Source organism: Streptomyces sp. NRRL F-2580 (genome assembly GCF_000720115.1).
In the GTDB taxonomy this organism is placed as follows: domain Bacteria; phylum Actinomycetota; class Actinomycetes; order Streptomycetales; family Streptomycetaceae; genus Streptomyces.
Genome location: NZ_JOIR01000048.1, coordinates 1 through 87,161, shown reverse-complemented (window position 1 = coordinate 87,161; position 87,161 = coordinate 1). Strand labels below are relative to the sequence as shown.

Sequence of the window (87,161 nt, the reverse complement as noted above, 5' to 3'; positions counted from 1 at the left end):
AGCGCGGACAACGCTTCCCACTCCAGATCCGACAGCTCATGACGACGCACCATGCGACACATGATCCCCCATCAGAACTCTTTGAAGACAGTGCCTAGTAGGGCTTGGTCAGGTTCCGTCTCTGGTGGCGTGTCCAGATGATGGGCTGTGTCGTTGATTGGGTGTGACGCCTGAGGTCTTGGCCGCGATGCGGTGTGATCTGGAGGATTTCGCGGCGGAGGTTTTCGAGCCGTTCGCGAGGAACGATCAGCGTCGGTGGGGGCAGGTCTACCTGCGCGGGTTGCTGACCGATGGCAAGCGTAAGTCGGTCGAGCCGATGGCGGCCCGGCTCGGGGAGGACGGGAACCGGCAGGCCTTGGCCCACTTCGTGACCACGAGCCCGTGGGATCCGGCGCATGTGCGGGCCCGGCTGGCCTGGAAGATGGAAGCGGCCATCCGGCCGACCACGTTGATCTTCGATGACACGGGGTTCCTCAAGGACGGCAACGCCTCGGCATGCGTGTCGCGGCAGTACACCGGTACCGCGGGCAAGGTCACCAACTGTCAGGTGGGGGTCTCACTGCACCTGGCCTCGGATCATGCTTCGGCGGCGGTCAACTGGCGGCTGTTCCAGCCCGAGACCTGGGACCCCGCCTCGCCGAGGGCGGACCCCGGCAAGGTTGCCCGCCGCACCGCCTGCGGCATTCCCGACGACATCGGGCATGTGGAGAAGTGGCAGCTGGCCCTGGACATGCTGGATGAGACCCGTTCGTGGGGCATCGAGGTGCCGCTGGCCATCGCGGACGCCGGATACGGAGACGCGGCGGCGTTCCGGCACGGGCTGCAGGCCCGGGGCCTGGGCTACGTCGTGGGGGTCTCCACCACCCTCTCGGCCCAGCCCGGCCACGCGGTGCCCGTGGCTGACCCGTACTCCGGGGTCGGACGCCGGCCGGTGGCGAAGTACCCGGACAAGCCGCAGTCGGTGAAACAGCTCGTCATCGCGGCGGGCCGGAAGGCGGCGAAGCCGGTGCAGTGGCGTGAGGGCTCCCGGCCCGGCACGGGCCGCAGCGGCTTGAAGCGGATGTACTCGCGGTTCGTGGCCTTGCGGATCCGGCCTGCCGGACGCGAGGTCCGCCACGCGGCCGACGGCCCGGAGCTGCCCGAGTGCTGGCTCCTGGCCGAATGGCCGGCCGACCAGGCCGAGCCTGTCCAGTTCTGGCTCTGCGACCTGCCCGCAGACACCCCGCTGACCACCCTGGTCCGCCTCGCCAAGCTCCGCTGGCGCATCGAACACGACTACCGCGAGATGAAACAGGCCCTGGGCCTCGCCCACTTCGAGGGCCGCACCTTCAACGGCTGGCACCACCACGTCACCCTCGTCTCCGTCGCCCACGCCTTCTGCACCCTGCAACGACTGGCCAGAGCCCCAAAAGACACGGCGCCGGCCTGAGCCTCTACAGGATCGTCCGCGAACTACAGATCCTCCTGGCCACTTGGAATGGCGCCTGCCCTACCTGCCACCGCGGCATACCCGCACCGCCGCCGCCACGCTCCACCGGCGGCAATCCAGTCCGCGTCGCGTCAAGGCTCGAACCGATCAGGACAGCGTCTTGATCCCCAGGGCTGGAGGGCACTCCAACTGCCGTCGGCCGCAGCGAATACCAACTCGGAGCCCTCGAAGACTTCCTGCGCGTTCCTCGGGTGCGGGTTGCCGAAGCGTTCGGCGCACAAGTCCACCTGCAACAGCCCGTCGAAGCGGGTGAACTGCGGGGGATCGTAGAGTGCCCAGGCGAAGCCACGGCTCTCGTCGATTCGAAATCGCTCCACTCCGAACAGGTCCAGGCACACTGGCTCCCATCGAAGGCCCTCGTCCATCACCCGGGCATCGATCACGAGCCTGGCAACTCGCCCCCGCGCCTGTGGACCGAATTCCTGATCAAGCATGACCCGGCGGACGCAGGAGTCACCGAACTCGTAACGGGCCAGCAACGCCGCAATCCCGTCCTCGGTCAACGCATGCGGTCCAAGTCTCCGCGCCGGTACCGGCGGTCTGAGATCCACACTGCTCCTCTGTCGATTCGACCATCGTAAGAGGAACAGCCAGGCCGGACGTTCGGGGACGCCGCAAGCGAACAGTTCGTCGAGCGCAAACGCGCTCGACGCATCCGACACGCAGACGCAGGCCGCACCTGACCAAGCACTACTAGGGGCGCCTGCCGGCGGGCCTTCAGCTCTTGTCGCCGACCTCCACCGCCTTGTTCGCGATCTCCTCCAGGACGGCCTTCGGGTCGCCGCCCGGTTCCACGGCGCGTCCGATGTTGCGCTTGATCGTGTCGCTGACCGTCACCCACGACGGGTCGTTCACCGGGTAGAGCCGGGCGGTGCGCAGCGCGCTCAGGAAGTCCTCGTCGGTCTGGCTGAGGCCGCCGCCGGCCGGGGTGCGCGCGGCGGAGGCGGTGGCGGGCAGCAGGTGGTAGCGGCCTACGAAGTCCGCCAGGTTCTCGTCCCGGTAGACGAATTCCAGGAACCTGCCGATCTCGGCGCCCTTGCCGTTCTGTTTGAAGGCCACCATCCAGTCGGCCACGCCCACGGTCGGTGGGCTCTCCGCGGTACCGAGCGAGTCGGAGACCGGCATGGCGACGGCGCCGACCGTGATGCCCTTCGCGGCCGCGTCGTGGGCGAGCGACGGGTAGCCGTTGAGCATGCCGACCTCGCCCCGCAGGAACGCGGCGAAGGCGTCGGCGCGGTTCAGCCGGGACGGCGGGGTGGGCCCGACCAGTCCGGGGGTGACCATGTTGTCCTTGACCCACTGCCAGGTCCGGATGTTCTTCTCGGAGTCGAGGCTGTAGTTGCCGCTGGCGTCGGCGTAGCCACCGCCGTTGCTGAGCTCCCAGATCAACGCCTCGGCATGCGCCTCCTCCGGGCCCAGGGGCATGGCGTACGGGAACTTCACGCCCTTGTCCTTGAGCGCCTTGGCGGCGGCCTTGAGTTCGGACCAGGTCTTGGGGGCCTTTTTGATGCCGGCCTTGTCGAAGAGCGCCTCGTTGTAGAACAGGAGACGGGTGCTCGCCACGAAGGGCAGTCCGTAGAGGTGGCTGTTGACGGTCCCCGCCTCGGCGAGCGGCTGCAGGAAGTTCGCCTCGGCGCCGACCGAGAGAAGCTCTTCCGCGGAGTAGAGCTTGCCCTGGGCCGCGAAGTCCGAGTAGGAGCCCATGAGCGCCATGTCGGGCGCCTTGCCCTCCTTGACCATCCGGGAGACCTCGCGGTCGATGTCAGCCCACGGCAACAGCCGGACCTCGACCTTCACACCGGGGTTGGCGGCGGTGAAATCGCCGGTCACCTTGTCCCAGTAGGCCTTGGAACTGGTGGCCGGGGTATCGCCGTACTCGGCGGCCACCAGGCGGAGCGTACCGCCGTCCCCCGCCCCGTCTCCCGAACTGCCGCATCCGGACAGTGGTATCAGCAGGCCGAGCACAACCGCGGTGGCGGCCTCGCCGAAGGTCTTTCGTCGCACGGGTGTATTCCCCTGATGTCGCTCGGATGTCGCTGCGCGTAGCGCACACCGGCCGGGGGCGGGTGCCCGGCGGCCCGGTGGCCGGAATCATCTCCCGATGTTGGAGTGATTGATTCCACTCGCGGGGCATGTGTGGTCGATGATCCAACCGCAATATCTCCCGCTTGTGGGTTCCGACATGGGGCGGGCCCTTGTGACGCGCGTAGAGGATCCACACGCGCCCGGCCGCCGCCCCCGCCGGGCGGGGACGACGGGGACGGCGGGGACGGCGGCCCCTGTGGTCAGGCGCGGGGCCGGCGCCGGAGCAGCGGGTCCGACAGCGCGGGCGGCACGTCTCCGGCATCCCGGGTGGACAGGCTGGTGCCCGGCGGCACGAACTTGTCGGTGCGGTCGAGCACGTCCGTGCTCAACCGCACCCGGTCGGCGCCCGGCCGGCCTCCAACTGCCGGAAGGTGCGCGGTCCGATGATGGCCGAGGTGACGGCCGGGTGCCCCGTCGGGGAGCCGGTCGATGAACTCGTCCGCCCGGGCGAGCCGGGCCGCCTCGCGGACCTGGGTGCCGGTCGCGTCGGGGATCCCGTACGCGATGTTGGCGCGGATCGAGTCTGATTGGCGCGGAACTCCGCGGCGGTGTGGCCCGGGCTCGAAGAACCGCTCTGTCACGGGCGTGCGCGCACCTGACCGACGTGCTCGTGCCCGTGGTGCGTCACCTGGGTCACCGGTGGCAGCGGTGACGGCGCTGACGGCGGTGACAGCCGCGTCCGTTGACGCCGTCCACCAGGAGGGACACGCCGATGCCCAGCAGCCATACGTCCTTGGCCAGGGCGATTCCCTGCTCGGTGGGACGCAGGCTGCCTTCCTCCCGCATCCCCGGCGTCCGCAAGTACAGCCCCAGGGTGCCGACGGAGAAGGCGGTCACAGCGGCCCCGGCGACAGCGGCGGGGACGATCGGCACGAGCAGCGCCGTGGCGATGGCGAGCTCCCCGGCGGAGAGCAGCCGGACGAACTTCTGCGCGTCCTGCTCACCCAGGAACGGGTAGGTGGTGGCCGCGAACTGGTGCAGTCCCTCGGCGGTGGCCTCGTCCGCACCGAGCTTCGAGAGGCCGGAGCTCAGGAAGAAGGTGCCGGCCGTCACCCTGAGCGGAAGCTGCCGCGCCAGAGAATCCCATGCCCAACCGAATGCCATGCGGAACCTCCCGGGAAGGACCCCATGTACCACCCTGCCACCGCTTCGGACCCTGTCAAACGGACGTCGGTCCGCCCGGCCGGGCGCGCGCGCCGACCGCGTCAGCGCTCGGCGCGCGCGAGCCACTCGGCGAGGAGGGCGCGCAGCAGGTCCGGCTGCTCGTGGGGCAGGGCGTGTCCCGCTTCGTCGACCACGGCGAGCGAGGCGTGCGGGTGGTGGTCGAGGAGGCCGACGGCAGCGGCGTACCCGACCGTGGAGTCCAGCCGCCCCGCCACCACCACGGTCGGACCCGCGTAGGCCGCCCGGTGACCGGGCGTGCGATCGGGGGTGAGGGCCCACCGTTCGCCGATGCGCTCCATCGCCGCCTCGTCGACGAGCGCGGCGGCCGGGGCCACGTACCGCTCGTACCGTTCGAGCATCTCCGGGGTCTGGATCACGAAGTAGCTCCGGAAGACCTCGTCACCGAGCTCCCCCGATCCGACGACGGCGCGGTGCTGCGGCACGTCGCGCAGTTCCGGCACCAAGGGGCAGACGAGCGCCAAGCCGGCGACCTGCCCCGGGCGCCTCGCCGCCATCGCCTGCGCGAAGTACGCACCCGCCGAGTGGCCGACGAGGAGGTACGCGGCCCCGCCCGTGACCTCGTCGGTGAAGCCGAGCAGCGTGTCGAGCACGTCGTCGGCGCTGCGCAGCGTTTCGGGGGCGGCCGTGCGGCCCATTCCGGGGAGGTCGGGATAGATCCGCCGCAGCCCCGCGGCGCCCGCGAAAGCCGGCTCGAAGCAGGCCTCGGTCTCACGGTGGTCGACTCCGGCGCCATGGAGCACCAACACGGGCCGACCGGTCCCGTGCTCCGCGTAGTGGACCGGCACCCGGCCCACACTGATCTCCATTCCCGCATGCTAGACGCGCACGGCGTGGAAAGCCGGAAACAACTTCGGGCGAGGATGTCGAGAACCCGGGACCGGCTCCGTCCCAGGGGTGAAGGCGACCACAATGGGTCGCACCGCACCGAGGAGGGTCACCATGGCCAAGTACCTGCTGCTCAAGCACTACCGCGGCGCGCCGGCTGCCGCCAATGACGTCCCCATGGACAAGTGGACGCCGGAGGAGATCACGGCGCACGTGCAGTACATGCGCGACTTCGCGACCCGGCTCGAGGGGACCGGCGAGTTCGTCGACGGTCAGGCGCTCGCCCCCGAGGGGACGTGGGTCCGGTACGACGGCGAGGGGCGGCCGCCGGTCACCGACGGCCCGTTCGCCGAGACCAAGGACCTCATCGCCGGCTGGATGGTGATCGACGTCGACAGCTACGAGCGCGCCGTCGAGCTGGCCGGGGAGCTGTCGGCCGCCCCCGGGGCGGGCGGGGAGCCGATCCACGAGTGGCTGGAGCTGCGCCCGTTCCTGGCCGCGCCCCCCACCATCGCGGAGTCCTGCCACTGATGGACGAGGTCCTGCTCAGGAGCCTCACCCCGAGCGTGCTCGCCGTCCTCGTCCGCCGCGGAGCCGACTTCGCGGCGGCCGAGGACGCCGTACAGGACGCGCTGGTCGAGGCGGTCCGCGTCTGGCCGGACGACCAGCCGCGGGACCCGAAGGGCTGGCTGATCACCGTCGCGTGGCGGCGGTTCCTCGACGCGACCCGGGCGGACACCGCCCGCCGCCGCCGCGAGGACCTCGTCGAGGAGGAACCGGCGCCCGGCCCCGCGCCCGCCGCGGACGACACGCTCCAGCTCTACTTCCTGTGCGCCCACCCGTCCCTGTCCCCGTCCGCCGCCGTCGCGCTCACCCTGCGCGCCGTCGGCGGGCTGACCACCCGCCAGATCGCCCGGGCCTACCTGGTGCCCGAGGCGACCATGGCGCAGCGCATCAGCCGGGCCAAGCGCACCGTCTCGGGCGTGCGGTTCGACCAGCCCGGCGACGTCGGCACCGTGCTGCGCGTCCTCTACCTGGTCTTCAACGAGGGCTACTCGGGCGATGTCGACCTCGCCGCCGAGGCCATCCGGCTCACCCGGCAGCTCGCCGCCTCGATCGACCACCCCGAGGTGGCCGGGCTGCTCGCCCTGATGCTGCTTCACCACGCCCGGCGGGCCGCCCGGACCACGCCCGACGGCAGCCTGGTGCCGCTCGCCGAGCAGGACCGGGGCCGGTGGGACACCGCCTCGATCGCCGAGGGGGTCGCGATCCTGCAGGCGGCCCTCGCCCGCGACCGGCTGGGCGAGTTCCAGGCCCAGGCCGCCATCGCGGCCCTCCACGGCGACGCGCGCAGCGCCGAGGAGACCGACTGGGTGCAGATCGTCGAGTGGTACGACGAGCTCGCGCGCCTGACCGACAGCCCGGTCGTCCGGCTGAACCGGGCGGTGGCCGTGGGCGAGGCCGACGGACCGCGCGCCGGTCTGGCGGCGCTCGCGGCGCTGGACGCCGCGTTGCCCCGGCACGCGGCGGTGGCGGCGTACCTCCACGAGCGCGACGGCGACCTGGAAACGGCGGCACGGCTGTACGTCGAGGCGGCCCGCAAGGCCCCCAACACGGCCGAGCGCGACCACCTCACCCGCCAAGCCGCCCGCCTCAACACCATGCGGCGCCCCTGACTTCCCCTGGGCGGGTACTTCGTCCTCGGCGCGGGCGCGGCCGCCTGCCCGCTCCTGATGCGCGACTGGCCGAAGGGGGTTCTCCCGGGCGTGCCTCGCCGCCGGGGCGGGCCTGCTCGCCTGGTCCCTGATCGGCGCCGTCATCGGCATGTTCCTCTTCGTTCCCGCGGCCCTGTTGCTGTTCGTCGCGGCCTTCGCGGGCGACGGCAACCGCCCGGGCCCGTGGCCGGCATTGGCCGCGCCCCTCGCGGCGGTGGCGGCCGTGGCGGCGTTCTACCTCCGGCCTCCGGACCCGGACAACGAACCGCCCCCCACGTTCGAGGCGACACTCGACTCCACCGGCCGGTCCCACGACCGGGATGTCAACCGGGGCAGGGAACGGCTGCGGGACTTCGGCGCCACGCGGGTCGCGACGATGCCTACGGCGTGCCGGGCAGCCGGACCGTCACGAGGAGGCCGCCGACGGGGCGGGCGTCCAGGTCGAGGGTGCCGTCGTGGGCGCGGACGATGCTGTGCACGATGGCCAGGCCGAGGCCGACACCGGCGTGCTCGTCGGTACGTACGCGTTCCGTTCCGCGCTGGAAGGGTTCGACGAGGGTCGGTACCAGTTCCGGCGGGAGCACGCGGCCCGTGTTCTCGACCCGCAGCACGCTCGTGTCGCCGTACGCCTCGGTGTGGACCGTCACGGTGCCGTCGGCGGGGAGGTTGTGGACGACGGCGTTCTGGACGAGGTTCGTCGCCATCCGCAGCAGGAGCTCCGCGGAGCCGCTGGTCCGGGCCGCCCCGCCGGTGACGTCGAGCGTGATCCGGCGCTGTTCGGCGAGGGGCAGCAGCGTTTCGGCGGCTTCTTCGGCGATGAGGGAGAGGTCGACGCTCTCGCGGCGGAAGTTCCCGCGGTCGCCGCGGCTGAGCAGCAGGAGGGCCTCGGTGAGGTCGACCGCCCGCGTGTTGACGGCGTGCAGGCGTTCGATGAGTTCGTCCCGGTCCCGCGTGGGGTCCTTGCGGGCGACGTCGAGGAGCGTGCGCGAGATGGCGAGGGGGGTGCGCAGTTCGTGGGAGGCGTTCGCGGCGAACCGCCGCTGCTCGGCGACGCGGGACTCGAGTTGTTCGAGCATCAGGTCGAACGCGTCGGAGAGTTCACGGAACTCGTCCCGGCGGCCCCTCATGCGGATCCGGTGGGACAGCGACCCGCTCCCGGCCTTCCGTGCCGCATCCGTGATCTGCGTCAGAGGTGCGAGCATCCGGCCGGCGAGGAGCCACCCTCCCACGAGCCCGAGCACCAGCAGGAACGCCAGTACCGCGGCTGCCCTCGGAGCGAACACGCGCAGGAGGTTGGACCGGACGGGAAAGACGCCGTGGGTGGGGTTGCCGGTGGAGCCGGGGACGATGAGTGCGCGGTCGGGGACGTAGCGCAGGAGGAACACCCACACCGCGGCGAGCAGCAGGACACCGGCGAGCATGAGGAATCCGGCGTAGCTGAGGGTGAGCTTGGAGCGGACGCTCAGCCCGCGCGCCCTATCCACGGTCCGCTCCCTCGTCTCCGGCCTCCGGCCGGGTGGCGATGCGATAGCCGACGCCGGGCACGGTGGCGATGATCCACGGTTCGCCGAGCCGTTTGCGCAGTGCGGAGACGGTGATGCGCACGGCGTTGGTGAGGGGGTCGACGTTCTCGTCCCAGGCCCGTTCCAGCAGCTCTTCGGCGCTGACGACCCCGCCCTCGGCGGCGACGAGGACTTCCAGCACGGCGAACTGTTTGCGGGTGAGCGCGACGTAGCGCCCGTCGCGGAAGACCTCGCGGCGGAAGGGGTCGAGCCGCAGTCCCGCGATCTCGCGGACCGGGGGCCGGGCGTACCCGCGTCTGCGGTCGAGCGCCCTCAGCCGCAGGACGAGCTCCCGCAGCTCGAACGGTTTGGTGAGGTAGTCGTCGGCGCCGAGTGCGAAGCCGGAGGCCTTGTCGTCGATCCGGTCGGCGGCGGTGAGCATCAGGATCGGGATGCCGCTGCCGGAGGCGACGATGCGCCGGGCGACCTCGTCGCCGGAGGGTCCGGGGATGTCGCGGTCGAGGACCGCTAGGTCGTAGGAGTTGACGCTGAGCAGTTCCAGGGCCGTGTCGCCGTCGCCGGCGATGTCGGCGGCGATCGCCTCCAGCCGCAGACCGTCCCGGACGGCTTCCGCCAGGTAGGGCTCGTCCTCCACGATCAGGACGCGCATGTCCGAAGCCTAGGCAACCGGTTCCGGCACGGGGCGAGGCCGGTCCGACGGCACCTGAGCCGGGGTGCGCCACCAGCGGCGCGACGCCAGCCCGGCCAGCACGGCGCCGACGGCGTTGACCAGTACGTCGTCCACGGAGGACACCCGGTCCAGCCGCAGGACGTACTGCGCGGTCTCGACCAGGACCGAGCAGCCCGCCCCGAGCGCCAGGATCCGCGGGACGGACGCCAGTGCGGCGAACCGCATCGGGGCGAAGAACCCCAGCGCCGCGAAGACCAGCAGGTTGCCGCCGATCCCGAGCGGCCCCATCGTGACCAGGTCCCGCAGCGGTACCAGGCTCACCCGGGCCGGGGCGACGCCGGCGCCACCGCCCGGCATCATGGTCATCCAGACGAACGGCACCGTCCCGTGGACCATGCCCACCTCGGCCAGCGACATCCGCCACGCCGACCCGACGCCGGCGGCACGCCGACGGTGTGCCGGCGCCCACGCCACCAGCGCGGCCGCCGGCAGCGCGACCAGCGTCATCAGCACCACACCGTTGAACGTGTCGAAGCAGCCGTGCCACCGCCCTGCCATGCACGTCGGAGCGGACATCATGAGCGGTCGCCGTATGACGAACAGGGCGCTCGCCAAGGCGAGGACCGCCAGGCCGATGAGCACGGTCCGGCGCGCGCGGCGGGACGGTGCCGACCGGGATGCGGTGTGGTTCATGCCCTCATTGGAGTCGGAGGGCCGTTGCAGGGGCGTATGCGGTTTTCGATACGTTCACGATATGCGGGACGGTTCTCAGCGCGCGGCGCCGGCGCGGGCGGCCGTGGCGCACACCCGTCGGAGCAGGTAGTGCAGCTGGGTGCGCTCACCCTTGGTGAGGGAGGCCAGCAGTACGTTCTGCACCGACAGCGTGTCGTCCTGCACCGCCCCCAGCGCCGCCGTACCGGCCGGGGTGAGCGTCACCACCTCGTGCCGGCCGCCGATGGTGACGACCATGTCCTGTACGAGGCCCTGCGCGAGGAGGTCGTCGATCACCCGCGTGACGTCGGCCGGCGGCGCGTCCATCCGTTCGGCCAGATCGCGGCGGGCGTGCGGCCCCAAGTCGGCGAGGGTCCTGAGGACCGTCACGTGGCGAGGGCTCATCCCGCGCGCGTCCGAACGTTCGGCCAGCAGCACGTCCACGGCCCGGCCGGCCGCCGCCAGGAGGTGCACGGTCTGCTCGGCGGGACTCGACGATCCGCTCCCCCTGTCGTACACGTCGCATCCAATCACTGGGGAGGGGGACGTCACCTCCGACCCAGGACACACGGACTCGCAGGCGCTCCGGCCTGAGGAGGCAGGTGAAATAAACCCAGCCTGAGCTTACTTGTACCCCGTCAATTGGTCTACATCGAAGTCGTCACTCGTTGGTTCGGCGAGCCCGCAGGCCTTCGGCGGCGAGTTCGGGCGGCCAGCGCCGCGCGTGCGATCACGGTCGCCGCCAGCCGCCGGTTGCCCACCGAGGAGGAGGCCGACCCGTCGGCCCACCGCTCCAGGTGGAAGTCCAGGGCCGGGCTCAGAGCGTGCAGGACGGGATGCACCGCGGCGGCGAGGTGGGCGGCGGCGGACAGCAGATGGTGACGGCGCGCAGGTGGGCCTGCTCGTGGGCGAACAACACCGCGCGCTCCGCCGGGCCGAGCATCTCCACGATGCCCTTGGTCACCACGACCCGGCCGCCGCGCCCGCGCCGACCCGGGGCGCTGCCACGGCGCCGCCGGCCAGAAACAGCGCGGCCCCGGTCAGCGCCGCGCATGCTTCCCGCGGCGGCAGGAAGAGCGGCGAGCCGGCGGGTGGCCGGCACCGCTCCCCGCGGAAGCGCCAGGGTCAGCACGACCACGGCCAGGGCCAGGGCCATCAGCCCTCCTCGGACTCCAGGAGCAGGCGCCGCAGCGCCTCCTCGTCGTCCCCGGAGAGCGAGGACACGAACCGCTTCAGCACGAGGTCGCGCTGCGGCTCCTTCTCCAGCTCGCGGCGCATGCGGCCGGCCGCCAGACCGGCGGCGTCGTCCGCGGCGGCGTAGGCGAAGCCCCTGCCCTGGCGGGTGCGGACGACCGTCCCCTTCCCGTACAGGCGGGTCAGGATCGTCGTCACCGTCGTCCTCGCCAGGTCCCGGCCGAGCGCGGCGTTGATCTGCTGCGGCGTCAACGGCCCCTCGGCCGCCCACAGGACCGCCAGCACGTCCGCGACGAGTTCACCGTGCGGACGCCTCGCGTCCGCGCCGTCCTCGACCATCCCGAAACCGCCCTGCTCGATGAATAGGTATGCCTTGCCTTAGCCAACTCTACGGGGGCGCTCGCATACCCACGGGCACAACCCCACCCAATCGTCTACAGCGATGTAGACCGTCTACATCCGTAGTCAATGACGCCGCTGCACCCACTGGTGACCCGCCGATGCCCCTCACCGCGCTTCCCCCGCGCCGCGCCGCACGGCTGATGGCCACCCCGTTCGCCCTGTTCACCCTGGTATACGACGCGGGCGCGCCTGCTCGCCGATGCGGTCCCCCGGAACCGGGAGCTCGCATCGCTCCGACCCGGTGCCGCTGTTCCCGTGGGGCGCGTTCGTCCCTCGGTGAAGCGTGTCGGTCAGCGCCTACCAGAATCGGCTGAAATTCGCCCACCCGAGCGGAAACTGACGCCGCGGCACGCGCGTTCGAAGATCTGGAAGAAGAATCAAGGAGCTCCACCCGAGGAGTAACGCCGTGCGCGTACTGTTCACCGGCCCCGCTGCGGCAGGCCACCTGTTCCCGATGGTGCCGACCGCCCAGGCGCTCCAGGCCGCCGGGCACCAGGTGCTGTTCGCCGGTTCGGCCCCGCTCGACCAGCTGCGGCAGACCGGCATCCCCACCGTCGAGATAGGCGACGGCTCGACACTGATGGAGGCCTTCCGGCGCGCCTCGGACAGCACCGAGCCGCAGTTCGTCACGGACGGCAAGAGCCCGGAGGACATCCAGCGGCAGGCCGCGGCCGGTTTCGCGGAGCACAGCCGGGTCACCATCGACGGCCTGCTCGCGGTCGCCACCGCCTGGCAGCCGGACCTCATCGTCCACGCCGCCTTCCAGGCCGCCGCACCCCTGGTCTCGGCGGCCCTCGGCATACCCGCCGTGGTGCACAACTTCGGTGTGATGTCCGGCTCCGACATGGTCGGCCGGCTCGCCGACGTCCTGGCGGACGAGTACCGGGCCCGCGGGCTCGAAGGCCCGGCGACCCGTACGGTCCTCGACGTCGTGCCCGCCTCCCTCGGCGGGGACGGCACCGGCTTGCGCGTCCGCTACGTCCCTTACAACGGTGGCGGCACGGTGCCCCGCGATCTCGTGGCCCGGGGCTCCCGGGCCCGGATCGCCGTCACCCTCGGTACGGTGGTGACCGCCTTCGCGGGCGTCGACCCGGTCAGCCGAGTGATCGCCGAAGCCGCCTCCGTCGACGCCGAGTTCCTGCTCGCCGTGGGCGACACCGACCTGAGCCCGCTCGGCACCCTCCCCGCCAATGTCCGCCCGCTGCCCTGGGTGCCGCTGGCCCAGCTGCTGGACACCGCCGACGCGGTCGTGCACCACGGCGGCTCCGGCACCATGCTCACCGCCGCCGCCAGGGGCGTCCCCCAGCTGATCCTCCCGCAGGGCGCCGACCACTTCATCAACGTCGACGCCGGGACGGGCCTGGGCTTCGCCCTCCGCGCGAGCGGCGACAGCGTGGACGCCGACCTGCTCGCCCGCCTCCTCACCGACGACGACCTGCGCAAGGCCGCCGCCACCATCCAGGCCGACATATCCGCGCTCCCCTCCCCCACCGACCTGGTCGCCTCCTTCGAGGCCCTCCGGTAGCGCCGACCCCGGGCAAGCCGGCCCCGGGCAAGCGGGCGGGTGACGGCGCCGTATGCCGCCACGCTGTCGCTCCGGTCAGTTCGACTGACCGAGCAGGGCGTCGGCGGAGCCGTCACCGTCGGCGTCGCGCAGCGCCCGGGGCTCGCTCCGCCGCGCGCGACATGTCCGCTGGTAGCGCCGAGGCGTCCTGAGCGCCCGGTCCGGCGTGGGGCGGGTCAGGTCCCGGTGAGGTGCTCAGGGCGGACCGGCGTCCTGTTCAGCTCCAGCCCCGTCGCATTCCGGACCGCCGCGACCACGGCCGGAGTGGACGACAGGGTCGGGGCCTCGCCGATCCCGCGCACCCCGTACGGGGCGTTCGGGTCGGCCAGGGCGCTCCCCGAACCGGGCCTCGACTGCGCCGCCCTCCAGCGGAGGCTCGCCGCGGTGCTCGGGCGCTGGCTCGGCCCGTCGGGCAGCGTCTCCGTCGGCGTCAGCTCCCGGTGGCGGAGCCCGGGGGCGCACGCCGAGCCTCGACGAGGCCCGCACCGCGCTGCGGGTCGCCCATGAGGGCCCGGAGCGCGTGACCACGCGCGGCCCCGACGACCTCACGTCGCACATCCTGACACTGCTGCCCCTCATCCCGGCCGAGACCCGGCGGGCCTTCGCCGCCCGTCTCCTCGGCCCCCTGCGCGATCACGACAGCCACCACCGGACCGAGCTGCTGGCCACGCCGGAGGCGTTCCTCGACTGCGACGGGTCCTGGACCGCCTGCGCGGCCCGACTCCACCTGCACGTCAACTCGTTGCGCCAGCGCGTGGCCCGCATCGAGCGGCTCACCGGCCGGAGCCTGGCCGGGCTGGAGACCAGGCTGGACTTCCTCGCGGCCCTGAGGGCCGGCTGAGGCAGGCCGTTGACGGCGCCGAGCAGGGTGGACTTGCCGACGCCCGTGCGGCCGACGACGAGGCACAGTTCACCCTCCTCGACGGTCAGGTCCACGTCCCGCAGCACCGGCCGTCTTCCGCCGCGCCGCCCGCCAGGCCCGCTTCCAGGCCCCGGTCCGCTTCGCACCCGGCGCGCTCCCGGCCGGGCACGCACCGCCGGGGCCATGGGCTCACTGAGCCGGGTCCTCGTGGCGCCAGGGGATCTCGGCCCACACCTGCTTGCCGCCGCTGAGCGGCACCGAGCCCCAGGCCATCGCCGTCGCCTCGACGATGAGCAGCCCGCGACCGCCGGTCGCCTCCCAGCTCACCGACACCGGTCTGACGGGGCTGCGCGGCGACGCGTCGTTCACGGCGATCCGCAGCCGGTCCGTCGACAGGGTCAGATCCATCCCCACCTCGCCCTGGGTGTGCGCGATGGCGTTGGTGACCAGCTCGGACACGATCAGCAGAGCCGTGTCGAGTTCCTCCACCACTCCCCAGGCCCGCAGGGTGCGCGCGGTGAAGCGGCGCGCGTGCAGGACCGCCTTGGGCAGCCGCCACACCGTCCAGTGGCTCCGCTTCGGCCGGCCCCGGGTGCCGTCGTAGCGCAGCAGCAGCAACGCCACGTCGTCATCGCGACGGCCCACGCGCATGACCAACTCATCGGCCAGTCCTCCGACATCGAGCGGGTCGGCCTCGGCGGCCACGTCGCACACCCGCCGCATGCCCTCCTCCAGATGCAGCCTGGCGGACTCGACCAGACCGTCCGTCAGCAGGATGAGCAGGGTCCCGGGAAGCAACCCGATCTCGGTCATGGGGAATTCGGCTGCCTCCAGCACGCCCAGAGGAGGCCCGCCCTCGACCGCCATCTCCTCGGTGACGCCGTCGGGATGGCGCAGGATCGGCGGCAGATGGCCGGCCCGTACGACCCGGGCGATGCCCTCCTCCATGTCGAGGTCCACGTACCCGCAGGTGGCGAACAGGTCGGTCTCCATGCCGACGAGCAGCCGGTTGGCCCGCGCGACGACCACGTCGGGCGGGTGGCCCTCCACCGCGTAGGCCCTGACCGCCGTGCGCATCTGGCCCATGATGGTGGCGGCCCCCGCGCTGTGCCCCTGTACGTCCCCGATGACGAAGGCCACATGCGCGTCGCCGAGGGGAATGACGTCGTACCAGTCGCCGCCGACCTCGAGGCCGGCCGTCGCGGGCAGGTAGCGGGCCACGGCGACCCCGCCCGGCAGCTCCGGGAGCTTGCGGGGCAGCAGACTGCGCTGGAGCATGGTGGCGAGTTCGTGCCCGGCGTCCAGTGCGTGGGCGCGCACCAGTGCCTGCCCCGCCAGCCCCGCGGTCGCGGTCAGCAGCGACCGTTCCTCGGGTCCGAACCGGTGCTCCGTGGCCCACCCCACCAGGCACACCCCGATCATCCGGCCTTCGGCGGGCAGCGGCAGCACCGCGAGACCACCGGGCCCGACGCCCAGCAGACCTGGTTCGAGATCCGCGCCCGGCGGCCACAGGCTCATGTGTCCGCCGCGCAGCGCGCTCTGCAGGGTGGGCAGGTCGCTGAGCGCGACGTCGGGCCACTCGGACCGCCACTCCGAGCGCCAGACCTCGGGCCAGGCGTCGGGCTCGGGAGGGTCGAGGGCGGTGACCCTGAGCCGTTCGAGCTCCAGTTCGCCGACCGCGACCCGGCAGGCGCCGAGCGGCTCGCGCAGGGCGGCGACCACCAGTCGGCTGACCTCGCGGATGGTCGCCGCGCCCGCCAGCGTGGCCGACAGCCGCTGCACGACGGATACCTCGTCGGCACTGGGGCGCAGATAGGTGGCATCGGCCACCACGCCCAGGACGCGCCGGGGTGTGCCGGTGGGGTCCACCTCCACACGGCAGCGCAGCCCGAGCCAGCGCAGCTCGCCGTTCGGCCGGCGGATGCGGAACGCCAGCTGCTGTCCGCCCGCGGCGGCCAGCCGGTCCGGCTCCACGAGCGCCATCAGTGCGGGCATGTCGTCGGGAACGGCGCAGGCGAGCAGGGTCTCCACCTGCCCGTCGAACTGCTCGGGGGGCAGACCGAGCAGTTCGAGCACGTGCGCGTGGGCCTCCATGCGGCCAGTGCTCAGTTCCAGGATGAACGCGCCGCCCTGGTCGGGCACCAGCGACTGGCCCAGATGTGCCTGGGGGGCCTTGCGTCCGGCGAAGCGGGCGGCGACCGATTCGAGTCCGGCGGCCACCTGATCGGCGTAGAGCTCCAGGAGGCTGCGGTCGTCGGCGCTGAAGCCGTCCCCGACCTCGCCGGCGACGATCAGGCACCCGAGCTCCTGGTCGCCGTGTCCCAGCGGCAGCGCGCCCAGCGAGATCCTGGCCGGCGACTGGGGGGCGCCGTTGCCGACCCGGGTGGGGATGTGGTGGGGATCCTCCTCGATGAAGGTGGCGAGCTCCTTGGGCGTCAGCCACAGCGGGCGGCCGGAGCGGAACGCGTTGGCGGCGGGCGAATGGCCGGCCACGGCGAGGATCGCGGGCAGTCCGTAGAGGACCCCGCGGTTTCCGGTCAGCTCGGCCAGATGGAGTTCCCTGTCCTGGTCGGCGACCACGTAGACAGCGGCGAGCTCGGCCCCGCAGAACGCAAAGCGATGTCTGGTCACCGTCCGTGTCGCCTCCTGCCGAGGGCGTCCCGCGGTACGCCGTCTCCCTCCATGCTGTCGCGTCCGGGACGGTTCGGGCGAGTCGGAACGCGGTGCGGAGGGCCGGACGCCACTACGCTGCGTGAAGTGAGTGTGACGGAAGGATGCGGCGGGGTCGATGGGGACACAACTGGCTGCGCGTACGAAGTACCGCCGCACGCGCGGGCCGGCCTTCGTGGAATCGCCCCAGAGCGGCTTGACCGATCAACCAACGGCAACGTAACTTCGACCGCACCCGCCCATGAGCTGCTGGAAGGAGGCGAGGCCGGATGTCCACCTTCTCCGAACTGCCCCGCCCCGCACACCAGATCGCCTGGGCTCCGGGTCGTGTAGCGCACGGCTGCTGAACAGCCCCCTCGCCGGAGTGCCCGATCGCGGCCCCGGCGCCTTCTCATCTCTGCCCTCACCCACGGCACTTCCTTGTGTGCCGATGTGTCGCGCTCCGGTATGCCCAGCCGCGACCACGAAGAGAGAAAGCTCCTGTACATGGCGATTATCACGGTCAACGGGGAAGAAGCACCGATCTCACCGGCCGCACCCCACACCACGGTGCTGGACTTCCTGCGCGAGCGCGGTCTCACGGGCACGAAGGAGGGCTGCGCCGAGGGTGAATGCGGCGCCTGCGCCGTCCTGGTGGCACGTCCCGGGGTGAACAAGCCCACGGACTGGGTGGCGGTCAACGCCTGTCTGGTCCCCGTCGCGGCGCTCGACGGCCAGGAGGTCATCACCTCCGAGGGCCTCGCCACCGCCGGCGCGTCCGGCGAGCCGGCCGCGCTGCACCCCGTGCAGGAGGAGATGGCCGTCCGCGGTGGCTCCCAATGCGGCTACTGCACACCGGGGTTCATCTGCAGCATGGCCTCCGAGTACTACCGGCCCGACCGCTGCGCGCACCCGAAGGCGGAGGCGGAGGCCGCCGAAGGCACCGCCGCCGACTCCGAGCACGGTCCGAACGGTTTCGATCTGCACGCGCTGAGCGGAAACCTGTGCCGCTGCACCGGCTACCGCCCGATCCGCGATGCCGCGTTCGCCGTCGGCACCCCCCTCGGGAACGACCCCCTGGCGCAGCGCCGCGAGCAGTCCCCGCCCGCACCCGTCGCCACCGCGTACACCCGCGACGACCGCGCGTTCCTGCGGCCGGGCACCCTGTCCGACGCGCTGCGGCTGCTGCGCGAGCGGCCTGACGCGGTGGTCGTCGCCGGAAGCACCGACTGGGGCGTGGAGGTCAACATCCGGTCCCGCCGGGCGGATTGCGTCGTCGCGGTCGACCGTCTGCCCGAACTTCGGGAACTGCGGGTCGAATCCGACCGCGTCGAGATCGGGGCGGCGCTGACGCTCACGGAGATCGAACGCCGCCTCGACGGCAGCGTCCCCGTCCTGGCAGAGCTGTTCCCCCAGTTCGCGTCCCGGCTCATCCGCAACAGCGCCACCCTCGGCGGCAACCTCGGTACCGGCTCCCCCATCGGTGACAGCCCGCCGGTACTGCTCGCGCTGGAGGCCTCGCTGGTGCTCGCCGACGCCGACGGCGAGCGCGAGGTACCCCTCTGCGACTACTTCACCGGCTACCGGCAGAGCGTGCGCCGTCCCGGCGAGTTGATCCGCGCCGTGCGCGTCCCGCTGCCGCTGTCGCCGGTCACCGCCTTCCACAAGATCGCCAAACGGCGCTTCGACGACATCTCCAGCGTGGCGGTCGCCTTCGCGCTCGACATCGAGGACGGGACCGTACGCAAGGCACGCATCGGCCTGGGCGGCGTGGCCGCCACTCCGATCCGCGCCCTCGCCGCCGAGGCGGCCCTGGAGGGCGAGCCGTGGACGGCGGAGACCGTCGAGGCCGTGGCCCGGGTGCTGCGGGCTCAGGGCACTCCGATGGACGATCACCGCGCCAGCGCCGGCTACCGCTCCGCGATGCTCGGCCAGAGCCTGCTGAAGATGTACGCGCGAACCACCGAGGCGGTGTCGTCATGAGCCAGTTGTCCGAACGCCCCGAGAAGCCCGTCGTCGGCCTTTCGATGCCCCATGAGAGCGCGAACCTGCACGTCACCGGTGCCGCGCTCTACACCGACGACCTCGTCCACCGCACCAAGGACGTACTGCACGCCCGCCCGGTCCAGGTCATGAAGGCCCACGGCAGGATCACCGCGCTGCACACCGGGCCCGCGCTCGCCGTGCCCGGTGTGGTCCGCGTGCTGACGGGTGCCGACGTACCCGGCGTCAACGATGCCGGAATGAAGCACGACGAACCGCTCTTCCCCGACGAGGTCATGTTCCACGGCCACGCCGTCGCCTGGGTGCTCGGCGAGACCCTGGAGGCGGCCCGGCTCGGGGCGGCGGCCGTCGAGGTGGAACTCGACGAGAAGCCCTCCGTGATCACGCTGACGGAAGCGATCGCGGCGGAGAGCTTCCACGGCGCCCGGCCCGTGATGGTGACCGGCGACGTCGACGCCGGCTTCGCCGACTCCGCGCACGTGTTCACCGGCGAGTTCCAGTTCTCCGACCAGGAACACTTCTATCTCGAGACGCACGCGGCGCTGGCCCTCGTCGACGAGAACGGGCAGATGTTCGTCCAGAGCAGCACCCAGCACCCCTCGGAGACGCAGGAGATCGTCGCGCACGTCCTCGGCCTGCACAGCCACGAGGTGACCGTGCAGTGCCTGCGGATGGGGGGCGGCTTCGGCGGCAAGGAGATGCAGCCGCACGGGTTCGCGGCCATCGCCGCGCTCGGCGCCCGGCTGACCGGCCGGCCGGTCCGGGTTCGGCTCAACCGGACCCAGGACCTGACCATGTCGGGCAAGCGCCACGGGTTCCACGCCACGTGGAAGATCGGCTTCGACACCGAGGGCCGCATCCAGGCCCTGGACGCCACCCTGACCGCGGACGGCGGCTGGAGCCTGGACCTGTCCGAGCCGGTGGTGGCCCGCGCGCTGTGCCACATCGACAACACCTACTGGATTCCCCACGCCCGCATCGCCGGGCGCATCGCCAGGACCAACAAGGTCTCCAACACCGCCTTCCGCGGCTTCGGCGGACCGCAGGGCATGCTGGTGATCGAGGACATCATGGGCCGGTGCGCTCCGCTCCTCGGCCTGGATCCGATGGAGCTGCGCGAGCGCAACTTCTACCGGCAGGGCCAGTCCACGCCGTACGGACAGCCGGTCCTGCACCCCGAACGGATCTCCACCGTCTGGCGGCAGGTCGGGGAGGACGCCGCCATCGCCGATCGCAGGCAGGAGATCGCGGCCTTCAACGCCGCTCACCCGCACACCAAGAGGGCGCTCGCGGTCACCGGGATCAAGTTCGGCATCTCGTTCAACCTCACCGCCTTCAACCAGGCCGGCGCGCTGGTGCTGGTGTACAAGGACGGCTCGGTCCTGATCAACCACGGCGGCACCGAGATGGGACAGGGCCTGCACACCAAGATGCTGCAGGTGGCCGCCACCACGCTGGGCGTCCCGCTGCACAAGGTGCGGCTGGCCCCGACGCGCACGGACAAGGTGCCCAACACCTCCGCCACCGCCGCCAGTGCCGGGGCGGACCTCAACGGCGCGGCGGTGAAGAACGCCTGCGAGCAGATCCGCGAGCGGCTGTTGCGGGTGGCCGGCACCCAGCTCGGTGCGAACGCCTCGGACGTGCGCATCGTCGAGGGCGTCGCGCGCGTCCTCGGCAATGACAAGGAGCTGGCCTGGGACGAGCTGGTGCGCACCGCGTACTTCCAGCGGGTCCAGTTGTCGGCGGCCGGCTTCTACCGGACCGAGGGCCTGCACTGGGATGCGAAGGCCTTCCAAGGCTCCCCGTTCAAGTACTTCTCCTACGGCGCCGCCGCGACCGAGGTGGAGGTGGACGGCTTCACCGGCGCGTACCGGATCCGGCGGGTGGACATCGTGCACGACGTCGGCGACAGCCTCTCCCCGATGATCGACATCGGTCAGGTCGAGGGCGGCTTCGTGCAGGGCGCGGGCTGGCTGACGCTGGAAGACCTGCGGTGGGACGCCGGCGACGGGCCGAACCGCGGCCGTCTGCTGACCCAGGCCGCGAGCACCTACAAGCTGCCGAGCTTCTCGGAGATGCCCGAGGAGTTCCACGTCAGGCTGCTGGAGAACGCCACCGAGGAGGGCGCGGTCTACGGGTCCAAGGCGGTGGGTGAGCCTCCGCTGATGCTGGCGTTCTCGGTGCGGGAGGCCCTGCGGCAGGCGGCAGGGGAGTTCGGGCCCGCCGGAGTCAGTGTGGAACTCGCCTCCCCCGCGACACCGGAGGCGGTGTACTGGGCGATCGAAGCGGTCCGCGGGGGCGGTGCGCGGCACGGCGGTCACGCCCCCGGCGCCGGCGAGGCCCACGCCGAAGCAAGCGCCTTCAGCAATGTCTGACATGACGTGGGTGGCCGCGGTCGCGCGGTTGCGGGAGCGCCGGGAACCCGGCGTGCTCGTGACCGTCGCGACCGTGCGCGGCCACGCGCCCCGCCGGGCCGGGGCCAAGCTCCTCGTGGGACGGGCCGAGACCTGGGGGTCGATCGGCGGCGGCAACATCGAGGCCGTCGCCATCGACCGGGCGCGCGAGCTGAACGGCGTGGCCCGGCCGGAGCCGGAACTGATGGAGTTCGCCCTCAACGACAAGGTCACCGGTCCCCACGGCGTGCAGTGCTGCGGCGGAGCCGTCACCGTACTGCTGGAGCCGCTGCCGGTGGTCGAGGCGGTGGCGGTCTTCGGCGTCGGGCACGTCGGGCTGGAGCTGGCACGCGTCCTGGCCCGCCACCACCTCGATCTGCACCTGATCGACAGCCGCCCCGACATGCTGACCGACGAACGGCTCGGCGTGCTCGCGGACGCGGTGGCGCAGATCCACGTGCACCACACGCCGCTGCTTCCCGAGGAGGTGCTCGGGGAGCTGCCGCCCGGCACCCACGTACTGATCATGACCCACGATCACGCCGAGGACGCCGCGCTCTGCGACGCCGCTTTGCGCACCGCCGGTCTCGGCTCGATCGGACTCATCGGCTCGGCCGCCAAGTGGGCGAGGTTCCGCCGGCGCCTGGCCACCGAGGGCGGGCACGACGCCGCCGCCATCAACCGGATCAAGACCCCCATCGGGATCCCCGGGATCACCGGCAAGGAACCCGCCACGATCGCGTTGAGCGTGGCGGCGGACCTGCTCCGGACCTTCGAAAGCGCCCGGTCCTGAGGGGTGCAGGGGTGCCCCCGGGCCGCACGTGCCGGGGGCACCCCTGTGTCCGCCGCTACGGCCCGCTCACGGCCATGGCGTGGCCGAGCAGGCCCTCCTTCACGTACGGCCCTTCGCAGTCGGCCCTGTTGGAGACGAAGTGGTCGAAGACGGACGGTATGTAGCACCGGTAGAGGGGCACCGAGCCCGGTACCGGCTTCGTGTACACGTATCCGACCGCGCCGAGGGGCTGTTGGCCCTCGCACCGTAGGGGCTGGTGTGGCCGCGGGTCCGCTCCCACGTGCGCAGGTAGCCCTCGGCGCCCTGCATGAGCTCGTCCACCACGTCCTGGCCCCCGGTGACCCGGATGTCCTCGATCCAGTCCGGTACGAGGCCGTAGTGGGTGCCGCCGCCGTCCGTGTTGACGTCCCAGACGCGTTGGCCGGTGACCTGCCGGTCCAGGACCGAGCCGCCGTCGGGGCTGCGGAAGGGGTAGCGGACGGGGTTTCCGGCGGCGGCCCGGGGGCCGGGCAGCCAGGCGAAGCCGTTCATATCGGTGCCGATGCCGTACCCGGCGCCGTACTTGGCGCGCAGGGCGGCGTGTTCGCGCGCCTCGGCCGCGAAGGCGGGGGCCTCGTACATGTGGCCGGTGATGAAGCCGCCCAGGCGGTAGACCCGCTCGGTCCAGTTCTCGTCCATCCAGCCGTGGGTGGACAGGACACCGGAGTAGCGCTCGGCCTCGAGCACGCGCAGCGCCTGGTCCGCCGCCTTGACGCTCATGTGGTCGATCTCCAGCATCATGTTGCGCTTGGTCATGCCCAGTACCGCGTACTCGCCGAGTGCGGTCAGGCCCCGGCGGTTGCACTGCGCCGCCTGCAGGGAGGTTCCGTACCGCGGGAGTTCGACCCCTTCCGGCAGGGCACCGCGGATCCGGGCCTCCGCGGCCGCCTCGGTGTCCGCCCCCGCCCCGGCCTCTGCCGGGCCCTCGGCGGCGAGTCCTGCGGCGAGGCCGAAGCCGATCGGGTTGTCGTGCTCGGGGCCGGCGCAGGGCTCCGTGCTCCAGAAGGTGCCCGTCGACAGGAACTGGCCGGCGTTGACGGCCATGCCCTGGGTGCCCGAATCGAACCGGACGCCGCACAGGGCGTTGTCGAACTTGTGGCACAGGAACATGCTGCGCACGCCCAGGCGGTGCAGCTCGTCCAGGCCGCGGTCGATGTCGGCCATGGTGCAGCGGGCGCTGTCCAGCACCTGCTTGCAGCCGAACGGTTCGGAGGTCTCCACGCCGAGGACGACGGCGAGCTTGCCCTCCTGGATGACCTTGCGGGCCTGGTCAGGCTCGGTGACGACCCGGAACCAGCCCTTGCCCGCGCCGCCGTACATGGTGTCGACGTAGGCCTGGAGTTCGTAGGTCTTCTGGATCTGGAGCCTGGTCGCGGTCATCTCGTCGCAGCCGCGGTCCTTGAAGAAGTAGAGCGAACAGATGACTCCGTTGGTGACCATGTCGTTCACCAGGACCCGCTGGCCGCCCCGCCAGGCGCGCTCCACCCAGGCGTAGTAGGTCTGCTGGTGGGTGGCGGAGTCGTGGGCCGGCCAGTCGCGGAACGTGGGCCAGCCGTTGGGGTCGTGCCGGCCGTCACCGCCGTTGGTGATCATGTCGAAGAGGGCGAGGACGCCGTCCGGGTAGTGCTCGGGGCAGTCCTTGAGGGCGTCCGCCACCCCCGCCGTGGAGAAGACCTTTCCGCAGACGAGCCGTCCTCCGAAGCCCTCGTTGGACATCAGGTGGACGTGCGCGTCGACGTATCCGCGGACCCGGCCCTGGGCGTCGGTCCCGGTGAACGGCTCCCCGCTGACGTTGACCTGCGAGTCCGGGGCCGGGCGTGCCACGGGCTCCCACCACTGCGGGCGCGCCGACGCGTCCGCTGACGCGCCCGCCGACGCGGGGCCGAGGACCAGGGTGACCATCGCGAGGACCAGGCCGATCAAGGCGTACCGGTCTCGTCCGAAGGCTCTTCGTCGATCCATGCCCATCCTTTTCACGAAGCGTTCAGGACACTGCGGAGATGGTTTTCGGCCGCCGGCCCGCGCGCTGCGGGGGCGGGGGTCAGCCCGCCCGGTGCACCGTTCCCGCCGCATGGGCGCGGACCAGGGCCAGATAGTCCGCCGCCAGGCGGTGGCAGTCGCCGGGCCACCGCGCGGAGACGTAATTGCCGTCCTTGACGGTGAATCCCCGTCCGGGCCGGGCGGCGGTGTCGCGCAACGGCAGCGGCGGACCGGCCAGGAAGTGGCGCGGATCGGCGAGCGCCGCGGTGACCTCCTGCTGCACGGTGGTGCGGTACGTGCGGTAGTAGCGCCCGAGCCAGAGCCGGGTGAGGTTCCATCCGGTCAGCTCCAGCAGGGACGTCAGAGCCGTCGTCCGCCGGCCGTGGAGGACCGAGCGCCCGGTGGCGGGATCCCTGGCTCGGGCCGCGAGCAGCACGCCGTGGCACACGGCTCCCACCGGCAGCCCCTGGGTGAAGAGCCGGGCGAACAGCCGCTGGGCGGTGGCGTCTTCGAGCAGCGTCCGCATGCCGGCGGCGTGGCCGCCGGGTACGAAGAGGCCCGTGATGGCGGCCGGGTCCTCGTCCGCGGACCGCGCGTACTCCTCGTACGAGGAGGGGGCGAGGAAATGGGGGTCCTCGGTGAGGCGCCAGTAGGCGGCCAGTTCGGCGCGGCGGGTCATCAGCCAGGGCGACAGCCAGGAGAACCCGAGGTCCGTGAGCCGGGGGTCGGCGAGCGCGACCTTCCCGCCGGGGGTCGCGAACCGCACCTCGAAGCCGGCGTCCCGCAGTGCGGCCCAGGGCACCGCCGCCTCGGTGGGGTCGTAGTCGCCTGCGGGAAGCAGGAAGAGAATCACGGCGTACTCCTCTGAGCGGTGGTGATCAGGGCAGCACGCTTCCCCGGCTTCCCCGGCTTCCCCGGCACTCCGCGGGCCCCTGATCCCTCGGTGTCCGAAGGCCGACCTTAGGAGCGGCCCGCGGCGCCGTCATTCACTCCGGCGGCCAATCCGTTGACTCTCCGGACCGCTCCCCGAACCCGCTCCTCGGACCCGTTCTCCGGACCCACCCGCCGGCGGCCGTCCCGCGGACGGTGTTGACGGGGGTGGTGCGCCCGCATTGACTGGCGGCCGTGTCCGCCACCGAGTCGCCCTCCGTCACCGCGTGTTACGCCCTCGCCGTCCTGAACGCCACGGCCGAGGGCGAAAGCGGGCCGGCCTCCTCCTCCTGGGCCCTGCCCACGGACCGGCTGGAGTACGGCGAGATGCGCGCCCTGTGGGACTCGGTGCTCGACGCCCGGGACGCCGGCCCGCACACCGGACTCCTCGTGGGCGACCGCATCCGGCCCGAAGGCCTGCACATCCTCGGCCACCTCGTCCTCACCTGCGCCAGTCTCGCGGACGCCGCGCGGGCGGCCGAGCGCTACCACCCCCTGGTGAGCCAGGCGGGCACGGTGACCCTGCACCGCGGCAGCGGCGTCGGCCGGATCCGCTACCGGCCGACCGTCGCCCCGGCTGCCATGCACCCCCAGCAGGTGGAGGCGGTCGTCAGCATCATGGTGCGGGCGGCCCGCTGGATCGCCGGCGACGACTGGGCGCCCCTGGCCGTGTCGTTCGCCCACCCGCGTGCGGGCTCGGCCGAGCCCTACGCCCGTGTCCTCGGCTGCCCCGTCACCTTCGACACCCGGGAGAACACGATCACGGTCGCCGACGAGGACCTCGACCGGCGCCGTCCGCTCTACGATCCCGCGCTCAACGCCCTGCACCGGGCCTACGCCGACCGGCTTCTGGACCAGCTGTCCGCGGGCGCGACCGTGGCCGGGCGCGTACGGCGGTGGCTGGAGCACGCCGCGCTGGAGGACGCGGGTCCCGAGGGCCCCGCCAAGGAGCTCAACCTCAGCGTCCGGACGCTGCGGCGGGCCCTGCACGCGGAGGGCACGTCGTGGCGGGCGCTCCTCGACGCCGCCCGCCACGGCCGGGCCGGGCGGCTGTTGGAGACCACGGACCTGCCACTGGACCGGATCGCCCCCCTCGTCGGCCTCAGCGGCGCGACGGCTCTCGTCCGTGCCTTCACCCGGTGGGAGGGCATGCCTCCCGGGGCGTACCGCGTCCGGCACCGGCCCGCGCCCCCGGATCCCGACGGGGCCGGCGGCGGGTGAGGTACTTCACCGCGGGCGGGGCTCCGGCCGACCGTCCGCGTTGCTAGATTGTCCGGCGGCCGGATCCGAGGCCCCGGACGAGACGCGCCGTACCCGGTTACGCACGACGACGCGCGAGGTGCTGCATCAGCAGCGCCTTACGCTGTCCGTACCCGGGCGGCGTCCTCGTCGAGCAGGATGGGCCGAACGCCATGACCGTGCCACTCACCAGCAGCCTGTACCGGACGACCGCGCATGCGGCGGGGGGCCGTACCGGCTCCGTCCGCACGGACGACGGGCGCCTGGACGTCCGCCTCGCCCCGCCGCGCAAGAAGGTCCCCGGCACCACCAACCCGGAGCAGCTGTTCGCGGCCGGCTTCGCCGCCTGCTTCACCTCCGCGCTCGCGGAGGTCGCCGCCGACTTCGGGGCGGACGCCACCGCCGCGCGCGTGGCCTGCGAAGTGCAGCTCGGCACCACGGACACCCCCGCGGGCTACGGCCTCGCGGTGGCCCTCACCGTCAGCCTGCCGGGGTGGCGGGCGGCGGACCTCCAGCCCCTGCTGCACCGCGCGGACGCGGTCTGCCCCTACGCGCAGGCCGTACGGGGCAACGTCCCGCTGACGCTGCTGGCCGTGGACGGCCCCGCCGCCGATGACCGCGCCTGAGCCGCTGCCGACGGGGCCCGTCCCGGGCGGACCCGGCGTCCCGGTGCCCGAGCACGGGGCCTGGCTGCGGCGCGGCATCAGCCGCGACGGGGGACCCCTGATCGAGGACAGCGAAGTGGTGTGGCTGCAGGCCGGGCCGTACTACGCCGACAGCCGCGGCTTCGCCGGTACGACGTCCTTCAACGGCTCCCAGGTGCACTTCCACCACCTCACGGGCGAGCCGGGAGAGGACACCGGCTCCTTCCGACGGGAGGGTGCGAACCTCGTCGAGTGGGGAACCAACCCGGACGGCAGCACCTTCCTGGAGGTCTGGACCCCGCTCGCCGGCGCCGACGGTGTCACCGGCTCCTGGTCCGGTCCGGACCACCACGTGGTACGCGTCGGCCGACACGTGGTGCACGTCGACTCCCGTACGGGTACCTACTGGCGGCTGTGACGGCGCGCGGGGCAACGCCCCCGGCCGCCGGCGCCCTGCTGGCACCTGCGTCATGGTGCGCCGGCGCCCTGGTGGCGCCGGCGTCACGGTGCGCCGACACGGTGCTTCGGCGTCACGGTGTATCGGACGAACCCCGTCGGGTGCGGGTGTCGAGGATCCCGGCGGTGAACTCCGCCAGCTGCTCGCGCAGTTCCTCGCGCGGCACCCCCTTGTCTCCGGCCAGATAGGCGACGAGGTCGGCCCGGGTGGCGGCGAGCAGGGCGTGGGCGGTGAAGCCGGTGTCGGCCGGGCCCGGGATCTGCTCCAGCAGGTCCCGTAGCAGGGCGTGCCACCACTCGTAGTGCGCCGTCCGGTAGGGACTGTCCGCGCCCGTCCCCTCCAGGGCCAGGGCGAGGTGGCGGTTGTCGAGCTTGAAGCACAGGACGGCGTCCAGCAGGGCCGGTACGCGTTGCAGCGGGGCAGTGGTGGGCCCCAGCGGTGGCGGACCGCCCTCGACGGCGCTCCTGACCGGTTCGAGCCGTGCCTCGTACAGGGCGCCGATCAGTCCGGTGCGGTCGCCGAAGGCGCGGAAGAGCGTTCCCTTGCCGACGCCGGCCGCTGCCGCGATTTCGGCCATGGTCACGTCCTCGGGGCTCCGGCAGTGGGCGAAGAGCTCGTCGGCGGCGGCGAATACGGCTGCCCGGTTGCGGGCCGCGTCCTTGCGCGGACTGCGCTGTTCGGTCATCGGGATCCTCCGGTTGCGATGCGGACCGGCGGTCCGTATCGTTCATCGACGAAACGGACCGCTGGTCCGTATCGTACGGGACGGAGTACCCCCATGCCCACGACCACCACACCGGCGGATCTGTACCGCCACAGCCTCCGCCTGCTCCTGGCCAAGGACATTCCCGGCTGGGTCGGCCTGTGGGCCGACGAGGGCGTGATGGAGTTCCCCTTCGCTCCCCCGGGCCGGCCCGAACGGCTGGACGGCCGGGAAGCCATCGCCGCCTACATGCGCGACTACCCCGACCACATCGACCTGCACGACTTCCCCGACGTGCGGATCCACGAGAGCACCGACCCCGGGACCATCGTGGTCGAGATGCGCGGCGTGGGCCGCCTCGTCGCGACGGACGGCCCCTTCGACATGAGGTACATCGCCGTCGTGACCGTCCGGGACGGACGCTTCACCTCCTACCGCGACTACTGGAACCCCCTCGCCGTCCAGGCGCCCGGGATGGACTTCACGGGGAGCGGCGCCCGATGAACCCCACCGGAACCACCCTGGTCATCGGCGCCACCGGCACCACCGGCGGTCGGACCGCCGCGCGGCTGACAGCCGCCGGCCACCGCGTCCGGGCCGCCGGGCGTCGAGCCACCCCGCTCCCGGGAGCGGACCCGGTCCGCTTCGACTGGTACGACGCCACCACCTTCGGCGACGCCCTCGACGGAGTAGACCGCGCCTACCTCGTCCCGCCCATCGGCGACCCGGATCCGGCCGCGGTCATGATGCCCTTCCTCCGGGAGGCCCGCGCCGCCGGTGTACGTCGCGCGGTCCTCCTCAGCTCCTCGGCCATCCCCGAGGGCGGCCCGGCGGTGGGAGCGGTGCACCGGGCCCTGCCCGGCCTGTTCGAGCAGTGGGCGGTCCTGCGGCCCTCCTGGTTCATGCAGAACTTCACCGGCACGCACGCGCACGCCGACAGCATCCGTACCGAAGGACTCATCCGGACCGCGGCCGGGACCGGCCGGGTCGGCTTCGTCGACGCCGAAGACATCGCCGCCGTCGCGGTACGCGCCCTGACGGACGACCGGGCGCCCAACGCCGATCTGATCCTGACGGGACCGGAGGCACTCAGTCACGACGACATCGCCGCGATCGTCGGCCGGGTCACCGGCCGCCCGGTGGTTCACCACCCCCTGGCCTACGAGGACATGCGCGACCGTCTGGCCGCCGTGATCCCGCCGGAGTTCGCCGCGATGCTGGCCGCGATGGACCGCGCCATCGCCGAAGGGGCCGAGGACCGCACCACCGACACGGTCGAGCGCCTCACCGGCCGCCCGCCGAGCCCCTTCCGGGTGGTCGCCGAACGGGAACTGCGCGCCGGGCCGGTTCCGCGCGGATGAGCGCGTCGCGTCCCCGCCGCGCCGGGCGGCTCAGCGGCAACGACACGATCCGCCCGAGCTACGGCAACGACACCGTCCACGGCGGTGCGGGCAACGACAACATCGACGGCGGCTACGGCGACGACACGCTGGTCGGCGGCCCCGGAAACGACACCCTGCCGGGCAACCACGGCAACGACCGGCTCGACACGGTCGACGGCGTCGCCGGCAACGACACCGCGAACGGCGGCCTTGGCAGCGACACCTGCACGACCGACCCGGGCGACGCCCGCATCAGCTGCCCGTAGGGCCGCGCCCGGGCGGGAAGGCCGACGCCGCGCCGCGGACGCCGGCCTTCCCGCCCGGGGCACGCTCGCGAGACACTGTGACCGACGCCTGAAGCGGGACCGGATGGCGCAACGCCCCTGGCTCCCGTTCCGGACATCGATCAGCATGAGGGCAGCGGGACCGGCGGACGAGATGGGCACGCATGCGCGCCACCGAGAGCAACCAGGACTATCCCTTCGCTGCCGCGAACACGGCCGCGGCACTGCTGGACGACGCCGGGACGGTCCTCGCCTGGACACCGGCGGCCGAAGCCCTCCTGGACCGCCGGTCCGCGGACGTGTGCGGCCGGCCGGCACGGGACCTCCTGGCGGACGCGGGCAGCTGGCAAGCCGTCCTGGCCCAGGGCGGGCGGGGGAAGCAGGAGGGTCCGCAGGGCTGGGAAGGCCCGGCGGGCTGGGAGGGCCGCGCCACCCTGCGGCACGGCTCAGGACGTGAGCTGGAGATCGGCTTCCGCGTCATCCCGCTGAACGACGGCGCGAGCGGTGGCCCGGCGGCCCGCTGCCTCGTACTCGGCGCACCCCTGGCGCTGGTCGCCCGATGGCGGCAGGACCACGCCTTCACGCAGGAACTGTTCCTGCAAGGCCGGGTGGGCCTGGCCGTCTTCGACGCGGAGCTGCGCCTGCTGCGGACGAACTCGCACCTGTTGCCGTACACCGGGGTGCCGGTCGACCTGTCCGGCCGGCGCCTGGCCGACTTCCTGTGGGCGGAGGACGCCCGGATCATCGACGACCGGCTGCGGGAGGTCCTGCGCAGCGGGATCCCCCTGGTGGGTCTCAACACGACCGTCCGCACCCTGGACGACCCGCGGGGCGGCCGGGTCGTGACCATCCAGGCGTTCCGGCTGCAGGAACCCGCCGGACACCCGATGGGTGTGGCGACGGTGTTCACCGACGTCACCGACCACGAGCGGTCGCGTGGGCGCCTGGACCTGCTGTACCGCGCGACCGGAGCGCTGGGCGGTTCACTGTCCGTCCTGCGCACCGTGGAGGATCTGGTGAAGGTCCTGACGCCCGCGCTTGGAGACTGCGCCGCGGTGGATCTGGCGGAGACCGTTCTGACCGGCGGTGAACCACCCGCCGACGGGCGTCTCACGCTGCCGCTGATCCGGCTGGCCGTCGCCGGAGCGGATTCGGCTGCGCTGCGTACGGGGACCGCCCAGTTCGCGGCTCCGATCGCCGCGGCCGCTCCCCACCCGACCGCGACGGAGGCGGGCGTGCCCGAACCGGGGGCGCACGGGGAGCGGGCGTGCCGGGGCGAGCTGATCAGCGGCCTCGGAACCCAGCCCGCGGGGCCCGGGGACGAGGCGGCTCCGGAGTGGGCCACGACCGTCCCGGGTGCGCATTCGGCGATGACGGCGCCGCTGTGCGCACGGGGCATCAGGTTCGGGAGGCTGACCCTCTGGCGCACGGGGGACGCTCCCCCGCTGGACGAGGACGACCTGGCGCTCCTGCAGGAGATCGCCGCCCGTGCGGCGGCCGCCGTGGACAACGCGCGGCGGTACACCAAGGAACGCCGTACCGCCGTGGGCCTGCAGCGCAGCCTCCTGCCGCCGGCCACCTCGGAGAGGCCGGCGCTGGAGGCCGCCGGCCTCTACCTGCCCGCCGACGCGGACAGCGGAGTGGGCGGCGACTGGTTCGACGTCATCCCCCTCTCGTCGGCCCGGGTCGCCCTGGTGGTCGGGGACGTCGCCGGTCACGGGCTGCACGCCACGGCCATGATGGGCCGCCTGCGCAGCGCCGTACGCGCCATGGCGGACCTGGAACTGGAACCCGAGGAACTGCTCGCGCACGTGGACGACATGGTGCTCCAAGTCGCCGCCGAGGCCGAGAGCGACGACCCGGACGACTCCGACGCGGGCATATCGGTGCCGAGCGGACCGGCCGGGGCCACCTGCCTGTACGCCGTCTACGACCCGGTCACCCGAGCGTGCGTCATGGCGAGTGCCGGGCACCCGCCGCCGGCCGTGGTCGGCCCGGACGGAAGCGTGGAGTACGTCGAGCTGAGCCCCGGCCCGCCCCTCGGGGTCGGCGGCTGGCCCTTCGAGCCGGTCGAACGCGAACTGGCGCCGGGAAGCGTCCTCGCCCTCTACAGCGACGGCCTGATCGAACGCGGAGAGGGCGACATCGACCAGGGCATGGACGACCTGGCGGACCGCCTGCGGCGCGCGGACGTCATCGGCCGGCCGCTGCGCCAGGCCCGGCACGACATCGTGGAAGGGCTGCCACCGGGCAGGCTCAGGGACGACGTCACCCTCCTGCTGGCCCGTACCCGGGTGGTGGATCCCGGCTGCCTCGCGACCTGGTGGCTCGACGCCGACCCGGCGATCGTCGGCGACGCGCGCCATCTCGTCCTGGACCAGCTGACCGCCTGGGACCTCGACGAGCTCGCCTTCAGTACGGAGCTCATCGTCAGCGAGCTGGTCACCAACGCCATCCGGCACGCAGGCGGCCGGGTCCGCCTCCGCCTGATCCGGGCGGACACGCTGACGTGCGAGGTCTCTGACGCCAGCAACACCCAGCCGAGGATGCGGCGTGCGAGGAACTCCGAGGAAGGCGGCCGCGGGCTGTACATCGTCGCCCAGCTCTCACACCGCTGGGGCAGCCGCTACACCAGGGGCGGCAAGACCGTCTGGTCCGAACAGAACCTGCCGCCGGCTTGACCGACGGGAAGTCGCAGAAGTCCGGCGGAGCATTGAGGCGGAGCATTAAGGGGGAATCAAACGAACCTTAAGGCTGCCTGCGGTCTTCCCGTCCCCGCGTCGATCAAGGGGATCGGTACGAGCCCGACATGCTCCGATCGCCCTCACCGGGACGGCGTCCACCTGCGTGTTTGACCGTGCTCCACGAGCCTCGACCCGCCGCGGCATGCCCCGCGCAGCACGCGAAACCTCCTCACCGCCGGATTTGTAATGCGGCGACAAGGACAGCGGGACGTTCCCGGTGGGAACCAAGCTGAAGGTGACCAACCTGGACAACGGCCAAGCCACCACCGTGACCGTCAACGGCCCCTCGGGCAGCTGCGTTCTCCCAGCGGGACGTTCCCGGTGGGAACCAAGCTGAAGGTGACCAACCTGGACAACGGCCAAGCCACCACCGTGACCGTCAACGGCCCCTCGGGCAGCTGCGTCCTCCTCAACAACGCAGCCTTCGACAAGGTACGCGAGCCCGGCAAGAACCTCATCCGACGCGCACGCGTCGAGCGCGTGGGCTGAGCGAGCGGAGCCGGTTCGCCGGCCACTGAGGCCAGGGCGGGGACCCGCGATACACCGTCCCCGCCCTGGCCCCGGCCCCGGCCCCGGCCCCGATGACGAGCCGGGGCCGCTCCGCGGACGGGACCCGTGAGCCTCCGTCAGCAGGGCCCGCCCCTCCCGGCCCGCGCCGGTCCCGCCTCGGGATCGATCGGCAGGGTGCACTGTGCCGCCGCCCCGTGCGTCAGGCCGCGCCTCGAACCGATCACGCCCTAGCGTGGGCCGGGAGACGATCCGGGCGGACCACCGCCGGGATCCAGGCCCTACGGAGGCACCCTTGACCACGTCCCCCGCCCTCGCCGAGCTCACCGGGGACTACGTCCTCGACCCCGCCCACACCCGGATCGGCTTCATCGCCCGCCACGCCATGGTGACCAAGGTCCGCGGCGCGTTCCACCAGTTCGAGGGCACCGCCCACCTGGACGGCGCCGACCCGGCCCGCTCGACCGCCCAGATGGTGATCAAGGCCGAGAGCATCGACACCGGCGTCGAACAGCGCGACCAGCACCTGCGCACCAACGACTTCCTGGACGTTCCCAGCTTCCCCGACATCACCTTCCGCACCAGCTCGGTCGAGCCGCGCTCCGACACCGAGTACCGCGTCACGGGCGACCTGACCATCAAGGACACCACCCGCCCGATCAGCATCGACTTCGAGTACACGGGCACGGCGGTCGACCCCTTCGGCAACCGGCGCGTCGGCCTGGAGGGATCGGTGGGCATCTCCCGCAAGGAGTACGGCGTGACCTGGAACGCGGCCCTGGAAGGCGGCGGCGTCCTGGTCGGCGACAAGATCGTCCTGGAGTTCGACATCTCCGCGATCAAGCAGGACTAGGCCGCCTTCCGTTGGTCGGCCGCGACGCCGAACTGGACCGGTCCTACGCCTTCTTGAGCGGCTCGTTCTACGCCTTCTTGAGCGGCTCGGTCCGCAGCGGGCGTCCACTGCTCCTGCTGGGGGACGATGGCCTCGGCCAAGACGGCCCTGGTGATGATGCTGCTGCCGGCCTCGGCCGGCGGCAGCACGGTCCCGGTGACCGGCCCGCACCCAGGCACTGTGCAGCCGCCTGACGGGCCACGCCGGCACAAGGATCAAGCCGAGTGGAGCGGTGGGACGTTCCTCGCGATCGCGGCAGCCCGCAATCGGATGCTCGGGGTACCTGTGGTGCCTGTGGTGCCGGAGTCAGCGGCCCCAGCGCAGCGCTGCCGTCTGGACCGGCGCGTCCCACAGTCGCAGCATCTCCTCGTCGGCCCGGCACAGCGTCACCGAGCACCCCGCCATGTCCAACGAGGTGACGTAGTTCCCCACGAGGGCCCGGGCCACCTGGACGCCCCGGGCCTCCAGCACCCCGGCCACCGCCGCGTGGAAGCCGTACAGCTCCAGCAGCGGCGTCGCGCCCATCCCGTTCACCAGGGCCAGTACCGGCCCGTCGACCGGGGCCGTGCTCGCCATGTCGTCCAGCACGGCGCCCACCGCGACCTCCGCGATCTCCCCCGCCGGCAACATCGGGCGCCGCTCCCGGCCCGGCTCGCCGTGGATGCCGATGCCCAGCTCCAGCTCGCCGTCCGGGAGGTCGAAGGTGGGGCTGCCCTTGGCGGGAGTGGTGCAGGCGCTCAGCGCCACGCCGAAGCTGCCCGAAGCCTCGTTGACCCGCCGGGCGATAGCGGCGACCTGCTCCAGCGGTGCGCCCGCCTCCGCCGCCGCCCCGGCGATCTTCTCGACGAAGAGCGTGGCCCCGGTGCCGCGCCGCCCGGCGGTGTAGAGGCTGTCGGTCACGGCCACGTCGTCGTTGACCAGGACCCGCTCGACCCGGATGCCGTCCTCCTCGGCGAGCTCGGCCGCCATGTCGAAGTTCAGTACGTCCCCGGTGTAGTTCTTGACGACGAACAGCACCCCCTCGCCGGAATCCACGGCCTTGGCCGCGCGCAGCATCTGGTCGGGCACGGGGGAGGTGAACACCTCGCCCGGACAGGCCGCGGACAGCATTCCGTGTCCGACGAAGCCGGCGTGCAAGGGCTCGTGTCCGGAGCCGCCACCGGAGACGAGACCGACCCGCCCGCCCTGCCGCGCGTCCCTCCGTACGACGACCCGGGCCTCGACATCCACGTCCAGGTCGGGGTGGGCCGCGGCCAGCCCTCGCAGGGCGTCCGCGACGACGGTCTCGGGACTGTTGATCAGCATCTTCATCGTGTGCCTCCCGGTCGGAGCCGACGGTGAGCGTCCGGCGCGTCAGCGAAGGCACGCCATACGAACAGTGTGCTGCCACGCCACGGACATCCGCGAGAACTGGCGAGCACCCGGGCGACGGCCTCGTAGGAGGAGCGAGGAACCCCAGAGGGGAACCCCAGGGGGAACCCAAGGGGGGATGGGCCTCCGCGGGACCGGACGGCTCTCGCCTTTCCGGTACGGGCGACCCGTCTTACTCTGAACCCGGGGGACTCGGGGCAGTCGAATGCCGGTCTTCGGACCGGCGGGAAGCGGGCACCCATGAAGGAGCGCCTCAAAGCATCAGGGCTGGTCGGCGAACTCTCCGCCGAATTCGCCGGCACCATGATCCTCATTCTGTTCGGCTGTGGCGTCGTGGCCCAGGTGGTCGCCGGCGGAGCCCTGACCGACCCGGCGGGGGGCCTCGGAAACCACGACAGCATCGCGTGGGCCTGGGGTCTCGGTGTGACCCTGGGCGTCTATGTCGCGGCGAGGCTCAGCGGCGCCCACCTCAATCCCGCGGTGACCGTCGCACTGGCCGCCTTCAAGGGCTTCCCGTGGAAGAGAGTGGCCCCCTACGCTCTGGCCCAGCTGGCCGGAGCCTTCGTGGCGGCCCTGATCGTCCGCTGGAACTACACGGAGGCCCTGGCGAAGGCCGACCCCGGCCGCACCATCAAGACCCAGGGCGTCTTCTCCACGCTGCCGGCCAACGGAAACCCGAACCTGCCGGTGACCGAGTGGGGCGCACTGCGCGACCAGATCATCGGCACCGCACTCCTCCTGATGCTGATCTTCGCGGTCACGGACCTGCTGGGCACGCCGCCCGGCGCCAACCTGGCACCGTTCATCGTGGGCCTGATCGTCGTGGCGATCGGCATGGCCTGGGGCACCAACGCCGGGTACGCGATCAATCCGGCCCGTGACCTCGGCCCCCGGCTGGCCAGCTTCCTCACCGGGTACGGCGGGGCATGGAGGGATCAGTACGGCAACCTCTACTTCTGGGTGCCGATCATCGGCCCGTTCATCGGCGGTGTGCTGGGAGCGGGTATCTACAAGCTCCTCATCGGCCGGTTCCTGCCGACCGCGGAGCCGGAGCCTCCCGGACGCGTACCGACACCGGACGAGAGCTGATCGCATCCGCGGCGGGCGGGACACGGACACACGACACGATGCCTTTCCCGTCCCGTCCCGTCCCGTCCCGTCGCGGATGACAGCCCCACACACGGCATCCCAAGAGGAGGCGGCACCCCATGGCTGACTTCGTCGGCGCAGTGGACCAGGGCACCACGAGCACCCGTTTCATGATCTTCGACCACGCCGGCAACGAGGTGGCGCGGCACCAGCTGGAGCACTCCCAGATCCTCCCGCGCTCGGGGTGGGTCGAACACGACCCGGTGGAGATCTGGGAACGCACCAACTCGGTCATCCAGAACGCCCTCCGGCACGGCAACCTCGACGCCTCCGACCTGGCGGCCGTCGGCATCACCAATCAGCGCGAGACGACCGTCGTCTGGGACCCCCGCACGGGCCGCCCGTACTACAACGCCATCGTCTGGCAGGACACCCGTACCGACTCCATCGCCGCCGCGCTGGAGCGTGGCGGCCAAGGCGACGTCATCCGCCGCAAGGCGGGGCTGCCACCGGCCACCTACTTCTCCGGCGGCAAGGTCCAATGGATCCTGGAGAACGTCGACGGCGTGCGCGAGGCCGCCGAGCAGGGCCATGCCCTCTTCGGCAACACCGACTGCTGGGTGCTGTGGAACCTCACCGGCGGCCCCGACGGCGGCGTCCACGCCACCGACGTCACCAACGCCAGCCGCACCATGCTCATGGACCTGGAGACCCTCGACTGGGACGACGAACTCCTGGGCTTCTTCGGCATACCCCGCGCCATGCTGCCCACCATCAACCCGTCCTCCCACCCGGAGGCGTACGGTCGGACCCGCACCTCCCGGCCGCTGCGCGAGGCCATTCCCATCACCGGCGTCCTCGGCGACCAGCAGGCGGCCACCGTCGGGCAGGTCTGCTACGCGCCCGGCGAGGCGAAGAACACGTACGGAACCGGCAACTTCCTGTTGCTCAACACCGGGACGGAACTGGTCCGTTCGCAGCACGGCCTGCTGACCACGGTGGCGTACCAGTTCGGCGACGAACCCGCGGTCTACGCCCTCGAAGGATCCATCGCGGTCACCGGCTCCGCCGTGCAGTGGCTGCGCGACCAGCTGAAGATCATCGGCGATGCCGCCGAGAGCGAGCGCCTGGCACGCACCGTGGAGGACAGCGGCGGCATCTACTTCGTGCCCGCCTTCTCCGGCCTGTTCGCCCCGTACTGGCGTTCCGACGCCCGCGGCGCGATCGTCGGCCTGGCCCGCTACCACGACAGCGGACACCTGGCCCGGGCCACCCTGGAGGCCATCTGCTACCAGACCCGCGACGTGGTGGAAGCCATGGAGCGGGACTCCGGCGTCCACCTCGACGTGCTCAAGGTCGACGGCGGAGTCACGGCCAACGACCTCTGCATGCAGACCCAGGCCGATGTCCTCGGCGTACCGGTCAGCCGTCCTGTGGTCGCCGAGACGACCGCGCTCGGCGCCGCGTACGCGGCCGGGCTCGCCACCGGCTTCTGGCGGGACACGGACGAACTGCGCACCCACTGGCAGGAGTCCAAGCGCTGGAGCCCCGAGTGGTCGGAGGAACGGCGTGCGGAAGGGTACGACGGCTGGAAGCGGGCGGTGGAGCGCACGCTCGACTGGGCCAAGGTCGAATAGGGGTCGGAGAGGGCCGGACAAGGCCGGACAAGGCCGGAAAGGGGCCGAACAGGGACCGGGGAGTTCCGGCCGCGTTCGCCCACAGCACTGAGGAGGAGACCATGGTCGATCCGGTGGCCCTCTCACCCCAAGCCCGCACACAGGCCCTCGCCGACATGGGACGGGGCGAACTCGACGTCCTCGTCGTCGGAGGCGGCGTCGTCGGCGGCGGGGCCGCCCTGGACGCCGCCACCCGGGGCCTGAGCGTCGGGCTCGTCGAAGCCCGCGACTGGGCCTCGGGTACGTCCAGCCGCTCCAGCAAACTCATCCACGGCGGCCTGCGCTACCTGGAGATGCTCGATTTCCGCCTCGTCGCCGAAGCGCTCAAGGAACGGGGCCTCCTGCTCCGGGTCCTCGCCCCCCACCTGGTACGTCCGGTGCCGTTCCTCTACCCCCTGCAACACCGCGTCACGGAACGCCCGTACGTCGGCAGCGGCGTGCTGCTGTACGACGCGCTGGCCCGGGCCTCCGGCACCTCCGGCGGCCTGCCCCTCCACCGCCACCTGAGCAGGCGCCGGGCCCTGCGCGAGGCGCCCGCGCTGCGCTCGGACGCCCTGGTGGGCGCCATCCAGTACTGGGACGCCCAGGTCGACGACGCCCGGCACACCATGTTCCTCGCCCGTACGGCCGCCTCGTACGGGGCACTGACCGCCAACCGCACGCGCGTCAGCCGCTTCCTGCGCCAGGGCGAGCGGGTGGTCGGCGCCGTCGTCACGGACCTGGAGAGCGGCGACGAGACGGAGGTGCGGGCCAAGCAGGTCATCAACGCGACCGGGGTGTGGACGGACGACACCCAGGCCATGGCCGGCACCCGCGGCCAGTTCCACGTCCGCGCCTCGAAAGGCGTCCACCTGCTCGTCCCCCGTGACCGCATCAACTCCCGTACCGGTCTGATCCTGCGCACCGAGAAGAGCGTGCTGTTCGTCATCCCGTGGGGCCGGCACTGGATCATCGGGACCACCGACACCGACTGGACGCTCGACAAGGCTCACCCGGCCCTCAGCTCCAAGGACGTCACCTACCTGCTGGAACACGTCAACAGCGTCCTGGCCACCCCCCTGGTCCCCGAAGACGTCGAAGGCGTCTACGCCGGTCTGCGCCCGCTGCTGTCCGGCGAGGCGGCGGAGACCAGCAAGCTGTCCCGGGAGCACCTCGTCGCCCATCCGGTGCCCGGACTCGTCGTGGTGGCGGGCGGCAAGTACACGACGTACCGGGTGATGGCGAAGGACGCGGTCGACGAGGCCGTACGGGGCCTGGACGAGAAGGTTCCCGACTGCGTCACGCACCGCGTCCCGCTGCTGGGCGCCGACGGCTACCCGGCGCTGTGGAACTCCCGGCGCCGGCTCGCCGAGCACTCCGGGCTGCATGTCGCCCGCGTCGAGCACCTCCTGAACCGCTACGGCTCCCTGGCGCCCGAACTCCTCGCCCTGGTGGCGGCCGACCCGGCGCTCGGCGAAGCCCTGCCGAGCTCCGACGACTACCTCAGGGTCGAGGCCGTGTACGCGGTGACCCACGAGGGAGCCCGCCACCTGGAGGACGTCCTCGCCCGGCGCACCCGGATCTCCATCGAGTCCTGGGACCGCGGGGTGGACGCGGCGCCGACCGTGGCCCGGCTGATGGCACCCCACCTGGGGTGGGACCGGGCACAACAGGACCGCGAGGTCGACCACTACCTCAAACGCGTGGCAGCCGAGCGCGAGGCCCAACAGCAACCGGACGACCGCACCGCCGACGCGGTCCGACTCGGCGCCCCCGACATCATCCCGGTGACCTGAACGACCGCACCCACGAGCAGGTCGTCGTGCTCAGATGAGGGGAGGCGGGCGAGCAGAACCCGCTAAGGGCGGCGGGCCAGCACGTGGGCGTCGAGGAAGCCGCGCTCGGAGGCCGGGTCGTGGATCAGCCGGGCGAACGGCACGAGTCCGGCGCCGGTCAGCAGGTCGGCGAAACGGTCCGCGGGCCAGCTGTAGGCGGGCGTCACCTTGTGGTCGAAGCGGACCGGGTCCGGTCCGTCGGTCCCGAAGAACGAGACCAGGAGCAGGCCCCCCGGCGCCAGGGCACGTACCTGCTCGGCGATCAGCGCGGGCAGTTCCCCGGGCGGGGTGTGGATCATCGAGTAGTGGGCCAGTACGCCGCCCAGCACGCCGTCGTCCACCGGCAGGGCCTCCATCCGCGCCACGTCGAACCGCAGCGCCGGATGGGCCCGCCGGGCGTGGTCGACCATGGCCGGGGAGAGGTCGAGCCCGAAGGCGTCCAGGCCCCGCTCGTGCAGCATGGCGGTCAGATGTCCGGGCCCGCACCCGACGTCGGCCGCCCGCAGGTTCCCCGTCCCGCGCACCAGCTCGGCGAAGGTGCCGATCATGGCCCGCGCGAACGGCTGCGTCTCCAGCCGATCGGCGAACAACGACGCGTACAACTCGACGACCCCGTCGTAGGCCGCCCTGGTCTCGTCCTGGTGCTCCACCCCGGGAAAGTAGCCGACTTCCCCGCACGTTCACAGCCGTTCTCCGGCTGCGGCCCCGGGCCCGGGACCGGGACCGGGACCGGAACCGGGCGAGCACGGTCGCTTCGGTCAGCAGCCGCCGGAGCGGGCCGGGGCGCCGACACCGAGGGAGAGCGTGGTCGGGGCTGCGCAGCACCCGCCGTCGGTGTCCTGCGCGGGCGCGGGCTCGGGCTGGTCGAAGAGGCCGGCGCCGCCGCAGACTCCGGTCTCGGGGAGGGTGAGTTCGACGCGCTCGGCCGCCTCCTGGTCACCGGCGAGGTGCGCGGCGATGGAGCGGACCTGTTCGTAGCCGGTCATGGCCAGGAAGGTGGGGGCGCGGCCGTAGGACTTCATGCCGACGAGATAGACGTCCTTCTCCGGGTGGGAGAGCTCGTTCACGCCGTGCGGGTAGACCGTGCCGCAGGAGTGCCGGTTGGGGTCGATCAGCGGTGCGAGCGCGGTCGGGGCCTGAAGGCGAGCGTCGAGACCGAGACGGAGCTCGTCGAGGAAGGAGAGGTCGGGTCGGAAGCCGGTGAGGACGATGACTTCGTCGACCGGGTCCAGGCGGCGGCCGTCGTCCCCGACGAGCAACACGCGGCCGTCGCCGTCGCGTTCGATGGCGTCGGTGCGGAATCCGGTGACCGCGTCGGCGTACCCGCCGTCCACGGCGGCCTTGGCGGCGAGTCCGAGGGCGCCGCGGGCGGGGAGCTGGTCGGCCTCGCCGCCGCCGAAGGTGGAGCCGGAGATCCCTCGGCGCAGGATCCACACCGCGTGCGTTCCCGCACCCTCCTCCTTGGCGAGGCCGGCGAGATCGGCGAGGTAGGCGAGTGCGGTGAAGGCCGAGGCACCGGAGCCGATGACGGCGGTGCGCTTGCCGGCGTACCGGGCCCGGACGGCGGGGTCGTTGAGGTCGGGGACGCGGTAGGAGATCCGGTCCCGGGCCGCCTTCTCGCCGAGGGCGGGCAGGCCGCTGCCGCCGGCCGGGCCGGGAGTGGACCACGTACCGGAGGCGTCGATGACGGCGCGCGCCAGGACCCGCTGTTCCCGACCGTCGCCGCTCTCGTACCGAACGAGGAAGGGCCGGCTCTCGCGGTCGGCGTCGACGATGCGGTCGCGGCCGGCGCGGGAGACGCCGGTGACGGTCGCGTCGTAGCGGACCCGCGCGCCGAGGACGTCGGCGAGGGGCTGGAGGTAGAGCCCCGCCCAGTCCGCGCCGGACGGATACGCGGCCGGCTCGGGCCTGACCCAGCCGGTGGGGGCCAGGAGCTTCTCGGCGGCCGGGTCGACGACCTCGCCCCAGGGGGAGAACAGCCGTACGTGCGACCAGGCCCGCACCGCCGTCGCGGCGGCGGGCCCGGCTTCCAGGACCAGGGGCTCGATGTTCCGCTCGACGAGCCGGGCGGCTGCCGCGAGTCCGACGGGGCCGGCGCCGATCACGACGACGGGCAGGACTTCAGTGGATGCGTTCACGACGGGGTACCCCTTTGATTCGACAGTTGTCGATGTCCTGGGTTCCAGCGTGACACCGGACATCGACATTCGTCAACATAGACATTGATCGAATTTCCCGGGATGATGGACGCATGACCACGAACGCGTTGCCGCTGCTGCAGCCGGAAACCACGGCGCCTTGCTGCCCGCCGCTGTCGGAGCGTCCGCTGACGGCCGAGGAAGCCGAGCGGACCGCGGTCATGTTCAAGGCCCTCGGCGACCCGGTGCGGCTGCGGCTGTTCTCCCTGGTGGCGTCCCATGAGGACGGGGAGGCGTGCGTGTGCGACATTTCCGACGTCGGCGTCTCCCAGCCGACGGTCTCCCACCACCTGAAGAAGCTCCGCGAGGCCGGGCTGCTGTCCTCCGAGCGGCGCGGAACCTGGGTCTACTACCGCGTCGAGCCGTCCGTTCTCGCCACCATGGGCCGACTTCTCACCCGCTCGACCCCCGCATGACGCCGTAGAACCGGCGTTCGTTCTCCGCCGCCTCATGCAGTTCCGCCGCCTCATCCCCCGGCGGCTCCGGCGGTCGCGGGCTTGGCGCGCATGAAGATGACCGTCACCAGGGCCAGGCCCAGCACGGCGCCCACGAGCTGCATGCCGATGAAGCCGGGCACGGAGGCCGGGGCGATGCCCGCGAACGTGTCCGTGAAGGCGCGGCCGATGGTGACCGCCGGGTTGGCGAAGGAGGTGGAGGAGGTGAACCAGTACGCGGCGCCGATGTACGAGGCCACCGCGACCGGGGCGTGGCGCAGCCGGTCCGTGCGCGCCAGCCCGAAGATCAGCAGGATCAGACCGGCGGTGGCCACGACCTCACCCAGCAGCAGATTCCCTGCGGAGCGGTCGTGGGTGGACCACTCCACCAGCGGCTCGCCGAACATCGCGTCCGCCAGGACCGCGCCCGCGACGGCCCCGACGATCTGCGAGGGCACGTACACGGCCACTTCGCGGGCGCCGACGCCCGCGCCGCCGCGGCGGGCGGTCCACCACTCGGCCAGCGTCACGGCCGGATTGAAGTGGGCGCCGGACACCGGGCCGAGGAGTGCGATGAGGACGCCGAGCCCGAAGACCGTCGCGGTGGAGTTGGCCAGGAGCTGCAGGGCCACGTCCTGGGTGAGCCTCGTGGCCTGGATGCCCGAGCCGACGACGACCGCCACGAGGGCCGCGGTACCGACCAGCTCGGCGGCGGCGCGGGCGATCAGCGGGGTACGGGACGAGGGCGCGCCGGGGGCGGGCTGGGGCACGTCGGCGGGTACGGGTATGCCGACGGGCTCGGTGGCGGTCACGGCAGGTTCTCCTCGGGCAGGTGAGGCGCAGGGCGAAAGGCTATGGGCAGGACCGCTTGACGTTCGCTTCGACGGTGGACCGCGCGGTCCGGGCGAGGTCGGCGAACTGACCGGCGAGGGCTTCGATGACTTCCGGGCGCAGGCGGTAGTAGACGAACCTGCCGCACGGCTCCGTGTCCACGACCCCGACCTCCCGCAGCACCTTCATGTGGTTGGAGAGGTTCGTCTGCTTGGCACCCGTCTCCTCCACGAGGTGGGTGGTGCAGAGCGTCTCGCGGGCGAGCAGGGTCACGATCTTGAGCCTGAGCGGGTCGGCCAGCACCCGCATCAGATCAGTGTCGACTGACGTCATCATGGGCTGATACTTTCACATCAGTCACCTCACCCCAAGGAAGAACAGATGCCCTCCGCCCCGGCCGCCTCCGTCCTGTTCGTCTGCGTCCACAACGCGGGCCGCTCCCAGATGGCGGCCGGGTTCCTGCGCCACCTCGCGGGCGACCGCGTCGAGGTCCGCTCCGCCGGTTCCGTGCCCGGCGAGCGGATCAACCCCTCGGCCGTGGCCGCCATGGCCGAGCTGGGCATCGACATCTCCGACCAGGAGCCGAAGGTCCTCACCCCCGAGGCCGCGCAAGCATCGGACTACATCATCACCATGGGCTGCGGCGACGCCTGCCCGTACTTCCCCGGCAAGACCTACCTCGACTGGCAGCTCGACGACCCGGCAGGCCAGGGCGTCGAGGCCGTCCGCCCCATCCGCGACGAGATCAAGGGCCTCATCGAGGGCCTGATCGCCGAGATCGACGCCAAGTAGGACCCGGCCACCGCCGCCGGGCGTGGACGCTGGATGTTCGACGCGGCGTGGAACCGGCCGCCTCGCGGGCACGCTGAAGCAGCACGCGCTGGGCCCCCCGTGAGCCGGCGCGGGACTACGCCCGCCGGAGTTCGAGCACGGGGATGACGCGGATTCCGGCGGTCTGGCGGGCGTACTCGGCGAAGCCGGGGTAACGCCGCGCCTGTTCGGCGAAGACGCGGTCGCGTTCCGCTCCGTCCAGCTCGCGGACGCTCACCCGGTAGGTCTCAGTGCCCCGTTCGACGGCGCCCTCGCCGGCGGCGAGCAGGTTGCGGTACCAGTCCGGGTCGGTGGGCGCTCCGCCCTTGCTCGCGAAGACGTAGACGATGTCCGGCTCGGTCTCGTGCGAGAGGTACATCATCGGGCTGACACGCTCCTGCCCGCTCCTGCGGCCGCGGTGATGGACGAGGACCAGCGGAGCGCCCTCGAAGGCCCCGCCGACCCTGCCCTCGTTCGTGCGGAACTCGTCGATGATCTTCGCGTTCCAGTCGAGCTCTTCGGTCATGCCGAACTCCTGTCGTTCACGTCCCGGCGGTGATGCCGCGTCAGCCCAGCGCGCGATCGAGGTTGAAGGCGGCGCTGATCAGCGAGAGGTGGGTGAAGGCCTGGGGGAAGTTGCCCAGCTGTTCTCCGGTCGGGCCGATCTCCTCCGCGAACAGGCCGAGGTGGTTGCCGTAGGTGAGCATCTTCTCGAAGGCGAGCCGGGCCTCCTCCAGCCGGCCCGCCCGGGCCAGCGCCTCCACGTACCAGAAGGAGCAGATCGAGAAGGTGCCCTCGGGGCCGTGCAGGCCGTCCGGGCTGGCGGTCGCGTCGTAGCGGTAGACCAGTGAGTCGGAGACCAGGTCCGTGGAGAGCGCGTCCAGGGTGGAGAGCCACTTGGGGTCGGTGGGCGAGATGAACTTGGCCATCGGCATCATCAGCAGCGAGGCGTCCAGCACGTGGTCGTCCAACCCCTGGACGAACGCTCCTCGCTCGGGCGACCAGCCGCGCCGCATGATCTGCCGGTAGATCGCGTCCCGGGACTCCCGCCAGCGGGGCAGGTCCGCCGGCAGGCCGCGGCGGTTCGCCATGCGCATCGCCCGCTCCAGCGCCACCCAGCACATCAGACGCGAGTACACGAAGTTCCGCCGGCCCGCCCTGGTCTCCCACACCCCCTCGTCGGGCTGGTCCCAGTGCTCGCACAGCCAGTCCACCACGGAACCGACCTCGTCCCAGCGGTCACTGCTGATCGGCTGCCCCCACTTGTCGTAGAGGTAGATCGAGTCGATCAGCGCACCGTAGATGTCCAGCTGGAGCTGGCCGGTGGCGGCGTTGCCCACCCGGACCGGTGCGGAGCCGAGGTATCCCTCCAGGTGCGGAAGCTCGTATTCGGGCAGGTCGGCGCGCCCGTCGATGCCGTACATGATCTGCAACGGACCGGTCTCCCCCATGCCCCGCAGGATGCCCCGCTCGGAGATGAACCCCATGAACCCCTCGGCCTCCGAGGTGAACCCCAGGCGCAGCATCGCGTAGACGCAGAAGGCAGCGTCGCGGACCCAGACGTAGCGGTAGTCCCAGTTGCGCTCGCCGCCGATCTGCTCGGGGAGGCTGGTGGTGGGTGCGGCGACGATCGCACCGGTCGGCGCGTAGGTGAGCAGCTTCAGCAGCAGCGCGGAGCGGTTCACCATCTCCCGCCACCGCCCGTGGTAGCGGGAACCGGCGAGCCAGTGGCGCCAGAACCGGACGGTCGCCTCGGCCTGCTCCTGTGCCTCGGCGCGCGGGCAGGACCGGGGCGGGAGGCCGTCGCCGATCTGGTCGAGGGCGAATACGTGGGACTCGCCCTCCAGGAGTTTGAACCGCGACCCCACGTCCAGGCCGTCGCTCTCCAGGGGGGCGGTGGAGGTCAGCGCGAGTGTCAGTGACGGGGAGCGGAACACCGCCGTGTGGCCTTCGAGGTGCGTGGTGTGCGCTTCGGCGCCGTAGCCGAAGCGGGGGGCGATCCGGGCCCTGAACGGGAGGGTTCCGCGGACGCAGATCACCCGCCGGATCAGCCGGTGCCGGGCCGCCTCCCGCGAGTCGTCGACCACGGGCATGAAGTCCTGGATCTCCGCCACGCCGTCCGCGGCGAAGAACCGCGTGATCAGCACGTTCGTGTCGGGGAAGTAGAACTGTCTGGTGCGGCTCGGGACCTCGGCGGCCAACTCGAACGACCCGCCCTTGTCGGCGTCGAGGATGGATCCGAAGACGCTGGGCGCGTCGAAGCGCGGGCAGCAGTACCAGTCGATGGTGCCGTTCGTACCGACCAGGGCGGTCGTACGGAGATCGCCGATCAGGCCGTGCTCGGCGATCGGGACGTAACGGCCGCCGTCCGCCTGCTCGAAACCAGCCGTGTCGAACGCCATACCGGCCTCCCTGCCGCTGTGGCCCGGGCCTGGAGATGAAGCCTCGCTCTTCATGCTAGACCGCCGCGCCGGGCGGGGTCCGGCGGAGCCGTGGGGACACGGGCGCGCCGACACGGGGTGGGCGGCGTGCGTTCACGCGCCGGCCCCCGCCCCGGTTCAGGCTCCGGCCGCCGGGCCCAGGGCGAAGCCTGCTTGTGCCGCTGGGCGAGGCGAGCAACCTCCGGGAGCTCTGCGGCGCCTTCGATGACGGCACTGTGGAAGGGGCACCCGCGGATGGGCGTGGGCCACGCGGACAGCGACGACAGCGCGCTGCTGCACGAGCCGCGGCGGGTCCGCCCGCCGGATCGACGGCAGACCGCCCACGATGTAGGCGATCAGTCGCAGGTCAGCGGGCCAGGAACTCGTCGAGGAGCTTGTCGAGGTCGAGGAATTCCTCCCCCGGGCCGATGACGGCGTACGTCTGCTCCAGGAAGCCTGCCAGCGCGCGGGCGTCCACGAAGAGAACGGCGTTCCCCTGATCCTCCGCGCCGCACCTTCCCAAAGAGACGCGGAGCTCGTCGCCGTCGGCTGCCGTGTGGGGGCTGAAGGCGACGTCTCCCTCGCCCACCGGGTGGTGGAGTCCCTCGGCGAGCATCTGCCGGTCGAAGTGCCAACAGGCCAGGGTGGTGGGACCGTCGAAGAACGCGGCCTGGACCGCGTACGGGTCCTCGGCGTCGTACGAGAAGCGGGCGAGGAGCGGCACACCGCCCCACGGTGCGTCTAGGCGGACAGCGATCAGAACAGACGCAGACACACAGGACATCGACAGGCCTCCGGGATCGGCTCCACGTTTGCGGTCGTCTGCCCCGCTTCACCCCGGCCACACTGGCCCGGTCGAGGGAGAAGCCGGACAAACCGCACGGCCTGAGGGCCTTTGGTACGTCGGCCGGTCCGCCCGTCCGGCCATGTGGTGGACGCGCGCGTCCACCCGGCTCTTCCGCACCAAGGACACCTTCGTTCTCCGCCCGGCCCGGTCAGCCGGACGCGAGTACGGAGTCGTCGAGGGTGCCCGTGCCGGGCAGGTGGTGGCGGGCTGCGATCAGGGCGGCGTGCACGTCCGTCGTGCCGGTGGCCACGCACAAGGCTCGCTCGACATCCTCGATCTCCTTGCGCACGGGCGAGTCGCCCTCCCCGGCATCGAGTACGGACAGTGCCCAGTAGCGGTCGACGAGACCGGGGAGTACGGCCGGGTGAGCCATCAACATCGGTGGTTGCCTTTCGCCGGCGGATCGATCAAGTGGCCGTCGCCTACCCCGCCGATCACCTTTGAACCCCGGCCGCCTGCTCGGCGGCGCCGAACCGGCCACCGCCACCGGGATGTCAGGCGCGGGGCGGGCGCGTTGCGGTGTCCAGGTAGAAGGAGTCGATGCTCTGGACGGCCTGCTCGAACTCCTCCAGGTTGACGGGCTTCGTCACGTAGGCGTTGGCGTGGCTGGTGTACGCGCCGGCGACGTCGTCGGGCGCGGAGGACGTGGTGAGGACGACGACGGGGATGGTCCGCAAGTCGGCGTCGTTCTTCAGGATGCGGAGCAGGTCACGGCCGTTCATGCGGGGCATGTTCAGGTCGAGCACGATGAGGTCGGGGCGCGGGCTGTCGGGGTTGCGCAGGTGTTCCAGGGCGGCGACGCCGTCGGTGGCCTGGACGAGGTTGCGGGCCCCGCGCTCGGCGAGGGCCTCCTCGATGAGCATGGCGTCGGCGATGTCGTCTTCCACGAGCAGGACATCGATCGGGCGGGCGGGGGCGTTCATCGTCAGTTGCTCCGTGGATGCTTCGTCGGTGTGGTTGAAGAGCCCCGGCCAGCGGCGGCGGGCGCCCTGGCGGGTCATGCCGCATGCGCGGCCGATCTGGGGGTATCCGGCTCCTGCACGCGCGGCATCCGCGGCCGCCGCGCGTTGCAGACGTTCTGCGGCCGCTTGAAGGTGGTCCAGTACGTGCAGGCGTGCCAGCGCCTGCGCACGGTCGTCCGCTGCCGGGTGGGAGAGGTCCTTCTGCAGCTGGAGGGTCAGGCGCCGGGCGAGGTCGGCGACAGCCGCGTCGGCGACGGCAGCCGTCTCCTTCGGGGTGGTCCGCAGGTGGAAGTTCTTGCCCGGCATACCCCGCACCCTAGGCCCCCGACCCGATGGGCGACAACAATTGTTGTCCGATGCCCTTTACAGTGAGCGCTGCGCCATCTGTTCAAGGGTGCCGTTTCGGAAGGGAATCAGAGGATGACCGGCATGACGAGGCCGCCGCGTACGCCGAGGTTCTCCGCGTGGACGACCCGGCGGTGGCTCCGCGTCGGGGTGGCGGTGTCGCTGGTGGTGCTGGCCGTGCTCGGTGTGACCGGAGCGTGGGTGCTGGGGCGTACGGCGAGGATCAGCAACGAGCTCGTGGACGTACGGTCCCCCGCGCTGTCGACCGCGTTCCGTCTGGAATCGGCCCTCCTCAACCAGGAAACCGGTATCCGCGGCTACGGCCTCACCGGAACCCCGGAGTTCCTGGAGCCGTACCGGCGGGGGCTCACGGACGAGAACACGTACGCCGCGCAGCTCGCGCAACTCCTGCGCGGCGACTCCCGCGCGCTCGACGACCTGAAGAGCGTCCAGGACGCGCTGTCCACGTGGCAGGAGAGGATCGCCCGCCCCGTCGCCGCCTCCCCACCCGGGGCGCCCTCTCCCCTGGCCATCGAACGCGCCGCCGAGGCGAAGGCGGCGTTCGACGCCCTGCGTCAGGCCATGGGCGACCAGCAGGAACGGTTGCGCGCGGAGCGGGCCCGGACACGGGCCGACCTCGCCGCCACGATGAGGCTGCGGAACTGGGTGTTCGCGGCGATCGCCGTCGTGATCGCCCTGCTGGCCGGGCTGGTGTTCGAAGGCCTGCGCCGCGGCATCACCCGGCCGCTCGAGCAGCTGGGGGCGGACGCCCGCACCGTCGCCGAAGGTGACTTCGGCCATCCCATCTCCTCGGCCGGTCCGGCGGACCTGCGGCGTCTGAGCGGCGAGATCGACTTCATGCGCCGCCGGCTGTTGCGCGAGCTGGCCTTCAGCGAGGAGGCCCGGCTGCGCCTGGACGCGCAGACCGCCGACCTGCAGCGGTCCAACGCCGAGCTGGAGCAGTTCGCGTACGTGGCCTCCCACGACCTGCAGGAGCCGCTGCGCAAGGTCTCCAGCTTCACGCAGCTCCTCCAGCGGCGCTACGGAGGGCAGCTCGACGCCAAGGCGGACCAGTACATCGGCATCGCGGTCGACGGCGCCAACCGCATGCAGACCCTCATCAACGACCTTCTCGACTTCTCCCGGGTGGGCCGCGTCCACCACGCTCCCGAAAAGGTCGACCTCGACCACGTCATGGAACGGACCTTGTCCGCACTGAGCGTCGGCATCGAGGAGGCGGGCGCGTCGATCACGCACGATCCGCTCCCGACCCTGGTCGCCGATCCCACCCAGATGGGCATGCTCTGGCAGAACCTGATCGGCAACGCGGTCAAGTTCCGCCGTCCGGACCTGGCACCGGAGATCCGTGTCGCCGTGGCCCGGGAGGGGGAGCTGTGGCGGTTCACGGTGACCGACAACGGCATCGGCATCGCTCCCGAGTACGCCGACAAGGTGTTCGTGATCTTCCAGCGGCTCCACACCAAGGACGTCTATCCCGGAAGCGGAATCGGCCTGGCGATGTGCAAGAAGATCGTCGAGTTCCACGGCGGCGACATCGCCGTCGACCCGGAGTACCGGGACGGGACGCGCATCAGCTTCACCCTCGCCTCCGAGCCTCCCCCGGCGCTGTCCCCGTCCACCATCGCGGAAGCGACCCGGGCCGCCGCGGAGCCGGCGCCATGACCGCGACCCTCCCCCACGTCAGCGGCATCGCCGCGAACGAACCGGTCTACCGCATCCTCCTCATCGAGGACGACGCCGCCGACGCCCTACTCGTGGAGGAGCTCCTCCACGACACCGAGCTGCGCTTCGAGCTCGCCATCAGCACCTCGCTCGCCGGAGCCCGCTCGGAACTCGCAGCCCTCGCCTTCGACTGCATCCTCCTCGACCTGCACCTGCCCGACGTGTCGGGCACCGACGCGGTCACCACCGTCCGCGCCATGGCCCCGCACACCGCGGTGATCGTCCTGACCGGCCTGTCCGAGAAGCAGGCGGGCTCCGAGGCGATGGCCGCCGGGGCCCAGGACTACCTCGTCAAGGGCAAGGTCGAAGCCGACCTGCTGCGCCGCACGGTCCGCTACGCCGTCTACCGGAGCCACGCCGAGCGCGCGGCGGCCGAAGCCCAGTCGGCCCGGCAGCGGGCGGAGGAGAACGCCCGCCTGGAACGCGGACTGCTGCCGCGGCCCCTCCTCGACACCTCCACGGTCACGGTGACCACCCGCTACCTGCCCGGCGCCGAACAGGCCCTGCTCGGCGGCGACTTCCTCGACGTCGTCGAAGGTGACGGAGGACTGCTGCACGCCGTCGTCGGTGACGTCAGCGGACACGGCCCCGACGCCGCGGCCCTCGGTGTCTGCCTGCGCATCGCCTGGCGCTCGCTCGTCCTGGCCGGACACCACGGCACGGAACTGCTGCACCTGATGGAACGCCTGCTGGTGGCGGAGCGCGGCACCCAGCCCCTCTTCGCCACCTGCACGCTCCTCACCCTCGACCAGAAGGCCTCCACTGCCACCCTCTACCTGGCGGGCCACCACGAGCCCCTGCTCACCACCGTGGAGGAGACCCTGGAGGTGCCCGCCGAGCACGGCATCGCACTCGGCATAGTTCCCGGCCACGGCGAGTGGCCCGCCACGGTCATCTCCCTCCCGGACGCCGGAGCGCTCACCCTCTACACCGACGGCCTCACCGAGGGGCACAACGGTGACGCCGGCGGCCGGCTGGGCATCGAGGGGCTCCTGCCCCTGATCAACACCACACCGTCCGCGGACCCGGCAGCGCACCTGGACAGCCTCATCCGCCAGACCAGAGCGCTCAACGCCGGAAGACACACCGACGACCTGGCCGTACTCCGCCTCGGCTGGGATTTCCGCTAGGTGGCTCGGGTCAGTCGGTCGGCTCTTGGGGCTTGGCGTTGCCCGGGCCGGGGGCCGGCTGCTCGCCCTCCTCGCTCCTGCCCTTCGCGGGGTCCTCGCGCCGGGGCCGTCCGGCCGCGGCGCCCGGGAGGTCGGGGGCGCGGGGGCCGACGGGCGGCAGGTCAGGTGTGACGGCGTCGCGTTTCTCCGGTACGCGATTCGGAAGTTCAGGCTCCGACGGGGCACTGTGCATGACAGGTCTCCTTGCACGCGGGGTCGAACGGGGCAGGAGGGGAAGACAGCGAGCGGTTGCCTGTCGTCCTTCGCATTCCGCCTGCCCCGCCCTCGGCACCTCACTCACGCAAGGGGGAGGCACCGCGAAGGAGTGGGAGACAGCTTGGCCGGCAGCAGCGGGATCGCGGCGATCCCGGACGCCACGTGCAGCCCCTGGGTGAGCCGGTAGCCCCAGGAGGGACGGCTCGGCCGACGGGCGGGCGGGCGGGCGGGCGGCGATGGTGCCCGCGTGGAACGGCGTCAGGCCCGGAGCCTGGCCGCCGCCAAGGCGTTCTTGACCTCCTGCACCACGCGGGCCGCGTCCTCGGCGTTGTTCACCACATCGGTGTGGTTCATGTCGATGATGAGGACTTCGCTGGCCGAGTAGTGCTTGTGCACCCAGTCGTCGTAGCCGGACCACAGCGTCCGGTAGTACTCGACGAGGCTCTCGTCCTGCTCGAAATCGCGGCCCCGGAGCCCGATGCGATGCAGCACCGTCTCGAAGTCCGCCTTGAGGTAGACCATGAGATCGGGTGCCTTGCGGTACGGCAGGCCGTCGATCTCGCGCATCATCTCGTTGAGCAGTCCGTCGTACACCTGCATCTCGAGGGAGCTGATCCGGCCCAGGTCGTGGTTGACCTTGGCGAAGTACCAGTCCTCGTAGATGGACCGGTCGAGGACGTTGTCGCCCTGCTTGTACGCCTCCTTGATCGAGGCGAACCGTGTCTGCAGGAAGTAGAGCTGGAGCAGGAAGGGGTAGCGCTTCGCCTGGATCTCCTCGGGGCTCGCCGTGTAGAAGAGCGGGAGGATCGGATTGTCTGCGACGCTCTCGTAGAAGACTTCGCTGCCCAGCTCCTTGGCGAGCAGTTCGGCAACGCTCGTCTTGCCGATCCCGATCATGCCTCCGACGCAGATCACCGACATACCTCACTTCTCCCTGGGGTTTCTTCTGATCGCGGGCGGGTGGGCCGGACACCCCACACCGCTGAGACGTGTGCCGGCGGTCATCGGATTCCCAAAGATCTTCATGATCGGCGCCATGTGGTCCCTGTCCCGGACCGAGGCCCTGGCCCGGGCCCCCCTCCGCGACCGGCCGGACCGACCGACCGTTCCGCAGTTGCCACGCACGGCGAATCTCCGCCCCGCAACCGCCTCGAAGTTTAGACGACGCGCCGCCCCACCCCGGGCCGAGCGCCGGCCTGCTCGCGATTCAGGCCGCGCGGATGCCGTCGCAGGCGATCGGCAGGTGGCGCGGGCCGGGCAGGACCGCGTTGTGGCGATACGGCGGCGGGTCCTCCGGCAGTCACGGGTTCTCCAGCCGGCAGCTCACCTCGCTCAGCGCCAGCTGCGCCTCCAGGCGTGCCAGCGGGGCCCCGAAGCAGCTGTGGGTCCTCGCGCAGCCGTTGGAGGAAGTCCGGGCGGAGCCCATGAAGGGCGGGCGACTGAGCCCGAGGGCCGACCCGGCGGCCCCGACGGGCGGTCCACCGCATCTCCCCGCCCAAGTGCCGCACATGTTTTCGGACACGCGCCAGGGTGATAACCATCCCAACATTGCGCGCACGCCAGCTGGGGGCGTCATGAAGTACGACCTGTCCGGTCGCCTGGTGATGGGGATCGCCTCTAGCGCCCTGTTCGACCTCACCGACTGCGACGCGGTGTTCCGCGAGCAGGGAGAGGACGCGTACCGGTCTCACCAAGAGGCTCACGTGGACGTGGTCTTGGCCAAGGGTGCGGCCTTCCCGTTCGTCCGGCGCCTGCTGTCGTTGAACGACCTCGCGGACCCGTCCGATCCGTTGGTCGAGGTCATCATCCTGTCGCGGAACGACCCGGACACCGGGCTACGGGTCATGCGTTCGATCCAAGCGCACGGCCTGCGCATCAGTCGGGCCGTCTTTCGCCAGGGTCGTTCGCCCCACCGGTTCATGCCGGCGCTGAACATGTCGTTGTTCCTGTCGGCCAATGAGGCTGACGTGCGTGAAGCGGTGGCAGACGGACTACCGGCGGGGCACGTACTCGAGACCGCACGGGTGGACGACGAGACCGACCCCGAGCTCCGCATCGCCTTCGACTTCGACGGGGTGCTGGCGGGTGACTCCGCCGAGCGGATCTTCCAGGGGGCCGGCCTCGACGCGTTCCGTGCGCACGAGGTCCGCAATGCGACCACGCCTCACGATCCAGGCCCGCTGGGCGAGTTCCTCGCCGGCATCAACCGCATCCAGCGCCGTGAGGAGGACGAGCGCCGCAGGAATCCCGGATACCAGCCCCGCCTCCGGGTGTCCCTGGTCACCGCTCGGGACGCCCCCACCCATGAGCGCGCCCTGCTGAGCCTCAAGCGGTGGGGGCTACTGGTCAACGACGCCTTCTTCCTCGGCGGCGTCGACAAGGCCGCCGTCATGGGCGTCCTGGATCCACACGTGTTCTTCGACGACCAGGTCTCCCACCTGAAGGGCACCGCGCCGGCCACCCCCAGCGTTCACATACCGTTCGGAGTCGTCAACGCGCCCTCATGAGGGCAGCATCCCGGGCGATGATGCCGTGACCGGGACAACGGGCGCAGCTGGTCGGGACCGACCCGGCTCCACACCTGGTACATGTCCCGCCAGGCGTCCCCGTCAGCCGCCGCGAATCCCGCCAGCCCGGCCGAGGTCTCTTCCACGCGGCGCTCCAGTACGGCGCACCGGCCGTCCTTCAGCGGGTGGGCCAGTACGGACGGGGCGTGGCTCCATCGCAGGCCTTCGGCGGCGAGGTCGGGTGGGCGAGGACCGGGGAGGCGGCGGCCAGGGGGTAGAAGGCGCTGAAGAGGTCGAGACGTAGTCGGGGTGGACGCCTCGGTCACTGCGTACCGCGCCTCCGGGCTCCGGCTGTGCCTCCAGGACTTCCACGCTCCAGCCGGCGTCGACCAGCAGGTTCGCGGCCACCAGCCCGTTCGGGCCCGCGCCGATCACCACCGCGTCAGGCATGGCGGGCCGTGACGTGATCGTGTTCCACGATCCTGGCCAGGCGGGCCAGCATGCCTCGATGCCGGAGCTGGAGCAGGACTTCGACGGCGGGGTTGTGCAGGGTGCCGCCGATGCCGCGCAGGGGGTGCTCGTCGCAGACGACGAGGGTCTCCTCGCCCCACGGCCGGAGCTGGAGGAAGATCCTCGCCGTGCCCAGAGCCTTGAACGACGCCTCCAGCTCCAGCTCGCGGCCGGGGTCCCGGTGGCGTACGGTCGTCACCCCTTCGGTCGACCAGGGGCCCAGCCGCACGGTGTAGCGGAGCCGGGATCCGACATCCGGCCAGAGCTGATCGAGCGGTGTGGACTCGGACGGGCCCACCACCCACTCCCCGTACCGGGTCGGATCGGCGAGCACCGACCACACCGCCTGGGGGGACCGACGGATCAGCTGGTTTCGGACGGCCATGAGAGAAGTCCTTCTACCGGAGCAGACGGGGGTGCCGGGCCCGCGCGCTGAACCGCGCGCCGGCCGCATGTGCTTGCCTCGGCCGGCGGTCCCTTGCCCGGCGGGCCGTACGGGACGCCGCGCTATCCGGCGCTGCGCTTGCCGGGCGGGTCCTGAGGATCCACGCCCGTCGTGGCGGAAGCGTCCTTCGTCCCGCTGGGCCGCTGCGACCGGCCCCGGGAACCCAGGTCGTGCATGCCCTTCTCCCCAGAGCCCTTGCTCTGGTCCTCGCCTCGCTTGCCGTGGCTCTTCACCGGTTTGCCGTGGGGGTTTCCGGCTTCTTCCTTGGAAACGGTCCGGCCGGGGCCCTTTTCCGGGGCGTACTCGTCCGGATGGAAGGAACGGTGAGCGCTCGGGTTGTCCTGCTGACGGGTCTCGTCCACATCCGGCGACCAGCCGTGCTGCTTGGTGCCCTCGTGGCGACTCGGCCCCTCGCCGTGGGCGGGCTGGGACGGCTTCGGCTGCTTGGTCATGGCCTGGCCTGCTGTCTGTCTCGGGGTGGGCGCACTGGTTCAAGCGCCCTACCGCTGGTTCTGCCATCCTCCCACCGTTCGCCCGAGCGGTCGCGTCGGCTCCGGAGGGCCCGGGGCGGGCGGCTGTGGCGCGCCTTGAGGCCGGCCGGTCTTTCGGCAGCATCCGATGCCGGATGTGCTGCGCCTGCCCCTCTGGGGCAGCCGCGCCCTGCTGGGCGTCCTCGCGGTCTGCTGGGCCGAGCGGCACGAAGGGGGCGTCACCGAACGGCGAACGGGCCACTCTGACCGCCGCGGCCGGTTACATCGCGCAGGCGGTGGAGCGCGCCCTCTACCTCGACGAACGCATCTCCGTGGCCCGGCAGCTACAGGAAGCCATGCTCACCGATCTTCCCCTCACCGACCGCGTCGAGATCAGCGCCCTGTACCAGCCTGCCGCGGACAGTGAAGTGACCGGTGGGGACTGGTACGACGCCCACCACCTGCCGTCCGCCTTGCGAGGCGGTGAGCCCGGAGCGCTCATGGTCACGGTGGGCGACATACCGGCCACGACATGCCCGCCGCCACGATCACGCGCCAGATCCGCAGCATGCTGCGGCAGGCCACGCTCGACCACCCGCCGTACAGCGCCGCCACCGCGCTGACCGCCCTCGACGCGGCGTGCTCGGTCCTGCCGATAGACGCCGGCAGCACACTGGTGCATGCCCCCCTCGACCTCGCCGACGGCCGTCCCGGCTGGACGCTGACCTGGTCCAATGCCGGCCACCCGCCGCTGCGTCTCGTAGGCAGGCGCCGCGAGGGCGGACTGCTTGGTCATCGCGGCGAGGTCTGCAGCAGTCACTCGGGGGCCGTTCTCCTGCGCCCAGGCCCGCAGTTTCACGTAGCCCCGGCAGTGGGTTCCAGGTCGAAGACAGGCACCAGTTCAAGCAGGGCCCGAACGTGAGACGCCGGCACCATCTTCGGACTCACCCAGATCTGAGCAATCGCCCGGGCCAGCGGGTACTCCTGGATCATGCGGTTGGCGTCGGACTCGCTCAGGCCGATCTCTTCGCAGTACTGCGGCCAGGTGCAACCCCCATGGCGATACAACCTGCGGTCTCGCACCGCGTGCAGCGCCACTCCCCGCATCCACTGGGCCTGATCCGCATTGGCGAACGCGCGCTCGCAGCGGTCCAGCTCGTCCAGCTCGTCCAGTTCGTCCGCAGAAAGCTCCCCCGATGCATCCACGGCCTCGGTCGACGGCAGGAGGTCCGGCGTGAAGGGCTGCGGACGCTGAGCAACCTGCGTCACCGGTGTAGCGGGCGGTGCGGCCAGCGTGACCGCGGCGCCGCCACTCATCTCGGGCGTGCCCGCGGTCTCGGCTGCCGCAGCGTGTGCCTCCACCTCCCGGGCCTCGCGTGCCTTTCGGCGGCGCTCCTGCTCAACCTCGGGGCTAGGAGAGACCGCGCCGCCGCAGCCCTCGGCCTCGGCCGTCCGGGCCAGGCAGAGGTCCTGGCCCGCCTGCGGGAGGCGGCCACTCGGTTGGCGGGAGACTTCGTTCTGATCTTCACCCCAGAGGGACACCCCTACGAGCCGCTCTTCGCGCCCTGAAACGTGCCGCAGGCTCAAGCCGCGGTGAGACCCGCTGAGGAGGCTGAACCTCAAGGGTTCGCCGATCACGTATGAGTGCCCATAGAACGTGAGGCGTCGGCGGGCGAGGGCGAGGATCGCCTGCTTGTGGCTCTTGCCCTCGGATCGTTTGCGGTCGTAGAAGGTCTTCGAGGTGGGGCAGAAGCGGGCGGCAATCTGGGCGGAGAGGTAAACGACGCGCAGGAGCCGGCGGTGATAGCGGTGTGGTCGGCGCATGTTGCCGCTGATCCGGCCTGAGTCCCGCGGGACCGGTGCGAGGCCGGCGACTCCGGCAAGGCGTCCCGCACTGCCGAAGGCGTCCATGTCCCCGCCGGTCCAGGCGATGAACTCCGCCCCCAACAGCGGGCCCATACCGGGCATGCTGGTGATCACTTGCGCGTCTCGGTGCTCACGGAAGCGGGCCGCGATCTTCAGGTCCATGCCCGCGATCTCTGCGTCGAGTGCCAGCACGGCCTTGGCCAGGGGGCAGACCGCAGCGGCGGCTGTGGTCTCGCCTGCGACGGCTGTGTGCTGGGCCTGTGCCGCGGCGACGGCGGCGTCTGCCGGCCTGGGTGCCGCGTACTTTCCGGTTCCTCAACCAGCTCGACAGCCGGTTCGTACCGATCCGGCGAAGTGCGGCCGGGGTCTGGTATCCGGTCAGCAGGACGAGGGCGCCCTTGGAGGCGGCGTAGTCGAACGCCCGCTCCAGGGCGGGGAAGTACTCCAGCAGCTGGGCTCGAAGTCGGTTGATGGCCCGGGTGCGGTCGGCGGCCAGGTCGTAGCGGCGGGCGGTCAAAATCTTTAGGTCCACCGCGATCTCGTCCCACTCTTGCAGCGGCTGCAGGTCTCGGCGCATCCGGGCCTGGTCGGCGATGGCGTAGGCGTTCTTGGCGTCGGTTTTGCCGTCTCCTCGGTAGCTTCGGGAGGCGTGGTGAACGGTGCGGCCGGGGATGTAGAGAAGCCGTTGGCCGTGACTGGCGAGCAAGGCGATGAGCAGGGCGGCTCCGCCCGCGTTCAGGTCGACTGCCCAGGTCACCGGGTCGTCCAGCCAGTGCGAGGACGTCGCCTATCAGCTCCAAGAGCTCAGCCTCGTTGTTGGGAACCCGGCGCGAGAGAACTTTCGTCCCATCTGTATCGATCACCGTGCAGTGATGCGCGGCCTTGCCGGCATCCGTCCCCGCCCAGAGCTCGGGCACCGAGCCTCCCTTGTCGATCGGTTGACTGGACCCTCCAGACGACCACGCCGACGTGTCCTTACGAAGCGATCTTCGTTCGCTCATCCCAATGAGTGGCCGTGTCGTCGCGGGGCACTGGGCGGCCAATCAGTCAAAGCCACACCTACGGCATGAGCGTTTTCAGCCACACCCAAACCCCCGGGTCTCTCGATCGTACGAAGGACCGGAATCAACCCGCCAACACGGTAAGGAGCGCTTCAGTTGGCGTAGTTCGCCAACTGAAGCGCTCAATCTGTCGGGGTCGCACCTGGGGACGCCGGGCCTGCCTCAGGCGAGCCCTACCAATTCGGCGATCGTCCCACCGAGCACCCGGTCGCGTATCTCGCCCGGGCTGGTGACCCGCTCCACCATCGCCCGGGCCAAGACCGGGTCGCCGTACGGGGCGTCCGAGCCGAACAGGATCCGGTCCGGGATCTCGTTGATGGCCAGCCGGACCGCGAAAACGATGTTGGCGGTGGACAGCTCCAGATACATGTTCGGCGTGCCCCGAACCAGCTCGACAGCCTGCATCCAGTTCAGCCCTCCGAGCTGGCTGACCACCAGCGGAACCTTCGGATACCGGCCGGCGAGCGCCGACAGGGTTACCAGATCGTCCGCCGTGGTCGGGGCGGATCCGTGCACGACCACGGGCAGCCCGCCGTGATCGGACGCCGCCCGGAGCACCGGTTCGATCACCCCTGCCCGTCCGGGCGGCGGCGTCAGCTCGCCGATCCCGTGCAGCCCACGCCCAACGACCTCGCGTTCCACGATCGCGGCAATTTGCTCTGGCTCCAGGTCCAGCGGTACGGATAGGAAGCCGATGAACCGCTCCGGCCATGCGGCGAGTGCGGCGTCCAGTTCCCGCCACGCGTCGCGATACCCCTCGGCCGTGCCGGCCCGACCCCCGATGGCCTCGTCCAGGATCGCCATCTCCCGCCGCAGCGAGGCAAGGTCACCAGCCCGCTCCGGATGTGGGCGGGTGGCGAACAGCACGGCACAGTCCACCCCGGCCTCGTCCAGCACCCCCACATGTGCCTCGACCGGATCGTGGACGTGGCTGTGTGCATCGATGATCAATGACCACTCCATCCTTGATGATCGGCCCGGAATGCGGCCGACCAGTGCACTGTTGCTCCCTGACACGGTGGCAAGGTCAAGCTGGAAGGAGCCGGTCAGTGCTGATCGGTGAGCTGTCACGTCGCACAGGAGTCAGCGAGCGGCTGTTGCGCTACTACGAGCGGATGGAGCTGATCCACTCGGAGCGCCGCACCAACGGCTATCGCGAGTACGACAACCCGACGGTGGAGACGGTGCGGCGCATCCGCGCCCTGCTGGCCGCCGGACTGCCCACCCGCATCATCCGCCAGATCCTGCCCTGCACCTTTGACGAGGCGGCACTGCGCCCCTGCCCCGGCGTCCTCACCAGCCTCCGCGACCAGCTGAACGTCCTCGATCAACGTGCCGCCGACCTGGAGACCGCCCGCCGCCTTCTACGCCAGACGATCACCGCCACCGAGAACGAAGCAAAGTAAGACCGGAGGTCGGGCGCCCCAGTTCCGTGCAGCGCTGAGCTTTCGCAGGTGAGAACCGTAATCACCCCCTCGTCCGCCAACCGAAACGCTTCGGCCCGCCAAGTCGGACGCTCATCCGCCAACTGCGGCGGTCAGTCACATCTGACCGCGCCATAACACCCGTTTGCCGTAGCCGACGGCCCACCCGCGAGCTCAGAACGCCATGAGAGGCCACGTGCGGGCCTCCCAGGTGATCACAGGTCGGATCCCATACCGGGTGCGCCGACTTCGTCGACTGAAGGGCCCATTCTGGGCGTCGCTTTTCGGGTGTTGATCGGCGAATTGCCGGATTGAAGGCCGGAGTGATGTCCTGTCTCATCGAAGATGCACCGGTCTCACTGCTTCACTCCAGCTTGCACTCGGCTAGTAAGCCGGTCTCACGCGTGGCGACCATGGTGCCGAAATCATTTGGTCGGCACGAGGTTGTCGCCACGCCCGTCTCAAGGATCCCAAGCTTGCCTCAGTCATGAGTTCACGGGGTTCTGGCGGCCACGGCCCGTCACACCGTCATCGCTGCTCGAGCGGCGTGGATATTCTCCCGGTGTGAAGATCATTACTGGTGTCGCGGTCGGGGTGGGATTCGGGGCAGCCACCTCGCTCGTCAACGCGCTCTCCTCCGCGTACTCGGCCCTCGGGACCCCCATAGCGGGCACCCTCTGGGCCGGCGCCGCCAAGGTACTCAGCCTGCTGATGGACGCTGGCTGGGCATGGGCCGCGCTCGCGGTGGCAACGGGCTGGCGGGCCAGGACATGGGCCAGAGGCGCGCTGGTCGGCGCTCTGGCGCTGATCTCGGCCACAGCGGCGTACTACGTGACGGACGCCTTTGCCCGAGATGAACCGCTGGCCTGGTACGAGTCGGATCTGGCCCTGTGGTGGGCGGCAAGCGTGCTGTTCGGAACGGTCCTGGGCGTGGTGGGCGCAGTCATCAGGCGCCCTGGGCCAATCGGTTTGCTCGCCGCGTTGACGGTGCCGGTTGGTGCTGCCGTGCAGATGATCTTGATGCCGCCCCGGCCGCACATGACCCTGACCCCGGGAATCGTCCTGGCCGAGGCCATGGTCTGGACGGCCGCAGCGATCGGTGCCGGCTGGGCCGTCTACCGATTCCGGACAGCAAGGCAGGCAACCCGGACCTCATAGCAAACAGCGGGGATACACGTCTTGGTCATGAACGAGCTAACGCCCGTGCTCCTCGAGGTTTCGGCTCCGCGCTGCCGAAACTCGTGAACAATCCGATGCCGCCTCAGTGTTTTGGTGACTCCCGAACCGCTGTCGAAGTGCTGCCCGATCTCCGAACTCAGCAATACGTTTCTTGCCACTGACGGGCCGTTCCCAGCGGTGCCCAACAAACGTTGCTGGCTCCCGGCGACAAAGCCACGCGGCCATCGGCCCGTAGCTGGAGGTGCTGCCCGTCTGGAGTGATGAGGCCGTTCAGCCTCCGGCCGGATAGCTGAACAGGCGGTTGTCGTCGAGCACGAGGCCGGCGTATTCGTTCACGAGAAGCGGTGCGGCCTCGGGCTTGGTGGGCATGTCGGCGCCAGTCCGCGCGTCCAGAACGACAGGGCCGCCTACTCCCCGGCCGTAGACCCGTCAGTGCCACACCGTGGTCACGGTTGGGGAGTGCGGCCCTGGTCGCCGTCCTTGAGCGCCCACAGCAGCTTGCCGGTGGCCGCGTCCACGGCCACGACCGCGAAACCGTGCGTGCACACCAGCGTCTGGCCGCGGTCGTGGGTGCAGCTCATCGCGCGCATCCCCGGCGGCATGGTGGCGCGGGCCTTCCCGCTGGTCACGTCCAGCAGCTGGTCGCCTTTGGCACCCGCCGCAGGGTGGTCACCCGCCGAAACATGGCGGTGAGTTCATCTTCGGACGGCCTCAGCTTCTGCAGCAGCTGCGTCCCAGGCTCAGTTCAAGCGGCGGACTTGGCGGCCATCACCATCCGCCAGGTCTTGCGGCCACCGACGCCTGCGGCCGTCAACGCCATGGCCGTAAAGAAGACAACGAAAATCGAGCTCTTGCAGTTGGCAGCGGTTGCCGCCATCAACACACAGACCACCCAGTCGACCCAGGTCCGCTTCAACACGTCATCAACCGGCTCATCATCCCCTCCTGCCGGGATGATAGGTCACGCTCAAGCCGCAGCCGCCGACGACCAGCTCGACGAACCGGCCGTGTGCAAGCTCCCCCAGTCCTTGGCCAGGCGAGCTGGGCTCCCCCTGCGGGGTCCGCACGGTGTGAAGGGCGACGCCGTCACCCATTCCCTGGCGAAGCCGAACGCGCGCCCGCACAAGGTGCAGCAGTGGGCCGAGCACAAGGACTCCCGCACCACCCAGCTCTACAACCGACGCAAGGAACTGCTCGACGACAGCCCCGGATACAGCCTTGGCGCCGACATCGTTGGCGCCTTGGTTCACGGCCAGGACTGACGTGTCTGTCCCATGTGCACCCATGGGCGCTCATGACGAGCACAGCCCAGTCCGTTCCGGCCTCCCATGCCCTCCTGTACGGCACGGGCGCGCGCCTGTTCGGACCTCGGCGACGAGGGCCGGGCACCTCGACTCCAGGGTGCCCGGCCCTCGTCGTCTGAGCCGTCATCGCAGCTGAGATCGGTCGTAGGCGACCATCACGGCCCCACCCTGATCGTCAGGTGCGGTCGCACATCCGGGTCACGGGGCCGTCACTGTTTGTGTCGATGAGGGCGTCGGAGACCTCGTCTTGGCCGATCTTGTTCCACAGCGCGGTGGGCTTGCCATCGCGCGGGGAGGTTCTCTCGACGCCGAGCTGCACGCCGCCCTGGCCGCTTTCGACGCTGCGGCCGCTCGGCGTGAGGCCCTCGAGGACCTGGACGAAGACGTCCTCGCCGAGGCCGCCGCCGAAGCGCGGGCCTTCGGCGCCGGCCCGGCGGCCGCCGTCGACGAGCTGGTGCGCGGCCTGCTCGGGTAGTTGGCCGACTGGCAGCAGTCGATCGGCGAGCTGGGCCGCGCGCTCACCACGGCAACTGAAGGCCGACCGCTACCCGGCTGGTCCGCCGACGCCGGCCGCACCGAGGACATCGGGTGGCGCCAGGCCCGCACCACGCTGCTCGAGGCCGTCGCACGCCACCACCACGCTCACCTGCTCGCCGCCATCGTCGAGCTCGGCGGCCAGCTGGAGCTCCCAGCTACCCGTAACGGGCGCTTCAGGGGCGCGGTCATCCCAGAAGGCTGCGCGGTCAGCGCCGGCCGCCGCCGATGCGGCGGTCGTCGGCCAGTGCGGTCAGCGGGCCGAACTCGCGGGCAAGCTGGTTCCACGTCAGAACCTCGCCACAGCGGGCCGGGAACTCCTTCGGGTTGAACTCGGGCATGGTCCAGGTGCCAGTGCCCCGGTCCCGCAGCCACAGGTCCCCGTCACCGTCGACCACAGTCGGCGGGACCGGTACGGGCTCGGCCTGATCGGTGGGCTCCCAGGTGACCCGGCCCGGGTGGGAAACGCGGCGCAGCTCGGTGGTGGCCAGCCGCGCGGCCAAGTCACGGGTGGACTCTTCGGCGTCCTTGACCGACTCGAGTCGGAATGCGTCGTCAAGTACGGGCAGGGCTGGATTCTTGCTGCGCTTTGAACTCATACGCTGACTACCTTCGGTGGGGGGCGTCACATCCGTTATGGCACCCCGTAGAGGAACACGGTATCCGAGGCGGGAGCCGGGCCGGCTACGACCACTGTCCAGGTGGAGGGGCTGGCACACCGGGCGGTGGGGCTAGGTGGTGAGCTGGTCCTGGACGTGGCGCAACCCGTGGTGGTAGCGCTCAGATATGGCGGTCCGGGTCTGAGAAGGTGAGGCCGCCGGGGGCGAGCGGACGTCGGGCCGGGGCGGGTGCGGGCTCGGGCTCGGTCTCGCTGGGCGGCTGGCGGAAGTCGGCGCCCTGCTCGACCGGCATCAGCCGGCGCCCACCCGCCTGGGCGGGTACGGGAGCGTCGGAAGCGGGCTCGGAGAAGGCGGGCAGCGAGAGCGGTCGACGGTCGGTCATGATGCCTAGTCTCCCAGGTCCGGCCCTGCGGGTAGGGCCAGGCCGCTATCAGCGGTGATAGTGCTCTAGCCCTGGCCAGCAGGGCCAGGCTGGTTGCAGCCCTCCGAGCTGGCTGACCACCAGCGGAACCGTCGGATACCGGCCGGCGAGCGCTGACAGCGTGCTCAGATCGTCCGCCGTGGTCGGGGCGGATCCGTGCACGACTACGGGCAGCCGACCGTGATCGACCGCCGCCTGGATCACCGGTTCAATCATCCCTGCCCGTCCGGGCGGCGGCGTCAGCTCGCCAACGCTAAGCCGGTGATCATGGACTTTTAGCACAAGCAGTCGGCTTTGTGCCGGAGTTCGATGGAAGATCCCTGACCGGCTGTGGACCTCATTAGCGTCAGGTTCATGCCAGTGGAGTTCTTAACCGACGAGCAGGCGGCCTCGTACGGGAAGTTCAATGAAGAGCCGACCCGGCCGGAGCTGGAGCGGTTCTTCTTCCTCGACGACGAGGACCGCAAGCTGATCGCGAAGCGGCGCGGTGACCACAGCTGGCTCGGGTTCGCGCTCCAGATGTGCACGGTGCGCTCCATCGGCCGGTTCCTCCCCGACGATCCGCTGGACGTTCCGTAGGTGGTGGTCGAGTACCTTGCGGGGCAGCTCGGCATCGAGGACGTCAGTTGCGTGAAGCAGTACACCGAGCGCAAGCCGACGGCGTACGAGCACGCGTGGGAGATTCGGGACGCCTACGCGTACCACGAGTACGACGATGCGCAGTGGGGGCGGAAGTTCCGTACGTTCCTGCACGGCCGCGCGTGGACGCATGCCGAGGGGCCGGTGGCTTTGTTCAATCAGGCGGTGGGTTGGTTGCGCCGTCATCGGGTGCTGCTGCCGGGGGTGTCGGTGCTGGCCCGGAAGGTGTCGGAGGTTCGTACGGTCGCGGAGAAGCGGCTGCACGCCACGGTCGCCAGGGCGGCGCACCGAGCGGACGCGGCGCTGCCCGGTGACCTGGTGGCAACCTGGTGACGCCGGAGGGTGCCCGGTTCTCGGAGTTGGAGCGGCTGCGCCGGCCGCCGACGCGGACGACGGGCACGGCCTTCGCGCGGTCGCTGGAGCGGGTCGATGAGATCGGCGCGTTGGCGAAGCTGTAGCGGCCGAGCAGGTTCAGGTTGCGGTGCTTGCGCGGGGACAGGCGCGCGATGTCCACCCCGGCCGCCGGCGCCCTGCGCCCGCTGCGAGACCCGGAAGCGCCGGAACTCGACGACGACGAGGACGGCACCGGCTGGAGAAGACCGCGAGAGCCCTCTGGCGCGTCCAGGGCGGGCTGCTCGATCGTGGGAAGAAGCGGAGGGCCGGGGAGGCCCGGGTGAGGGAGGGAACGGGCATGGCGCGACCCACGGAAGGCTCCAGGATAAGGAGCCGTTGCTGTTCTCCCGGGCGACGACTCGTGTGAGCTGGGCGGCGCAGTGAGAGGTCCGTGGGGAACGGCGGACGCCCTGCCCCGGCCGCTAAAGATGGCGCTCCGGCATATCGGCCGCCCAGACGATGTGCCGGGGACCGTCCTGGGCAGGCGGGATGCCGGGGAGGACCGCGGGTCGTGCCCCAGAGCGAAAGGAGTGTTCTGTGTTCGAGAACTTCGTCGCCAGGACGGTGGACACCGGCGAGGCATCTATCTTCGTCCGATACGGAGGAAAGGGCCCGCCCCTCCTGTTGTTGCACGGGCATCCCCGCACCTCGGCGACCTGGCACCGGGTCGCGCCCCTCTTGGTCCGGCGCGGCTTCACCGTCGTCTGTCCCGACCTCCGTGGGTACGGGCGCTCCCGCGGCCCCGCGCCCGCCGCCGACCACACACCGCACTCCAAGCGTGCCGTGGCCGGGGACCTGGTCAAGGTCATGCGGGCGCTTGGACACCAGCGCTTCGGGGTCGCGGGTCACGACCGTGGAGCGGCGGTGGCGCTCCGGCTGGTGCTGGACCATCCGTCTGCGGTGACCCGGGTGGCGTTTCTGGACGGCCTGCCTCTGAGCGAGCACCTGGCCCGTGCCGATGCCCGGTTCGCCACTGCGTGGTGGCACTGGTTCTTCTTTGCCCAGCCGGAGACACCCGAGCGTGTCATCAACGCGGACCCCGACGCCTGGTACCGCGGCGACCCCTCGGCGATGGGGCAGGAGAATTATGACGAGTGGCAGACCGCCACAAGGAATCCGGACGTCGTGCGCGCCATGCTGGAGGACTACCGCGCCGGGCTCACTGTGGATCGTCGCCACGAGGAGGAGGACCGGGACCGGGGGGCACGGATCGCGTGTTCAACCCTGGTTCTATGGTCCCTGCGGGACGACTTGGCGGACCTGTACGGCGATCCGCGCGCTATCTGGCGTGACTGGGCCGACGACGTCCGGGGCCAGGGCATCGATGCCGGCCACCATGTGGCCGAGGAAGCTCCCGGTCCGCTCTCCGAGGCCCTGGGTGACTTCTTTACCGCCGGGCTTGGTCCACCGCTTTAACGGTAGGTGTCATCCCACAGCCGAGGCGCTGTCCGAAGGGCTCCGTCGTCGATTTCGGATTCTGTGCGCCACACCCGGCGGCTTCCGCCGGGTGTGGCGCACAGTCACAACCGCGGCCCATGCCAGCGAGTGACTCGCACAAATGGTCGTATCTGCGAGACCCATGTCCCGTCTCAGTCGGCCTGGCCTCAATCAGATGACCTGGTCCGGTTCGCTCGTCGTCCCAGGTGATCTGGTTCCCTGACATTGCGAGCCGTCCGTTCTTGATGAAGAATTGATCGCCGCGAAGGCGGCCGGGACGCGTCCGGCACCTGCCCCCGAAGCTCCGCCGGCGTCGGCGGAGGTCGTCGACCTCATGGCCATGCTGGAAAGGCCCGTCCAAGACGCGAAGGCTACCCGCGGCGAGCCCGCCACCGTGCACCCGATGCCCGCCAACAAGAAGGACAAGACGGTGAAGACAGCCGGCGCGGCCGCCGCGAAGAACACGACGGCGAAGAAGGCGACAGCGAAGAGCAAGCCGCGCCGCACCGCCTGAACCGGCCGCCGGGCGATCGGGCGCCCCGTTCACTGGTGACACGGTTCCTCCAGCCGTTGCCGACCCCGCAGCCGTCCTGACCTGGGATTTCACGGAACTTCGGCCAGAGCCATTTTCAAGAAGCGTCATCGCCATCGCGCGGCATAGCGTGCACCGGAAGTACGTCACCGCGACGGAGGCCCCCAGGGCCGGTTGCGCCAGAGAACCGGATGGTCCTCGACCGGTACGGCGACTACGTCGTGGTGTTCGACGCCGACACCGACACGGTGCCCGTCTTCACCGCGCAGGGACAGTGGGCCGGCATGGCGGACAACCCCGACACCATCACCACCCTGATCGACATCCCTGCTCGCCCGCCACGGTGACCGTCCGCTGCCCGAACCGCTCCCCCGGATCAGCGACGGGCGGGCGGACCCGGCCGCCGGAGACGACGTCGCCGTGCTGGCGCTGCGCGTTCCCTGACGACGCTGCCCGGGGACAAATGGAATGTCCTCCGCAGTGGCTTGACGGTTTCCCGATCGGGGTAGGCGCCAGCCGTGTCCGGCGACTTTCATCGGGCGCGGATCCAAGGAGAATTCCATGATTCTCATCCTCGGGCTCATCCTTCTGATCGCCGCCCTCGTCGTCGGGTTGGCCGGGCTATTCGGCAATACCGGCGCGGGGCACGAGCTCGGCGTCGGCGGCGATTTCTCGATTTTTGGCTACCACGCGACCGGTTCGACCGGGTCCCTCTTTCTGAGCGGGATCATCGTGGGAGCCGTAGCACTCTTGGGTCTGACTCTGGTCATGATCGGCGTCCGTCGTTCGGCCCGTCGCTCGGCGCGGGCCCGACGCGAAGCCGGCACATCACGCCGTGAGGCCGCCGTCGTCGACCGCGAGCGGGGACGCGACGATCTGATCGAGGAACGCGACGACGCCCGCGCCGACACGGGCGCTCCGGTGGCCGAGACCCCTCGCCGTCGGGGCCACTGGTTCGGCCACCGAACCGCTCCGCGCTGAATGCGGCCCCCGCGGGCAACCCCCTGACCCGGCCAGGAGGGGGTTGCCCGGCTCCCCTACTCCTCACGCACGGGGCCGGCGGCCGGCTCACCGGCTCACACCCGGGGCCCCTGGTCGTCGGCGTTGCCGTCCGGTGTCTGCCACGAGTCCTCGCGGCCCCTGGCCACGGGATTCTGCTCGCCCGGCCGGGCGGGTGCCCGGCGACGCGCGCTGCGCCGGCTGCCGTACCAGAACGCGCCGATCAAAAGGACGACGACCACCACGCCGGCGAGCATGAGGAAGAGCGCTCCTTGGCCTTCGGCCGCAAGAATTTCGGTAGGAATCATGACGGTCGCCTACCCGGAATCGGCGGGCGTACGAGATTTTCCCTACCGGAATCCCGGCACTTCGGGGTGGCCGTCCGAAGCGGCGCGGGAGGGGTCCCGCCTCGCGGGCGGCCCGCCCGGGAGCGGGCCCGGGGCGCGGGCCCGCGGCGCGGGCGGTCAGCCCGGCCAGGTGCCCGTCACGCGACGGGTGGCCACGGCGCCCGAGCGGTCGACCGCGGCCTTGACCACGGCGAAGATGGCGCCCTGGATGGCGGCGGCGATCAGGATCTGCTTCCAGGAGCGGCCCTCGTCCGTGGCGCTCGGAGCGTCGCCCTCGCCTTCGACGATCTTCCACACCTGCTTGAACACGGCCCCCGCGATCATGCCGCTGGCGGCGCCGAGGGCCAGCCCGACGGGCTTGTAGGCGACCTTGGACGCTTTCATCGGCTTCGACGGCTGCGCCGCACCATCAGGAAGACGAGCAGCGCGGCGCCGGCCACGAGCAGCGGCGTGCGGTTGGCGCGTGCCACCCTCGCGGCCCGACCCGCCTTGTCCAGAACCTGCTCGGGCACCGTGTCGTTCACCAGCTGCGCCGCATGCATGGCCTGCGCACGGATCTGGCCGGCGACCACAGCGGTCTTTTCGGCGGCCTGCTGCTTGACCGCAGCCGCCTTTCCCTTCGCCTGTGCCTTGACATCGGCTTTGCCCGCCAGTGCCTCGATGGTCTGTCCGAGTTCGTCGCGGGTGCGCTCGACCTGCTCACGCAGCTCGTCGGGCGTAGGCGTGCCGACAGTGGTTCGGGGTTCGTTGCTCATCGGTGCGCTCTCTCCTTGATCTCGGCCAGGTCGGCCTTGACGCTGTCGATGGTCTGCTCCGGGACGGGGGCGCCGGCCTCGACGATCTGCTTCTTCCCGGCCATGGCGGTCACTGCGGCGATCACCGCCAGCACCGCCGTGACGATCAGGGCCGACGCCCACACCGGGAGTACCAGCGCGAGGGCTGCGATGCAGGTCGCCACCAGGGCCTGAGCTGCCAGGATTCCGAGCAGGCCCGCCGCGCCGAAGAGACCGCCGCCCTTCCCGAAGCGTTTCCCCTTCTGGGTCATTTCCGCCCGGGCCAGCTGCATCTCCTCGCGGACCAGCTCCGATATCTGCTGGGAAGCTCGCGAGACCAGCACGCTCACGGATTCATCGGTGCTGTGGGTCTGCCGCTCTATCGTGCTCATGCGGAGTGTCCCCCTTTACAATGCGCACGCGGTTGTCGTGGCGCGCCTACCCGGTAAACGGCCGAGCACCCATGCCGCGAGCAGAGGCTTGCGCACCGGGCAGCGCGGTCCTGTGCCGTCACCGCTCCATGCGGCGGCGGTCCTGGTCGCTCCAGGCGCGCGTTTCGCGGGGCTGGACATAGGGCTCCTCGTCTTCGGGCATCCCTCCGGCGATCGCCCGCCGACGGGCCAGTTCCGCGTCGAACTCGAGTCCGAGGAGGATCGCGAGGTTGGTGATCCACAGCCAGACCAGGAAGACGATCACACCGGCGACCGTGCCGTAGGTCTTGTTGTAGGAGGCGAAGTTCGCGACGTAGAACGCGAATCCGGCCGAGGCGACCATCCAGATCAGCAGGGCCAGGAAGCTGCCGGGCGTCACCCACCTGAATCCACGGCCCTTGGCGTTCGGCGCCGCCCAGTACAGCAGCGCGATCATGATCGTGACGAGGAGCACCAGGACCGGCCACTTCGCGATCGACCACGCCGTCAGGGCGCTGTCGCCGAGCCCCAGGGCGGTGCCCGCACGCCGGGCCAGGCCGCCGGTGAAGACGACGATCAGGCCGCCGGCGCAGGCGAGGACCATCAGTGTGACGGTGAGTGCCAGGCGCAGGGGCAGCACCTTCCACACCGGACGGCCCTCGGGGACGTCGTAGACGGCGTTCGCGGAGCGGATGAACGCGGCCACGTAGCCGGAGGCGGACCAGAGCGCCACGACGAGGCCGACGATCGCCATCAGCGACCCGACCCCGCTGCGACCCTGCAGCTGCTCGACCGCGTCTCTGATCACGTCCCGGGCGGAGCCGGGCGTCAGCTGCTGCACGTTGTCCAACAGCCGCGCGGTCGTCGACTCCCCGGCCAGGCCCAGCAGGGACACGAGGACCAGGAGTGCGGGGAAGAGCGCCAGCACCCCGTAGTAGGTCAAGGCGGCGGCGCGATCAGCCAGCTCGTCGTTGCGGAACTCCTTGACCGTGCCGCGCAGGACTGCTTTCCAGGAGCGTGCGGACAGGTCGGAAGGCTGGTCCGGGGCCCTCTCCTCGACCAGCTCGCTCGGGCCCGCGGGGGAGTCCCGCCCGGTGTCGGCACGATCACGGTCGCTGCCTTGAGCTCGGTTCGGTAGAGGTGTCATACCCGGCGGCTTTCCACCGCAGCGCCACTCATGCCCGTACCCCGGATCCGGTTTTTCCAGAGCCGGACGTTGCGGCGGAAGGAGCGGTAGAGGAAGCCCGACGCCGTCGCCATTAGGCCTGCGCCGCCACCCCGATGTCATGCGCGCCTACGGACCGCTCGCGATCCTGCCGTCGGTCGCTGGAGGCCCTTCGTGCGCTCACCCGGCCAGGTGTCCGATCCAGGAGGCAGGGACGCGCTTGCGCGATTTCCGCACCCGCGCTACGGGGCCAGGGGGATGAATCGCATCCCTTACGACATCAAAGAGAGGTGGGCGGGTAGCCGGACCCCATGGACCTCAACGATCACACTCCGCTCCGTGCTGTCGCGCTCGTCTGCACCCTCTCACCCTCGCCCGCGCCGTCAAGTTCCCAGCTGCTGGCCGAGCAGACGATGGCTGCCCTCGCCGAGCACGGACGGCAAGGCCGCCGCGGTCTGCGTCGTCGGCAACGAGGACGGCGCACACAAGGTCAGCGCCGACCTCTTCCAGGGCCTGAACGACGTCGGCTTCTCCCTCGCCCCCAACGCCGTCACCTACTGGGTCGGCGAAGCCATGCAGGACACCGACTACCAGGACCTCGACAAGACCCCCGAGAAGACCGCCGCCACCACGGCCACCTTGGCGGCGAACACCGCCCACCTCGCCCGCCGCCTCAAGGCAGCCCCTTACCCGGCGAGCTGACCTGCGGCCATCGGATACCTGGCGACCCCAAGGAGAACGATCATGACGAAGCAGCAGTCAACAGCCGACACCGCCAAGAACGAGCTGCCGGGTAAGCCCGGCCCGGAGTCTCCGCCTCTGAGCGAGCCGACGGAGCCCACGGAACCCCTTCCCCCCAAGCCCGACCAGGACGGACCCGAGACGGTGGGGCCGACCGGGCAGGCGACGGGAGCGGAGCAGGCGCGCGTGGCGCAGAGCGGTGCGTACCTGACGACTGCCCAAGGCACACGTCTGCCCGATACCGATCACTCCCTGAAGGCCGGACCGCGCGGCCCCGTCCTGCTCCAGGACCATCATCTGCGGGAGAGGATCACACACTTCGACCACGAGCGGATCCCGGAGCGGGTGGTCCACGCGCGGGGCGCTGCCGCGCACGGTGTCTTCCAGGGGTACGGCACGGCCGGTGACATCATCCACGCCGGCAAGCCGCATCCGGACCGCGAGATCCCGCAGGCCCAGAGCGCGCACGACACGTTCTGGGACTTCGTCTCCCTGCACACCGAAGCGACCCACCACACCCTGTGGAACATGTCCGACCGGGGCATCCCACGCTCCTACCGGATGATGGAAGGCTTCGGAGTCCACACCTTCCGCCTGGTCAACGCGGCCGACGAGAGCGTGCTCGTAAAGTTCCACTGGAAGCCGAAGCTCGGCGTGCACTCCCTCGTCTGGGAGGAAGCACAACTGATCAACGGCATGGACCCCGACTTCCACCGCCGCGACCTCTTCGACGCCATCGAATCCGGCGCGTTCCCGCAGTGGGAGCTGGGCATCCAGGTCTTCCCCGACACCCCGGAGCAGACCTTCGAGGGCATCGACCTCCTGGACCCCACCAAGATCGTGCCCGAGGAACTCTCACCCGTTCAGCCGATCGGTCTCATGACCCTGAACGCGAACACCAAGAACTACTTCGCCGAGACCGAGCAGGTCGCCTTCCACCCCGGCCACCTGGTCCCCGGCATCGACGTCACCGACGACCCGCTGCTCGCCGGCCGGCTCTTCTCCTACCTCGATACGCAGATCAGCCGGCTCGGCGGCCCCAACTTCGGCCAGATCCCCATCAACCGGCCCCACACCCCCGTCAACGACATGCTCCGCGACGGCATGCACCAGACCGCCGTCCACACCGGCGTCGCCCCCTACCACCCCAACAGCCTCGACGGCGGATGCCCCTTCCTCGCCGGAGCCGACACGGCCGCCTTCACCGAAACGCCCGTGAAGGTTCCGGCGGCGAGCAAGGTCCGCGAGGCCCCCGCCTCGTTCTCGGACCACTTCACCCAACCGCGGCTCTTCTGGCTCAGCATGACCCCGCCCGAACGCGAACACATCATCGCCGCCTACACCTTCGAACTGAACAAGTGCTACGAGCAAGCCATCAAGGAACGCACCCTCCAGGTCCTCGCGAACATCGACCCGCAGCTGTGCGAACAGGTCGCCACCGGCCTCGGCCTCCCCGCCCCCGCGGCCACCGAGCCGCTCGCCGAGCCCAACCCCAGCCCCGCCCTCTCCCAGACGGGCAGGACCTGGCCGACCGACGGCCGCGTCATCGGCATCATCGCCGACCCCGCCTGCGACCTGGACGGCGTACGTGACGCCCGCCAAGCCATCCTCGACACCGGCATGATGCCCCTCGTCATCGCCCCCACCGGCGGCACCCTCCACCCCGACGGCGGCGACCCGATCACCATCCAGCGGACCTTCACCACCGCCCGCTCCGTCGAGTTCGACGCCCTCCTCCTGGCCGGAGTACCCCAGGCGGGCGCAGATGCCTACGGCGCCCGCGACGCCAAGGCCGGCACCGCCCAGCCCCCGCAAGCCCCCGACCCGCGCGTCCTGCTGCTCGTCACCGAGGCGCACCGGCACGGCAAGGCCATCGGCGGCTGGAACGGCGCGGAGCGGCTCCTGGAATCCGCCGGCATCACGGCACACGAACCGGGCATCGCCGTCGCCGACAGCGGCAGCGCGGTCGTGGCCGCGCTCGCGTCGGCGCTGGCCGAGCACCGAGCCTGGGACCGCTTCCCCGCCGCCCTCTGATCAGTGCGTCAGCGTTCGGCGTAGGGAAAGTCGCCTGTACGAGGCATCCCCTCCGGTGAACAGTGTCACCACCGCCCCACCGGGTACACGGGGTCAGGGCGGTCGGCTGCCCGCCCCATGGACGACCAAAGGAGGCCCCGGTGGACGGGATCGTACTGCTCAAAGAAGACCACAAGACGGTCGAGAAGCTGTTCAAGCAGTTCGAGAAAGCCGGTGACAACGCGCACGCCACCAAGCGGAAGATCGCAGACCAAGTGATCGAGGAACTCACCACGCACACCTGGATCGAGGAGAAGCTCTTCTACCCCGCTGCCCGCGAGGCCGCTCCCGACACCAAGGACCACGTCCTCGAAAGCGTCGAGGAGCACCACGTCGTGCTGTGGATGCTCTCCGAACTCAAGGGCCTCGACGCGAGCGACGAGCGGTTCGACGCGAAGATGACCGTCCTCATGGAAAACGTCCGCCACCACGTAGAGGAGGAGGAGAAGGAGTGGTTCCCCGAGGTCCGCAAGGCGATGGGCCGCAACCGCCTCATCGAACTCGGCGAACAGATGGAGACGGCGAAGAAGACCGCCCCGACCGATCCCTTGGCCGTCCCGAGCGCATGACCCCTCCGGCAGGGCCGGGCCTTCGTTTCAGGAGGCGGGCGGCGTGGCGGTGTGGTCCGGATGGTCGTGGGTGCGGCGGAGCGTCTTGAGGCGGGCCTCCAGAAGGTGCTCCCGCCCGCCGGCCAGTTCGTCCACGATGTCGCGTTCCATCGCGGCGAACGGCTCGTGGTAGGTGGAGTTGTAGGCCTCGATGATCTGGAACGTCCAGTGGCCCGGGATGACGTTGCGGCCCACGATGTCGCGCTCGACCCGTGCGGCCTGCTCCTCGTGGCCCGCCTCGCGCAGGAGCCGGACGGCGTCGCCGAGCTCGAAGTCCGCGGTCCCGGTCAGCTGGTGGAAGCCGTAGAGGTGGCCGCGGGCCCGCTCCGTGGTCTCCAGCGACTTCGACAGCGCGCCCAGGGCACGCAGGGTCTTCTCGTCGACACCGTCAGGCACTTGGTGCTGCGGGTCCATCTCGCGATTGCCGTCCATGGTGGTCTTCTGCCCTGAAGGAGCCTCGCCGAGCGGTCGATTGAGCCGTACGGAGTAGAACGAATATCGATCGAATGCCGATGACGCCGGTCCCGGCACCCTCCGCGGGTGCCGGGACCGGCGTCGTCATGTGGTCGGTCGAGGTGCTGTGGCCGTGTCGACGTCGGGGTGGAGGGTGAAGACCCTGTCGAGGCCGACGATGCGCAGGATGCGGATCGTGTTGTCGGGGACGGCCGCCAGGGCGATGTCCGCCCGGGCGGCGACGGCGTGGTTGCGGGCGACGATGAGGGCGGTGATACCGCTGGAGTCGCAGAACTGGATGCGGGAGAGGTCCAGCACGAGGCGTTGTCCCGGTTCCAGGCTCAGGGCCGTCACGGCCTGCCGGAGGCGGGGGGCCTGGTCGTAGTCGAGGTCGCCGGCGATTTCCAGTACGGGGCCGGTGGCGGCGGATCGGATGGTGATCGTCAGGGCGCTCATGTCAGATCGTGCTCTCGCGCAAGGGGGATGGGATGTGGCACGCCGAGGGCGAGCAGAGCCGTGTCGTCGTCCAGGCCTTCACCGAAGCCGTCCAGGAGACCGGTGAGGGCGGTGATCAGCTCATGTGCCCCTGCGGGGGCGAGGCCGGCGGTGAAATCGCGCAGGGCGTCATCGCCGTAGAGCGCGCGGTTCGTGCCGACGCGGGCCTCGGTGAGGCCGTCGGTGTAGAGCAGGAGGGAATCACCGGGGCCGAGTGTGGTCTCGGCAGGGGTGAATCGGGGGTCGGGCAGGATTCCGATGAGGAGGCCGCCGGGGGTGGGGAGGTAGTCGGCCCGGCCGTCGGCACGCACGACGAGCGCGGGGGGATGGCCGCCGGACGCCAACTGCACCGTCACCGTTCCGGCGGCGGTGTCGGGTTCCAGAATGCCGAAGATCGCGGTGCAGTAGCGCGGGTCCCCGTTCGCGAACCGCTCGTGGAGCACGGTGTTCAAGGTGGTCAGCGCCACTATGGGATCGGGGTCGTGGAGGGCCGCGGCGCGCAGTGTGTAGCGGGTCAGAGACGTCACCGCGGCAGCCTGGGGGCCTTTGCCGCAGACGTCGCCGAGGAAGAACGCCCAGCGCTTGTCGTCCAGCGGGAACAGGTCGTAGAAGTCTCCGCCGAGGCGGTCGACGGAGGCGGTGTGGTAGTGGGAGGCCGCTTCCATTCCGGGTACCTCGGGCAGGGCAGCGGGGAGCAGGCTCTGCTGGAGCACCGCGAGTGCTTCGCGCAGCCGCTCCCGGTCGGCTTCGGCCTGCCGGCGGGCTTCCTCCGCCACCTGACGCTCGCGGAGCAGTTCGCCTTCGTAGGCGCGGCGCTGTCGTGCGTCGAAGACAGTGGTGCGGATCAGCGTCGGCTCGCCGTCGCCGCTCGTCTTCACGCTGGAGGTGACCAGGACCGGGAGGCGCCCGCCGCCCGCCGCCTTGAGTTCCAGCGCTATCTCGCTGATCTTTCCCTGCATCCGCAGGAGCGGCGCGAAGTGCGTCTCGTGGTAGAGCTTGCCGCCGATCGTGAGGAGGTCGGTGAAGCGTCTACGGCCCACGACTTCCTCGCGCGTGAGGCCGAGCCAGTCCAGGAGCGTTCCGTTGATCCTGGCGATGGTGCCGTCCATCAGGGTGGACAGGTAGCCGCAGGGGGCGGATTCGTAGAGTTCCTCGGCGGTGTCCTCCAGCAGGGAGGAGAACACCGCGTTGGTGGCGGCTTCAGCGGACTCTTCAGTGGACTGTTCACCCTCGGGCCGCTCAGGATTCTGGGCGGTGCGGCTCATCAACGAAGCTCCCGCAGGAACGCGCGGATGGCTGATGTGGTGGCCTCGGGAGCGCTCAGCTGGGGGCAGTGACCCGTTGCGTCCAGGGTGATCAGGCGGCTTCCGGGGATGGCTGCGTGGACGTAGCCGCCGACCTCGCGTGGCGCGATCACGTCCTGGGCGCATTCCAGGACCAGGGTCGGTACGTCCACCGACTTCAGGTCGTCACGGCTGTCGGAGAGGAACGTGGTGCGGGCGAAGACGCGGGCCATGGCCGGATCGGTTGCGCAGAAACTGTTGGTCAGCGCCTCCCCCAGTTCCGGACGTTCGGGGTTGGCCATGATCACCGGCGCCATCGCGGCCGACCAGCCGAGGTAGTTCGACTCGAGCGACTCCAGCAGCTCGTCGATGTCCTCGGCACTGAAGCCGCCGCGGTAGGTGTCGTCGTCGACGTAGCAAGGGGAAGGGCCGACCATGACCAGGGAGGAGAATCGCTCGGGGGCGGTGGCCGCCGCCCGTACCCCGATCATCGCGCTGACCGAATGCCCGACGAAGGCCACGTCCCGCAGGTCCAGGGCTTCGCAGACCTCCACCACGTCGCGGGCATAACCGTCCAGTGAGCCGTAGCGTTCGGCGCTCCAGGCAGAGGGGTCGGAGCCGCCCGACCCGACGTAGTCGAACAGGACCACCTGGAATTCCTCGGCCAACGCCGGCGCCACCAGGCCCCACATGTTCTGATCACAGCCGAACCCGTGCGCCAGCATCACCACGGGGCTGCCGGGTGATCCGGTGACCTTCACGTTGTTCCTACGGAGAATATCCATCCGGTCATCCTGTTCATTGGTCTGGAGCGTCAGCGCTGTCGACGCCCTCTGGGGATCGCGGTGGGGCGGGTCAGCGTGCAAGGGCGAGGACGCCCAGGGCACTGCCTTGTTCGTCGACGACGGGCAGGGCATCGAGCCGGCGGTAGCGCATCGCGTGCTCGGCCTCGGCCATCGTGGTGAGGGGCGAGGTGAACGGCCCGCGGTCACCGAGGACCTCGCGCAGCCGGACTCGGTCGGTGTACGCGTCGCCGTCACGGACGGCGGCGAGCTGAGCCGGGGTTACGAGCCCCGCGCACAGGCCGTCCTCGTCGCAGACCAGCAGATGCCCCGCACGGGCGCTCGTCATGACGGACAGGGCCACTTCGACCGTCATGTCGTCACAGACCTGCGGACCGGCGGCCTCCATGGCATCGGCCACGGCTTGGCGCACCGGGTTGGCACGCACCGAGCGGGGTTGCCTCTGGACCAACGTCAAAACGTGCCTCCTGCAGAGATGGGTCAGAGGGTTCATTCAGAACCTTCCTCGATACGGCACGCATCAAAGAATTGCGGCCGCAGAAGAACAGTGCGGGACATCGCAAGAAACGGGCCGAATGGAATGCGAAAGCACATCCGGCCGCAGGGGGCCCGTGCGGGCGCAGGCGCAAAAAATGAGGAATCCCGCAGGTGAACCCACTGCGGGAGATACTGCAGCTGGGGCCCGCACCCCGAAGGATGCGGGCCCCAGCTACGAAGTGCGCCTCAGCGTCAGGCGGGAACGATGTTCTCGGCCGTCGGACCCTTCTGGCCCTGGGCGATGTCGAAGGTGACCTTCTGGCCTTCGGCCAGTTCGCGGAAACCCTGGGCGGCGATGTTCGAGAAGTGGGCGAACACGTCAGCGCCGCCACCGTCCTGCTCGATGAAGCCGAAACCCTTGGCCGCGTTGAACCACTTCACGGTGCCAGATGCCATGTCAAATCTCCTTTGGGGCAATACACCAGCATCCGCACTGCACGGACACCGTGTCGCCGTGATGATGCCCCGCCCGGAAAATGACCCGGCAATAAAAAGCGCTCCCCTACGGCACGGAGACCGGCTGGAGGCGCTTGAAGTCTTGGGAACCACAACTGCAACTGAGATCGACAGTAGCATGCCATAGCGGCCCGCATAGAAAAGACAATTCACCCTGGTCGCTGCGGTAAAAACCCTCTCCGCATGGACCGCTAAATCCTTACATCGCGGTGACAGATATTGACGGCCCGGGCGCAACACTTTTTCGAACAGCGGGAAACGAGCACCCACCGCACGTCAGCGGCACGCTCACCTCAGACCGCGGTCGACGGACCGGACGACTCGGCGGAGCGGCGTGATCAGGCGCGCTTCGCCGATGGCGCGGAGGCGGCCCGGTGTGGTGCGGGCCCTGCCGCGTGGCTACGCGGGAAACCACAACCAGGCCACCACCCGATGTCCACTCCGGCCGCGACAGATATTCGTGTGTTCGTCAGCGAGACAATCGGCCTCGCGCAGTGCAGGTGGCCACAGCCACGAGGGGAGCCCCACGCCCGTTCCCGGCCTGCCGCTGTGTACAGTCGGCTCGCCCCGGCGGTTGCCGGACGTGCGGGGCGGCGTCCCCGACCGGTCAGGTGAAGTCATGACGAGTGCAACCAGTGGGTCGCGACTGCCCGGCGGGCCGACCGTGGCCCCCGCGCAGTCGGTGGCCGAACGCAAACAGCGGATGCGGCGCCGCCTCGAGCGGCTGATCGGCATCGCCGCCACCGAAGGAAACACGTTGCTCGCCCTGCGCAACGGGGACGAGATCTTCACGGCGATGCTGGCCGGCATCCGCGCCGCCGAACACACCGTCGACATGATGACGTTCGTGTACTGGCGCGGCGAGATAGCCCGGCAGTTCGCCCAGGCGCTGGCGGACCGGGCCCGCGCGGGCGTCCGGGTACGGCTGCTGCTGGACGGCTTCGGCAGCCGGCTCATCGAGCAGGACCTGCTCGACCTCATGGCGGACGCGGGCGCCGAGGTGGCCTGGTTCCGCAAGCCCCTGTACCTCTCCCCCCTCAAACAGAACCACCGCTGTCACCGCAAGGTGCTCGTCGTCGACGAACAGACGGCTTTCACCGGCGGAGTGGGCATCGCCGAGGAATGGTGCGGCAACGCCCGCAACGAGAACGAATGGCGCGATACCCACGTCCGGCTGCGGGGCCCCGCCGTCGACGGCGTCGCCGCCGCTTTCGCACAGAACTGGGCCGAGTGCCACGACACCCTCTTCGACGACCGGGACCGCTTCACCGGCCACGCTCCGCAGGGCGAGGCTGTGGTGCAGGTGGTGCGGGGCTCGGCCAGCATCGGCTGGCAGGACATGCAGACCCTGATGCGGGTCGCCATCGAATCCGCGCAGCAACGCTTCCGCTTGTCCACCGCCTACTTCGCCCCGGACGCCTACTTCATCGAGCTGCTGTGCGCGGCAGCACGTCGGGGCGTCGAGGTGGAGATACTGCTGCCCGGCCCCCACACCGACAAGCGCGTCTGCCGGCTGGCCGGGCAGAACTTCTACGCGGAGCTCCTCGCCTGCGGGGTGCGGATATTCGAGTACCAGCCGACGATGATGCACGCCAAGGTCATCACCGTCGACGAGGTCGCGGCGCTCATAGGCTCCACCAATTTCAACCGTCGCTCCCTGGACCACGACGAAGAGGTCATGCTCGCGGTCCTGGACGAAGACTTCACCGCAACCCTGGACCGCCACTTCGACGAGGACTTGCAGGTCAGTGAGCAGATGGATCCAGCGCGCTGGAACCACCGCCCGACAGCGCAACGACTGCGAGAGCTCGCTGTCACCCCCATCCGCCGGTTCCTGTGACCGCCGCACGGCGCCGCCGCTGACCGGGGGCCCGGGGCGGCCCGCCGAGGAGCATGACGGCCAGGAGGGCGGCGCGGCAACGGCGCTCAGTTCGTACGGGCTTGGGCTCCCAGGGCCCGGACCTCGTCCATCAGCCGGGCGTTGGTGACGCCCTTGAGCAGGTATCCCGCGACGCCGACCGCAGCCATCTCGGTACGCGGGCCCTGGTCACCGTAGGCGGAGAACGCCAGGATGCGGGCGCCGGGGACGGCGCGGAGGATCTGCTCGGCGGTGTACGGGCCGCCGCCGGGGAAGCGCACGTCGAGCACCACGACGTGCGGCCTTTGGGCGGTGGCGAGTCGGATCGCCTCGTCGGCGTCGGCCGCGCTGCCGACCAGGGTGAGGTCGGGCTGGGCCCCGACGACCTGCGCCAGCGCCGCGCGCAGCATGTCGTTGTCGTCGCAGATCAGCACCCGCAGGGGGCCGCTGGGTGTGGCGGGCGGGGTCACGACGGCCCCTCGGGGGCGGTCAGGGAGCCGAAGCTCCCGACGGGTGTACCGGGCAGTGGTTCGTCCAGCTCGCCGGTCTGCAGGGCGGGCACCCAGAACTCCACTGTTGTGCCGGTGCCGGGCTCGGCACGCAGCGTCCACCAGCCGCCGGCGGTCTCGGCCCGCTCCCGCATCTCCATCAGCCCGAAGTGCTCTTGCGATCTGGGGGCGGCCGCCGCGTTGCCGATGCCGTCGTCGGCCACTTCGACCTGCAGGCCGTGGTTCTTGGTGGTGACGCTGACCCGCACGCTGCGCGCCCGGGCATGTTTGCGCACGTTCAGCAGCGCCTCCTGCACGATGCGGAAGATGGTGATCGCGGTCTCGGGAGCCGGCTCCTTCTCCAGGTCGTGTTCCAGGGACGGTTCAAGGCCCCAGCTCCCGGCCACCACGTCGTTGAGGTGCTGGGACAGCGCCTCGACCAGGCCGTGTCGGTCGATCCCGGGCGGCTGGAGCCGGAAGGTGAGGTTGCGCAGTCGGCCCACTGCCTCGCGCACCGTCGCGTCGAGCAGCGAGAGTTCATGCGCGTAGGGCTCGCCGGCCTGGTCGGCGAGGAGCTGTAGCCGCATGCCGACGGCGACCATGGCCTGGATGGAGTCGTCGTGCACGTCCCAGGCGATGCGGCGGCGTTCCAACTCCTGCGCCTGTACCAGGTGGGTGAACAGGCGGCGGCGTTCGGTGAGCTCCTGCTCGGCGGCACGGCGTTCGGTCATGTCCCGCGTGACCTTGCCGAAGCCGCGCAGTTCGCCGGTTTCGTCGAAGAGGGGGGTGATCACCACGTTGGCCCAGAAGCGGGAGCCGTCCTTGCGGATGCGCCAGCCCTCGTCCTCAAGCCGGCCGTCGGCGATGGCCGTTTCAAGCTCGATGTGGGGCTTGCGGGCGGCGATGTCCTCGGGCGGGTAGAAGACCGAGAAGTGTTTGCCGATGATGTCCGCGGCACGGAAGCCCTTGATCCGCTCCGCGCCGGCGTTCCAGCTTGACACGTGGCCTTCGGGGTCGAGCATGAAGATGCCGTAGTCGAGGACGCTCGTGACCAGCAGGGTGAACGCCGTCTCGGTCGGTGCGAGGCCGCCGGCTTGTCCGGGGCGACGGTCACCGGTCACCGGAGGAGACCCGTGCGGCGGGCCACGGCAACCGCCTCCAGTTGGGAGCGGGCACCGAGCTTCTCCAGGACCCGCTGGATGTGGTTCCTGGCGGTGTTGAGGGCGACGCCGAGCCGCTGACTGATGTCGGCTGCGCCCAGGCCGTCGCCGAGCAGGCAGAGGGTCTCGTGCTCGCGCGGGGTGAGGGTCGTGCCCAGGCCGACGGTCCTGCCGGCCAGCCGGTCCAGCGCTCCGCTGAGCAGTCCCTTGCTGAAAGCCACTTCACCCGCCGCCACCTGGCGTACGCCGTCCTGGAGCTCGTCGAGGTTGCCGACCTTGAGGATGAGCCCGGAGCCACCGGCCTCGGCGACGTGGGCGGCCACGGCCGGAGTCCCTTCGCCGGTCAGCACCAGTACCCGGGTGCCGGGTGCGGCGGCCTTGAGCGCGGCGATGGCGGCGATGCCGTCACCGTCGGGCAGTCGCCGGTCCAGCACCACCACCGCGGGGCGCAGCCGGGACGCGTCGGCCAGCGCGTCCTTCACGCACAGGCTGCGGCCGACCACCTCCAGGTCGTCGGTGCGGTCCAGGGCGAGCCGGATCGCCTCGGCCACCATGTCGTGGTCCTCGACGAGCAGGATGGTGATGCGCCCCCCGGTGGCGCGCGGCACGGTATCCGGTGTGTTCTGCGGTGTCGAAGCCATCACAGGATCCTCGGTGGTAGACGCGGCACGCCTCCGGCGAACAGCTCTTCGACGCCGGCGAGAGCGAACAGTCGGGCCACCTGCGTGCGGGCGCCTTCCACGCGCAGCTCGGTGCCGATCCTATCCGCTGTGGCCTTGGCCTCCACCAACACGTTGAGCCCCGCGCAGTCGCAGAACCGCAGGCCCCACAGGTCGAGCACGACACGGTCGGGCCGCCGCGCGAAGCAGTCGGCGACAGCGGCGAGCAACTGCGCGGTACCGTCCAGGTCCAACGCGCCGACGAGCCGCAGACCGGCCACTTTGCCGTCGAGTGCGGTGCTGACCTGCAACAGCGGGCCGGTCACCTTACGTCTTCTCTCATGCGGCAGCCCCCAGCCTGGGTAATGGGCACCAGCCAAGAGTAGTGAATCTGCACTAGAAAAGAACCCGTTCTCCTGACGGGTCACCACCTCATGGGCGGATCAGCGCGAAAGCGCACGACAACAGGGGACGCGAACCCGTGAACATTTCAATCGGGCTGGGTACCCTGCTGTGGGAAACGCCGAGGGACAGGGCCCCGACAGCGCGAAAAACTCCCGGGCAGCGGTCGGGCACCCGAACGGTGAGGCACTCAGTGGAAGGGGCGTGGGGATGGAGATCCCGTCGGCCGTTCCGCACGGCGCCCGTCATGCGGAGGTGCGCATGGACTTCGGCGGCGCGCCGGGCTGCATCGCCGAAGCACGGGAAGCCGCCGTCGCTTTTCTCCACCAGCACTCCCGGGCCGCCGGCCGCACCTTTCACGATGACGTCCTGCTGGTCGTCTCCGAACTGGTGAGCAACGCCGTCCGCCACGCTCCCGGGCCCTTCGTCCTGGAACTCGGTCTGGTTCCCGGGGGGATCGAGATCGCCGTGCGGGACACGAGCTCGCGCCCTCCTCGCTCCCGGACTCCCGACCGGACCGGCGGACGCGGGTGGAGCATCGTCCAGACCCTCGCGCGCCGGGTGCGCGTCGTCCCCCGCCACGATGGCAAGTCCGTCCACGCGGAGCTGCTCTGGTAGTCCCGGCCCTGTGCGGGATCGGACTGCCGATCAGGGACGGGGTTGCGGTCACACACCGTTTTCGCCCGCTGCCACTGGGAAGGCGCGGGACATGAACCAGTCAAAGGCACCGGTACTGGAGGCGCTGGCCGCCTACCACGCGAGCGGCCAGACCCCGTTCACGCCCCCGGGACACAGGCAGGGCCGTGGCGTCGACCCCCGGGTACGGGCCGTCCTCGGCGACGACGTGTTCCGCTCCGACGTACTGGCCACCAGCGGCCTGGACGACCGTACGTCCTCCCACGCGGTCGTGGAGGCGGCGCAGGCGCTGATGGCCGAGGCCGTCGGCGCCGACCACGCGTTCTTCTCCACCTGCGGCAGCTCCCTGTCCGTGAAGGCGGCGATGCTGTCCGCCGCCGGACCCCACGAGAAGCTGCTGGTCGGCCGGGACGCGCACAAGTCGGTCGTCTCGGGCCTGATCCTCGCCGGCGTACGACCCGTCTGGGTGGACCCCCAGTGGGACGCCGAACGCCACCTCGCCCACCCGCCGACCGCAGAGGCCTTCGAGGCTGCCTTCGCCGAGCACCCCGACGCCCGCGGCGCGCTGGTGACCACACCGACCCCCTACGGCACCTGCGCGGACCTCACGGCGATCGCCGACGTCTGCCACCGGCGGGGCCGGCCACTGATCGTCGACGAGGCGTGGGGCGCGCACCTGCCTTTCCACCCCGACCTTCCCACCTGGGCGATGGATGCCGGCGCCGACGTGTGCGTCACCTCGGTCCACAAGATGGGCTCCGGCCTGGAGCAGAGCTCGGTCTTCCACCTCCAGGGCGACCTGGTCGCACCCGAAGTGCTCCGCAGTCGCGAAGACCTCCTGGGCACCACCAGCCCCTCCGTACTCATGTACGCCGCGCTGGACGGCTGGCGCCGACAGATGGTCGAACACGGGCGGGTCCTCTACGACGACGCCCTCGCCCTCGCCGCGCAGACCCGTACCCGCATCTCCCGCATCGACGGGCTGCGCGTGCACGGCCGGGACGACTTCTGCGGACCCGGCAGGGCGGCGGACATGGACCCCCTGCAGATCGTCATCGACATCAGCGCCTGGGAGGTCACCGGATACCGCGCCGCCGACTGGCTCCGCCGCCACCACGGGGTCAACCTCCACATCGCCGACCACCGCCGCATCAGCTCCCAGCTCACCCACGCCGACGACGACGGCACCGTCGCCGTCCTGCTGACGGCCCTGACCGACCTGGCCGCCCATGCCGCGGAACTCCGTACCGGACAGCCCGTGCGGGTTCCGTCTCCGTCCCGGCTCCGGCTGGAGCAGGCGGTCCTGCCGCGCGACGCCTACTTCGGCCCGACCGAGCAGGTGCCCTGGGACAAGGCCGACGGACGGATCGCCGCCGAGATGCTCACCCCTTATCCGCCGGGCATCCCGGCGGCCCTGCCCGGGGAACGCCTCACCGGGGACGTCCTGCGGTACCTGCGCTCCGGGGTCGAGGCGGGCATGGTCGTACCGGACGCAGTCGATACCAAGGTCACGAGTGTCCGGGTCCTCCGCGAGGAGTAACCCCGCCTACCGGACGGACACCTTCACCGACGCCCCCGAGGTGGAAGAAGGACGGCGGGAGTGCCGGTGGCGAGGGGTAGACATCCCTCGCCCGCCGCGGCCTCCGCCATCACCTTCCGCAACAGGGCCGGTTCGGACCTGAGCGCGGTCAGACGCGCCGACGGTTCACACCGCTCCCGTGACGGCCTCGGTGTCGGCAGGGCAAGGCCATCGGCGGCCGGAACGGCGCCGCGGTCTCGCGGACCGCCGTCCGGTCAGCCTTCGATCCCGGTGGCAGCGTGGGGGGCGCCCACCGGCTTCGATTCCGGCGACCCGCGCTGGCGCAGGTAGACCGAGAGGACGACCATGGCCGTCACGGCCAACAGCTCCGACTGCCAGTTCTGCAGAGTGCGGTTCCAGAACTCGGCCGACGCCACGTACGTTGTCCAACTGACCGGTTCCTGCAACTGCCGCAGCTGTTCCTCGTTGAACGCGACGGTCCCGGTGACCGACTGTGCCAGCCACGACAGCAGGAAGATCAGGCTCATCACGAGTCCGAGCGAGCGAGAGTAGAGGGCCCGCCGCAGGCCACCGGCCGCCGCCCATCGGGGGGAGTCGGCACGCGTGTGTGCCCCGACCCGCTGCTCCTCGTCCGTTTCCGTCCCCACCTTGTCCAGCGGCTTGGACTCCGGCGATCCCCGCTGCACCAACCACACCGTGCCGATGATGTAAAGGGAGAACTGGAGGAACTCCGACTGCCAGTTCTCCGTGACGTCGACCATGAAGTCCGAGGTGAAGAGGTAGTCGGCGAACGAGAGCGGATGCAGGCTCTGCGCCTCCAGGCTGCTGTTGAGCTCCGCGTGGCCGGCGATCGCCTGGCCGAGCAGGCAGAGCAGGAAGCCGATGCCGAACGCCAGCGTCAGCCCGTTGTCGCGAAGGAACCGCCGGCTGGCGCTCATCGGTGCATCAGCCCCACCGCAAAGGCGTAGGCGAGGCCGCCGAACACCCCGACCAGGAACATCACGAACAGCACGCGCACCTGGGCCACTCAGTCCCCCTTCAGCTCGCAGTGGTACGGCCGCCCTGTCCGGGGGGTGCATCCGGCAGCCGTGACGCGCCACCCGTCCGGGAAGGAGGCCAGGAAGACGCTGTCCTGCGCGAATACCACCAAGGCCTGGGAACCGTAGACGTCGACCCGTTCGGCTCGGCCGGCCGCGGCCGGCAGCCGCAGCGCCGCCAGGCTCGGGCCGCACGGCGCCTCGGCCTCCAGTTCCTCCCGCGTCGCCGGCGCGAGCGCGTCACACACCCGTACGTCGTCGGCGGCCATCAGGGCGCGCTCGAAGCGTTGGGCCGCGGTCTCGGCGGCCTCGGCCCGTTCACCGACCGGGGCGCACCCCGATGCGGCCAGGCACACCGTGCCTGCCAACAGCCAACCAGTGATCGGACCCATGCACCCCAGCATGGCGCCACCGAGGCCGCAGGCTCCCCGCGTCCGGCCTCGACACGCGGTGCTTGAGCCGTTCGGAGAACGCCGGCCGCCGCACGGCAGGCTTCTCGGGCCGTCTCCGTTGCACGATCTGCTACGCGGCAGGCCGCTGAGGCGCCTTCCAATCCCACGATCGCCGTCCATGGTGATCTTCTGCCCGAGAAGGCGATCCGTCGGCCGGCCGAATGGGCCGAGCGGCGTAAGGCCGTCTCGCCGGACATGCCGGCCAGTGACACACTGCCGTCGAAGTGCCATCCCGGACTTCCGTGGAAACCAGGCGAGTTCTCCTGCCCTGCCACAGAGATAAGAAACGAATAAGAATCGCATGCATGCCCTGGATGCGGTCGGGCAGATGACGCTTCGGAGGTTGATAACTATGGTTCCCCTGCTTCTCGTTCTCCTGCTGATCCTGATCCTCTTCGGCGCGGGTTTCGCGGTGAAGATTCTCTGGTGGGTGGCTATCGCAGTACTGATCCTTTGGCTGATCGGATTTGTCGCCCGCCCGAAGGGCGGTAGCGGCCGCTGGTATCGCTGGTAGTCGTACGACAACAGCGCAGATCGAGGATGGGCGGAGAGGGAATTTCCCCGCCGTCCCCCATTGACCGAGGAGTTGTTTTCGCGTGACTGAACATGTGTGGAGTTACAAGTCGACGTCGGGCCACCTGGCCGGTACGGACC

General features: G+C 70.8%; 90 protein-coding genes, 7 pseudogenes and 1 riboswitch. Of the genes and pseudogenes, 42 read left to right on the top strand and 55 right to left on the bottom strand.

The window, feature by feature from the left end:
* The first annotated feature begins 187 nt into the window (after positions 1–187).
* Positions 188–1,429, top strand: a complete 1,242-nt coding sequence (locus IF88_RS0135285) for an IS701 family transposase (RefSeq protein WP_030722220.1) — start codon at positions 188–190, stop codon at positions 1,427–1,429.
* Between the two features lie 131 nt (positions 1,430–1,560).
* Here IF88_RS0135285 and IF88_RS0135280 read toward each other — a convergent pair whose 3' ends face one another.
* From IF88_RS0135280 to IF88_RS0135260, 5 genes are all read right to left on the bottom strand, one after another.
* Positions 1,561–1,992 carry a hypothetical protein gene (locus IF88_RS0135280; protein ID WP_030722217.1) on the bottom strand — a complete coding sequence of 144 codons (432 nt, stop codon included), beginning with the start codon at positions 1,990–1,992 and terminating at the stop codon, positions 1,561–1,563.
* Between the two features lie 214 nt (positions 1,993–2,206).
* On the bottom strand, positions 2,207–3,493 hold the full coding sequence (locus tag IF88_RS0135275; protein WP_051838111.1) for an extracellular solute-binding protein: 1,287 nt from the start codon (positions 3,491–3,493) through the stop codon (positions 2,207–2,209).
* Positions 3,494–3,774: 281 nt separating this feature from the next.
* Complete coding sequence (locus IF88_RS49725) at positions 3,775–4,155, bottom strand: hypothetical protein (RefSeq protein WP_030722211.1); 381 nt, start codon at positions 4,153–4,155, stop codon at positions 3,775–3,777.
* A gap of 52 nt (positions 4,156–4,207) precedes the next feature.
* Positions 4,208–4,678, bottom strand: a complete 471-nt coding sequence (locus tag IF88_RS0135265; RefSeq protein WP_030722209.1) for a hypothetical protein — start codon at positions 4,676–4,678, stop codon at positions 4,208–4,210.
* A 101-nt stretch (positions 4,679–4,779) separates the two neighbouring features.
* Positions 4,780–5,565: an alpha/beta fold hydrolase gene (locus IF88_RS0135260; RefSeq protein WP_030722207.1), complete on the bottom strand. Its 786-nt coding sequence runs from the start codon at positions 5,563–5,565 to the stop codon at positions 4,780–4,782.
* 133 nt (positions 5,566–5,698) lie between these two features.
* On the opposite strand from IF88_RS0135260, the gene IF88_RS0135255 reads away from it, so the two are divergent.
* Both IF88_RS0135255 and IF88_RS0135250 read left to right on the top strand, forming a co-directional pair.
* Positions 5,699–6,115 carry a YciI family protein gene (locus IF88_RS0135255; RefSeq protein ID WP_030722205.1) on the top strand — a complete coding sequence of 139 codons (417 nt, stop codon included), beginning with the start codon at positions 5,699–5,701 and terminating at the stop codon, positions 6,113–6,115.
* On the top strand, positions 6,115–7,260 hold the full coding sequence (locus tag IF88_RS0135250; protein ID WP_030722203.1) for an RNA polymerase sigma factor: 1,146 nt from the start codon (positions 6,115–6,117) through the stop codon (positions 7,258–7,260). The genes IF88_RS0135255 and IF88_RS0135250 overlap by 1 nt, the downstream gene beginning before the upstream one ends.
* 419 nt (positions 7,261–7,679) lie before the next feature.
* Here the strand turns inward: IF88_RS0135250 and IF88_RS0135245 are convergent, their stop codons facing one another.
* From IF88_RS0135245 to IF88_RS0135220, 6 genes are all read right to left on the bottom strand, one after another.
* Positions 7,680–8,783: a sensor histidine kinase gene (locus IF88_RS0135245; RefSeq protein WP_030722201.1), complete on the bottom strand. Its 1,104-nt coding sequence runs from the start codon at positions 8,781–8,783 to the stop codon at positions 7,680–7,682.
* Positions 8,776–9,471 (bottom strand): response regulator transcription factor, encoded by a 696-nt coding sequence (locus tag IF88_RS0135240; RefSeq protein ID WP_030722197.1) that lies wholly within the window; start codon positions 9,469–9,471, stop codon positions 8,776–8,778. The genes IF88_RS0135245 and IF88_RS0135240 overlap by 8 nt, the downstream gene beginning before the upstream one ends.
* 9 nt (positions 9,472–9,480) lie before the next feature.
* The gene (locus IF88_RS0135235; protein ID WP_030722194.1) at positions 9,481–10,185 is read right to left on the bottom strand and encodes a VanZ family protein; all 705 of its coding nucleotides are present in this window, start codon (positions 10,183–10,185) and stop codon (positions 9,481–9,483) included.
* A gap of 75 nt (positions 10,186–10,260) precedes the next feature.
* Positions 10,261–10,722 carry a MarR family winged helix-turn-helix transcriptional regulator gene (locus tag IF88_RS0135230; RefSeq protein WP_051838109.1) on the bottom strand — a complete coding sequence of 154 codons (462 nt, stop codon included), beginning with the start codon at positions 10,720–10,722 and terminating at the stop codon, positions 10,261–10,263.
* A 298-nt stretch (positions 10,723–11,020) separates the two neighbouring features.
* Positions 11,021–11,359 carry a M48 family metalloprotease gene (locus tag IF88_RS42590; RefSeq protein WP_030722187.1) on the bottom strand — a complete coding sequence of 113 codons (339 nt, stop codon included), beginning with the start codon at positions 11,357–11,359 and terminating at the stop codon, positions 11,021–11,023.
* A complete protein-coding gene (locus tag IF88_RS0135220) occupies positions 11,359–11,736 on the bottom strand; it encodes a BlaI/MecI/CopY family transcriptional regulator (RefSeq protein WP_030722184.1) in 378 nt (125 codons plus the stop codon). The genes IF88_RS42590 and IF88_RS0135220 overlap by 1 nt, the downstream gene beginning before the upstream one ends.
* Before the next feature lie 469 nt (positions 11,737–12,205).
* Here IF88_RS0135220 and IF88_RS0135215 point away from each other — a divergent pair, with 469 nt between their 5' ends.
* A complete protein-coding gene (locus tag IF88_RS0135215) occupies positions 12,206–13,324 on the top strand; it encodes a nucleotide disphospho-sugar-binding domain-containing protein (protein WP_030722181.1) in 1,119 nt (372 codons plus the stop codon).
* A gap of 559 nt (positions 13,325–13,883) precedes the next feature.
* On the top strand, positions 13,884–14,204 hold the full coding sequence (locus tag IF88_RS0135205; protein WP_420711026.1) for a PucR family transcriptional regulator: 321 nt from the start codon (positions 13,884–13,886) through the stop codon (positions 14,202–14,204).
* A gap of 2 nt (positions 14,205–14,206) precedes the next feature.
* Here the strand turns inward: IF88_RS0135205 and IF88_RS44625 are convergent.
* A pseudogene (locus IF88_RS44625) lies at positions 14,207–14,371 on the bottom strand (ATP-binding cassette domain-containing protein); the annotation flags it as partial.
* 43 nt (positions 14,372–14,414) lie between these two features.
* Positions 14,415–16,856, bottom strand: coding sequence for a SpoIIE family protein phosphatase (locus tag IF88_RS0135200; protein ID WP_030722175.1), 2,442 nt, complete (start codon positions 16,854–16,856; stop codon positions 14,415–14,417).
* 519 nt (positions 16,857–17,375) lie between these two features.
* Between IF88_RS0135200 and IF88_RS0135195 the strand changes: the two genes are divergently transcribed.
* From IF88_RS0135195 to xdhC, 3 genes are read left to right on the top strand one after another with little or no spacing between them, the layout of a single operon-like run.
* On the top strand, positions 17,376–18,857 hold the full coding sequence (locus IF88_RS0135195) for a xanthine dehydrogenase small subunit (RefSeq protein WP_107050700.1): 1,482 nt from the start codon (positions 17,376–17,378) through the stop codon (positions 18,855–18,857).
* Positions 18,854–21,253, top strand: a complete 2,400-nt coding sequence (xdhB, locus tag IF88_RS0135190; protein WP_030722170.1) for a xanthine dehydrogenase molybdopterin binding subunit — start codon at positions 18,854–18,856, stop codon at positions 21,251–21,253. The genes IF88_RS0135195 and xdhB overlap by 4 nt, the downstream gene beginning before the upstream one ends.
* 1 nt (position 21,254) lies before the next feature.
* The gene (xdhC, locus tag IF88_RS0135185) at positions 21,255–22,064 is read left to right on the top strand and encodes a xanthine dehydrogenase accessory protein XdhC (RefSeq protein WP_030722168.1); all 810 of its coding nucleotides are present in this window, start codon (positions 21,255–21,257) and stop codon (positions 22,062–22,064) included.
* A gap of 99 nt (positions 22,065–22,163) precedes the next feature.
* Here xdhC and IF88_RS0135180 read toward each other — a convergent pair whose 3' ends face one another.
* Both IF88_RS0135180 and IF88_RS0135175 read right to left on the bottom strand, forming a co-directional pair.
* Positions 22,164–24,065, bottom strand: coding sequence for a membrane dipeptidase (locus IF88_RS0135180; protein WP_234323808.1), 1,902 nt, complete (start codon positions 24,063–24,065; stop codon positions 22,164–22,166).
* A gap of 79 nt (positions 24,066–24,144) precedes the next feature.
* Positions 24,145–24,936, bottom strand: a complete 792-nt coding sequence (locus IF88_RS0135175) for a type 1 glutamine amidotransferase domain-containing protein (RefSeq protein ID WP_030722162.1) — start codon at positions 24,934–24,936, stop codon at positions 24,145–24,147.
* Between the two features lie 272 nt (positions 24,937–25,208).
* Here IF88_RS0135175 and IF88_RS0135170 point away from each other — a divergent pair, with 272 nt between their 5' ends.
* From IF88_RS0135170 to IF88_RS0135160, 3 genes are all read left to right on the top strand, one after another.
* The gene (locus tag IF88_RS0135170) at positions 25,209–26,234 is read left to right on the top strand and encodes an AraC family transcriptional regulator (RefSeq protein ID WP_030722160.1); all 1,026 of its coding nucleotides are present in this window, start codon (positions 25,209–25,211) and stop codon (positions 26,232–26,234) included.
* A 54-nt stretch (positions 26,235–26,288) separates the two neighbouring features.
* Positions 26,289–26,350: riboswitch (guanidine-III (ykkC-III) riboswitch) on the top strand.
* A 75-nt stretch (positions 26,351–26,425) separates the two neighbouring features.
* Entirely contained in the window at positions 26,426–26,878 is a 453-nt protein-coding gene (locus IF88_RS0135165; protein WP_030722156.1) for an Ohr family peroxiredoxin, read from the top strand.
* On the top strand, positions 26,865–27,314 hold the full coding sequence (locus IF88_RS0135160; RefSeq protein ID WP_030722153.1) for a hypothetical protein: 450 nt from the start codon (positions 26,865–26,867) through the stop codon (positions 27,312–27,314). The genes IF88_RS0135165 and IF88_RS0135160 overlap by 14 nt, the downstream gene beginning before the upstream one ends.
* A 112-nt stretch (positions 27,315–27,426) precedes the next feature.
* On the opposite strand, the gene IF88_RS0135155 is transcribed toward IF88_RS0135160, so the two are convergent.
* Complete coding sequence (locus IF88_RS0135155) at positions 27,427–28,038, bottom strand: TetR/AcrR family transcriptional regulator (RefSeq protein WP_030722150.1); 612 nt, start codon at positions 28,036–28,038, stop codon at positions 27,427–27,429.
* A gap of 93 nt (positions 28,039–28,131) precedes the next feature.
* Here IF88_RS0135155 and IF88_RS0135150 point away from each other — a divergent pair, with 93 nt between their 5' ends.
* From IF88_RS0135150 to IF88_RS0135125, 6 genes and pseudogenes are all read left to right on the top strand, one after another.
* Positions 28,132–28,560 (top strand): nuclear transport factor 2 family protein, encoded by a 429-nt coding sequence (locus tag IF88_RS0135150; protein ID WP_030722148.1) that lies wholly within the window; start codon positions 28,132–28,134, stop codon positions 28,558–28,560.
* Positions 28,557–29,417, top strand: a complete 861-nt coding sequence (locus tag IF88_RS0135145) for an NmrA family NAD(P)-binding protein (protein WP_030722145.1) — start codon at positions 28,557–28,559, stop codon at positions 29,415–29,417. The genes IF88_RS0135150 and IF88_RS0135145 overlap by 4 nt, the downstream gene beginning before the upstream one ends.
* Positions 29,414–29,704: a calcium-binding protein gene (locus tag IF88_RS49215; RefSeq protein WP_030722142.1), complete on the top strand. Its 291-nt coding sequence runs from the start codon at positions 29,414–29,416 to the stop codon at positions 29,702–29,704. Before IF88_RS0135145 ends, IF88_RS49215 begins: the two co-directional genes overlap by 4 nt.
* 182 nt (positions 29,705–29,886) lie before the next feature.
* Entirely contained in the window at positions 29,887–32,403 is a 2,517-nt protein-coding gene (locus tag IF88_RS0135135; protein WP_030722139.1) for an ATP-binding SpoIIE family protein phosphatase, read from the top strand.
* Positions 32,404–32,728: 325 nt separating this feature from the next.
* A pseudogene (locus IF88_RS47485) lies at positions 32,729–32,955 on the top strand (hypothetical protein); the annotation flags it as partial.
* Between the two features lie 313 nt (positions 32,956–33,268).
* Positions 33,269–33,826 carry a YceI family protein gene (locus IF88_RS0135125; RefSeq protein ID WP_030722137.1) on the top strand — a complete coding sequence of 186 codons (558 nt, stop codon included), beginning with the start codon at positions 33,269–33,271 and terminating at the stop codon, positions 33,824–33,826.
* Between the two features lie 345 nt (positions 33,827–34,171).
* Here the strand turns inward: IF88_RS0135125 and dhaK are convergent, their stop codons facing one another.
* Complete coding sequence (gene dhaK, locus IF88_RS0135120; RefSeq protein ID WP_030722134.1) at positions 34,172–35,176, bottom strand: dihydroxyacetone kinase subunit DhaK; 1,005 nt, start codon at positions 35,174–35,176, stop codon at positions 34,172–34,174.
* 300 nt (positions 35,177–35,476) lie between these two features.
* Here dhaK and IF88_RS0135115 point away from each other — a divergent pair, with 300 nt between their 5' ends.
* The 3 genes from IF88_RS0135115 (at position 35,477) to IF88_RS0135105 (ending at position 39,776) form a co-directional block, all read left to right on the top strand.
* The gene (locus IF88_RS0135115; protein ID WP_030722131.1) at positions 35,477–36,325 is read left to right on the top strand and encodes an MIP/aquaporin family protein; all 849 of its coding nucleotides are present in this window, start codon (positions 35,477–35,479) and stop codon (positions 36,323–36,325) included.
* A gap of 119 nt (positions 36,326–36,444) precedes the next feature.
* A complete protein-coding gene (gene glpK, locus IF88_RS0135110; RefSeq protein ID WP_030722128.1) occupies positions 36,445–37,962 on the top strand; it encodes a glycerol kinase GlpK in 1,518 nt (505 codons plus the stop codon).
* A gap of 101 nt (positions 37,963–38,063) precedes the next feature.
* Entirely contained in the window at positions 38,064–39,776 is a 1,713-nt protein-coding gene (locus IF88_RS0135105) for a glycerol-3-phosphate dehydrogenase/oxidase (RefSeq protein WP_030722125.1), read from the top strand.
* Positions 39,777–39,838: 62 nt separating this feature from the next.
* Here IF88_RS0135105 and IF88_RS0135100 read toward each other — a convergent pair whose 3' ends face one another.
* Both IF88_RS0135100 and IF88_RS0135095 read right to left on the bottom strand, forming a co-directional pair.
* Positions 39,839–40,465, bottom strand: a complete 627-nt coding sequence (locus IF88_RS0135100) for a class I SAM-dependent methyltransferase (RefSeq protein WP_030722122.1) — start codon at positions 40,463–40,465, stop codon at positions 39,839–39,841.
* Positions 40,466–40,573: 108 nt separating this feature from the next.
* Positions 40,574–41,953 (bottom strand): NAD(P)-binding domain-containing protein, encoded by a 1,380-nt coding sequence (locus IF88_RS0135095; RefSeq protein WP_030722119.1) that lies wholly within the window; start codon positions 41,951–41,953, stop codon positions 40,574–40,576.
* Positions 41,954–42,066: 113 nt separating this feature from the next.
* Between IF88_RS0135095 and IF88_RS0135090 the strand changes: the two genes are divergently transcribed.
* Positions 42,067–42,429 (top strand): ArsR/SmtB family transcription factor, encoded by a 363-nt coding sequence (locus IF88_RS0135090; protein WP_030722117.1) that lies wholly within the window; start codon positions 42,067–42,069, stop codon positions 42,427–42,429.
* A 50-nt stretch (positions 42,430–42,479) separates the two neighbouring features.
* On the opposite strand, the gene IF88_RS0135085 is transcribed toward IF88_RS0135090, so the two are convergent.
* Both IF88_RS0135085 and IF88_RS0135080 read right to left on the bottom strand, forming a co-directional pair.
* A complete protein-coding gene (locus tag IF88_RS0135085; RefSeq protein ID WP_037808219.1) occupies positions 42,480–43,259 on the bottom strand; it encodes an aquaporin in 780 nt (259 codons plus the stop codon).
* A gap of 40 nt (positions 43,260–43,299) precedes the next feature.
* A complete protein-coding gene (locus IF88_RS0135080; protein WP_030722111.1) occupies positions 43,300–43,614 on the bottom strand; it encodes an ArsR/SmtB family transcription factor in 315 nt (104 codons plus the stop codon).
* 45 nt (positions 43,615–43,659) lie between these two features.
* On the opposite strand from IF88_RS0135080, the gene IF88_RS0135075 reads away from it, so the two are divergent.
* On the top strand, positions 43,660–44,070 hold the full coding sequence (locus IF88_RS0135075) for an arsenate reductase ArsC (protein ID WP_030722108.1): 411 nt from the start codon (positions 43,660–43,662) through the stop codon (positions 44,068–44,070).
* Positions 44,071–44,185: 115 nt separating this feature from the next.
* Here the strand turns inward: IF88_RS0135075 and IF88_RS0135070 are convergent, their stop codons facing one another.
* The 5 genes from IF88_RS0135070 to IF88_RS41365 all read right to left on the bottom strand — a co-directional run bounded on the left by IF88_RS0135070 (position 44,186) and on the right by IF88_RS41365 (position 48,623).
* On the bottom strand, positions 44,186–44,614 hold the full coding sequence (locus tag IF88_RS0135070) for a nitroreductase family deazaflavin-dependent oxidoreductase (RefSeq protein WP_030722105.1): 429 nt from the start codon (positions 44,612–44,614) through the stop codon (positions 44,186–44,188).
* A 40-nt stretch (positions 44,615–44,654) separates the two neighbouring features.
* A complete protein-coding gene (locus IF88_RS0135065; protein WP_030722102.1) occupies positions 44,655–46,490 on the bottom strand; it encodes a glycoside hydrolase family 15 protein in 1,836 nt (611 codons plus the stop codon).
* Positions 46,491–46,875: 385 nt separating this feature from the next.
* Positions 46,876–47,232 carry an SsgA family sporulation/cell division regulator gene (locus tag IF88_RS0135060; RefSeq protein WP_051838106.1) on the bottom strand — a complete coding sequence of 119 codons (357 nt, stop codon included), beginning with the start codon at positions 47,230–47,232 and terminating at the stop codon, positions 46,876–46,878.
* A 271-nt stretch (positions 47,233–47,503) separates the two neighbouring features.
* The gene (locus tag IF88_RS0135055) at positions 47,504–47,734 is read right to left on the bottom strand and encodes a DUF5133 domain-containing protein (RefSeq protein WP_030722095.1); all 231 of its coding nucleotides are present in this window, start codon (positions 47,732–47,734) and stop codon (positions 47,504–47,506) included.
* A 115-nt stretch (positions 47,735–47,849) separates the two neighbouring features.
* Positions 47,850–48,623 (bottom strand): response regulator, encoded by a 774-nt coding sequence (locus tag IF88_RS41365; RefSeq protein ID WP_030722093.1) that lies wholly within the window; start codon positions 48,621–48,623, stop codon positions 47,850–47,852.
* 114 nt (positions 48,624–48,737) lie between these two features.
* On the opposite strand from IF88_RS41365, the gene IF88_RS0135045 reads away from it, so the two are divergent.
* Positions 48,738–50,345: a sensor histidine kinase gene (locus tag IF88_RS0135045; RefSeq protein ID WP_030722090.1), complete on the top strand. Its 1,608-nt coding sequence runs from the start codon at positions 48,738–48,740 to the stop codon at positions 50,343–50,345.
* Positions 50,342–51,535, top strand: coding sequence for a PP2C family protein-serine/threonine phosphatase (locus IF88_RS0135040; RefSeq protein ID WP_030722087.1), 1,194 nt, complete (start codon positions 50,342–50,344; stop codon positions 51,533–51,535). The genes IF88_RS0135045 and IF88_RS0135040 overlap by 4 nt, the downstream gene beginning before the upstream one ends.
* 10 nt (positions 51,536–51,545) lie before the next feature.
* On the opposite strand, the gene IF88_RS0135035 is transcribed toward IF88_RS0135040, so the two are convergent.
* The 3 genes and pseudogenes from IF88_RS0135035 to IF88_RS48630 all read right to left on the bottom strand — a co-directional run.
* Positions 51,546–51,767: a hypothetical protein gene (locus tag IF88_RS0135035; protein WP_030722084.1), complete on the bottom strand. Its 222-nt coding sequence runs from the start codon at positions 51,765–51,767 to the stop codon at positions 51,546–51,548.
* A 281-nt stretch (positions 51,768–52,048) separates the two neighbouring features.
* Complete coding sequence (locus tag IF88_RS0135030; protein ID WP_030722081.1) at positions 52,049–52,711, bottom strand: deoxynucleoside kinase; 663 nt, start codon at positions 52,709–52,711, stop codon at positions 52,049–52,051.
* A 286-nt stretch (positions 52,712–52,997) separates the two neighbouring features.
* A pseudogene (locus IF88_RS48630) lies at positions 52,998–53,174 on the bottom strand (cytochrome P450); the annotation flags it as partial.
* A gap of 190 nt (positions 53,175–53,364) precedes the next feature.
* Here IF88_RS48630 and IF88_RS0135025 point away from each other — a divergent pair.
* Positions 53,365–54,297: a 5'-nucleotidase gene (locus tag IF88_RS0135025; RefSeq protein WP_030722078.1), complete on the top strand. Its 933-nt coding sequence runs from the start codon at positions 53,365–53,367 to the stop codon at positions 54,295–54,297.
* A gap of 35 nt (positions 54,298–54,332) precedes the next feature.
* Here IF88_RS0135025 and IF88_RS44610 read toward each other — a convergent pair.
* The 3 genes and pseudogenes from IF88_RS44610 to IF88_RS0135015 all read right to left on the bottom strand — a co-directional run.
* Positions 54,333–54,747 (bottom strand): annotated as a pseudogene (locus IF88_RS44610) (phytoene desaturase family protein); the annotation flags it as partial.
* A complete protein-coding gene (locus tag IF88_RS0135020; protein WP_030722076.1) occupies positions 54,740–55,192 on the bottom strand; it encodes an SRPBCC family protein in 453 nt (150 codons plus the stop codon). The pseudogene IF88_RS44610 and the gene IF88_RS0135020, both read right to left, overlap by 8 nt.
* Positions 55,193–55,314: 122 nt before the next feature.
* Complete coding sequence (locus tag IF88_RS0135015) at positions 55,315–55,704, bottom strand: hypothetical protein (RefSeq protein WP_030722073.1); 390 nt, start codon at positions 55,702–55,704, stop codon at positions 55,315–55,317.
* Positions 55,705–56,254: 550 nt separating this feature from the next.
* On the opposite strand from IF88_RS0135015, the gene IF88_RS44605 reads away from it, so the two are divergent.
* Entirely contained in the window at positions 56,255–56,644 is a 390-nt protein-coding gene (locus IF88_RS44605) for a SpoIIE family protein phosphatase (RefSeq protein ID WP_078893329.1), read from the top strand.
* Here the strand turns inward: IF88_RS44605 and IF88_RS44600 are convergent.
* The 3 genes and pseudogenes from IF88_RS44600 to IF88_RS0135000 all read right to left on the bottom strand — a co-directional run bounded on the left by IF88_RS44600 (position 56,578) and on the right by IF88_RS0135000 (position 59,600).
* Positions 56,578–57,264 carry a hypothetical protein gene (locus tag IF88_RS44600; RefSeq protein ID WP_030722070.1) on the bottom strand — a complete coding sequence of 229 codons (687 nt, stop codon included), beginning with the start codon at positions 57,262–57,264 and terminating at the stop codon, positions 56,578–56,580. The two genes, IF88_RS44605 and IF88_RS44600, sit on opposite strands and share 67 nt — an antisense overlap.
* A 64-nt stretch (positions 57,265–57,328) precedes the next feature.
* Positions 57,329–58,505 (bottom strand): annotated as a pseudogene (locus tag IF88_RS44595) (IS110 family transposase); the annotation flags it as partial.
* Between the two features lie 306 nt (positions 58,506–58,811).
* Entirely contained in the window at positions 58,812–59,600 is a 789-nt protein-coding gene (locus tag IF88_RS0135000) for an amidohydrolase family protein (RefSeq protein WP_030722067.1), read from the bottom strand.
* Between the two features lie 98 nt (positions 59,601–59,698).
* Between IF88_RS0135000 and IF88_RS0134995 the strand changes: the two genes are divergently transcribed.
* Both IF88_RS0134995 and IF88_RS0134990 read left to right on the top strand, forming a co-directional pair.
* Positions 59,699–60,055 carry a MerR family transcriptional regulator gene (locus IF88_RS0134995; protein WP_030722064.1) on the top strand — a complete coding sequence of 119 codons (357 nt, stop codon included), beginning with the start codon at positions 59,699–59,701 and terminating at the stop codon, positions 60,053–60,055.
* 582 nt (positions 60,056–60,637) lie between these two features.
* Positions 60,638–61,231: a hypothetical protein gene (locus IF88_RS0134990; RefSeq protein WP_051838105.1), complete on the top strand. Its 594-nt coding sequence runs from the start codon at positions 60,638–60,640 to the stop codon at positions 61,229–61,231.
* Between the two features lie 467 nt (positions 61,232–61,698).
* Here IF88_RS0134990 and IF88_RS0134980 read toward each other — a convergent pair whose 3' ends face one another.
* Entirely contained in the window at positions 61,699–61,881 is a 183-nt protein-coding gene (locus IF88_RS0134980) for a hypothetical protein (protein ID WP_030722058.1), read from the bottom strand.
* A gap of 129 nt (positions 61,882–62,010) precedes the next feature.
* On the opposite strand from IF88_RS0134980, the gene IF88_RS48625 reads away from it, so the two are divergent.
* A complete protein-coding gene (locus tag IF88_RS48625; protein ID WP_234323807.1) occupies positions 62,011–62,514 on the top strand; it encodes a hypothetical protein in 504 nt (167 codons plus the stop codon).
* Positions 62,515–62,803: 289 nt separating this feature from the next.
* Positions 62,804–63,031 (top strand): hypothetical protein, encoded by a 228-nt coding sequence (locus tag IF88_RS0134965; RefSeq protein ID WP_030722052.1) that lies wholly within the window; start codon positions 62,804–62,806, stop codon positions 63,029–63,031.
* Positions 63,032–63,299: 268 nt separating this feature from the next.
* Here IF88_RS0134965 and IF88_RS0134960 read toward each other — a convergent pair whose 3' ends face one another.
* Complete coding sequence (locus tag IF88_RS0134960) at positions 63,300–63,689, bottom strand: hypothetical protein (protein ID WP_030722049.1); 390 nt, start codon at positions 63,687–63,689, stop codon at positions 63,300–63,302.
* A gap of 181 nt (positions 63,690–63,870) precedes the next feature.
* A complete protein-coding gene (locus IF88_RS0134955) occupies positions 63,871–64,092 on the bottom strand; it encodes a hypothetical protein (protein WP_030722046.1) in 222 nt (73 codons plus the stop codon).
* Between the two features lie 393 nt (positions 64,093–64,485).
* Here IF88_RS0134955 and IF88_RS48620 point away from each other — a divergent pair.
* From IF88_RS48620 to IF88_RS0134925, 5 genes and pseudogenes are all read left to right on the top strand, one after another.
* Positions 64,486–65,213 (top strand): annotated as a pseudogene (locus IF88_RS48620) (DUF4158 domain-containing protein); the annotation flags it as partial.
* Positions 65,214–65,700: 487 nt separating this feature from the next.
* Positions 65,701–66,579, top strand: coding sequence for an alpha/beta fold hydrolase (locus IF88_RS0134940; RefSeq protein ID WP_030722044.1), 879 nt, complete (start codon positions 65,701–65,703; stop codon positions 66,577–66,579).
* A gap of 355 nt (positions 66,580–66,934) precedes the next feature.
* Positions 66,935–67,114: a hypothetical protein gene (locus IF88_RS0134935; RefSeq protein ID WP_158754766.1), complete on the top strand. Its 180-nt coding sequence runs from the start codon at positions 66,935–66,937 to the stop codon at positions 67,112–67,114.
* A gap of 209 nt (positions 67,115–67,323) precedes the next feature.
* Positions 67,324–67,479 carry a hypothetical protein gene (locus tag IF88_RS46935; protein ID WP_158754764.1) on the top strand — a complete coding sequence of 52 codons (156 nt, stop codon included), beginning with the start codon at positions 67,324–67,326 and terminating at the stop codon, positions 67,477–67,479.
* Positions 67,480–67,693: 214 nt separating this feature from the next.
* Positions 67,694–68,113 carry a hypothetical protein gene (locus IF88_RS0134925; protein ID WP_051838103.1) on the top strand — a complete coding sequence of 140 codons (420 nt, stop codon included), beginning with the start codon at positions 67,694–67,696 and terminating at the stop codon, positions 68,111–68,113.
* Between the two features lie 95 nt (positions 68,114–68,208).
* On the opposite strand, the gene IF88_RS0134920 is transcribed toward IF88_RS0134925, so the two are convergent.
* The 5 genes from IF88_RS0134920 to IF88_RS0134900 form a co-directional block, all read right to left on the bottom strand.
* The gene (locus IF88_RS0134920) at positions 68,209–68,439 is read right to left on the bottom strand and encodes a DUF6479 family protein (protein WP_030722037.1); all 231 of its coding nucleotides are present in this window, start codon (positions 68,437–68,439) and stop codon (positions 68,209–68,211) included.
* 156 nt (positions 68,440–68,595) lie between these two features.
* On the bottom strand, positions 68,596–68,862 hold the full coding sequence (locus IF88_RS0134915) for a DUF4235 domain-containing protein (RefSeq protein ID WP_030722034.1): 267 nt from the start codon (positions 68,860–68,862) through the stop codon (positions 68,596–68,598).
* Positions 68,859–69,233 carry a DUF3618 domain-containing protein gene (locus tag IF88_RS0134910; RefSeq protein ID WP_030722031.1) on the bottom strand — a complete coding sequence of 125 codons (375 nt, stop codon included), beginning with the start codon at positions 69,231–69,233 and terminating at the stop codon, positions 68,859–68,861. The genes IF88_RS0134915 and IF88_RS0134910 overlap by 4 nt, the downstream gene beginning before the upstream one ends.
* Entirely contained in the window at positions 69,230–69,643 is a 414-nt protein-coding gene (locus tag IF88_RS0134905) for a phage holin family protein (RefSeq protein WP_030722028.1), read from the bottom strand. The genes IF88_RS0134910 and IF88_RS0134905 overlap by 4 nt, the downstream gene beginning before the upstream one ends.
* A gap of 118 nt (positions 69,644–69,761) precedes the next feature.
* Complete coding sequence (locus IF88_RS0134900) at positions 69,762–70,808, bottom strand: YihY/virulence factor BrkB family protein (protein WP_030722025.1); 1,047 nt, start codon at positions 70,806–70,808, stop codon at positions 69,762–69,764.
* Positions 70,809–71,137: 329 nt separating this feature from the next.
* On the opposite strand from IF88_RS0134900, the pseudogene IF88_RS41350 reads away from it, so the two are divergent.
* From IF88_RS41350 to IF88_RS0134885, 3 genes and pseudogenes are all read left to right on the top strand, one after another.
* Positions 71,138–71,528 (top strand): annotated as a pseudogene (locus tag IF88_RS41350) (hypothetical protein).
* A gap of 42 nt (positions 71,529–71,570) precedes the next feature.
* Positions 71,571–73,601, top strand: a complete 2,031-nt coding sequence (locus IF88_RS0134890) for a catalase (RefSeq protein WP_030722022.1) — start codon at positions 71,571–71,573, stop codon at positions 73,599–73,601.
* 140 nt (positions 73,602–73,741) lie between these two features.
* Positions 73,742–74,209, top strand: a complete 468-nt coding sequence (locus tag IF88_RS0134885; RefSeq protein ID WP_030722019.1) for a hemerythrin domain-containing protein — start codon at positions 73,742–73,744, stop codon at positions 74,207–74,209.
* A gap of 27 nt (positions 74,210–74,236) precedes the next feature.
* Here the strand turns inward: IF88_RS0134885 and IF88_RS0134880 are convergent, their stop codons facing one another.
* From IF88_RS0134880 to IF88_RS0134855, 6 genes are all read right to left on the bottom strand, one after another.
* Positions 74,237–74,680 (bottom strand): hypothetical protein, encoded by a 444-nt coding sequence (locus IF88_RS0134880; protein ID WP_030722016.1) that lies wholly within the window; start codon positions 74,678–74,680, stop codon positions 74,237–74,239.
* Between the two features lie 126 nt (positions 74,681–74,806).
* Positions 74,807–75,157, bottom strand: a complete 351-nt coding sequence (locus IF88_RS0134875; RefSeq protein ID WP_030722014.1) for an STAS domain-containing protein — start codon at positions 75,155–75,157, stop codon at positions 74,807–74,809.
* The gene (locus IF88_RS0134870) at positions 75,154–76,461 is read right to left on the bottom strand and encodes a PP2C family protein-serine/threonine phosphatase (RefSeq protein WP_037808213.1); all 1,308 of its coding nucleotides are present in this window, start codon (positions 76,459–76,461) and stop codon (positions 75,154–75,156) included. The genes IF88_RS0134875 and IF88_RS0134870 overlap by 4 nt, the downstream gene beginning before the upstream one ends.
* Positions 76,461–77,264, bottom strand: coding sequence for an alpha/beta fold hydrolase (locus IF88_RS0134865; RefSeq protein WP_030722009.1), 804 nt, complete (start codon positions 77,262–77,264; stop codon positions 76,461–76,463). The genes IF88_RS0134870 and IF88_RS0134865 overlap by 1 nt, the downstream gene beginning before the upstream one ends.
* 70 nt (positions 77,265–77,334) lie before the next feature.
* Positions 77,335–77,739, bottom strand: coding sequence for a CBS domain-containing protein (locus IF88_RS0134860; protein WP_030722006.1), 405 nt, complete (start codon positions 77,737–77,739; stop codon positions 77,335–77,337).
* 272 nt (positions 77,740–78,011) lie between these two features.
* Entirely contained in the window at positions 78,012–78,215 is a 204-nt protein-coding gene (locus IF88_RS0134855) for a cold-shock protein (RefSeq protein WP_030722003.1), read from the bottom strand.
* Positions 78,216–78,894: 679 nt separating this feature from the next.
* Between IF88_RS0134855 and IF88_RS0134850 the strand changes: the two genes are divergently transcribed.
* On the top strand, positions 78,895–80,115 hold the full coding sequence (locus IF88_RS0134850; RefSeq protein ID WP_030722000.1) for a phospholipase D-like domain-containing protein: 1,221 nt from the start codon (positions 78,895–78,897) through the stop codon (positions 80,113–80,115).
* Between the two features lie 86 nt (positions 80,116–80,201).
* Here the strand turns inward: IF88_RS0134850 and IF88_RS0134845 are convergent, their stop codons facing one another.
* From IF88_RS0134845 to IF88_RS42585, 4 genes are read right to left on the bottom strand one after another with little or no spacing between them, the layout of a single operon-like run.
* A complete protein-coding gene (locus IF88_RS0134845; RefSeq protein WP_199808183.1) occupies positions 80,202–80,603 on the bottom strand; it encodes a response regulator in 402 nt (133 codons plus the stop codon).
* Positions 80,600–81,742, bottom strand: coding sequence for a PAS domain-containing sensor histidine kinase (locus IF88_RS0134840; RefSeq protein ID WP_063754887.1), 1,143 nt, complete (start codon positions 81,740–81,742; stop codon positions 80,600–80,602). Before IF88_RS0134840 ends, IF88_RS0134845 begins: the two co-directional genes overlap by 4 nt.
* Positions 81,739–82,422 (bottom strand): response regulator transcription factor, encoded by a 684-nt coding sequence (locus IF88_RS0134835; protein WP_051838100.1) that lies wholly within the window; start codon positions 82,420–82,422, stop codon positions 81,739–81,741. The genes IF88_RS0134840 and IF88_RS0134835 overlap by 4 nt, the downstream gene beginning before the upstream one ends.
* Positions 82,422–82,766, bottom strand: a complete 345-nt coding sequence (locus IF88_RS42585) for an STAS domain-containing protein (RefSeq protein ID WP_051838098.1) — start codon at positions 82,764–82,766, stop codon at positions 82,422–82,424. Before IF88_RS42585 ends, IF88_RS0134835 begins: the two co-directional genes overlap by 1 nt.
* Before the next feature lie 286 nt (positions 82,767–83,052).
* Here IF88_RS42585 and IF88_RS0134825 point away from each other — a divergent pair, with 286 nt between their 5' ends.
* Positions 83,053–83,460: an ATP-binding protein gene (locus tag IF88_RS0134825; protein ID WP_030721986.1), complete on the top strand. Its 408-nt coding sequence runs from the start codon at positions 83,053–83,055 to the stop codon at positions 83,458–83,460.
* Positions 83,461–83,551: 91 nt separating this feature from the next.
* On the top strand, positions 83,552–85,018 hold the full coding sequence (locus IF88_RS0134820) for an aminotransferase class I/II-fold pyridoxal phosphate-dependent enzyme (protein ID WP_030721983.1): 1,467 nt from the start codon (positions 83,552–83,554) through the stop codon (positions 85,016–85,018).
* 254 nt (positions 85,019–85,272) lie between these two features.
* Here IF88_RS0134820 and IF88_RS0134815 read toward each other — a convergent pair whose 3' ends face one another.
* Positions 85,273–85,956 (bottom strand): DUF6766 family protein, encoded by a 684-nt coding sequence (locus IF88_RS0134815; protein WP_030721980.1) that lies wholly within the window; start codon positions 85,954–85,956, stop codon positions 85,273–85,275.
* A gap of 89 nt (positions 85,957–86,045) precedes the next feature.
* The gene (locus IF88_RS0134805; protein ID WP_051838113.1) at positions 86,046–86,447 is read right to left on the bottom strand and encodes a hypothetical protein; all 402 of its coding nucleotides are present in this window, start codon (positions 86,445–86,447) and stop codon (positions 86,046–86,048) included.
* Between the two features lie 388 nt (positions 86,448–86,835).
* On the opposite strand from IF88_RS0134805, the gene IF88_RS0134800 reads away from it, so the two are divergent.
* On the top strand, positions 86,836–87,021 hold the full coding sequence (locus IF88_RS0134800) for a hydrophobic protein (RefSeq protein WP_199808185.1): 186 nt from the start codon (positions 86,836–86,838) through the stop codon (positions 87,019–87,021).
* Positions 87,022–87,161: the final 140 nt, after the last annotated feature.

Bases quoted from the DNA above. Each gene is read 5' to 3' on its own strand.
- IF88_RS0135285 (WP_030722220.1), top strand. From the start codon at position 188: ATGCGGTGTGATCTGGAGGATTTCGCGGCGGAGGTTTTCGAGCCGTTC.
- IF88_RS0135265 (WP_030722209.1), bottom strand. From the start codon at position 4,678: ATGGCATTCGGTTGGGCATGGGATTCTCTGGCGCGGCAGCTTCCGCTC.
- IF88_RS0135260 (WP_030722207.1), bottom strand. From the start codon at position 5,565: ATGGAGATCAGTGTGGGCCGGGTGCCGGTCCACTACGCGGAGCACGGG.
- IF88_RS0135255 (WP_030722205.1), top strand. From the start codon at position 5,699: ATGGCCAAGTACCTGCTGCTCAAGCACTACCGCGGCGCGCCGGCTGCC.
- IF88_RS0135250 (WP_030722203.1), top strand. From the start codon at position 6,115: ATGGACGAGGTCCTGCTCAGGAGCCTCACCCCGAGCGTGCTCGCCGTC.
- IF88_RS0135240 (WP_030722197.1), bottom strand. From the start codon at position 9,471: ATGCGCGTCCTGATCGTGGAGGACGAGCCCTACCTGGCGGAAGCCGTC.
- IF88_RS0135235 (WP_030722194.1), bottom strand. From the start codon at position 10,185: ATGAACCACACCGCATCCCGGTCGGCACCGTCCCGCCGCGCGCGCCGG.
- IF88_RS42590 (WP_030722187.1), bottom strand. From the start codon at position 11,359: ATGGCCCTGGCCCTGGCCGTGGTCGTGCTGACCCTGGCGCTTCCGCGG.
- IF88_RS0135220 (WP_030722184.1), bottom strand. From the start codon at position 11,736: ATGGTCGAGGACGGCGCGGACGCGAGGCGTCCGCACGGTGAACTCGTC.
- xdhB (WP_030722170.1), top strand. From the start codon at position 18,854: ATGAGCCAGTTGTCCGAACGCCCCGAGAAGCCCGTCGTCGGCCTTTCG.
- xdhC (WP_030722168.1), top strand. From the start codon at position 21,255: ATGACGTGGGTGGCCGCGGTCGCGCGGTTGCGGGAGCGCCGGGAACCC.
- IF88_RS0135180 (WP_234323808.1), bottom strand. From the start codon at position 24,065: ATGGATCGACGAAGAGCCTTCGGACGAGACCGGTACGCCTTGATCGGC.
- IF88_RS0135165 (WP_030722156.1), top strand. From the start codon at position 26,426: ATGACCGTGCCACTCACCAGCAGCCTGTACCGGACGACCGCGCATGCG.
- IF88_RS0135160 (WP_030722153.1), top strand. From the start codon at position 26,865: ATGACCGCGCCTGAGCCGCTGCCGACGGGGCCCGTCCCGGGCGGACCC.
- IF88_RS0135155 (WP_030722150.1), bottom strand. From the start codon at position 28,038: ATGACCGAACAGCGCAGTCCGCGCAAGGACGCGGCCCGCAACCGGGCA.
- IF88_RS0135150 (WP_030722148.1), top strand. From the start codon at position 28,132: ATGCCCACGACCACCACACCGGCGGATCTGTACCGCCACAGCCTCCGC.
- IF88_RS0135145 (WP_030722145.1), top strand. From the start codon at position 28,557: ATGAACCCCACCGGAACCACCCTGGTCATCGGCGCCACCGGCACCACC.
- IF88_RS49215 (WP_030722142.1), top strand. From the start codon at position 29,414: ATGAGCGCGTCGCGTCCCCGCCGCGCCGGGCGGCTCAGCGGCAACGAC.
- IF88_RS0135135 (WP_030722139.1), top strand. From the start codon at position 29,887: ATGCGCGCCACCGAGAGCAACCAGGACTATCCCTTCGCTGCCGCGAAC.
- dhaK (WP_030722134.1), bottom strand. From the start codon at position 35,176: ATGAAGATGCTGATCAACAGTCCCGAGACCGTCGTCGCGGACGCCCTG.
- IF88_RS0135115 (WP_030722131.1), top strand. From the start codon at position 35,477: ATGAAGGAGCGCCTCAAAGCATCAGGGCTGGTCGGCGAACTCTCCGCC.
- glpK (WP_030722128.1), top strand. From the start codon at position 36,445: ATGGCTGACTTCGTCGGCGCAGTGGACCAGGGCACCACGAGCACCCGT.
- IF88_RS0135105 (WP_030722125.1), top strand. From the start codon at position 38,064: ATGGTCGATCCGGTGGCCCTCTCACCCCAAGCCCGCACACAGGCCCTC.
- IF88_RS0135090 (WP_030722117.1), top strand. From the start codon at position 42,067: ATGACCACGAACGCGTTGCCGCTGCTGCAGCCGGAAACCACGGCGCCT.
- IF88_RS0135080 (WP_030722111.1), bottom strand. From the start codon at position 43,614: ATGATGACGTCAGTCGACACTGATCTGATGCGGGTGCTGGCCGACCCG.
- IF88_RS0135075 (WP_030722108.1), top strand. From the start codon at position 43,660: ATGCCCTCCGCCCCGGCCGCCTCCGTCCTGTTCGTCTGCGTCCACAAC.
- IF88_RS0135070 (WP_030722105.1), bottom strand. From the start codon at position 44,614: ATGACCGAAGAGCTCGACTGGAACGCGAAGATCATCGACGAGTTCCGC.
- IF88_RS0135065 (WP_030722102.1), bottom strand. From the start codon at position 46,490: ATGGCGTTCGACACGGCTGGTTTCGAGCAGGCGGACGGCGGCCGTTAC.
- IF88_RS0135055 (WP_030722095.1), bottom strand. From the start codon at position 47,734: ATGTTGATGGCTCACCCGGCCGTACTCCCCGGTCTCGTCGACCGCTAC.
- IF88_RS41365 (WP_030722093.1), bottom strand. From the start codon at position 48,623: ATGCCGGGCAAGAACTTCCACCTGCGGACCACCCCGAAGGAGACGGCT.
- IF88_RS0135045 (WP_030722090.1), top strand. From the start codon at position 48,738: ATGACCGGCATGACGAGGCCGCCGCGTACGCCGAGGTTCTCCGCGTGG.
- IF88_RS0135040 (WP_030722087.1), top strand. From the start codon at position 50,342: ATGACCGCGACCCTCCCCCACGTCAGCGGCATCGCCGCGAACGAACCG.
- IF88_RS0135035 (WP_030722084.1), bottom strand. From the start codon at position 51,767: ATGCACAGTGCCCCGTCGGAGCCTGAACTTCCGAATCGCGTACCGGAG.
- IF88_RS0135030 (WP_030722081.1), bottom strand. From the start codon at position 52,711: ATGTCGGTGATCTGCGTCGGAGGCATGATCGGGATCGGCAAGACGAGC.
- IF88_RS0135025 (WP_030722078.1), top strand. From the start codon at position 53,365: ATGAAGTACGACCTGTCCGGTCGCCTGGTGATGGGGATCGCCTCTAGC.
- IF88_RS0135020 (WP_030722076.1), bottom strand. From the start codon at position 55,192: ATGGCCGTCCGAAACCAGCTGATCCGTCGGTCCCCCCAGGCGGTGTGG.
- IF88_RS0135015 (WP_030722073.1), bottom strand. From the start codon at position 55,704: ATGACCAAGCAGCCGAAGCCGTCCCAGCCCGCCCACGGCGAGGGGCCG.
- IF88_RS44605 (WP_078893329.1), top strand. From the start codon at position 56,255: ATGCCCGCCGCCACGATCACGCGCCAGATCCGCAGCATGCTGCGGCAG.
- IF88_RS0134960 (WP_030722049.1), bottom strand. From the start codon at position 63,689: ATGAGTTCAAAGCGCAGCAAGAATCCAGCCCTGCCCGTACTTGACGAC.
- IF88_RS0134955 (WP_030722046.1), bottom strand. From the start codon at position 64,092: ATGACCGACCGTCGACCGCTCTCGCTGCCCGCCTTCTCCGAGCCCGCT.
- IF88_RS0134935 (WP_158754766.1), top strand. From the start codon at position 66,935: ATGGCCATGCTGGAAAGGCCCGTCCAAGACGCGAAGGCTACCCGCGGC.
- IF88_RS46935 (WP_158754764.1), top strand. From the start codon at position 67,324: ATGGTCCTCGACCGGTACGGCGACTACGTCGTGGTGTTCGACGCCGAC.
- IF88_RS0134925 (WP_051838103.1), top strand. From the start codon at position 67,694: ATGATTCTCATCCTCGGGCTCATCCTTCTGATCGCCGCCCTCGTCGTC.
- IF88_RS0134920 (WP_030722037.1), bottom strand. From the start codon at position 68,439: ATGATTCCTACCGAAATTCTTGCGGCCGAAGGCCAAGGAGCGCTCTTC.
- IF88_RS0134915 (WP_030722034.1), bottom strand. From the start codon at position 68,862: ATGAAAGCGTCCAAGGTCGCCTACAAGCCCGTCGGGCTGGCCCTCGGC.
- IF88_RS0134910 (WP_030722031.1), bottom strand. From the start codon at position 69,233: ATGAGCAACGAACCCCGAACCACTGTCGGCACGCCTACGCCCGACGAG.
- IF88_RS0134905 (WP_030722028.1), bottom strand. From the start codon at position 69,643: ATGAGCACGATAGAGCGGCAGACCCACAGCACCGATGAATCCGTGAGC.
- IF88_RS0134900 (WP_030722025.1), bottom strand. From the start codon at position 70,808: ATGACACCTCTACCGAACCGAGCTCAAGGCAGCGACCGTGATCGTGCC.
- IF88_RS0134890 (WP_030722022.1), top strand. From the start codon at position 71,571: ATGACGAAGCAGCAGTCAACAGCCGACACCGCCAAGAACGAGCTGCCG.
- IF88_RS0134880 (WP_030722016.1), bottom strand. From the start codon at position 74,680: ATGGACGGCAATCGCGAGATGGACCCGCAGCACCAAGTGCCTGACGGT.
- IF88_RS0134875 (WP_030722014.1), bottom strand. From the start codon at position 75,157: ATGAGCGCCCTGACGATCACCATCCGATCCGCCGCCACCGGCCCCGTA.
- IF88_RS0134870 (WP_037808213.1), bottom strand. From the start codon at position 76,461: ATGAGCCGCACCGCCCAGAATCCTGAGCGGCCCGAGGGTGAACAGTCC.
- IF88_RS0134865 (WP_030722009.1), bottom strand. From the start codon at position 77,264: ATGGATATTCTCCGTAGGAACAACGTGAAGGTCACCGGATCACCCGGC.
- IF88_RS0134855 (WP_030722003.1), bottom strand. From the start codon at position 78,215: ATGGCATCTGGCACCGTGAAGTGGTTCAACGCGGCCAAGGGTTTCGGC.
- IF88_RS0134850 (WP_030722000.1), top strand. From the start codon at position 78,895: ATGACGAGTGCAACCAGTGGGTCGCGACTGCCCGGCGGGCCGACCGTG.
- IF88_RS0134835 (WP_051838100.1), bottom strand. From the start codon at position 82,422: ATGGCTTCGACACCGCAGAACACACCGGATACCGTGCCGCGCGCCACC.
- IF88_RS0134825 (WP_030721986.1), top strand. From the start codon at position 83,053: ATGGAGATCCCGTCGGCCGTTCCGCACGGCGCCCGTCATGCGGAGGTG.
- IF88_RS0134820 (WP_030721983.1), top strand. From the start codon at position 83,552: ATGAACCAGTCAAAGGCACCGGTACTGGAGGCGCTGGCCGCCTACCAC.
- IF88_RS0134815 (WP_030721980.1), bottom strand. From the start codon at position 85,956: ATGAGCGCCAGCCGGCGGTTCCTTCGCGACAACGGGCTGACGCTGGCG.
- IF88_RS0134805 (WP_051838113.1), bottom strand. From the start codon at position 86,447: ATGGGTCCGATCACTGGTTGGCTGTTGGCAGGCACGGTGTGCCTGGCC.
- IF88_RS0134800 (WP_199808185.1), top strand. From the start codon at position 86,836: ATGACGCTTCGGAGGTTGATAACTATGGTTCCCCTGCTTCTCGTTCTC.